Consider the following 101,032-nt stretch of genomic DNA (forward strand, 5'->3'; position numbering starts at 1 on the left):
CAACTCGGCCTCCACCTCGTCTACCAGCCGGAAACACAAACGGTCCGCGCTGAAGTGGATCTCAACGCGGACCGTGGGTGTATGGTTCGTGTCCGAGGGGGGACTTGAACCCCCACGAAGGGCCGCTGTGAGCTGGGAGAATCCTATGGCGGCTGCTCATCCCGTGTCCAGTCGTAGCCCCTTGTGGCCGGTGGTGGCCCACTGTTCCCCGCGATGTTCCCGGCGGGAACAGGCTGGGACGGCTCGACCGGAGAGAGGGCCGGCGCGGCGCACCGACCCCCTCCTATCCGGTCACAGTCAGTCGAGTTGCCCGTACACGAAGTCGGCCAGATCGACAGGGATCTCCTCCCAGCACCACCGGCCGCCCATCACGACGTACCTGCCGCGCTCGTTCGGCTCGATGCGGACGATACCTTCGCCGGTCGCGCTGAGGTCGACGACGATGGCATCCCCGCTCCACGACATGGGCGGCACCGGGCCGTCGACGAGCTGGGTCAGCCTCGGCTCCTCGTGGCCGGCGACGGTCATCAGCTGCCGGTAGTGGCGGCGGTGCATCTCCTGGTCGACCACCACGGCGGTGGCCACGTCCCGGGTGCACTCCCACACGGCCCAGCCGTGCCACCGGTCAATGAGCATGCCGGCGTACGCGCCCTCGTAGCGCTGGCCGCCGTCGTAGTCGTAGGCCAGCCACTCGCCGGCGAAGTACCCGGCCTCCCCGGGCAGCAGCTCGGGGTCGAGGTCGAGGGGTGGGGCCGCCGTCTCGGGCGGGGCCGCAAGAGTCAGTTCCACGTGAACTCCTTCGGTCAGTAGTCGAACAGGGTCGGTGCTGGAGGTGCCGGCCGCTCGGCCAGTTCTGGGACGTCCTCGTCCGTCTTCTCCTGCCACCAGTCCGCGAACATCCGGCGGTGGCACCACGCGTTCGGCGGCGGCACCGACAGGTCGCAGAAGCAGAGGAGGACCAGCCGCTCGTCCTCGGCCTGGTCCGCGATGTCGGCCAGCTCGGCCTGGATCGCGTCCAGCCCGGCGGACTCCAGTCGCTCGACGTAGATGTGCCGGTACGGCTGCTCGTCGAGCTTCAACATGTTGTAGCTCGGGGCGAGCAACCGGGCGTACCCGGCCAGGTCGTACGGCAGCTGGTAGCGCGGGGCGCCGACGGTCGTCCGGACCGGGGCTCCCTGCGCCGGCTGGAACCGCTGGTAGCGGCTCGTGAACAACTTCAACTCATCCTCCGTGAGGTGGCTCGTGGTCGTAGTAGAGGCGTGCGATCTTCGGGATGAGTTCCTCCAGGTGGACCCCCAGCGCGCTCACGGCCGCTCCGACCACCGGTGCAGGGCCGGTGACGGTCAACAGCTCCACCTCGACGGGAACGCCGGCCTCGCCGGCCGCCGCCCGATGCTCGGGCAGCGGCGGCAGCGGCAGGACCGCTCTCGCCGTCACCAGCGGCACCACAACGGCTCCGTCAACCGCGAGCACGACGCTGGTCGTCACCTGGTCAGCCATCGGCTACCTCCTTCCTCGAAGCCGGGCGGCTATCGCCCGGCACCATCCGTGGTCGACGCCCAGCCGCTCGGCCACCTCGTCCGGCTCGTAGCCGTCGGCGAGGTACCGGGTGACCAGCCGCGCCACGCTGTCGTCGACCCGGGGGCAGAGCCGGCGGCGGCGCTGCGGAGGCGGGGCGGTGCCGCCGGGGTGGCGGCTCCGCTCCGGACTCGCGGCGAGCGGCTCGGGCCCGGGCCAGCGCCCGGCCCTCCCGCGTCGTCGGCTCCGCCCCGGTCACTGGCGGGCCCGCCGCCGGTGGCCCGATCGCCGCCGGTAGGCCAGGTGCGCCACCCGCAGCCACGCCCGCCGCTGGTCCGCCACGCGGACTAGCGCCGAGGCCGCAGGGCGTCCCGTCCGGCCAGCCCGGCTGGGAAGGGCGGCGGGCGCGATCATGCCGCCTTCGCTCCCCTGCCGGCGTCGGCTGGCGGCGTCAGCGACACCACCGGCTCAGCCGGTCGGCTGGCCAGCCACTCCCGGCCGATCCGGGCCAGCCGGTCTATCAGCTCGTCGCGGACCTTCCTCGCGCCGTCGGCGTACTGCTCCAGGTAGGGAACGGTCTTGCGGTGCTCGGGGCTGGTCGACGCCTTCTTCCGGGCGGGAGCCAGCAGCCACCGTTCGTTGGCGGCCACCTCCTGATCGGCGATCTCGCACGCGAACGAGATGCCGCGCAGCTCTGCCGCCTTCTGGATCGCGTCGACCACCGCCTCGGCCAGGTCGCGGGCGTCCCGCTCGCGGAGGTCCAGGTCGAGGTCTTCCGCCATCGCGGTCAGGGCTGTGGTGGCCAGCTCGCGGACCGCCCGGTAGTCCGGTAGGGCCGCCTTGACCTGGCGGGCCTCCTCTTCGGTCTTCGGGTCCAACTTCACGCGGAATCCCCCGACTGACCGAGGCCGCCGCAGTTGCTTATTGCGGCCGTACAGCTTGCGGACACAGTAGTCCCCTCTCCGTTCGGTGACGGCAGCAGAGCTGCCCTTACTTCCGCGACGAGCGCCGGACCTGCGTGGTCATCGAACACCGCATGGAGGGCAACCCGAAAGGTCGCCGGCCCGAGCGGGACCGCGTCCAACAACCGCGCCTGCCAGTACAGATCGGACTGGGCTCGCCGCATCGCCTCCTGAAGGTCTGCCGGGGCACTCGGCAGCGGCCAAGCCCAGAGGACCCTGACCACACCGCGCGCACCGATAACCTCCAGAAGGCGAGAGTTATACATAAACATTGTAGGGCAAGGAGCCACAGCGGTCAAATTGTGACCGTATAGGATGGCTGCCACGGTCGGAGCATACGCAGCCGCCGAGGGCCCGGATAGAGCTCGCCAGCACACCGGTGGGCGCCCCTGCGCGGGACGCCCACCAGCCACGGACTACCGGGACGCCGGCTCCGGCATCATGTCCGCCAGCTCCCCCGGCACCACCACAACGTCCGGGTTCAGGTCTACCGTCACGGCCGCCGCGAGCGCCTGGGCCTTGCGCAGCTTCGCCGACACCTTCCCGGCCAGGGACTTGAGGTCATCGACCCGCTGCCGGTACCCGGCCACGCCGCCCTCGGCGCCGGCGAGCAGCTTCGCCAGCTCCACCGGCTCCATCTGCGCCAACTCGTGCAGGATCGTCCCGGCGGTCGACAGCCGGTCGATCTTGCTCACGACCTTCTTGCGCTCCTTGACCAGCTCTTCCTGCGCCTCCTCGTCGTGCTCCTCGGAGTCGAGGCGCAGGATCTCGATTTGCGCCTCGGCATCCCGGCACGCCTTGGCGAACGCCTCAGCGTCACGCGCCGACGAGAACTCGCCCCGCGCCCACTTCACCAGGAACCGCCGCTGCTGGTCGGGCGACAGCTTGCACACGTACCAGGCCACGCCCACCTGGAGGTGCCCCTTGGCGACGAGCTGCTTGGCGTCGTCGATCAACCCGAGCAGGTCGATGCGCCACCCGATGTACGGCTGGGTCTTGCCGAACAGCTCCGCGATCGCCTCCACCTCCCAGCCCTTCTCGGCCAGTCGCGCGTACGCGGCAGCCTCCTCCATCGGGGTCATGTCCTGCCGGTTGACGTTCTCGGCGATCTGCGCGATGAACGCCTCGTCGCCGTCCATCTCGAACACCAGGGCCTGGAGCGAGTCGATCTCACCCCGAAGCGCGGCCCGCCAACGCCGCTCGCCGACGACGAGTCGGTAGTGGCCCGCCTTGTCCGCCTTCCGCACCGCGATCGGCTGGAGCTGGCCGACCTTCTTCAACGAGGCCGCCAGCTCGTCCAGCTCGGCGTCGGTGAACTCCTTCCGCGGCTGGTCGGGATCCGCCTCGATCTTGCCGATCGGGATGCTACGCAGGGCGCTCTTCGCTGCCATCGATCGTCCTTCCACATGAACGGTACGTGCCTTACGTACATATTCATTGTAGACTGCGGACGATCTTGCCGTCAATATTGTATGTACGGACCTGCTGGGGTCACGCGCCCACCATCACGAGGGCGGACCGGAGTGCGCCGGCCGCAACGCCGACCGTTCCGGCGAGGCACGCAGAGGCGCTCAGCAGAGTCGCCTTCAACACGCCGTTCGCCGGCAAGACCGACGGGGGGCGGAGCATGGCCGCCACCTGCCGCAGGGTCTCGTCCTCCATCTCCACGTCGTCCACTCGACCGGACTCCACCTCGGCGGCAATCCGCTGGGCCAACGTCAGTACCTCGATCGTGCGCTTCCGTGGCAACAAGAGTTCCCCCACCTCATGCTTCACCGCTGCCTCGATGCTGGGGCTATCCGATTGTGACCCTATAGGAGGGCCGCCTCCTTAAGGCGCTCTTAAACCTGAGACGGAGAGAGCTTAGTCCTGGTCAGCCGGATAGCAACAGGCCCGAAAACGGTTCTACCTGCTCAAACGATGAGGCCACAAAGACTGATCGAACGATCGCAACCTGTCAACTAACGCACAGTGGGCGGCCCGGCTGACACCGGACCGCCCACACCGGACGCTCACTTCCAGACGAACTCCAGGCGGTCGACATCCAGCCGAGCCATGCCTGGGCGGGTAGCCGGCTTCACCACGATGCGCTCCAGGACGAGAGCGAGCAGCTCTCGACGTCGCTCCAGCGGAGCGTCTATCCACCACTCCGCCAGCGCCTCCGGCGTCGTCGCCGGCAACCCTCGGAGCCGCTCCGCTTGGGCGACCCGTTCACGCACCGCCTTCTTCTCCTGGCCGACCTCTGCCTCGATCGCCTTAAGCGTCACCATGCTGATCTGGCGTTTCGCGTACTCCTGGCCCGCCTCGGTCAGCCGCTCCTCCAGCGCCTTCATCGCTGCCTCGACGTGCTCAGCCGTGTTGCCCACAGCCCCGATGGCAGCCTCCAGCCGACCCCGGACCTTCGGCGACCCGAGCCGCGCCAGGGCGCGCACGGTCACTTCCTCCTCAAGGGCTTCGGCGGCGATCCGAATTCGGCCGCACCCGTAGCTCGGGCTGCCGGAACGGCACACGTACCCGCGCTTGCCGCTGTTGCTCGGCTGCGTGTAGAGCGGCTTGCCGCAGTCGTGGACACCCGGTCCGCCGTCGTCAGGAAGCGGGTAGCCGCATGCCAGGAACCCTCCGGACAGGAGGTACTTCCGCACGTTCGTGGCGGCCGGCTGCTTGCGAGCCGGGTCGTCCAACAGCTTCAACAGCTGCTTGTGCGTCTCCCGGTCGATGATCGCTTCCCACTGCCCCTTCCCCACCACATCTCCGCGGTAGGTCTTCAAGCCGGCCAACCGCGGGTTACGCAGCAGACGCGACAGTGACTGCTGCGTCCAGGGTCTTCCAGCAGATGTTTCGACGCCGCGGGCTCTTAGATCGGCGACCGCCGACCTCATGCTCTCTCCGGCAAGGACCCGCTTGACGACCTCGCGAATCACCGCAGCCTCAGCCGGAATGACCGTCCGACCGGTCTCGTCATACCCGTAACAGCGCACCCACTACTCCCGGGCTAGCGGCGGCGCGGGTTGCGGGCCGCGCCGTCTCGACAACGCATTCACCTGTCCGAGCTGGCGATCGGCCCACCGCACCGCCCTCTTGGTCGGCTCGCACGGTTGCCTACCGCCAGGCGACACCGGAGGCGCCCGCCGGCACTGCGCTGTACCGTCGGTCGGGAACCTACCGGGTCGCTGCATCTACCTCCCTCAACTGGCAGACACACGACAATGGCCAGCCCTCGACTGGCCACCTATACGCTAGCAGTGCCCCATGGCACCGTTCTACCTACAGGCACCTATGAGGTACCGCCGCAATCCCCCCGTCGCCTGCGGCGTACACCGTCGTTACCCTCCCGCAATAGAGGAAGCCCGGAACCTTCCCACCTGGGAAGATTCCGGGCTCCTACTGCCATCTTGACGCATCGCGGGCCTGGTCAGGCTTCTGTCCCCCGACGGCCAACCCGACCAGGCCCGCGACCGGCCTTGCCGTCACGTGAGCAGGCCGGTCTCATTAGATCACTGCGGCCGGACTGGTCGCCACTACAGAGAAGTCCACCGGCCACGTGCGTCGCGATACTGGATGTCGACACACCCGTAGTGAGGTTCGCCGAAGTCGCGCAGCGGACCGAAGTCCTCCGGCCCGCCCGGGTCGCCGGCGGTCCAGATCAAGCCCTCGTAGACCACGCCTCGTTCAGCCTCGTCAACGTCCCGCCCGTCCGCGATCGCGCCCTCGTCGATATCGCCCAGGTCGAGCATGCGGAACGGCCGCCCCTCCGCACGTGCCCGCTCCAGCATCTCCTTCGTGGCCCGACCCGGCCCGGTCGTCCCAACCTCCGACTCCGACGTGCCGTGCAGCTCGTGGTCGCGATCCCGGGTCAGCACCCAGGCGTACGGGTGCTCGGGAAACTGCGCCTCACGCTCGGCCCGAACGACTGCCATTCCCACCATCGGTCTCCTCACTTTCCGGCGGCAGTCGCCGCCAGCTCTCTCGGTTTCACGGCGGCACGTTTCCGCGCTCGCACGCAGTCCTCGATCCGCTTCCGGCCCCACCGCTCGCTACGGCCGCACCCCTTACCCAGCAGCTCGCCGGTCAGAGGTTTGCCGACTTCGACCGACTCCAGGTAGAGCCGGTACGCCTCCTCGTACGACTTCCGAGTTCCGGCATCGAGGCGCCCCACCTCGGGGCCGAAGTCGTACGGCAGCGGCCGTTCGCCAGTACCGCCGGCGTCCCGGGGCCACGGTTCGGGCGAGACCACGGGCGTCAAGCTCGGTAGCGGCAACTGTCCTATGCCGGTCGCCGGCACGGCGTCCGGCACCGGCACCGGCACTGCCGCCGGCACGGGCTCAGGCTCCGGGTCCGGCACTGCCGCCGGCACCGGCACAGGCACCGGCACAGGCACCCGCTCAGGCACCGGCACGGGCTCCGGCACTACCGCCGGCACCGGCACCGGAGCAGACGCCTGGCCCGGCACGGGATTCGGCTCCCGGGTCGGCACCGGCATCAGGTCCGGGCCGACCAACGACGCCAGGGCTGCTACGCGCTGCGGCACCGGCACCGGCACCGGCATCGGGGCAGGTGGCGCGACGGCAGCAGGCGGAGGTGCCCCGCGCTCACCAGCGGCAGCCGAGGCAGCAGCACGACCGGCAGCAGCGGCCAAGACGGCAGCACGCTCGGCAGCCACCGCCGCGTGCCGCATCTGCGACAGCACAACCAAACCGATCGACGCCACGACCACCAGGCCGTCGACGGACAGCGGCAGGGTGCTCGCCGTCAAGTTGTCCTCGCCGTACTGGAGCGCCAGCCCTCGCATGTGGCGGTAGCTCGCCAGAGCGGCAACGCCGGCAACGATCACCGTGCCGAGGATCTGCGCCGCTTTCAGCAGCGGGTGCCGCGGTGCCGGCACTCGCGTCATCACCTCCGAGCACAGCAGCAGCGCCAGCGGCGCCCAGCCGGCAACCGCCTTCGCGCCGGCACCGGCACCGGCATGCGCGATGTTCGCCGCCAGGGACGCAGCGATGCCGGCACCGAAGGCCAGCCACGCAGACACCCAGGCACCCTTGCTCGGCCGCTCCGGTACTTCGTTCTCCACGTGAACCACTGCCGGCACCTACCCGGCAGCCCCGGCGGCGGTGCCGCCGTCGAGCGGCAGTGCCGGCAGCGCCGGCACCTTCTTGCCTTCCATCGGTTTCGCTCCAACGGGTCGAGGCCGCCCGGGGATACCCGGGCGGCCGTTCTTGATCTCTACAGGTGGGTCAGGGTCTCGCCGCCCCGCGCCTCGTACCGCTCGCTGGCGAAGATCGCGCGCTCGTACTCCTCCAGGTGCTGGGCGCAGAACAGCTGCTCCTCCGTCCAGGGCCCGGTCGGCTCCGCGCTCATGCCGTTGCCCACCAGGCAGAGGCCGCCGCACATGCAGCCGTTGCCGTGCTCGGTGACCAGCTTGGCCACGGCGCGAGCGGTGCACGGCCCGCCGTCCTGCGCGGGCACGAACTCGGCGTTGAAGGTCGGGATCTCGATGCGCTGCGTGCACACCAGTGCGGTCGCGGTCGGGGCAGCCAGCTTGGTCATATCTCGGTTCTCCTCAGGTTGGGTCGGGTTGGGTCGGGAGCGGCGGGCGCGCTGGAGGCGCGCCCGCCGAGACGGTCAGCGGCGGCGGTTGAGGGTGAGGGTGTACTCGGCCCCGTTGGTGCACCGGATGAGGAGCCCGTTGTTCGAGCACATGACGCCCGCGTCGGCCAGCGTCTGGACCTCGCTGACCTCGATCGGCTCGCCGTCCTCGCCGATCAGCGGGCGGTCGTCCGCCGTGACGGCGGCCGTCTCCAGGTCGAGGTCCTCGGCGACGAGCAGCAGGGCGCGCTCCAGGATCTCGTCGAAGCTCAGCATTGCTTCCTCCTCTGTAGGATGGGGGGCGGTGTGTACATATTCATTGTATGCTTTGGCCAGCTCTGCGTACAAATTTTATGTACAACCGGGACCGTGTAGCAGGTCACACGTACCGGTGGCTCCGCCTCCACGGAGACCGCCGAGCGCCCTGTCGGGTGGTGGAGTGGGCAGGTCGCCCCTCCCGGCTTAGGCAGGCTGTGAGCGGTCGGGCCGCTCCCCCAGCCGCCTCTCGTCCAGCTCGGCCGCCGCCTCCAGCAGCCACGCCGGGGGAGGCGGCCTTCGACCCGCAGGGCGGGGCAGGGCTCGGCCACCCGGCGCGGTTCGCTCCGCGCCGCACGCCCGACATCGGGTGGTCAGCCACACCAGGCCGCCGCCCTCCTGTGCGGAGCCGGAGAGCATCCCCGCGCAGGTGTCGCACACCCCTACCGCGCCGACCTCGGCGGCACCGGCGAACGCCTCTACGTCGACCAAGCCCTCACGCACCAGCCTCGCGTCGATGCCCACCGCTCACCTCCGACCTCCGACGTGGGGTGGGGCCGGGCGACGGTCGTCCTCCACCCGGCCCCGCCCTGCCCTACTCCTGCGGACTGGCCGGCAGCGCCAGCAGATCCGGCAGCGCCAGCCGGCCGTCCCGGTAGGCCCGCGCCACCTCCTCACGCCCGCCAGGCTTGAAGGTCAGCCGCGTCGACGGCGGGGGCGGCTCCGCGACTTCCACGAAGTCGAGAACCCGGCCCGTCTCGCCGTCGACCACCGTGCCGTCCTGCTCGACCTTCATCCGGGCGAGCAGCGCCTTCCGCCATGCCGGCCGCACCGATTCGACCGGTGCCGGCACCGTCACCTGCACCTCCGACGGGTGCTCCTGCTTGCACCAGGCGAGGAACCCCGCCTCGTCGACGATGAAGCCCGGCTTCGGATCGGAGAGCGTCACCTGCGCCACAGGGGCGTCGTGGCCCGGCAGCCGGACCTCGATCGCCTTGACGCCGAACGAACCGTTCAGGCCGACCATGCCGGAGTCGGCTTCGGCGCGGGCCAGGTCGTAGACCTTCTTCACCTCGTCGAGCAGTGCCTTGAGCACCGCCGCCCGCATTGCCCGCTCCTGTGGCCCGCTCACCGGCCCGCTCCCGCCGCCTCGGGCTGCCTGCCGTTGGCCATCCGTCCGGCGTCACGGGCCATCTGCGCTCCGGCCGCCTCCGAGGTGTCCGGGTCCGTGGCGCGCACGCCGGCCGCCGCGGTCGCCGCCCGGTCGAGCTGGGTGCTCGGGGCCTCGGCCACCCGCCGCGCGGCGGCGATCTCCGCGCCTCGCGCGTTGAAGGCTTCCCGCAGCCGCTGCGTCTTGCCGAGGCGCTGCGCACGCTGCCACAGAATCTCCAGGTCCTCCCGTGAGGCGCACGCGGACAGGGCCTTCGGCCAGTCGACCTCCTTGGGGGGCTCGCCGTTGTCCAGCCAGTCGAGCAGCTGGTGGCCCAGCTCCGCGCCCGGCTTGTGGATCACCTGGTCGGCCAACGCGTCGCACCGGCTCTTCGTCACCCGCAGGTAGTGCCCCTGGTCGAGGTCGCCCACCAGGTCGAACTCGTACTCCAGCCCGTCACGCTGGTCGGGCTGCATGCCCAGCTTGGACACCTGCTTCCGGCCGTCGCTGCCCTCGGTGATCTCGTACTTCTGCTTCGACCGCAGGCACACCACGACGTGTCCGGGGAAGCTCATCAGCGCCTCGATGTACGCCCGCTCGATCGGGCGCACGTCCTTCCAGCCGTCCATCGACCGGCCGCCGTGGTTGCGGGCGAACAGGTCGACCAGCTCCAGGATGCCGCCCGGCCCGAACCAGTAGTGCGACGCCGAGTCGAGCATGAAACCGGTGAAGCCGGCGTTCGCCGCCTCGTCGATCAGCTCGACGAGCTGCCGCGGGTCGTACTTGACCGGCGAGAACTTCTGGAAGCCGTAGCCGCCGGCCTCGTCGGGCGTCATGTCACCGACGCCGGGCAGCTCCGGGTTGACCGCGTACTTGTCGGCCGAGTCCCGCTCGGTGTCGACGAACGCGATCCGGTCCAGGCCGTCCGAGACGGTCTGCGCGCCGGTCAGCGTGTACAGCAGCTTCAACCCGGTCAGGGTCTTGCCGGCACCGCTCGGTCCGGCGAGGGCGATCCGCGCCTTCGCCTTCTTGCGAGTAGCTGGCATGAACCTCGAACTCATCCTTCGTCCCTTTCCACGTGAACGAACGTCCTACATAGACTTTATACGGTCGCTATCTATGACCGTAGCCCTACACCCTCAAGCCACGAAAAGAGCCGTGCAGCCCGAGCAGGCTTCACCTCCGACCGAGGCGGGCATGCCGCAGCCGTCGTGCCGGCAGATGACCGGCGCCCCCAGCTCCGTGCAGCCGGTGTTCTCCTGGTGCCGCCAGTCGTCGCCGGCCGGCACCAACACCCCGCCGCAGTCTCGGCACTGGGCGACCTCTACCGACGCGAGGGTCACCTTCATTCCCCGATCACGCTCCTCTCTCGTCTGGACACCACATTGATACGACGGCTGTGCAGCGGTGCCGACCGCTTGCACCCGGGCACGGCACAGTGCCCGTTCGGCCCTTCGATGTACGCGTGGTCGTCGCCGTCACCACGACCACCGACCGGTTCTTGATCCCTGTATGGATTGAGTTCGCCTGGCGGACCAACTTCGTCCGCCTGACGGACCAGAGTTAGTCCGCGCGGCGGACCAACGGCCCCCTTGACTGGTCCGCGACGCGGACCAGCAGACCGGGGCGATTCGGACGCAACTGGTCCGCCTCGCGGACCAACCACCCCCAGTTCCGTCAGCAGACGCAGGAGCTCCGGCGGAACCTGCATCCGGTACGTCGTCTTCGCCTTCTTGCGTCGAGCGTCGGCCACCGTTGGCCGATGCCGGTCGACCCACCCCTCCTCTTCCACCTTGTTGAGCCACTTGGCCACCGACGAGCGGGCCATCCCCGTCGCCTCCTCCAAGTCGGTCAGGCTCGGCGTGAACCGCTCGGGGATCACCGCCGTGTGCGGGTCGGTCCAGGTCAGCAGCGTCAAGACGAGGTGCCGGCCGGGCGGATCCAACGTGCATTCCTTGTGCCTGACCGCGCGCTCGACCGTCCACCGGTCCACCATGCAGGCGGCCTCCCTGTGCAGCGCCGCCAGCGCAGCGCCGCCCGAGCTGGCGTACGATGCGCGTGCGACCCGTTCTCCGTTCCGGGTACGTCCATGTCGGCCCCGCCAGATGACCGCCTGGCGGGGCCGAGACGTTGTCCGGCACCCTACACCCGATATGTACGGCCGCAATGGGTTCCGGCGTGCTCATATCTAGGCCGCCGCGTCGTCGGGTTCGAGGACGTCCCACGGGTCCCACACGATCTTCCGCTTGGTCTCCTCGGCGAAGGCGTAGATCGTGGTCAGCTTCCACACCGGGTTGTTGCTGACCTCGCCGTCCTCCTTCGGCAGCACGCCCTTCGACCGCCACTGGTACGGCGTGTTGTCCTTCACCCCGAACATCCGCACCAGTTCCTTGAGTCCCACCACCGGCGGCAACTCCAGCGGGCCCGACTGCACGAGCTGTGCCGACACCTGCCGGGCGACCGCCTTGAGCTTCGCCTGGTTCACCTTCACTGCCCTTCTCCTCCCACGGCCGGATGCCATACAAGGTCAATGTACGGCACCCGCCGGGGACGATCAGGCCGCCACCCGGGCGGCACACGACTCGCTGCACAGCAGCATTCGCACCAGCTTTATCAGGGCTTCTCTCATTCACTCCTCCGCACAGGGTCGGCAAGGTGTACAGAGACATTGTATACGACCAGGCCCCCGACGTCAATATTGTATGTACGGCTGGCGTCTGCTTTGCCCAGCGTCGCCACCGGCAGCTATGCTGGTGTCTCCACGTGAACGCAGCGCAGCCCCGAACCTCACGGTCCGGGGCTGCGCTGTTTCTACGTACGGGTCGGCTAGTAGGTCACCTCGACGATCACGATGCCGACTCGGCCGCTGCCGCCCTGGCGGGACGTCGCCGAGGCGATCGCGCCGGCCCCACCACCGCCGTAACCGTCGGCGCTCGGCCCCGCATTGCCAGTGGTCACAGGCGGCGGTGCGCCGGCACCCAGTAGCGAGTGGCCGCCGTACGCAGTGAACAGGTGCTGGCGGTCGAGAGTTCGGCCCGGCCCTCCAGACCCACCGGGCGAGTTCAGCACGTTCCCTCCCGTCGCGGTACCGCCGAGACCACGCCCGCCGCTGGTGCTCGTCGTGTTCGCGGTCACCGCCACGCCCGGCGAACCACCGCCGGCCGTCCACAACCCGCCGAAGCTCGACGACCCGCCCGCGATCCCGTTGCCGAACGCCCCGCCGGCACCAGCCGCACCGACCGCCACCTCCACCTCGGCCGGCAGGTCCGTGGCCCTGAACAGGCTCTCGCAGTAGCCGCCGCCACCACCACCGCCGGCCGCGCCGTCCGAGCTGGCGGCTCCGGTCACCCCGCCGCCGCCACCACCGCCGCCGACCCCGTACGCGCGGACCCACCGCGCTCCGGCCGGCACGATGAACGTGCCGGCCTCGGTGAAGGTCTGCGCCAGCGGGCCCGGCGGCCCGCCATGTGCCGGCGTGCCGGCCCACCCGACGATGTGGTTGCCCGCCGGCGGGGTCGCCAGCACCATCACCCGGGCCCGGACCGCGACCGGGCCGACCATCGACACGACCCGGATCGGCACGTTGTCGCCGTCGTGCAGTACCCGCACCGTCCCGTCGCCGGCAACGCTGACCACCGTCGCCGGCCGGAGTCTCCACGTCAGGCCCATGCTCAGCGCCCGCTGAAGCACCGCTTCGGCGATCGCCTTCACCGGCAGCCCGTCAATCCCGCTCACGCCACCTCACCGTCCGTCTCCGGGTACGCCCGCCGCAGGGTGTGCCGCATCAACCCGCCGGGCACCAGCGGCATCGTCCATCCGGTCTCCAGCCACCGGGCCCCGTCCCAGCGGACGACAGCCCAGCCGTCGTGCCGAGGGTCGGCCGGGGTGCTCAGCTCCACCGACTCGTAGACCGTCTGCTGGAGTCCCAACGTCCGCGCGTACACCGTCGCCTGCGCCTGCGACGGCACCTGCGCATCGAACGTCCTCGGCACCACGTATCCCCGCTGGGCGATCGAGTGCGGCGCCGACGCCGGCACGTCGTACGTGCCCACGACTGGCTCCGCTCCCGAGCCGGGGTCGTTGCTGACCACCACGAACCTGTTCGGCGCGGTCAGCAGTCCTGACACCCGTGAGATGGACCCCCGGACGACCCTGCGGGAGGCGTCCAGGTCGACCGTTGCCCGCTGCGCCCCCGGGTCGAAGGTGCGCCGCAGCCTCAGCCGGCCGCGGTGGTCGAACCACGGCGCGAGGTAACCGCCCGACGTGGCCAGGTCCCGCAGTGCTGACGCCCGCGACGTGCCTGGCGACCAGGCCCCCACCGAGGTGTACTCGGTCGCGTCCAGGTGCAGCTCGCCGATCGGCAGCCCGTCGACGAGCCGGGCCACCGCCTGGTCGACGAGCTGGCCGCCAGCGTCGAAGCCGGTGTCCATCTCCTGGTCGACGAGGAACATCTCGTCGAACAGCGTCAGCGGGGCCGTCGACCCCGCGCTCGTGACGAGCTCGGCGGCGTCGGCGACCATGTACCGCCCCAGCGGGAAGGTGCTCCTCGCCACGTCGCCGAGGACCATCGCCACGGCGATCCGGTCCGTCAGCGGCCGGATCCGAGAAGCGTCCGCCACGCCCAGCGTGACCCCGGACAGCCGCCGGGGGATCGTCGACGTGCTGTCGTGGCTCAGGCTCGGGGCGGAGTCCCGCAGCGGCCTCAGAGTGCCCCTGGCGACTCCGGTCCGGCCGTCCACGAGGTCGAACCGGTACGACGCCGACCGCTGGCCCATGTACGGGGGCAGGTCCAGCAGGTCATGCGAGCCCGCAGATGCCACGGCCGTCCACCTCCCACAGGTTGCCCGCGCTGTCGGTGAAGCTCGTCGTGCCGGCCGGCTGGCTCCCGAAATCGGGGGCCGCCATGAGGGGCCCGTCGATGCCCTGTCGCACCTCGGCCCGCACCACCGTCACCTCACCGGTCAGGACCAGAGCCAGTCGGCCCGGGTCCACGGTGGGCGGCTCCGCCGGTCCGGTCCCGGAGCCGACGCCCACCCACGTCGCACCGTCCTCCGAGACGTACCAGGCCACCGCTCCCTCACCGCCCGACCAGGCGTTGTCGTAGATCGCCCGGATCCAGCGCCGCTGGTTGCGCACCACTACGACCGACGTGTCCTCGCACGCCGTGATGCCCCCGCCCCCGAACAGGTCGAAGCAGGTCGACACGACACCCGACGTCAGCCGCCACCCCGACGAGGGCTGACCGCCCGGCCCGTCCGAGAGGTGCGCGAGGTCCACGGACCAGTCCGCTCCGGTCGGCCGCAGCTCCAGGCGCACGTCCAGGTTGTTTCCGGGCGGCTCGTCGACCAGCAGCTCGGACACTTCCACCGTCGGGTCGTCGTTCGTGTTGCCGGCCGCCAGTACGGCGCGTACACCGACCTGGCCGGCGCCCGTCACGGAGGTGTCCGACGCCGAGACCTCCCAGCGCCACATTTGCTGACCGACCGGCCAGACCGCAGCCCGGACCGCGCCGTCGCGGACCTGCACTCGCAGCCAGTACCACAATCCGGGTGCGTAGGTGACGTAGTCGCCGCTCGGGGTCCGCACGTCCGTCAGCGGCGTCAGGTCGGTCGCTACGCCACCGGCCACAGCCTGCAACGAGACCGCCAGCCGGCCGGTCGTGCCGGCGGCCAGGCGGGCCCGGTAGTAGTTGGAGCTGTTCACGTGCCGGGCGAGCACGTACGCGTTGAGGGGCTGTCCGACCGCGACGGCGCTGAACCGGAACCGGGCCCGTACGTCGACGTCCTCCCAGCCGGGACCCACCACGGCCCGGCGGCTGTCGAGCAGGCTCAGCACCGCGTCGTCGATCCACAGCTTGTGCCCGGCCGGCGGCGTGCCGGTCATCTGCACGAAGAGCGTCGCCCGGACGGCCGCCGCCGGGGCGGTTGCGGCGTGCTCCAGGCGGGTCCACGTGCTCACCCCCACCGACACCGCCGACGCGGTCGACGTCGACAGGAACGCGCCCGAGCCGTCGTACCAGTTGATGCCGATCTGCACGGTCCGGCTGACCGCGCAGTACACCCACGCCGCCGCCCGGTACTGGGGGCCGTTGGGTTCGATGTCGAGGGCCTGGAACGTCTCCGCCCGCACGGTGGCCGCCGACCCGCTCGGCGTCAGCAGCCCGGATGCCGGGCCCCTGCGGGCCTGGGTGACGTCCCGCGCGAAGGTGCCGCCGGCCGCGGTCCAGCTGCTGCTGCTCACGTCGAAGGTGGGGTTCGCGTTCAGCGGCCGGCCGAGCTGGATCGTCGCGCTCTCCGGCGCCACCGAGAAGTCGTCTGCGGCTCCGTTCAGGATCGTCCAGCCCGGCCCCATGCCGGCGGGCACCGTCCGGTCGTCGAAGTAGTCGGAGAACACCCGCGGTGCCAGGGCTGCGGCCGGCGTCGGCGTGCTCGCGGTCACCGACGCGGCGGCGCCCTCGGCGCGGAGCCCCTCGCAGGGAGCCGGCCCGCCGGCCAGCGGAGCCGGCGTGGCCGTCACCTCCACGACCGTCACCTGGGCGATGTGCAGCTGGCCCCGCTTGCGGCGTTTCACCGACGCCGACGGCACCAACAACGTCGACAGCCACCGGTTGTTCAGCTCATCCCGCACGCACACGTACGGCGTCGTGTCCCACGCCAGGTCCCGCAGGTCGCGGAACCCGTTGTCAAGGGTGGCCGGCGGAACGGCGGCGGCGTTCACCAGCACCGACCGGGTGAACTCGACCCCACCGCGCTCCAGCGGTCGGAACGCCGTGCGGTAGTCCTGCCCGAACATCTCCTGCAGCTCGACCTGCTCCGCCTCGGGAAACGTGAAGTCCTCGACGGCCTGGCGATCCCAGTTCAGCAGGTAGGCCAGGTTCCCGGCCGGGTGGTGGTTGCTGGTCAGGATCAGCAGACCGGTGGCACCGTTGACGCCCGTCACGCCGGGAGCAGCGATCGTCGCCGCCACCGGCTCCGACCACTGGCCCGCGATGCCGATCCGGTGCATCATCCTGATGCGGTACCGCGACTCGACGCCCACCCGGGCCTCGTAGTCGTCCACCGCGGTGACAGCCGGCGTGACGACCTTGGCGATCGTCTCCCACTCGTCGACGGCCATCGTGTCGTCCTGGCGCTGCACCTCGTAGTAGCCCCAGCCGCCGACCACGGGCGAGTTGATGGCGCTCCACGACAGCCGGTGGTAGCGAATGCCGTCGGGGATGCGGCCGGCCGACCGACCGCAGTGCTCGTCGACCGGCGCCAGCTCCTGCACCGCCGGCGTGACGGCGAGACCCGTTACCGCGTCCATCTCCTGAACCAAGGCCAGAGTGAGATCCGCGTGCTCGTCGGCTTGGCCGTCGTACGTGGCGAACAGCGCGCTGCCGCCGTACCCGGCGACGTCCGACAGGCTTGCCGGGCTCTGCGAGGCCGGGTTGGCGTCCGCGCCGAGCACCTGCCAGGGAGCATCGCTGCCCGATGAGCTGGAGAAGGCCCACCACAGGGTGCCGGCGAGTCCGTCCGACAGTAGGGGCGGCTCCAGCCGTACGGTGACCTCCCGCCACCCGCTGGCGAGATCGGGCAGGGCATCGAACTCTTCGACCGTGATCTGGCCGCCCGGCCCGAGCCGCTCGTTCGTGTTCAGCGGGTTGACCTGGAAGACCTCCAGCGGGTCGGTGGCGCCGGGTAGGTGCCGGGCGTAGAAGCGGGCCCACACAAACTCGGCCTGTACGTCGTCGCGGATCTGCTGGGTGGTGTCGCCGGGCGCCAGACGGTCGTCGACGGTGGCGACCGCCTGGGCCACGTACGGATGGCAGGCCAGCTCCGGCACGCCGCCGGCCGTGAGGGCGACGATCGACGGCATCTCCGCGACCGTCTCCACGGTGGGCGTCGACCCCTCGTGGAGCGTCTTGCGGAGCAGCACGCCCCGGTGGGTCGGGAACGGCTCGATCGAGGCGAGACGGTCAGCTCGCACCGGCACCGGCGACGCCACCGACAGTTGCCCGCCGTACGCCTGCCCGACCGTCAGCGCGTACTCCCGTCCGCGCGGCAGCTCGACGCCACCGTTGAAGGTCACCGCGTTCGCCATCGGGATCTCGTAGTAGTAGCCGGTGGCGTAGGTCGCTCCGCCGGAGATGTCGATGCCGCCGGCACCGACCCGGTTCTCCACCCCGTATGTCACCTCCAGGGCGAGGTAGTGCACCTGGAACACCATGCCGGCCTCCGCCGACGAGCTGTTCTGGAGTCGGACGTTGATGTTCGTCCCGCCGGAGGCGGACAAGGCGGTGAGGCCGGCGACGGTGCCGGCGACGGTCCGCGCCCGCCACGGCACACGGCCCTTCTGCGTCGTCGGCGACGCGGTGGTGTCCCACCACGGATTCAGCTCTCCCAGCCGCGAGCGGCCCATCACGGTCGTCCCGTTGTGGACGGCCGGCCCGGTCAGCGTCTGGTCCATCTGCCAGTTCACGCCAGCCGAGGGGCGCTCCAGGCCAAGCGTCACGGCCGGGGCCAGGTCGGTGAACGGGCCGGACATCACGTACAGCACGGTGACGTCGAGGATCCGCCGGTCGTCCAACGCGGCGTGCGTCCGGGCCGAGTTGGTGTCGAACCAGAAGCGGGCGGCCGCGTTCGCCCCGGTGAGGGCGACGTGCCGCAGGTCGGACGGGTTCTGCACCGCCTCGCTGGGCTGGGCCGCGCCGCCGGCGAGCGCCGCGCCGCTCAGTAGCTCTCCCGAGGTGCACGCAATGGTCAGCTTCCGGATCGGGCCGGTGCCGGCCACTGCAGCGGCCGGGTACAGGTTGACCAGCAGCTCCTTGCGGCTCGGCGCGCCGGGTGGCGGCTCGGCCACCGCCAACCGGACCCGCGTCAGCCCTCCGCCGGGCGGGTAGATGTCCCGGGCCCGGAAGGTGTACCCCACCTCGCTGCCGGTGTCGAACTGCACCGCATCGGCCACCAGCGGCGGCCACTGCATCCCCATCACGTATGGCCGGTCCGGGTTGTACTCGCCCACTCAGATCGTCCTCACGGTCGTGGCCACGGCTCGCCGGGCCAGGGTGTCCAGTACGCCTTCACCGACCGCCCGGCCGGTGTCCAGCGCTTCCTGCCTGGTCGGCAGGACGCCCTCGAAGGTCACGCGGATCGCGTCTCGGCCGAAGACGATCGATCCGCCGCCTTCTCCCCCGCCGAGCAGTCGCATCAGCCCGGACTGCTCGGCCAGCTCCCGGGCGCGTCGGGGTCGGGTCAACGGCACCACCACTTCGTCGCCGGCCTCGCCGCCGACGAACAGCGTCGGCCGGCGCAGGATCGCGCCGTTGGCGAGCAGCGGGATACGGGGCAGGCCGCCCGGCAGCTTCGAGTCGATCGACGCGATGCCGCTGTTGATCTTCCGGATGACCTGGTTGATGAAGCCGGTCAGGGCGGAGGTGATCGACCCGGCGACGTCGCCGATGAAGCTGCCGACGTTCTTGAAGCCGCGCATGAACCCATCGATCAGGCTCTTACCGGCGGAGACGAACCGGCTGGCCAGGTTGGCGATCTTCCCGGGCACGCTGGACACGAACGAGACCACGGAGTTCGCGCCGCTGACCGCCGCGTCCCTGGCCGCCTTCCACGCGCTGCTCAGCGCGCCCCCGAGGAGGCCCGGCAGGGCTTGCAGCGCCGACATGATCCGGCCGGGCAGCGCGGTCACGAAGGACAGCACGGCGCTGACTCCCTGGCTGGTCAGGCTGCTGACGGTCGCCCACGCGCTGGAGAACAGCCCGGCCAGCAGGCCGGGCAGGGCAGCGATGCCCGCCAGGATCAGCCCCGGCAGCTGGGTCACCGCGAAGATGACGAGGCCGATACCGACACCGATCGCCTGGAGCGCCAGGCCGAAGGCCGACGTGAACAGATTCCACAGCATCGACGGCAGGCTGGCCAGGAACTCGCCGACCTTCCCCGGCAGCTCGGCGAACCAGGTGCCCACCGAGGAGAAGAAGCTCACCACGGCGTTCCAGGCCGAGGAGAACGCCCCACCGATCGCGGCGCCCACGCCCGCCCAGTCAATCGCGGAGAGCCAACCGGCGACCTTGCCCAGCCACTCGGCTACGCCGGTCAGCGGGGACAGCAGCCAGGTCAGGGCGCTGGCGATCGCCGAGACGAGGGGTGCGACAGCCGCCGTGACGAGGAACTGCGCCAGCAACGCGACCACCTTGATCAGCGGCGCGGCCAACTGGACCACCACGGCGGCGAGCTGGGCGGCAAGCTGGATCAGTGGTGTCAGGGCGACGACGATCTCGACCAGGGGTGGCAGCAGCGACACGATCGTCGGCACCAGCGGCAGGAGGGCCTGGACGAGGCCGACGACGAGCGGGCCGATGGCGCTGAGGATGGGGCTCAGCGCGCCGCCCAGCGCGGTCACCACCTGGCCCAGCGGCGGGCCAAGCTGCGTGAACAGCTCGGCCAGCAGGCCGGCGACCGGAGCGAGGACCGCGGAGAGGGTCTGCCCGATCTGGAGCAGCACCGGCCCGAGCGCGGACACGAGCGGGGCGATCAGCGGCCCCAGGGCGCTCAGGGCGGTGGCCAGTGGACCGATCAGCGTGGTGACGAGTTGGCCGACCACCGGCAGCAGCGGCGCGAGGGCAAGCGCGATGGAGGCGATGACCTGGGCGATCGGGCCCAGCGACGGGGCCAGGGCCTGGATCCCGGCGGACAGCGTGCCGATGACGGGGCCGAGGGCGGCTCCCAGTACGGAGATCGCCGGTCCGAGGGCCGTCGCAACGGACTGCAACGCCGGAATGATGGCCTGCGCGATCGGCATGAGGGCTGGGACCAGCGAGTTCCCGATCACGCCGAGCAGAGTCATCAGGACCGGCGAGAGGCCACTGGCGAGGGTGCCGAGGGTGGCGAAGAGCCCTTCCAGCGCGGCACCGCCCTCGGCGGAGGACAGAAATTCCCTCAGCGCGGCGGTGGCCGTGACCAGGGTGCCGAGCAACCCGCCCGTACCAGCCTCAGCGTTCGCCGCAGCGAAGACAGTGCCCAGGATCGCGCCCACGTTGCCGGCAATCTGGCCGAGCTGGCTCAGCACACCGAGGGCCGTGTCGAGCGCGGCTGCGGCCTGCCCGCTGGCGGCCATCGCCGACAACCAGCCACCGAACTTCGCGCCCAGCGTGCCGGCGACGCCCGACAGCTCGCCGAGCATCGGGAGGGAGACGGCAGCCAGGTCACGGAACCCGGCCAGCAGCGGACCGACCGCAACGGACAGACCGCCGACGGACACCTTCGCGGTGTCGAGCACCTGCCCGAGAACCTGCACGGTCCGGGCCTCGCGGGCGAACTCCAAGGCACGCCGGGCCGCGTTGCCGTACTCGGCGGCGATGCCGGCCAGGCCGGCGCGCAATGGACCCGCGAGAACCCCTGCGGTCTGCTTGATCTGACCGACGAGCGGGGCCGCGAAGGCGTCCTGGGTGGCGGTCCGCACCCGGTCGATGGCCGGCTGGACCGCGAGGAACTCCCGGGCCACCCGCTGTGCTTCGGGCGACAGCTCCTTCAGCGCCTCCTCGAACTTCTGGACGTCTCCTTCGGCCGCAGCCTTGAAGGCGTCGCCGAGGCCGGAGGTGGCGACACGCAGCGCGCCGAGGGCGGCCTGGCTGACGGCGACGGCCCCCGGGATGGCGAAACCAGCGCCCGCGACCTGCGACAGCGAAGCGGCCAGCCCGACGAGCGGGCCGGTCGCGCTGGTGGCGACCGCGCCGATCGAGGCGATCTTGAACGCCTTGGTCAGCCCGGCCCGGAGATCCGGCGCGAACTTCCGCACGTCGCCGACGATCTCGATGTAGGCACGACCCAGCGACACGCTCACAGCGTAGGCCAGGCTGGGGGGTTACAGTCAGCGATTGCGACCGCATATGACTACGGCAAGACGAAGGGCCCCGGTGACGCAACCGGAGCCCTTCGCGTTCGCTCATCCAGAGCCCGACCCGTCCCGCGCCGGATCTCCACACAGCCTAGCGACGCCTCCACGACCACCGGTAGCCCTCGCGCATACCGCCCGTCGCCGCGCCCGCGTACCCTCAGCTCAGGTAGGTGCCAGCCTGGCACAGTGCCAACGCTCGGAGGTGCAGGCAGTCTTGATCAGTCCCCTCGCCCGCCGTCTCCGGCTCGGCAACTCGATCCGCGAGCTGCGCGACGCCGCCGGCCTGACCGGCGCGCAGCTCGGCCGAGAGGCCGGGCTGGACCGCACCGCCGTCTCCAAGGTCGAGAACGGCGAACGCCGACCGCTCGACACCGTTCTCCGCCTCCTCGACGTCCTCCTGCCAGAAGGCGACGAGCGATACCGCAACCTCCAGCGCGTCGCCCGCGATGGCCTGGCCAAAGGCTGGTGGACCGGCTCCGAGTTCGCCGGCATGGGAGAACGGCAGGCCCGCACCGCCGACATCGAGTGCGGCGCCCGGCTGATCCGCGAGTACCAGACCAGCATGCTGCCGGGCCTGGTGCAGACCGAGGCGTACGCCCGCCACCGAGGCCAGGTCGCACTCGACGACGGCGCGGACTTCAACCTCAACGGCACCGTCGCCGGCCGACTCCGCCGGCAGCAGCAGATTTCCGGCCCGGACGGGTCGGAGTACGACGTCGTGCTGGAACCGCAGGCGATCGAGCGGCCACCCGTGCCGCCCGCCGTCATGCGGGAGCAGCTGCTCCACCTGCTCGATCTGGCCACGACCAGGTCGAACGTGCGAGTCCGCGTCCTGCCGGTTGACGCCCGGCTCGGGCGCGGATACGTGCCACGCTCGCCGTTCGCCCTGTACGCCTACCCCGACCCCGAGGACCTCACGCTCGTCGCCGTCGACACCGTGACTGCCGACCTGCTGGTCACCGAGGCCGAGGAGGCGCAGCGGTACGCGCGACTGTTCGACCAGCTGCGCGACGCCGCGCTGTCCCCCGAGGACAGCGCGGACCTCATCCAGAAGGCGGCCGACAAGGTGGCCGCCGACGCCTGACCCAGGAGTCCACCATGAGCGATCCCACATTCCGCCGCTGGCGGAAGTCCACCCGGTCCGACGGCGGCCAGAACTGCGTCGAGGTGTCCGATGCCGTTGACGGCAGCGTGATGCGCGTCCGGGACAGTAAGGACCAGGCGGGGCCGGCTCTCACGTTCACCCGCGCAGGGTGGACCGCCTTCATCGCAGGCGCGAAGGCCCGCACGTTCGACCTGTCCTGATCCACCCAGCTCCACCGAGGGGTCGGCACCGCACGGTGCCGGCCCCTCGCGCCGTCTACAGCGAACACAGCCAGTCAAATCGCCCATGCCCCTTGTGACATCGACCGGCTCCGTGCCAAGCTAGCACCGTGCCAGTCAGCACGGTGCCAGCACGGCACAGTGCGGAGATTGGCACCCCGTCAAACGGAACCTCTGGGAGCAGTCATGGTCCACTTCGGCAATGCTCGGCCCGTAGCGGCGAGCCCGACCGTGGGCACCACCTCGACCCCGGACATGCACCGCAAGAGACGGCCGGCGGTAGTGCCCGCCCAGCGGACCGGCGAGGACCAGGCAGCCAGCAGCCCCACGCTGCTGCGCGCGCCGTTCATCAGCTTCGCCGCCCACTCCTGCTGCTGGCATGGAGCGACGGGGACGGGAACGCCTGGCGCGCACCGCTGTGCGACGGAACAGGCGGAGAAAGCGGGGCTAGGGCGCGCGGTAGCGCGGTACCTCCGCCCTTGGGCGCGCATCCGTCGCCAGCCCATCTGCGGCAACGGATGGACTGGCTGCGCGCCCTGCACGTCCCGGTGCTCGGTGCCGGGAACCCTCCCGGCACCGAGCACCACCAAGGAGGCACCCGACGCCCCGTTGCCCGACCAGTCCACTGGTGGAGGGTCGGCGACCGGCGCTCAGCCGCCGTGGAACCGGCCGACGGTCATCGACTGGAACCTCGCCGCGCTGACGACCACCACCGCCCAGCAGGCACGATCGGCAGGAGCAGCGCGATGACCAGGCCCACCGAGGCGACATCCGACCTCCCCGCCAGCCGCATCTTCACGAGCGCCGCCCAGCTCTACCGTGGGCACCAGCCCGGCCCGATGGAGACCTGCTCAGGCGGGCATCCGGGCTGCCGCGCCCGCTACAACGCTTCACGAGTGATCGAGGCGGCGGGCGTCAACCCTGCCACGATCACGGCCGCGTACCTCGGGCCTCAGTCCCCGCGCGAGCGGCCACTCGCACCAGCCGCCCCGGACGCGGGTTCCCGGGCGGCCCAGGAGCCGGCATACCCGACGGACGACGCGTCAGTGGCCGACGCCGTCCGGCCGGCCCTGCCTGGGGGGCGGGCAGGGGGTGCGTCTGCCCGCCCCCCAGCCAACCGGGGCAGCACCATCCAGCCCGGCCGCCCGCCGCTGCCCATCCGGTCGAGGATGCGCGCCAGCAGCGACCCCTACCTGCTACGCGCGCTTATCTGGTGCGCGAGCTGCGACCTGCGGATGCTCTGCACGGTCATCACGACGCAGCAGGTCATCGGCGGCATCGACGCCGCCGTGCCGGTCCGCACCTACCGGTGCGTCCGGGACTGCCGCCAGGGACACGTCCGGGCCGAGGCTGCCGAATCCGTGATCTGGACCGCCGCCGAGCGGCGGGCGACCATCAGCGACATCCTGCCCCCTTACCGGCAGTCGGTCCTTGAGACCCTGATCGCCAGGGTGGTCGTGGGTGCCACCACCGACGACATCTCCTGCGTCTGGGCAACCTGAGACCCCCGCCGGTCGCGCTTCCCGCGGAGCGCGGCCGGCGGGCCCAACCCGCGCACCCGAGATTCCTCCCGTGGTCTCGGTGGCGCGAAGAGCAGGTCCGCTGGCACCCCTGGTGGTGGGGGTGGTTGCGGCAGCGGGCCTGCTGCCCGGAGTGGGCGCGTCGACGTCGACGGCGCGCCCACTCCCCCGGGCGGGCGCGTTGTCCCCCACGACAGACGGCGCGCCCGCCCAAACTGACCGAGCAGGCATGTCTGACCGTCCGTCGAGGGCATGTCGGCTTCCGGGTGGGCGCGTCGTCCCCGACAGTCACGGCGACGCGCCCGCCACCCGGACCACGACCCGCCGCCGGTACCGCTACCGTAGACTCGTCCGCCCCCGACAGCCGCGTCACGCTGCCGGGAGGTCACCAGTGGACATCATCAGCCGCGCCGAGTGGGGGGCCCGCCCGCCGCGCTCCCGCTCCACAGTTCCCTGGTCCAGCCGGACCGGAGTCATGGGGCACTACTCGGGGGCCAGCGCCACCCAGACGCCACGCCAGATCCAGGACTTCCACATGGACGTCCGCGACTGGAGCGACGTGGGCTACAACTTCCTCATCAACTCCATCAACGGCGCCATCTACGAAGGCCGCGGTTGGACCGTCATCGGCGCGCACTGCGCCAACCACAACACGCCCAACGTCGGCATCTGCATCATCGGCCTCGACAAGGTGGGTCGCCAGGACGTCTCCGACGCCGCCCGCCGTTCCTTCCGCTGGCTCTACGAGGAGGCCAACCGCCGCGCCGGCCGGCGGCTCGCCATCCTCGGGCACCGGGACCGCGGTGCCACCGCCTGCCCCGGAGACGAGATCTACTCCTGGCTGAAGGCGGGCCTGCCCATCGTCGGCTCCACCCCCGCCGCCCCGAAGCCGCCCACGGGCCGGCCGGCCCCCGGCACTCCCATCACGTTCCCGCTGCCGGCCGGCTGGTACTTCGGCCCGGCGTCCGGCCCGGACTACTCCGTCTCTGGGCTGCACGAGCGTTACTTCAAGGGCCGCACCGACCGGGCGTGGATCCAGGAGTGGGCCACCCAGCTCGGCCGACGCGGCTGGTCGATCGGCAAGGGCCGCACCTGGCTCCGCCAGCACGGCAACGACGGCATCTACGGCCCCGAGTACCGCAGCCTCATCGAGGCGTTCCAGAAAGACCAGGGCCTCGCCCACGACGGCCTACTGGGCGTCAACACGTGGAACGCCGCCTACCGCAACCCCGTCCGGTAGGGGCGGCACGATGGGGCCCGAGATCCTCGCGCTCATCGGCGGCGGGTCGGTCGCGGGCATCGTCATCGACCGTCTGCTCACCTGGCTGATCAACCGCCGCAAGGAACGCGCCACCCTCGCCGACTACGGCACCCAGATCGCCGAACGGCTGCTCGTCCGCATGGACGCACAGCTTGCCGGTGCCGAGTCCAAGCTCCAGATGGCCGAGACGCAGCTCGCCGCCGCGAACGTCAGCATCGGCCAGCTCCGAGAGGAGCTGGCCTCGACCAAGGGCGAGGTGGCGCACCTACGCGCCGAGCTGCACAGCCGCAAGGACGTCGCCGTGGAGCGAGACGCGCTCCTCGTCGAGAACGCCAAGCTCAAGGACCAAGTCCGCAAACTCGGAGGTACGCCGTGACCCCAACGACCCAGACCCGGCACCCGTGGCGGGCAACCGTACGCACGATCTTCGCGGGCACCGTCGCCGCGCTGTCCCTGCTGCCGACCGTCGCCGTCACCGCTGGCGTCGACGGCGTGCCGCTCGTCGCCCAGGCCGTCGTCGTGGCCGGCGCGGTCACCAGGGTGATGGCCCTGCCCGGCGTCGACGACTTCCTCCGGCAGTTCGTGCCGTGGCTCGCCTCCGCGCCGGCCGACGAACAGCAGACTCCCGGGACGCTGCGGGGCACGACCTTCCACTGATCCCCCACGACGAGGAGGGCGGCCCCTGGCGGGGTCGCCCTCCTCTGCTATCTGCCGCCGATCGCCCGGGAGAACGACTCCTCCGTCTCCGCGTCCGACCATTCCTCGCGGCCTTCCAGCTCCGCCTCCGTCGGCGGGGCCTCCAGTGCCTGCCGAAACTTCGCCACGTCCTTCTCGCTGCCGCCCTCCACCCACCAGGCGTAGATCACGTCCAGCAGCGACGGCAGCGGCAGATCCAGTGGCTCGCGGCCGGTGCGCAGCAGCATCGCACCATGGAACTCGGGCCAGCGTTTGACCGCCAGGGTCAGAAGCCGCTGCCCGACCCAGTAGGGCGCGCCGACCACTCCTCGCACACGTGCTGGAAGATCGCCATCGCGTCACTGAACTCGAAGCTGTCGTTCGTGCTCAGCAGCCGGCGCTTGAAGACTGCCAGGCTGCCCGGCTCCAGCGTCTGCTCGAAGAAGTCGAGCACCGCCGCCACCTGGTCCGCCTCCGTACGGCCGGCCGACCCCGCCGCCATCAGGTACGCCAGCTGCGCGTCCTTCGGAGCCCGGCACACCATCTCCACGCCGTCCAGCTTGAACGGCACATCCGGCAGCTTCCGGGCCCCGTCGGGCTGCTGCGCCACCTTCGCGCTGGTCGTAAACTCCTTCATCTGCTTCCCTCCCTAGGAGCGGACGACCCGGAACCCCGCCGGGACTGCCGCCTCTTCCATCGCCTCCCGCAGCCACGGCTGCGCCCGGGTGCCCGGGTGGTTCACGTACGACGTGAAGACCACCTCCCCGCCCTTCTCGAACCGCAGCACCCCACCCGGCCGCCGGGGCCGAATCTGGTGCGGCCCGGTGCCGTCATGCACTGCCGCCGCGTACTCGACGTCGTTGATCACGAACCCGTACACCTGGCCGGCACGGACGCCGACCTCTTCCCGGTGCGCCGCCCTCAGCCGCCCGGTATCGACCGGGCACTTGAGCACCGCGCGGGTTCGCACCTGCCGGGCGGCGCTGCGCACGAACCGCAGCACCGGCCCCACCGGGCCAGTCAGCATCCTCCGCATCTCGCCCGCGAACAGGTCGACGCGCGGCCGGACGACGAGCGCCATCAACGCGACCTCGTCCGACGTGGCCGGGCCGTGGCGCCGGCCGGCTGCTCGTCGTCGCCGGCAGGCGCACCCACCTGCGTCACCGGATCGACGGTCGCCGCGGTGCCCGGCTGCTCTCCGTCGCCGGCCGCGCCGACGACGGCGTCCGCCCGGTCGCCGCCGCCGTCCTCCAGCACCTGGTACCGGCCGGCGTCAACGAGCGTCGCCAGCCTGAGGCCCCACTCGACGTGCAGCACCTCGCCGTCGGCTACGCCCGGCATCGCCGTCAGCGCCTTCACCGTGACCTTCTGACCGTCACGCACCGCCGGCCTCCCCGCACACGCACACGTTGGTCATCACCGTCACCAGCGCCTCCTGGCCGACGCAGCCACCGGAGGGGCCGACGCTGGACTGCTCACCGATGAACACCGCCTCGGCGGCCGGCTCCTTGACCAGCTCGCACAGGACCGACCGGCGGATTCGGCCCGCGTCGTCGGCCAGCTCCGCTGCCGCGCGCTCGAGTTCGGTCGCCGTCGGCGGGTTCCCCGCGTCGTCCGGGCTCGGCGCGCACCTTGCCGTGCCCACGCCCAGCTCCACCGCCCAGAAGGCTCCCGGGTCGCCTCCACCGTCGAGCGGCGTGCCTCGACCGTTCGGGAACTCTCCAGGTAGCACCGGGTACGTCCGCACGATCCGCACCCACGCCTGCCCGTCGCAGCACGAGTCGATCGCCACGTCCCGTCCCGGGACCACCGCGCACACCGCCGGCGTCCCACCGAGCGCCCCGTCGAGGGCCGCACCGGCAAGCTCCCGCAGACGCACTGCGACTGGCCACGCCACGTCGTCGACGGGCCCCGCTGGCTGGGTCACGATGTTCTCCTTCTCCCTCGATCCAGGTCCGGCGACCACACCACCGAGTCGCGGGGCAGCCGGTACGGGTTCACCACCCGCAGCCACTGGTCGACCTCGGGCAGCCCGGTCATGCCGTCCCTGGCGAGCTGCGCCGGATCGGCGAACGTCTGCTGCACGCCTTGGCGGACCAACGACTGCACCCGCCGGGGCAGTCGGCACGTGTTGTCGTTGGCCAGCGCCTTCGCCACCTCGCAGGCGTACTGGCCGGCGGCGAGCTGCCCGCCCTTCGGTACCGGCACGCCGCGCCGGTACGTCACCGCCCACGCGCCCGGCTGGTCGTCGGCGGCCGTCAGGTCCTGCCGCATCGGCCAGCAATCGCCGTCAACCCGGACCAGCCACCGGTGGTCCTGCACCACGTAGGCGCCGGCCGGCACCTCCTGGCCGTCGACGCGCACCCTGGAAACCTCGTGCACCGGCCCCGGCAGGGCGAGTTCGCACCGGGGCGGGATGCACCGACAGGCCCACCCCGCGCACCCGCAGAAAGTGGTCACCACACTGCCGAACGGCAGCGTCAGCCACGGCTCCCCCCACCGCCAGGCGTCCGGGTCGTCCCGCCGGCACGGCCGGACCGTGGACTCGCACAGCCCGAACCGGCGGCCCGACAGCGCCCACAGCACCTCGGTGACCGTCGTGGCGGCCACCGCACGGATCGCCTCGTCGAGACCGTCCCAGCCCTTGCAGCCGGCCGTGTCGAGCGTCCAGTCGCATGGGCCGGTCCTCACCGGCTGCGTCACGGCTACGCGGCCGGTGCCACGAACGACTTGAAGCGCTGCGCGCCCGTGACCGTGTCGGCGACAGTGATGAGGTACGTCCCGGCGGTCGCATACTGGTGGCTGACCGATTCCGTCTCGGCCGGGCCAGCCGACGATGCCCCGTCGCCCCAGTCCACGGTGTACGCGTGCGGCGGCGGCCCAGCCGGCACGTACGCCGCCGTGAACTCGGCGGTCATGTCCGTCGCGTCCGTTGCATCGGCGGCCAGAGCGCCGTCCGGCGGCCGCGGGGTCAGCCCGCACGTCGGCGGTGGGGGCGGCAGGTACGTCCAGTCCATGTGCAGCAGGTCGGCGTCGCCCATCGGGTCCATCAGTGGCGCGACGCCCGTCGACCGGAGGTACACGTCGTACGGGCCGGTCTCCCACGCCGGGTTCTCGATCGCCTTCCCGGTCAGGGTGAAGGTCGCGGCCCCGTTCTCGACCGTGAAGTCCCCGATCATGCCGTCGATGAGCTGGGGCAGCAGGAAGTACCCGTACCGGGGTCTGGCCACCGTGCCGCACTTCTTCTGCGCGGTGCCCGACCACAACTCCAGAGCCACCGCCGAGTCGAGGTTCACCTTGCTGGTGACCCGCAGGCCCGTCGCGCTGCCGTCCTCGTCCAGGACGACCGGCTGCCCGGTGAACAGCGTGTACAGCTCGGGGTCGACCCGCCCGCAGGTCACCGTGACGTTGTACAGCTTGATGCGCCGCCTGGCCGGCTCGTAGACGAGGCTGTCGCCGTTGGCGTCCTTCTGGTCGATCTCCTCGCCGTCGTCGACCTCGGCCGCGTACTCCACGGAGACGAAGCCCTTGGAAGTGACGTGGACCGGCCAGCCACCGGCGCCCAGGATCGGGTCACCGCACGCTCCGAGCTTCGTGGCCCGGAGCATCTTCCCCTTGACGGGGGTGTCGCACACTGCGGACATCGGCACATCCTCAACAGGAGAGCTCCATGCCCGGCCCGCAGCCAGCGGCGAATACCCCGCCAGCGTAGCCGAGAGGGCGCTGGCCCCGGGTGGGACACAGCGCCCTCGACGGCCCCCTCGCGGCAGGCTACCGCTGCGCGCTCGGGTGGGTTCCGAGCATGAGGTCTCGGATCAGCGCCTCGATGCTCTCCGCGCTGCCGTGGGGCACCCGGAAGTCGATCGTCGACGCCCCGGCCACCACCGACACCGCGGTGTAGAGCCCGTCGCGCCGGCTGGCCACCGACTGCACGGCCCGCATGGCGAGGACCTGCCGGCCCTGCTCCTTGAACCGGGGACGACACGCCGGGGCCAGCAGCGTCAGGCCGATCCCGTAGACCGTGAGGACCACGAGGAGCACGTTCGTCACCTTCGTGCGTCCCGGCTGGCTCCACTCGATCCGGTCCGGCCGGATCGTGACCGCGCGTTCCCGCCGGCCACGTTGCTCTCGAAGGTCGTCGGCGGCTGCATCTTCCATCCATAGTGAACGGGGCTGCACCCGGTGGGTGCAGCCCCGCACGGCCAGCCCTGGCCGGGATGTCGGGTTACAACGTCCGGCCGTCGATCACCTCGACCATCCAGCCCAGCTCGGCGAACTTGGCGAGCGCCGCGTCCTTCACGCTGTCCCAGTCAGCCCCGTCGAGCACCTCCATGCTCCGGCGCTCACCCTTGGATGCCTCGACCAGCACCGCCGTACGGACGTCGAGCACCTTGCCGCTGTACCGGCAGAAGATGGCCCGCGCGACCGCGTGCCGCAGCGTCTCCCGGTTGACGAACGCGTCCCGGTCCTGGTCGGTCCCGAGGAACGCCTTGGCCATCTCCTCGTTCACGGCCTCCACCCCCGTCGCATCGGTGCCGGCGAGACCTGCTCGCCGTCGACGTTCGCCTCCGCGTGGCAGGACCCGCAGATGCCCCTTTCCGGCGTGCCGTCCGCGAGGTCGACCGTCAGCAGCGTCGGCCACTCGCACCGGGCGCACCGGAGCACCCACGTGCGGCGGATCGACAGCCCGAGCAGCAGCATGTCCTTCGGCACAAGCGTCGACGTCGGCCGACCGTCCGGCGCCCGCTGGATCAGCAGGACCACCGTGTTCGGGAAGTCGTACGCCTCCTGACGTCCCAGCACGTTCACCACGGCACCGAACAGCAGGATCCGGTCGCCCCGCTCCAACCGCTCCGCCTGAATGGGGAAGCCCTGCCGGCTTGCAGTTCCCGCCCTGCTCATGCCACCGTTCCCTTCTCCAGCCAGCCGTACCGCGACTCGATGTCGAGGACCAGCTGCTCGTCGAGGCCGATCCACACGTCCGTTCCCAACGTCGCCAGGTGGTTCCACCGGCCCCCGTGCGAGGCGTAGACATGCAGCGCCTCCAGGCCGTACTCCCACAGGTACGCCCAGGCCGCCTCGGTCGGTCGCTCGGCGGGCAGGTCCCCGAAGTGGGTCATCCCGGCCTGGCCGATCGGCCAGGCTCGACCCATACCGCTGAGGAAGGCCCAATCGGCCATGCTCCCGGCGGCGACCTCGCTGGGCCACTGGGAGTTGGCCAGGAACGACCAGTCCCGGTGCAGCAGCTCCTCCACCATCCGGAAGGTGTCCCGCAGGAACTTCCGCTGCCACATCAGCCGCAGCTGTCCGAGGGTCCAGCTCGGCTGGCCCTCCAGGTCGACCGGGCGGGCCATGTACGACCTTCCGTCCGGGGCGAACTTCCCCACCAGCGCCTTCACCGCATCTCCTCTCGGAGCGCGTCCCGAACCGCACTCATGTACGTGCGGAACTGGCTGGCCTGCCACTGGGTGGCGTACCCGTTCCTCTGCACCGCCAGGACCTCGTCGACCGGCAGGACCGGCAGCTCCCGCAGCGACCAGCAGGCCCACGGCCACCAGCGCTTCGACCCCTCCTCCGGGAACATCCCGATGTAGACGTGCAGCCGATGGCCGCCGATCAGGTAGGCCCACTCCCGGTCGCCGGCCGGGTCGTCGAGCCTGCCGATCTCGGGGCCGCCGCTCGTGTCCATCGGCTCGCCGACGAGTTCACCGCCCGGCAGCACGTGCATGTACCTCCAGTCGGACGACAGGAGATGGGCGACCGCCGCCAGCGGGTCGCGGTCGGCGCGGTCGTGCACCAGCGTGCTCAGCGCCGGGACCATCACGGTCGGGCAGCCGTCGTACTGGACGTGCCGCGCTTCGTACGTACCGCCGGCTCTTTCGATGCCGACGAGTGCGCGTAGACCCACGTTTACCTCCACGTGAACTGGGTCTTGCTCGAACAGATACCTTGCAGCTGTACGGGCACTGTCGTCAATAGTGACCGTACAACTAGAGCCGACTAGGGACTCCGCACCGGGGCCGGTCGGCCGACCAGCCCCGTCCACGCAGCCACTAGGCGCGCTCGACCACCTCGGCGTCGACCGGGCCGACCGCGCCAACGAACGTCGCCGGACCGTGGGCCTCCTTGCGCCACACGCCCGCCACCGGCCGGACCAGTTCGAACCCGTGCCGCTGGAGCGTCGTCAGCACCGCCCGGCCGGCGGCTCGGCCGTCGACCGACCGCACCTCCACCTGCACGTCGTACGCCTCCCGCAGCGCGTCCTCGCTGTCGAGCCGGACGTCGCACTCGTCGGCGAAGAACTCGTGCGCCAGGTGCGGGCACCCCATCGCGTGCGGGTCGTCGTGCTGCTCCCCGCAGTGCACGCACTCGCCGTCCTCCGTCCGGCAGCTCACGAAGCCGGAGCAGGGACCCTGCACCAGGGCGACGTCGATCACCGCTCGCGCGCTTTGGTCGAGGGCCTCGACGTACAGCCGGTCGGTCGGCGACCAGGCCGACTGCGGCCACAGCTCGACGACCCGCACACTCTCGCGGCCACCTTCGATGTCGGCTAGGACGACCTGGCCGGGCCTGAACTCTCCGAGCACCTTCCACACCTCCACGTGAGACAGGGCAACTTGCTGTACATATTCATTGTAGGCTTTGAGCCTACCCGCGTACAGTTTTTATGTACGCCTCAGGCTATGTAGCAGGTCACACGGCTAGAACAGCCGCGCCTGCCGGTAGACCGCCTCGGCGTCGAACGTGGACGAGGCGGGCGGCGCGGGCGGCGGCGGAGGGGGCGGCTTCGGCGCAGCCTTGCGCATGTGCCGCTCCAGCGGGTCCTCCTGGCGCGGCAGTCCCAGAACGTGACGCGCAGCCGCGATCTGCCGCGCGACCTGCCACAACCGCGCCACCTCGTCGATCGCCGCCTGGCGCTGCTCCAGGGCCTCGCCCATCCACCTGTTCAGCAGCCCGTCACCGCAGCCGACGACCACCCGCCAGCCCAGCCCCCACAGGTGCATGTTCACCGCGCAGCAGGCCGCCGCCAGCGGGTCGATGTCGTTGGCCCACCACTCACACTCGGTCGGGTCGTGACCGTTCGCGCGCATCGCCTGCGCCGCGCCGAGGAGCTGGGTCCCCGTGCCCGCGCACGGCTCCAGGATCCTCGCGCCCGGCTCCGGGGCCAGGATGCGTCCCATCAGCATCGTCACGCTCTCCGGCGTCAGGTACTGCCCGACGCCGCGCACCGCGCCGCGCGACTTCATGGTCTGGAGCAGCATCCCCAGCAGGTCGGCCTCACCCCAGGCGTCCGGGCCGTACCGCCCGAACAGCCCGCGCCGCAGCACCGCCTGTCCCACGGCCAGCACCGCCCGCCGGAGCGTCTGGTCCGGCTCCTCGTCGATCCACGACCAGAGGTGCTTCGTCCGAGGCAGCAGGTCCGGCCGGACGAGCGACCATTCCTGCCACAGCCGCGACACCAGCGCCGCGAAGCCCTCGTCGTCGAGCCGTAGCACCGTCTCCTCCAGGACCGCCAGGCGCTCGCCGTCGGGTGCCTCCCGGGCCACCAGGGCGAGGGCGGCCACCACCGAGATCGGCACCTCGATCCGCGATCCGCCGTACCGGCCGTGCCACGCCTCGTCGGCCGCCTCCGCGATCGACCGCGCGTGCTCCTTCGGGTCGCTCGGCACGGCCCTCGCGCGACGCCACACCGTCGTCGTCATCTTCGTCCTCCACGTGAACTGCCGCCGGCTCTCCGCCGACGGGAATGGCGACGCCCCCGCAGCCACTGGGCTACGGGGGCGCTTGGTCCCGGGGTGCGCCGGCCGCAGCTTGGGCCGGCGCACCCCGGACTGCTCAGCTCGTCCGGCTGCTCTTCGCGTTCTCGGCGACGAACGCCAGGGCCCCCCGGCGCTCGGCCACCTTCATCAGCGCCGCGTCAACCGCCGCCGCCTTGCCGCTCACGGCGGCCAGCAGGTCACCGCGCACCGAGGTCCGCAGGTCACCCGCCTTCGCGGCAGCCAGCGCGCCCCGGGTCGCCTCGGTGAGCTCGGCGGTGTGCCGCTCCAGCTCCCGCTCGGCCTCGGCCACCCATGCGGCCAGCCGGGCGACCATCCCGCCCCGGTCGGCACCCTCGGTCGCCACGTTGAACTCGGCGAGCAGCTCGTTGACCCGGCTCTCCATGTCCTACCCCTTCCCGTATTGAGATCGCCTGCTGTACATATTCATTGTATGCGAATGACAGACCCCCGTACATGTTTTATGTACACCCCTAGCTGTGGAGCGAGTCACACAGAAACGCCGCCCCTGCTGGCTCGGGGAAGGAGCCAGCAGGGGCGGCGCGAGTCCGAAGCGCGGGGCGACGGTCAGCGACTCCGCGAAGAACGCGACCGCGACGCCTTCGACGGCAGCTGGGAGGCTCCCTCCGTCTCGGCGTCCGCCTCGGACACGTCGGCCCCGGCGTCAGCCGACGTGCTCACCAGGCCGGCACCGTCCGGCCCGCTCGTCTCGACCACGGTCCGCTCGCCGTTCAGCACCTGCTGGGCCAGGTCGTCCGGCACCTCGAACGCCACCCCCAGCGGGCCGTCCGTGGTCGTTCGGATCTCGTCGCTCCGCGCGCCGGCCGCCGCCAGCAGCTGCCGCGCGACCTCCTTCGCGTCCGCCCGGTCGTTCGGGTAGATCAGCGGGGCCATCTCTCCTCCTATGCCGGGGCGCCCGGCAGCTTGACCTTGACGGCCGCCGCCGCGCAGCTCCACCCCACCGAGTAGAACCGCTCCGCGACGGCGAACACCTCGTTGTCCGTACGGTCCAGGGCCTCCGGCAACCTCGGCAGAAACACCGCCGACCGCCGCACCATCACCGGCCCGGTCGCATACAGCCAGGCCTCGTCCGCCCCGGGCACTGCCTGATCCGGGCCGACGCCGGACGTCTGCGCGAACACGATTGGGTTCCCCAGCGGGGCCACCAACCGCGGGTTCTCCAGCCGGGTCAGCGACTTGCCCACGAACCACCCGGCCGTCCATCGTGGCGCCCACACCACACCGAGCACACCGGTGCGGTCAGCGATGTGCGCCTCCAGGAGACCGAGGCCCGTCTCCAGGGCAACCGGCGTCGTGTCCGACCCGCCCAGCACCGGCGTGTCGGGTGCCGCAAGGTACGGCGTGTTCTCGGCCCCACCGGTCCAGACGTAGTGCTCCAGCGACTGCTGCTCGACCAGGCCGAGGGCGCGCCGGCCGCGGTCGAGCAGGTCCGGCCGGGCCACCGACCGCCCGGTCAGCCCGGCGTACAACCGGATCACGCCAGCCTGCACGCTGCCGACCCCATCGGGTAGGGCCATCGGCGTACGCGCCGGATCCGACGCCGCCGCCGCGTTCGTCGGCGCGGGCGCGTCGGCACACAGCGGCTCCCACTCCACACCCGCCTGGAACTCGCGCTGGTCGGCCGGATCCACCACGGCCGCCGCCGAGAACAGACCGTACCGGTAGGGCGTCACGCCGGGCGCGTCGACGTAGACCAAGGGCTGAGTCACCCGTCACCTCCTTCGGGCAGGGGCCGCGCCGCGCGGGCGCGGCCCCGGCGACCGGGCGGGATCAGGCCGCCGCGCATCCGAGCGCGACCGTCGACCCGGTGACACCGGTCGGGCACAGCGGCACCGTGACCTTGTAGGACACGTAGCAGCGCTTCAGCAGCAGCGTCGCCTGCTCGGTGAACAGCGCGATGTACTCGTTGTCCTTCAGCTTCATGCTGTCGTAGACCGCCGAAAGGTCGATGATCGGCTTCGTGCCCTTCACCCACGTGCCGGGCGCGTAGATCAGGAAGTCGGCGGACTCCGGCCACTGCCCCGGGGCGGTCGTCCCGCCGAACCCGGCGCCGCCCGCGTCGACGTATCCGTCCTGCCAGTCGTAGACCCACTGCACCCGCAGGTGCCGTCGGGAGAACCAGGCCGCGATCTGCTCGTCGGACACGTCGAAGTAGTTCACCCCCGCCCGGCGGGCCATGTCCGCCCGAACCCAGTCGAGCAGCCACAGCGGGGCCACGCACTCGAGGAGCGCCCGGCGGGCCATCCGGTACCGGTACCGGTAGTCGGTCGCCGCGAGGGACAGCGCGCCGAGCAGGGCGGTCGTGGTCTCGTCGCCGTCGACGTCGCCGCCCAACGTGAGGGTGAAGGCCGTGGACTGCGCCGGGGCGGTGGCCATGCGCTGGATCAACCGCGCGTTGATCTTGTGCTCGTGGGCGGTCATGGCCCGGCGGACCACGTCCCGGGTGAGCTCCGGCCAGATCGCGTTCTGCACGATGTCCTGCTCGATCTGCACCCCGTCCACCTCAAGGCGCGTCTCGACCCAGTTCACCGTCGGCACCCGATACGAGGGCTTGTCAGTCCCCGCGATGCTGTCGGCTTCGCTGTGCGCGAAACCGACACCCGAGTACAGGTCACGGAAGTCGAGATTGGCCGGAACCTTGATACCGCCGCCACGCGGGATCGTGATGCCCGGAAGGTCGAGCAGGCCCTCGGTCGTCTCCAGGCCCTCGCACAGCTCCCACAGCGTCTCCGACGGAGCACCCCAGCCGCCCGCAGCGACGAGGTTGCCGCCCGACAGTCGCGACTCCGACGCGGCACGCTCCACCAGCTCCATGTCGGTGAGACCCCTGTCCCCCGCGACAAGCGCCTGGTCGACTGGCAGTTCCACCCGCGCGACGTTCTGCTTGATGCGCGTCGCGACCCCCACCCCCCGCGGGAAGCCGGCGAACTTGTCGTCGAACGCCGCCGCCACCTCGGTCACCGAGCCGAACACGTGTCCGTGCGGCACGTTCGGCACGTCGGCGGCTGCCTTGATAACCGCCGACGTGCCGCCGATGCTCACCTTTGGCTTCGGCTGCCGACGAGCGGCTCTCCGCGCGAGCGACGCGACCACCGCTGTCGGCTGCCCTGCGGCCACGTCCTCGGCCGAATCTCTCTCTGACGCGCCCCCGTCGCTCTCGTCACCCTCGTCGTCCGCGCCGGCGGCGCTGTCACCGTCGCAATCCTCCGGCGTGCCGTGCACGGTCGCGTCGAGGTCGTTCAACTCCGAGGCCACCTGCAGCGCGGCCTGCTCGATCTGGGCCTGCTGCGTGCGCACCGACTGGACGAACGTCGCCAGCTCCCGCAGTCGGGCCAGCCCGGCCGCGTCCAACGCAGGGTCATCCCGCAGGGCGTCGAACGCCGCAACAGCAGCAGTCTCCAGGTCGGAGAGGGCGTCGAGGTCGAGCCCGTCCAGGCTCGCCGGGATCTCAAATTCCACCGTCGGCTCCTCAGCACGGTAGGGGTCTCATCCCCGACCGGCCCGCAGCCAGCATCGGTGTTCGCCTGACAGCGTAGCCCGGCAGAGCCGCTACGAGCGCACCCGCCAGGCCGTCGCTACTTCTGGACCCGGCGAATCGTGCCGCCGCCGCCCTTACGCACGTCCGCGATCTCCGCGTCCGCCTTCGACGCGTACTCGCCGCCCTTGCGGCCGTCGTCGTAGGACACCACCCACACGGTGGCCGTCCGGGCCTTGCCTCCGCAGTTGCAGGGCACCACTACCTCCTTCGCTACCTCGTGTGTACCGAGGCGGTCAGCGCCGCCAGGAGGCTCCGTCGGTCCCTGCCGATCGTCGCGGCGATCCGCTCGGCGGCCACCGCGTTGGCCGTACGCTGCCGCTCGGCGGCAAACCCGGCGGCCACGGCGCGGCGCACCGCCGCGTCGATCGCGGCCGGCGTCGCCGGGGCGCCCTCCCGCCGCCGCTGGCGGCCGGCCGGGTCGGATGGCAGCCACCCCGCCCAACCGGAGGCGACCATGGCGTACGCGCGGCCGCCGGACGACCGCCCCCGGACCACGGGGAACCCGCCGACATTGACGCACAAGGCCGCGACGAGCTGCCGCGCCCCGCCGATCCACCGCCAGTCCCCCGACAGCGGAGAACGGCGCAGCAACTGCACCTGCTCCTCGGTGGCCTCCGGCACCAGCGACCCGGCGATCCACGTGCCGTGAGCGTCCCGGCCGGCCCGGACCACCGCCACCTGCATGCCGGTGTCGTCGTAGTGGGCCACCGCCCTGGCCGCGCTCGCCGCCAGGTCGGCGTGCCCGGTCCCCGCCGTGATGTGCCCGACCGCGACCAGCTCCCCCTCGGCTGTCTGAATTTCCGGCCGGTGGAACCAGTCGAACCCGCCCTCCTCCGGCGGCAGCACACACTGCCCGCCGTTGAGGAAGGACAGGTGGCAGTCGCGGTCGGCAAGGTGCCCGAACACCCGCCCGTCGGCGGTCACCGTGACCGGCGTCAGCTCGGCCAAGCCCGGGTCGTCGAACCACGCCCTCGGCGGGTACAGGGGCGCGACCTGCTTCTTCGTCGCCACCGCGCCCGCCGCCGCGACCGCTGCGGTTTCCTTCTCCTCGGTGGGTTCCTTCTCCTCCTCGTCGGAGGGCCCGTCGCCCTGGGCCGGCTCGTCGTCGACCAACTCCAGCCGGGCCTCCATGAACGCCTGCGTCCCGACGAGGGTCACCGCCATCACGCGCCCCTTCGTCACGGTGACGTACGGCTCCTCGCCAGCCTCGAAGAACGCCTCCCACTCCTCGTCGCTCATCTCCTCGATCGGCTTGCCTTCACCGTCGGTGTAGGTGAACTCGAAGTCGTCGAGGTCCACCGACGGGAACAGCACGCCGCTGCGCAGCAGCTCCAGGGCTTCGCCCAGCTCCGGCACCGCATCAATGAAGTCCCCGACGCCGGTCAGCTTCGACTTCTGCACCTCGCCGGCGGTGATCCGGCCGATCGTCACCGCGCCCTCGTGCCCGGGTGCGTCCTCACGCGCCCACCGCAGCGGCAGCGGCAGGTCGCGGAACGACCATTCCCCGTCGACCGCGAAGATCCGCCGGTCCCCCGACCTGGCACCCAGCGGCGCCAGCGTCCCCTTCCACGTCGCCATCTGATTGCCACCCTTCGCGGCTACCGCCGCCGTCACCGTGTCCAACGCCGTGGCCCGATCCCGTCGGGGCCACGGGTGCTCAGGGATCGCAGGCAGGGGCGCGTCGGCCTCCACCTCGATCATCGTGCAGCGGCACTGCACCGTCTGTCCGGGCGGAGCCGCCGGGTCGCCCGGGTACCGCAGCGGCACCCCACCGACCATGAACGTCGCGTCCAGGGCGACCCGCTGCCCGTCGGCGGCCCGGTGGTCCGGCCGGGTGCGCTCGTCGTGCGTGGCCACCCACACCTTGTCCAGCTTCTCGTCGAGCGCGCTCGCGGCGGTCAGCCACCCGGTCAGCGTGCCCGCGTTGTACGCCCCGATCGTCTCGGTTCGGGCGATCGTCACCGCCCGTCCTTCCCAGGACCGCTCGCCCAGGATCGCCTCGATGGCATCGCGGATCCGCGGGATGCTCGCGCCTTCGGCGGTCAGCTCCGCGATGGCTGCCGTGACCTCCGTCCACGCGCTGTCCGGCACACCCGACAGCCTGTTCGGCAGCGCCGCCAGGTACTCGTCCTTCATCATGGCCACCCGCACCAGCTGCATGTCGCCGCCTGCGTCGGCGACCCCGGCGAGGAACGTCGCCTCGACCTCGGGCAGCAGGTGCACCGTCATCGCCTCGAACCACGCCTGCCCGGTGCCGGCGAGCGCTGACGGGTCCGGTGGCAACGCCGCCGCGGTGACGGCCGGCAGGGTGGCCGCACGGGCCGACCGCAGCCACGCCGCCAGCGCGGCCCGGGCGGCGCGCTCGACGCGCTTCTCGGCAGCGACGACCCGCGCCTCGTGGTCGAGGCGCAGCGGCAGCCACGGGTCGGCGTCGTCGGCCATGGCTACCGGTCCGCCAGCGGCTCGTCGATGGACGGCGGGTCCGAGGGCCCGTCGTCCGGGTCCCCGGTGACCACGGGGATCGTCGTGGTGGTGACCTGCGCAGACCCGTCCGGCATCCGGGCCGGCATACCCACAGGAGTTCGCGCCAGCCGGTGCAGAGTCAGCACGTCCTCGGACAGCTCCAGCCGCACGAAGTCCTTGTCGAGGACGATGCCCGCAGCAGCCAGCCCCTCGGCGAGCTTGCTCATCAGCACCTTCTCGGGATCATCCATCCTGTCTCCTCAACGTGGGTTCCGCCGCTCCACGGCGGCCGGTTCGCAGACGTGCCCGGCGTCGAGCAGCGGCGGCTGGTCGCCGTCCCACAGCTCGCCGTGCCAGCCGCAGGCCCGGCACTGGCTCCACCGCAGCGGCTCACATCCCTTGCCGGGCCCGGACCGCTGACACAGCCAGCCCCCGGTGGCCTCCAGCTCAGCGGTCGAGGGCTGGGCTGTCGGGGTGCTCACGCCCCCACCAACTCACCGCGTACCGTCCGGGCCAGGTGCTCCCGCAGCTCCGCCGGGTCGTGTCGGCTGCCCGACACGAGCAACCCGCCGACGTACCCGGTCAGGGCGGCGGTCAGCTTCTCCGCGTCGACGCCGAGCCTGGTGGCGACCGCCGGCACCGCTGTCCACGCATCGTGGAGCAACCTGGCCACCGAGGGCGGGGTGGACGGTCGGACCGTGTGGTACTCCCACGCCTTCAGGTGCACGTGCTGGTAGCGCCCCCTGCCGAGGATGCGCTTGCCGGCGATCTCCAGGGCCCGCAGAGCCAGGACCTCGCACGCGGCCACGAACGGCTCGGCCAGCGCGTCGGCCGCCGACGCGGCGACGGCGTTCTGCTCCGGCGGGCCGCGGTTCTCGGTGTCGCCGTCCGGCGGCTTCTCGGTCGTCGGCTCCTCGTCCTCGGTCGGCGCTTCGCCGGGCGGCAGCTCGGCCGGCTGCGGCGCCGGCTTCAACGCCTCCGGGTCGATGTCGACGCTCACCCCCGCGACCTTCAGCAGCCGCTGCACGAGCAGCGGACCGGACGCCGGCACCGTCCGGATGATCTCCAGCAGCCGACGCAGCTCCCGCTCTTCGTCGGTCGGCTTGTCCTCCTCGCCGAATCCGGTCTCTCGACGTAGGGCGGCTCCGGACAACTCTCCGAGTCCGTACAGGTCCTTGGCGTCCGCGCCCTTGTCCGGGCTCTGCGTCAACTCGCTGGTGTCGTACCAGACGATCCACCCGCGCGGGTCGGCAACGCCGGGCGCGCCGTCCAGCGCCGGCCACAGCATCTGCTGCGTCAGTGCCGCGCAGAACAGCTCCAGCTTCGACTCGACGTGGTACTTGATCGTCGCCTCGTCGGTCAGCCAGGCACCCCAGTGGTTCGCCTGGGTCATGCCGAGCAGCATCTCCGGCGGGGCGTCCAAGCCAAGGGCCAGCCGGCGAATCGCGCCGTCCAGCATCGATGGCACGGTGGAGCTCAGCTCCGTGGCGAACGACAGCAGCCGGGCCTTCTCCAAGTACTCGGCCGGTCCCTGCACGACGATCGGGACGAGAGCGGCCACCGAGTCGCGGTCCTTGACCGCAGTGGTCATCGCCTCAGTCAGAGTGGCAAGGAACGACGACACCCCGTCCTCGGGGTTCTCCTCCTGCTCAGCGGACGCGAAGCTCAGCTCGTTCGGCAGCAGCAGGATGCCCGCCCCGGCCAGCCGGGAGTCGATCTGCGACTGCACATACTGGGTCAGTCGCTCGATCAGCCGCAGCACCCGCCGGTTGGCCTGCACCTGCGACTTCGGTAGGGCGTGCCTGCGGGGCGACGGCGCCCAGATCCGCACGATGACGGTTTCGTCGGCTTCCAGCTCACGCGGACCATCGCCCTGGTCGAGCACGTACTTCCCAGCACGCTCCTGCAGCTCATCGTTGGAGGCGATGAACCACCTCTCCCGGTCGGTGGCGCTACCGTCCTCGTCCTTCTCCTGCTCCCCGATCAGGTAGCACTCGCCGGGTACGCCGAGCTGGATCCCGGCGTCGTGCAACAGCTCGCTTTGCTGGCCGGGGCCGCCGAGGAACGTCTCGTTGACGCCGGCCGGCGCCTGATCGGGTGTCTCGACCGGCCGGCCCTGATCGTCGACCTGGGTGATGTACAGCCGGGCACGACCCATCGCCTTCGCGATGAGGTCGACCAGGTACGCCAGTTCGCCGCACTGCTCGTAGTGCCGCCAAGCCTCTTCCTGCCACTCCTGCTTGGTGACCTTCCGCAGGCTGCCGCTGGACTCGTAGCGCATCTTTGCCGCCGAGGCGACGACGGCGGTCGCCTTTCCGACCTCACTGTCGACGTTCGGTTTCGTGCCCCACCACGCCATGCACTACTCCTCGGGCTCGGCTCGCACCAGCAGGCCGGTCGCGTACGACAGAGCCAGCGCAACCGTGGACACATCGACCCACCAGTGCCCGGACCAGCGAGGGATGTCGGAGACGTGCCACCAGCCGCCGGCTGCCGGCGCGGCGATCCACACGGACATGCACCAGCGGCAGAACAGCAGGTACGCGAAGGCGCTGCCCTCGGGCAGCCGCCTCACGACCGCCTCTCGGGGTCTCCGGGTGATCTCGTCAGCTGTAACCAGCCTGGTCACGCGGGCGACAGCGAGAAGCACCACCACGATCTCGACCAACCCCACCACGGTTGTGAGCATACGCTTAGGCACTGCGGCCGGACACCCTTGTCACCCATGGTGGCCTGAGTCCACGCCGGGATACCCCCACCCCTGCCCCACCTCGCGGCTGATCTACTCAGCTTCTTCGCTTGTCGTGGTCGTGTTCATCGCGGCACAGGTGCCAGCGCCGCCATCACCGAGTGGCCCCCGAGGCGACCTGGTGCGAGCAACAGACCTACGCCCCCCTTCACTGTGAGTAGCGACTGGCAGGGGTTCAGAGCCCCGGCAAAGTCGTCAGGTCATGCCGAGAGTGCCAGCGGCCAAGGTGCTGTTTGGACCATTAGCGTCGTCGCATGTGGATTGTCCTTGTTGGCCATTCATCCATACAGGAATAGAATGCCCCTCGCTTTCAACTCGCCAGAGCACGCCTGAGGCGTTCGTGCCGGGCATGCCCGGGTCACCAGCAGAAGCGCTCCGGCCCTAGGGCCGCCAACCCCTGAGCAGCAAGGACACCCCGACTGATGGCAGTGACTCAGCAGGAGATCGAGAACCGGTTGTGGGACGCCGCCGACGAGCTACGCGTGGCGATGCCCGAAGCGCAATACTCCTCGGTCGTCTTCCCGCTGATGTTCTGGAAGTACCTGTCGGACACCTGGGAGCACCATCACCAGGAGTTCCTCGCCGACAACGAGGACCTGGACGGCCTCTCTGTCGAGGAAGCCCACGAGATCGAGTACCGCGACTACCAGTCGTTCGAGATCCCGTTCATCCACCCCGGCACCGTCCAGCAACGTCGCGCCTCCTGGTCGTCCATCCTCGCCACCATCACCCAGCCCGGCCTCGGCAAGCGGGTCCGCGCCTCCCTGCAAGCCATCGAGACGGCCAACCCTGACAAGTTCTCCCGCCTGTTCGGATCCATGACGTGGACTTCCGAGGAAGTGCTGCCGGGAGAGGTGCTGGCGGCGGTCATGCAGGCGATGGACCGTGTCCCGCAGATGCACGAGGGCAACATGTCCCACGACGTGCTCGGTGGGGCGTACGAGTACCTGCTGAAACGTTTCTCCGACGGGTCCGGCACCCGCGCCGGCCAGTTCTTCACCCCGCGCGAGGTCGTCGAGCTGATCGTCGAGATCGTGGCCCCCAGGAGCTTCGAGTCGGTGTACGACCCGACCTGCGGGTCGGGCGGCATGCTTATCGCCTCCGCGAACCTCCTGAAGGCCCGCGGCGGGCGTGGCTACACGCTCAAGCTGTACGGGCAGGAGGCCGTCGCGGACACTGCGGGTGTGGCTCGCATGAACCTTTTCATGCACAACCTCACCCAGTTCCAGATCGAGGTCGGCGACACCCTCAAGAACCCGCGCTTCAAGAAGCCGGACGGGTCCATTGCACAGTTCGATGTGATCGTCGCCAACCCGCCGTACAGTCTGAAGTGGAAACCCTGGACAAAGGACCCACGCGCAGTCGGCGGTGTCGCCCCGCAGTCGTCGGCGGACTGGGCGTTCGTGCAACACATGATCGCCAGTATGGACCCGAAGAAGGGCCGCGCTGGCGTCGTCTTGCCTCACGGCGTCCTCTTCCGCGGCGGCCAGGAAGCAGCCATCCGCCAGCGCGTCTTGGACGACGACCTCCTCGAGGCGGTCATCGGCCTGCCCCCCAACCTTTTCTACAACACTCCTATCCCCACGGCGATCCTGGTGTTCCGTACATCGGGAACCAAGCCGGTGGAACGGCAGGACGGTGTGTTGTTCATCGACGCATCCAAGCGGTTCACCAAGGTCAAGAATCGCAACATCCTCACCGAGGCCGACATCGCCTACATGGTGACCACCTACCGCTCGGACTTCGATGCCGCCGGCAGTCCAGTGGACCCCGACGGCGATGATGGCCTGGCAGCCCGCTTCGTGCCCACCACCGAGATTGCGGCGAACGGGTACGACCTCAACATCGGGCGGTACATCAAGCAGTCCGCCACTGAGAGCGAAGACCTAGGCACCCTGATCAAGGCGTACAACCTCGCCCGGGCCGAACGGCGGAAGACCGAGCAGCGGATGCTCGACGTACTCACCGGTGCCGGCATCGAGGGCTTCGATGAGTGACCCGATGAGTGATGACCATGCCGCCGGCTTCCAGGAGGGTTGGGTCCGGGCTCCTCTGGCACGGTTCCTCAGCCTGAATCTGGAATCCGTAGACGTGGACCCCGGACAGATGTACCCAACCGTGGGGGTGCTCAACAGAGGGCGAGGGCTGCTCTACCGAGATCCCGTAGCAGGGAGTTCGACCTCCTACAAGCAGCTTAATCGAATCGGCCCAGGGGTGCTCGTCTACAGTCGACTCAAGGCGTTCGAGGGCGCTGTGACCGTCACGCCTGACGACCTGCCGGAATCGTTCGCTTCACAGGAGTTCCCCACTTTTACGTTCGCATCCGACGCGGACCCTTCCTTCTTTCGCATCCTCACCACGACGCAGGGCATGTGGGACGCCCTTCAGGGAGCGTCTAAGGGAATGGGGGGCAGGCGTGAGCGGGTGAAGCCCGCCGACTTTCTCAGTATCGTCGTGGACATTCCGCCCCTGCCTACACAGAAACGGATAGTCGAGATTGTCGAAGCGGTGGACGACCAGATCACCACACTCGACGTCGAGGCCAACGCACTCACCCGGGTTCATCATGCAACGCGTGAGTCGCTGCTGCAGGATGCCCCGCTGATCCCGCTCTCCGATGTCTGCGAGCTGACCGCACGGCTCGTGGACCCAAGACTAAAGGAGTACGCGGACTTGATCCATATCGGTGTTGAGGCGATTGCCAAAGATACCGGTGAAATCATCGGCGCACGAACAGCTCGGGAAGACGGACTCATTAGCGGGAAGTATCTGTTCGGCGAAGGCGACGTCATCTACTCGAAGATTCGTCCGTCGCTGCGGAAGGTTGCCGTCCCGGGATTTTCAGGGCTGTGCAGTGCAGACGCCTACCCACTTACGCCCAAGGATGGCGTCCCTGCGACGCTGCTGCGTGAGGTACTACTCCAGGAACGTGTCGTCGAATCCTCGGTTTCGATGGCTGGGCGAACCAAGATGCCCAAGGTTAACCGCAAGCAGCTGTTCTCGATCCTGGTGGCACTTCCTCGCCCGGAGAGTCTTGCTGTGGTTGATGCCGCACTATCCGCGCTTCGGAAGCAGCGTGAGGCTGTCCTTGCTGAAGCCGCCTGCCTTCGCAAAGTCCGGGCAGGGCTTCTGTCGGGGCTTCTAGACCGCACCATCGATATCAAATCCGCCGAACTGAAGGTCTGATCCGTGGCGAAGGGCATTCGGGAGCGCGAGTTCCAGAATCTGGTGATCCAGTGGTCTCTCCCAGCGGGCTGGGGCTACACAGCGGGCAGATCGCTGCCGCGTGAGACGACGCAGACTGTGATCGCCAGCCAGTTGCGGGACTCCCTCGTCCGGCTCAACCCTGCGGTAATCGGCGGGTTCGACGTGGATGCGGTGGTCGAGGAGATCACCGCCACGGTCAACGCTGTCGAGGGCGGGCTGGTGCGGGCCAACGAGCAGGTGCTACGCCTGCTGCGCGGGCAGAAGGAGTTCCGGGACGCCGACGGCATGTGGCACGCCCTGAAGATCATCGACGTCAAACACCCGACCGCCAACACGCTTGTCGTGTCAGACGAGGTGACCATCACCGTCCCCGGCAAGACCTCCCGCCGGTTCGACCTCGTGTACTGGGTCAACGGGCTGCCCCTGGTCGTGGTCGAGGTGAAGTCGCCGACCGCGAAGTCCGGGTGGGCTAACGCCGCCCGCGAGATCAATGACGTGTACGCCACCGAGTACCCCTGGTTCTTCACCCCCAACGTCTTCGCCGTCGCCTCCGACGGGCTGAAGCTGCGGTTCGGTGCCGTTGGCGCGCCCCTGAACCTCTGGCAGCCGTTCCGGTCCACCGCCGACGACGAGAACTTGTCCGGGCAGGCCGACGTGCAACGCTCCGTCGAGCTGCTGCTCAACCCGGCGACCGTCCTGGACATGCTCGCCAACTTCGCCCTGTTCGACACCTCCGGCGGCGGCGCGGACAAGAAGTACCTGCCCCGCTACCCGCAGAGGGAAGCCGCCCACCTGATCCACGAGCGAGTCCTCGCCGGCGGCCAGAAGGGCCTCATCTGGCACCACCAAGGCAGCGGGAAGACGCTGCTGATGGTGTTCGCCGCCTCACTGCTACTGGCCGACACCCGTACCGAGTCGCCCACCATCATCCTGCTGTCAGACCGGACCCAGCTCGTCCGGCAGACCTCCGGGGTGTTCACCTCCGCGATGGGGGACGCCTACTTCCATCAGCCCGCCACGAGCCAGGAGTTGCGGTCCTTGCTGGCCGGCGACGTGCGTGGCGTCATCTCCACGACCGTCCACAAGTTCGCCAACGCCGGCAAGAACCTGTCGACCCGGGACAACATCATCGTGCTGGTCGACGAGGCACACCGCACCCAATCCGACAGGGAGAAGTCCCTGGCCGGGCAGATGCGTGCGGCACTGCCGCACGCGAAGTTCTTCGGCATGACCGGCACGCCCATCCGCAATCTCGCCACCGACACCTTCGCCCTCTTCGGTGAGGAGGCCGACCCGGGCAGGGTGTTGCATCGGTACTCGGTGTCCCGGTCTCTGCGGGACGAGGCGACCGTCCCGGTCATGCTCGACCCGCACCCGGTTGCCTTCGAGATGAACGACCAGGAGTTGCAGGCCGAGTTCGACCAGTTCGCCGACGACTTCGACCTCGACGACCCCGACCGCGAGGCCCTGTCCCGCAAGTTCGGGCGCCTCACCTCGGTGTTCGCCAACCCCGAACGCATCCACACGGTCTGCCAGGACATCGTCGACCACTACCTCGCCGGCGCCTACCGTAACGGCCTCAAGGCCCAGGTCGTCGCCTACAACCGCGAACTGGCCGTCACGTACACGGACAAGATCAACGAGCTACTGGCCGGGTTTGAGGCGTCACAGGTACTCGCCGAGGTCGGGAAGCACAACCGGATCACCGCCGAGGTGAACATCTCCGTCTCCGACTCCAAGGACGAAGACCCCGCCATGCGGCCCTACCAGCTCTCGGAAGCCGAGGAGGAAGAACAGAAGCGGAGGTTCCTCACCCCCGACGACCCGCTGTGCTTCCTGGTGGTGACCGCGAAGCTGATGGTTGGGTTCGACGCCCCCAACGAGGGCGTCCTCTACCTGGACAAGCCGCTAAAGGCCCACACCCTGTTCCAGACCATCACCCGCCCCAACCGTACCTGGGTGTCCCCGACCGGGTTCGTGAAGACCTCCGGCGTGGTCGTGGACTACATCGGCCTGGCCGAAGAGGTCCAGCGGGCCGTCGTCGACCCCACTGCGGCAGGGGCCGGCAAGGGCGGAGGGTTCGTCACCGACCCGACCGAGCTGGTCGCCGAGTTCCGCACCACCTTCGCTCGCATCGAAGACCTCCTCGCTGACGTAGACGACCTAGACCTCACGGTCCACGGATACGAGTCCGTGCGGGCGATCAACGTCTTCCTGGACGCCAACCCCGGTGCCGCCGAGGTGTTCAGCAAGGATTACCGGCTCCTGGCCCGCCTGTATCCGCTCATCAGCACCGACAAGCGGGTCACCAAGTACCGGGACGGCTTCGGGCTGTTCGGGTCCGTGTACACGACCCTGTTCAAGAAGTCCTCCGACGAGGAGAGGAAGGAACGGCTCAGCGAGTTGGGACCGATGGTCCTGGAGATCATCAACGCCCACGTCCACTCCTTCTCCGTGGTCGCCTCCCAGGAGGAACCCCTCGTCCTGGACGCCCAGGGCATCGCCATCCTCAAGGAGCTGATGGCCCTCGTCCGCCCCAAGCCCGACAAGGACAACGGCGAGGACAAGAAACCCCCGTCCGCGGCGGAAATCCTGGACCAGATCAAGGCCGCCCTCGACAAGGGGGTCGAACCAGGGTCCGCGAAGTACACCGCCCTCGCCGAGCGGATCAGGCTGCTGCGCGACCGGATCATCCAGAACGCCCAGGACGCCCTGGAGTTCCTGGCCGAAGCCCTTCGGATCGCCCGCGCCATCGTGAACGCCGAGAAGCACCCCGATGAAGCCGTCATCGTGCTGGACGATGACCACGTAGGCGTCCTGTCACGGATCATCCACGACCACGCACCGCCTGGCCTCACCGTCACCGAGAGGAACCTGGCCGAGGAAATCGACAAGGTGGTTACCCAAACCCTCGCAAAGTCATGGGACAACGCAGATGCTCGCAACCGAGGCGTCCGCCGCGCCACCGCCGCCGTCTTCCGCCGGTACATGTTGAAGCCAGTGGGAGAGCCGTATGACTCCACCGTCGCCTACATCGAAGCCCACTACCTCGTTGACTGACGAAGGGACGACACCCGGGCAACCGGACCGAACGCGAGTGACTTACGGCGGGAGGGCAGGATGCTCTGGTGCTCATCATCCCGCTCCCCGGCCACGACCGGGAGAATCTGCGCTCCATCCTGACCGGATTGCACCAGCAGCTCGTCAACCTACGCGGCGGCGGTGGCGGACAACGTGCCCTCGGGCGGGTCATCTCCTACATCGATTGGGCGCAGGAAGCCCGGAGGATGCTCCGCAACCAGGTCCGCCCGGCCGAGGCAGAGCACCTGGTCCCGACGAAGAGCTGGGAGTTGGCGCTCACTGCCACGACCACCTTCGCTTCCATCGACCCGGCTGGCGAACGGCTTCTCAACGGATTCGTGTCCGCCGAACTCGACGAGCGGATCCACGTGCTCACGCGAGTGCTGGCGGACCTGACGGACGAGATGGAGAGGTTCACCCGACCGGGTGAACTGATCGTCCTCGACACGACGTGTTTCATCGAACACCGCGACAAGCTGGAGGATCTCGACCTCGCCGCAGCAATGTGCGCGGGCACCGACGACATCCACATCATCGTGCCCATGGTCGTCATCGACGAACTCGACGGGCTGAAGCGTGTGCACGACAAGAAGTGGCGCGCCAGCTACACCCTCGCCTACCTGGACAAGCTCCTACCGTCGCCAGACCAAATCGGGGTCATCCGTCCATCCGGTCTGCACCAGCTCATGGCCGGCGGCGAGTTACGCGGCTCGGTGACCGTACAGATCCTGTTCGACCCACCCGGCCACGTCCGGGTGCCGATCGCCGATGACGAGATCGTAGATCGGGCAGTCGCCGTTCAGTCCCTGGCCGGCCGCCCCGTGTGGCTGGCAACCATCGACACCGGGATGGCGTTCCGCGGCCGAGCCGCCGGCCTGAACGTGCTCAAGATGGAGAAGCCCGACGACGAGGAAGAACAGCCAGGCTCATCAGGCAAACGCAGGGGCAAGGCGGGGATCGGCAGCGGCGCCGCCGCCGAGGTGCGGAAGATTCAGGACCCGGCCGAGCGGATCATCCGCGCAAGTGAAGCGATCGCGGCCGGCAAGCAGGACGACGCGGAGCTGAAACGGCTCCGTCGAGCGGCACTTGAACAGCTGGCGATCGACCTGACCCACGTCGAGATCGCGGCCAGAACAAACCTGACCGAGCAGCAGGTGGGACAACTGCTCGGCACGCCGAAGCCGACCCCGTGACCGCCCGGCCGAAGCCGCCGCCGTTGCCGCAGACGTCTCCCACCCGGCTACCTCCGGTGTCGCGAGCTACCAGGCTAGGGGCCGACGCTGGAAGAAGAGCCTCCCGGTGGGGCCATCCGATGGCAGGGTGGCAAGCCACACGAAGGTATCCGCAGCCTCATCCGGCGTACAGTTCGCCTTCCCGTAGGCCAGGCGGGTGTCGACCTTTCCCGGTGAGGCGGCATTCACCAGAATGCCGTCGTCCTTCAACTCGGCCGCAAGAATGCAGGTCAGAGCGTTCACTCCCACCTTGGACACCCGATAGGAAACGCTTCCCGGCCCCATCTCGCCAAAGGTGCCCATGTGGCTGGAGACGTTGACAATTCTGCCGTACTTGTTCTTCCTCATCTCCGGGATGGCCGAAGTGCAGCAGCGCCAGGTTCCCATGATGTTGGTGTCCAGGGTTGCTCGCACCTTCTCGATGTCGGCGCTGGCCGCCGCCTGGCCACGGTCGATGGCGATGCCGGCGTTGTTCACCAGGATGTCCAGCCGGCCGTACTGGTGGCCCACGTCGGCCATCGCGCGAGCGACGCTGGCTGGGTCGGCGATGTCGAGCTGATGGCCGGATGCGGAAAGTCCCTCCGCGGATAGCTCGTCAGCGGCCCGCACGGCGGCTTCCTCGGTACGAGCCGTGACGACCACGTGGGCACCGGTCCGGGCTATGCCCCGGGCGATGGCCTTCCCAAGCCCACGGTTGGAGCCGGTGATCACGGCTACGCGCCTGGCCTCACTCATGCGAGCAGAGTACGCACGCGCTCGTCCAGCGCGGTTACGGCGGGGTGTCGATGGACCGTCAGGCGACCGTGGATGTCCAGTAGGCGGCGGTGGTTGCGCACCGAGCGGCTGGCGGCGACGTCGGGGGCGGCCTCGGCCACCAGGGCGCACGCATGGTCGATGTCTCCAAGGTTGAAAACGGAGTCGGCGCGCCAGATCAGGTAGGTTGCGCGGTCTCGACTGCGCTCGGCGGGTTGGAGAGCGAGCGTCTGCTGAAGCCATTGGTCGCTTGCCTGATGCCGTTGCAGGAGGAGGTAGCACGCGGCAACCTGGGCCGAGTACTCCGCGTGATCGAAGTAGCTGGCCCACGCGGGACTGGTTTCATCGTCGGCACGGGACATTTCCGTGTCGGCTTCTGCCAGCCGTCGTTCGCACGCGACCGACTCACCGAGCACCGCATGGGCGCGAGCCAGGCGAGTAGTAAGCATCGCTCGTACCCGCGCGGGCGCGGTCTTCGCCCCAGCCCGCGCAGCGTCGGCAAGGCGAAGCGCCTCGGTGGGGCGCTCCGTGTCGACTCGTTGCAGGCTCATGCACTTCAGGATGTTGGCACCGGCCGCACGGTCGGATGCGGAGTGAGCAGCGTGGAGGGCGGCCAACCAGTAGCGCTCGGCCGCAGCGTGGAAGCCCGCGTCGAAACTTGCCCAGCCGGCGATCCGACCCAGTTCGGCGGCGACGGTCAACAGGCGGTTGGCGGACGCCTCCGAGTAGCTACTGTGGCGCAGGAGATCCGTGACCAAGCGAAGCTCCGCGTCGACCAGGGAACGCACGCTCCCGCCGCCAAGACTGGCGTCCATGCGGCGCAGCGCCGGTAGTCGCTGTTCAAAGCAATCGAGAAGATCCGCGTCGACGCGGCCTCCTTGGAGCGCCGCGTTGATTCTGGGAGGCTCGGCCGCAAGCCACCGCTCCGCTATCGCAACAGCCAACCCGGCCTGCATGATCAGAAACCCTCGGCGATCTAGCACCGCTGGCCCCGCAGTACCGTCAAGGAGAGCCACTGCTCCATCGAACGTCCACGGTGTTGTAGTGCTGATCGCCGGGCCGGTCGGGAGCCAATGAGGCCATCCGAGCGCTTTGACTGTCTGCCGATCAACGCCAAGCTCGTCGGCCAGTGCGAGCTGTGAATCTTCATCCGGCACCACGCCCCATCGCTCCCAGCGCCACGCCTTCTCCCGCCGTGCGGCGGTGTTCAGGCGGCGCGCGATGACGTTGACAAGGTCTTGCTGCGTCCAGCTTCGCTGTTCTCGAACATAGCTCAGCGGATGCACCAAGAGTTGGCTCCGTGGCGATGGCGCTCGCGTCATCCTGCCTCCCCGGTCATCGCCGTCACTCTAGCCCGAAGCAGCCAGAAAGATACGCGCTCAACTGCGGAAACTATTCGATTACGGCCAGGAGACAACAGCGAGACAACACAACCCCCGTCGATTTGATCTAGTCATTCGGCTTTTCTGAACAGGCGATCCGCTCCGGCGTCAGCCGGGTCAATTCCGACCTGACACGACTGCACCGATTGCTACTTCCAGGCGACCTCAGCGGCGTCATCTTCCAACCGAAGCAGCACGCCTCGCATGTGAACCCATGTTTGGACTCCGCAGCGCTACAGCTCGGACCTTCACACCAAGGAGTTGGCAAATGACGGTGATCGAAACACGTGCACCTGCGCCCGCTCAGGTGGTGGGCGCAGACGTCGCTGCTGCGGTTGCCGCCGCTGAGCAGATGCTGGTCGCGCTCGGCGTCGACACCCAAGTAGAGCACCTTCGGCGGACGGCGGAACGGATGGTGCTGTCGTACGGCGAGATGCTGACGCCGACGCCGTTCGAGGCGACAGACTTCCTCAACGAGGCGAAGCACCAGGGCTTCGTCATCGTGCAGGATGTGGCGTTCGCCGCGATATGCGCTCATCACCTGCTGCCGTTCGTCGGCTCGGCGACCGTCGGATATCTCCCGGGTGCTCGGCTCTTGGGGTTGTCGAAGCTGGCGCGGCTGGTCGAGCACGCCACACGCGGCGTTCAGGTCCAGGAGAACGTCACGCAGCAGATCGCCGACGGACTGCAGCGGGTCGTCCCGGACCACGGTGGCATCGGGGTATTCGTCGAGGCTGAGCACCTCTGCATGACGCTGCGCGGCGCGAAGGCGCGGGGTGCCTCGACGGTGACCTCGACGTGGCGCGGCGCGCTGGAACGCGACGCCACGCTGCGGTCGGAGTTTCTCAGTGTGGCCGGGCGGAGGTCGCGGCCGTGAACACCTTCGCACTGCCGCTGGTCACTCCGGTGCCCACGCACGTCGTCGTCATCGTCTCCGGTGGCATGGACAGCACGGTTCTGGCCTATGCCCTGCATCGGGCCGGGTCAGCGGTGACGCTGCTGTCATGCGACTACGGGCAGCGACATCGCCGCGAGCTGGACTACGCGGCACGGACCGCTGAGGCCCTGCGCGCGCCACACGACGTGGTCGACCTGACGGGCATCGTCGGTGTGCTGTCGGGATCGGCCCTCACTGACGTCCGCGTCGATGTGCCGGACGGGCACTACACCGACGCGTCGATGCGCGCCACGGTCGTGCCCAACCGAAACGCGATCATGCTCGATGTGGCCGTGGCGCGCGCTGTCTCGGCCGGTGCGGATGCGGTGGGGTTCGGTGCCCACGCCGGTGACCATCCGATCTACCCCGACTGCCGCCCGGCGTTCCTGGCCGCCTACGAGTCAGCTGCCCGAATAGCGAACGAAGGATTCCTGCCCGCAGGCTTTCGCGTCGTCGCGCCGTTCATCGGCTGGTCGAAAGCCGACATCGCCCGACTCGGTGACGTCATTGGCGTGCCGTTCGTCGATACCTGGTCCTGCTACAAGGGCGGGCAACGGCACTGCGGAACCTGTGGCACCTGCGTCGAGCGGCGCGAGGCGTTCGAGAAAGCCGGCGTGACAGACCCGACCGCGTACGTCACCACATCGGAGGTGAGCTGATGCACCGCATCGGCAAGCAGTTCCGGTTCGAGGCCGCGCACTCGCTGCCCGACCTGCACGAAGGCCACCAGTGCGCGCGCGTTCATGGGCACAGCTACATAGTCGAGGTGCACCTCGTCACCGATGGTGAGCTGACCCGGCCAGGTTTCATCGTGGACTTCGCCGAACTCGGCCCGTTCGGCGCGCATGTCCGCGACCACTTCGACCACCGCGACCTCAACGCCGTCCTGGACGCGCCGCCGACGAGCGAGCACCTCGCCGCCTACTTCTACCGTTGGTGCTGCGAGCACCTGCGGCTCCCGGCCCTCGTGCGGGTGGAGAAGGTCCGGGTGTCGGAGACGGCATCCACCTTCGCCGAGTACGGGCCGGGCCTGTCATGACCGCGATGGCCACGCCCGCCGTGCCGCCGACCGCGACCGGTTCGCCGGTGCTGCCGTTGCTCGTCGCGGAGACATTCGGCCCGACCTTGCAGGGCGAAGGCCCGAGCACCGGTCAGCAGGCGGTGTTCCTGCGCTTGTCGCGGTGCAACCTGTCCTGCCCACGCTGCGACACCCCGTACACCTGGGATGTCTCCCGCTTTGATCTGCGCGCGCACACAACCCAGCGCACCGCCGAAGATGTCGTCAGGTGGGTGTTGAGGCAGCCGACGCGACTGCTGGTCATCACCGGCGGCGAGCCGCTGTTGCAGCAGGATCGGCTGCTGCCTGTGGTGGAGGCGGTCACCGAGGCGGGGCGACGGGTAGAGATCGAGACCAACGGCACCGTCGTTCCCCTGACGGATCTGGTCGCGTCGACGGCCTCGTTCAACGTGTCTCCGAAGCTGCCCGGCTTCGCCGGGGCGAGGGACGGTCGGCGGCGCATCACCCCGGCCGCACTGTCAGCGCTGGCGGCCTCGGGGCGGGCCGTGTTCAAGTTCGTGGCCACCAGCACGGCGGAGTTGGACGAGATCGCCCGGTTGCAGGAGCGGTTCGGGCTGGACCCGGTGTGGGTGATGCCCGAAGGCACCAACAGCAAGGAAGTCCTGGGCGGGATGCGGGACCTCGCGGACGCGGTCATAGCAAGAGGCTGGCACCTGAGCAGCCGCCTGCACGTGTTGCTGTGGGAGGACACCCGTGGCCGCTGAAGCACCGGGCTTACACCCGCTGGATGGGCTTGGACGGGGCCGTCGTTCCCGCCGTGACCAGCCGCGCGTGTTGGGGAGCGGCCCTGCGATCGTCGGCGGCGGGATCGTTCCTGCCGTCCAAGCGAACCCAACGATAGCCCAACCCGCCTCACCTGTGCAGGCCCCAGCGCACTCACTCATGCCCTTCCTGGTAGACCTGCCACATCTGGTGGCGGCGGCGCGGCTGTGCATGCGTCGCGCTGCCGCACCGGGTGCTGACGGGCTTACCTGGGCCGGCTACCGCAATGGTCTGCGAGCGCGTCTCGGTGACCTGTCCGGCCGGCTGCGGACGGGGACGTGGGAGCCGGACCCGTTACGGCATGTGGAGATCATGTCCTACACGGGCAAAGTGTTCCCCGCGGTTATCCCGACGGTCGAGGACCGCATCGTGCACCGGGCAATGCGCCGCGCGGTGGAGCCGATCCTCGAGCGCTCCGTCCTGGCGGACTGGGTATCGGCGTACCGGCCGCGCCGCAACCGGATCACCGCCCTGCGCCAAGCCGAGCAGCACCTGGCGGCGGGACGGCAGTGGGTCGCCGATGTCGACGTGGCCGGCGCCTCGACGGGCGGCAGCACCGAACAGTTCGTGGACTGGCTCGCCGTCCACGTGGCCGACGGCTCGTTCCTGCGTCTGTTTCGCCGCGCCGTCGAGGCGTTGCCGGGGCCGCTCGTCCCGGGCAGCGGCCTGTGGCCGGTGCTGTTTCACCTGCGCCTATCCCAGGTTGACGCACTGCTCACCGACTGGCCGGCCGTGCGCTTCGCCGACAACTACCTGATCTTCGCGGCGGACGAGCCCGGCGCGACCGTCGCATTCGACGCCCTCAGCGCCGCCCTCGCCACGGTGCAGATGCAGCCGCACCCGCGCAAGAGCCGCGTCCGGCCGCCGCACCAGGCGAACACCGAAGACCTGTTCCTCATCGACGGATGAAGGGAACCACCGATGACCATCACACCGAGCAGACCGCCCGCAGTCGTCAGCGCCGTGCGCTGGGTACACGTTCCTTCCGGTACCTGCCTCTACGGCGACGCCCGTAAACCCCGCCCCGTGCCGGCGCTCCTCGTCGCGGAGACGCCGCTCACCGTCGCGCAGTGCGGCCTCGGCGACACCGACCTGCCGGTCACCGGCATCAGCTACGACGACGCCGTCCGGCTCGCCACCGAAGCTGGCGGGCGCCTGCCCACGTCGGTGGAGTGGGAGTGGATCGCCGCCGGATCGAGTCGCCGCCTGTACCCGTGGGGCGACGAACCGTGGACCCCTGACCACGCTCTGCTCACGGGTGCCGGACAGTCACCACGTGCTCCCCAGCCGGTCCGACGGCATCCGGCGGGCGCCACGCCCCAGGGCGTGCTGGGGCTGGCGGGCAACGTCTGGGAATGGACCAACAGCACCGCCATGGGCCAGGGAAAGATCATCCGGGGTGGTTCGTACGCCTCGCCGCCGCTGTACGCCCACACCACCTTCCTCAACGCAGCGCCCGTCGAACGCCGCAGCCCTGGCATCTCCGTGAGGCCGGTGCGCATCCCATGAATCTCCGACGCCCGCGACTGGCCCATCCCGTCGACTCCCTCACCCATACCGCCGACACGGCCCACACCCATCCGGCGGAGCTGGTCATCGTCGGCTGCTCCGCGGAGAAGACGCCAACGACCACGCCGCTGCCTGCCCTCGATCTCTACGACGGTGGCTGTGTCCCAGGCCTGCGCTCCCGGGTCGGTCACCTGCCGCACCAGCGCAGCCGGGTCCGATTCCTGTCCGCCGCGCACGGCCTCGTCACCGCCGACACCCGTCTGCACACCTACGACCGCCCTCTCGACCCGGCCCGCGCCTCCGAGCTGCGCCCGCGCGTCTGGGCACAGCTGCAACCCGACCTGTTCAGCGACCACACCCCCGACGACATCCTCGTGGTGGCCGAACCGCTCTACCTGGTGCTGCTCGCCGATCTCCTCTCCGACAGCCGACGGCCGTGTATCCACTGGATCGCCGACCATGCGGGCGGTTGGCCAGAGGCCGCCGCGATCCTGGACGCGTGGGGGTGGTGAGCGTGCCCGCCACCCTCAACGAGGCGCTCGCCGCCACCGGCAACGACCACCGCCACGTCACCACGGCCTTCACCGACCGCACCGGCCTGGACTGGCATGCCCCGACCCCGCCGCAACTCGGCGACGGAGCCCGGATCAGCGTGGTCATCCCCGCCTGCGACACCGCCTACAGTCTGCCGCCGGTTCTCGATGCGCTTGCCGAGCAGCGCACTGCGGCGTCCGTCGAGGTGATCGTGGTCGACGACGCGTCCACCGACGCCACCACCGAGTTGCTGGCCGCGCATCCGCGCATTGACCGGGCCGTCCGCCTGCGCGCCCGCGCTGGGGCGGGAGCGGCCCGGAACGTCGGCGTGCACCTCGCCACCGGCGACACGATCGTGTTCCTCGACGCCGACGTGGTCGTGCGGGATCACGCCTTGGCCGACATCGCTGCCCGCGCCCGGCAGGACACCGTCCTCGTCGGCTTCCGGCACAACATCCCCTACCTGCCCGACGCCAACGGCTACCCGGTCGTGCCGCCCGGTGAGCCCGACCTGGATGCGGATCATCGGGTGCGATGGACCCCACCGGCAGGTGTGCCGATGTTCTACACCGGCCAGGTCTACCCGAAGGTGTTCGTCGGCCGGCCGCTTGAGGACACCCGGGAGTTCCTTGACCTCGGTCACGGCCGCACGTACTACGACTGGGACCTGCCCCGCATGGTCGTCACCTCCCTCGTCGCCGCACCTCGGCGCGCGGTGCTGGACGTCGGCGGCTTCGCCGACGGGTTCGGGGCAGATGGCTGGGGTGCCGAAGACACCCACCTCGGCGCTGCGCTCATCAGCCACGGCTGCCTCGTCATCCCGCTGCGGCAAGCCCGAGGCTGGCACATCGACCCACCCGATCCCGCCGCCGCGTGGAAAGCCAAGCTCGCTGGTGTCGCACCCCGGATCGCCCTCTACCGGCAGCTCTGTGAGCAGCCCGCACCCACCGCCCGCGCCGCGGACTTGGCCGAGCGCGCCGAAACTCTCCTGCGGAAGGCAGAGACCCTGCGATGATGCGAACCTTCGCCGCTGACGGCGACCTCATCCACGACCCCGCATCCGGGATGACACACCGCGCACCCACCCCCATCGGCAACGGCCGGATCACCCTGGCCCAGGCCACGGTGACCGGCTGGCCACCCGTTGCCCTCGGCGACCTCAACCGGTCAACCCCAGACAGCATCTGCTGGTCGCCGATCGTTCGGTGCAACCTGCACTGCCCGCAGTGCCTCGACGACACCACGGTGGAAGAGGCGGACACCACTGAACGGCACCGGGTTGCCCACGTCCTTGCCAATACCGACATCCTCGGCGTCGACATCTCCGGCGGTGAGCCACTGCTACTGCGAGACCTGCCCAAGCTGCTGGACATCATTCGGAGCGGGGACCGCAGCGCCGCGTCCATCACCACCAACGGCTGGCACCTGGCCCGACGCGCCGCCGAACTGGCCGAGCACACCGACGCCATCCGGGTCAGCCTCGACGGCCCCGACGCGGACCGCCACGACGCCATCCGAGGACCGCTCAGCTTCGCCAAAGCCGTCGAAGGCATCCAGACCGCAGTCGCTCTGCGCATCCCCGTACAGCTCCAGACCGTGCTCATGCGCCGCACCGCCGGCTACCTGCAAGAGATGGTGGACCTCGCCGCCGGACTCGGGGCCTGCGGCTTCAGCGCACTACAGATGCTGCCCATCGGCGCTGGTTCCGCTCTGCCCGACGAACTGCTCAGCGATGACGACGCCCTGACGCTGTTCAGCGCACTGAACGTTCCCGAGCGGCTCGACATGCGGCTGCGTACCCGCGATCTCGCCGGCAACTTCACCGTCATCCGTGCCGACGGCCGAGTCTGGCGCAACGACAGCACCGCCATGAACATCGGCGGCCTACGCCCTCTGCGCAGCCCCGCCGACCTCGCCCTCACCACCCCGGACGGCACCGCATGAACCCCCAACCAGCGCACCGGCCACCTGTCCAGCCACGCCAGTTCCGCCACCGACGGCTCCTCCGCATCCCGGCCGACGCCTACGACCGGGCGATCGAGGTGCTCGCCGACGCCGCCCGGCAGCGGTACCGGCCGATCACCGCCACCATCGGCATCGCCAACGGCGGCCTCGCCCCGGCACGAGCCATCAGCGAATTCCTCCGCCTGCCGACCCACCAGGTCAATGCCAAGCACAACCCCACCGACGCCACCTACACCGAAGCGACCGGCATCGTCACCTACGACCTCGGCCCTCTCACCAGACGACTGGCCGCGCACAACCTGACCGGCACAGTCCTGGTCGTTGACGACATCTGCGGTACGGGTGCCACCTTCGCCGCCCTGCTGCCCGAGCTCACTGCCTACCTCGGCCCAGACGTCGCCCTGCGCACCGTGGCGTTGTGCCGCAACGCCGGGAGCGCCCTCAATCCGGACCTGTGGGTCTGGACCGTCGACGACTGGGTCTTGTTTCCCTGGGAACGGCCACCCGCCGCCGCGACGGTCGAGGACCTGCCGGCCCCGAGCCAGGTCGAGACCGCATGACCATCGCGTTCGTCCTCGTCTCCTGGCGGCCCGATGTGCCGGCCGGGATGGAACGCGCGGTCATCGCGCACGCCGCCGGCCTCCAGGACATCCAAGCCGGAGCCGTCATCGTCACCGCCGACCCGGCCGCGCCATCGATCTACCACAACGTGCCCATCGAGCGACTGCGCAGCCTCGACGTGCGGTTTCCCTGCGACGACGCCACCCTGCGCGCGGCGATCGACGCATCCGCCGAAACGATCGGCGAGGAGCTTGGGCGGCTGTTCCGGCAGCGCCAGGTGCACTCGGTCGTCTACGTCGACGCTCTGTGGGGACTCGGCCGGATCATGCCGACCCACCCGGGCATCCGCAACGTCCTCGCCGCACACGTAGTCGGCCACGATGCAGACCTGCAGGCGGCGCTGTCCCGCAACCCTGACGCCGTCATCGCGCCCTCGGCCACGGTGCTGAGCGAAGCGGCGGCCCGCGGCTACGACAGCAGCGGATGGAGCGTGGTGCCGAACACCCTGCTCACCCTGCCCGGACGACAATCCCCTGACGACCGCTACCGGCTCTGGGCCACCGGCCCCATCCGCGTCCTTGCCCGGCTCGGACCGGAGAAGGGCGTCGCCGAACTGCTCGACTCGATCACCGGATTCGACCGGCCCATCGAGGTCGCGCTCGCCGACGCACCGTTCGAGTTGGCCGCCGGCAGCCAGGCACAGGTACACCTCAGGTGCCTTGCCTTGGCCGCCGAGACACCCGGCGTGGCTCTCCGGCACGGCCTCGTCTGGCACGAGGTGTCGACCTGGCTCGGCGGCGCCAGCGTTGTGATCGTGCCGTCCCACGCCGAAACCTTCGGCCTCGTCGCACTGGAAGCCATGGCTGCGGGCACCCCGGTCGTCGCCTACGACGTCGGGAACCTGCCCAGCCTGATCGGCGACGGCGGCGTCGTCGTGCCGTACCAGCCCCGCCCAGAGAACCTGTGGCGCGCCACCCAGCACCTGCTGGCCGACCCGGTAGGCTACGCCGCAGCATCACGGGCCGCGTACTACCGCTCGCGGGACTATTGGCCCGCCCTTGTCGCTAACCAACTCTTGAAGGTGGTGAGCTGATGGGCGGCTCCGTCCTGCCATCTGCCCCCGAACCCTGTCCACTCCTGCTCATCGACGGACACAACCTGCTCTGGGGTGCCACCTTCGGCTTCCCCGCCGAAATCCGCTCCCGCGACAAGACCCGCCTGCTCACTGGCGTATTCGCGTTCTTCGCCCTGCTCCGCGTTGCCATCCGTGAAGACCTCACCGAGCAGCCCGAGGTCATCGTCGTGTTCGACGGCCAGTACGGCGGCAGCGACCGCAAGGAAATCGACCCCACCTACAAGGCCCAACGGCCCACCGATGAGGCGTCCCTGGCCCCGATCCAATTCCTGCCCGATGTCAAGCGCGGCCTCGACCAGCACGGCATCATCTGGACCGAACTCGACCACGCCGAAGCAGACGACGTCATCGCCACGCTCGTTTACACCACCTCGCCACCGCGCCAGATCGTGATCATGTCCCGCGACCGCGACTACTACCAACTCGTCACCGACCGCGTCCGCGTCCTCAACACCAAGATGCACCCCGGCAAGCGCTACATCGGCCCAGCCGAAGTCTTCGCCCGCCACCAGGTCACCCCCGCCCAGTGGGCCGACTTCCGCGCGCTCACCGGCGACCCCGCCGACAACATTCCGGGCGTCCAGGGGATCGGGGCCAAGACCGCCGCCACCCTCCTCGCCGGTGGCACGACCCTTGACGACCTGCCAGGCACTGGCCGACTAGACACCGGCCGTGGCCGCCTCGTACGCGAACAGCTCGATATTGCCCGCAAGTGGCGCGACATGATCCGCCTCAACCACGAACTGGACGTCCCCGTCACCCCCACCGGTAAGCCGAATCAACTCCTGCCCGCACCGGCCGTCGTCGTCGAGGAGCTCGGCCTGTGGTGACGCCCGCCTCCGTCCTGCTCACCGTCATGGCGCACCCCGACGACGCCGAACTCTGGGCAGGAGGCACCATCGCCCGCCATGTCCACGACGGAGGTACGGCCATCATCGCGGTCCCTCACCGCGATGCCGTCCGCGACGCCGAGGCCGCAACTGGCGCACGAATCCTCGGGGCCGGCCTCTACCTGATGGAGCAACTCTCCGTCTCGATCGTCGCCACCGTGCTCAGGGAAGTCCGCCCCGATGTGCTGATCACCCACCCGGCCATCGACATCCATCCCGACCACCGCCAATGCGCCGAAGCGGTCCTCAGCGCCCTACCCGACGTCGTCATCGCCACCGGCCATCCGAAACGGGCCTACCACAGTGACGGCTACAACAACCTCGACCAGGACGGACGCCCCCTCCGCCTTCCGACCATCATCGACGTTAGTGCCCACTGGCCCACCAAGATCAGTGCCCTTCGAGCGCACGCATCCCAACCGATCATCGATCACTTCGGCCCGATGGCCGAGGCCCTCGGAAGGCTGCACGGCCGCCGGATCAACTCCGCGCACGCGGAAGCGTTCCGCGCGGTGCCGATCCTCGGCCGTCTACCAGAAGCGACCGGTCTTTGACTACCAGGCGCAAACTCGTCCGTGGCGCCTGAGCGTCGCTCCACCGCGCGTGATGGAATCGGCCGGGTTCGTGGGGTTCTTCTGCGACTCGGGCAGCCGGATCAGCGCGACTACCGTCGACGCCGATCAGCCGAGGCTGGAGCGGGAGGTTATCCCTGGGCGGCTGGTCGTGGGGCATGCTGCACCTGCACGAGTTGCCCGTCAACCCAGCAACCGACGTGGTCGGTCGTACCGATGACGGCCTCGCGGTGTTCCGGCGGCACTTCGCCCGGTCCCGGCCGCTGATCACCACGACGGCGTTGGGCACCGCCGCCGGGGTGCACACCCTGGTCGCCGAAGCCCTGGCCGCCAAGACCCGCGTCAGTCTGCTGCCCCGGGTGTGGGACAGCGCCCTGGTGGTCCTCGGCCGCACCCACGCCGAGACAACCGCCGCGCTGCTGGCCGCGCTCACCACCAGCCGCCTGGCCGCCGACGCGCACCCGCACGCCGACTTCGCCGCAGGGTCGGCAAGGCCGCCGGCGTCGACACCGCCATACGGGCCGTCGCGAACCTCGCCGTGTCGGCATACAGACAGCAGTGCAGAGCCAGGTACGCCTGGACGTACATAGCGATGATCAGCGTCCGAGAGCGAGGGTGAGCCCGACGACGTCGGGATGCGAACGACTCAATGGTCACGTTGGGTGACGGACGGGGTGTTCCTAGTGGCTTCCACTCATGCCGATGACAGTGCACCTGATCAGGGCGTGTTGGACGAGAGTGCCGGTCACCTGGTAGGCATTAGGCCACTGGAGGTTAGCTGTACTGGTGGGATCCGCAACGATCAGCGCCGTTGACCCCAATTGGTGCGTGAGAAGAAGGCGGGGAGGCGATTGGGAGACGCCAATTCCATCAACTGGGACCACCTAAGTCAGCCGGAGTTCGATCTGCGGGTCGAGGCTCTGCTCTGTCGGCTGTACAGCGGCCCAGACGACGAAGTGCGGGTTTACGACGGCCGGGGTGGCGACGGCGGCCGTGACGTCGTCGTCCAACAGGGGCAACGTCTCCGCATCTTTCAGTTGAAGTACTTCCGAGACGGCTTCGGAACCGAACGCCGAACGCAGCGCAGGCAGATCGTCAACTCGTTTCGCGAAGCCATGGCACATCAACCCCACGAGTGGATCTTGGTGATTCCAACGAATCCGACTCCCGGAGAGGAACGATTCGTCCACGAGCTCGGCGTGGACCATCCGGATCTCAAGGTTCGAATTCTGGGGAGGGCCGATCTCGACAACTGGTTCGCCAGGCATGCCGACCTTGTGGACTACTTCAACAGGGATCAGCTTCGAGAGGCTGCCAAAGTTTTCCAGCAGGAACAGGCGATCCTCGCGGGCGGACTAGCCGATCTGACCGCACGAACCCGAGCGCTTGCGCGCGTCGCCGACACACTGGACCCGCACTGGGCTGTCAGGACGGTGGTGGACGGCGACGAGGTTGTGCACCGGATCCAGGCGAAGCACCCGCATGCACATACCGTCTCGCCGATGACCTTGACAGTCAGTGACGATGCACTTGGGCCCGAGCACGCCGACCTGCGACCGGTCTTGCGACGAGTTATCGGGTTCGGCAGCGCCGAGCGACTGACTCTTCCGCCTGAGGTTACGCGCAACCTCACCTACGCCGGGCCGCCTTGGCTGCCTGCGCCCAGTGGTCACCTGGAGATTAATGCGGTTCCGGCTGAGCTGCCGACGGACCACGAAGTGACAACACGACTGACTGCGCATGCTAGCGATGGCCAGCCAACCGCCTCGTTTCAGGGCACTGTGAGGCGGGTCGGGAGGGGCCATCTCGGCAACTCGCTGACGTTGAAGTTCGAAGACACCGCCACCATCCAAATGCTCATCGGCAACGACCACCAGAGCTATATGGATGGAAGCTTCAGGTTTACCGGTGCCATGCCCGCCACGATCCTGCAGACGATCGCGCTGTACCGCAGTCTGCAGGACTGCGCCTCGATCGAGTTTGAGCTCGACGGACAACGTCTCGGCACCTTCAACCGCGACGCCCCACTCGCGGTAGACGACGAGGAACGCCGCTTGCTTCGAATCACCGAGATGCTGGCAGATGACCTGGACATCGTCCAGCGCCACTGCCGAGCATACTTCCCTATCCCAGACAGGATCTCCGCCGCAGATCGCATTGACCTCAGAATTGCCCGGCTACTCATCGAGGGGCATTGCGTGGTAATGCGCAGGATGGACACTTACACGGCAACCCTGAACGGAACGGTAGACGATACCCTTCGATGCCTACTCAACCGGGAGACCTCGACCATACGGATCGACGCCGATGTCCGGATGGAGATTTTCGGCATGCGCCTACACCTAGGCGCTACCACATATTTCCATACACAGATCGAGATCGCCGACCGGTTGGGCCTGCTGGCGGAACTTGAAGCGGGTCGCGGATCAGGAAGGACCATCAAGATTCGGCCGGCAGATGGTGAGCCCTTCCGAGCCTTTATGCCTGGCCAACGGGCTGGCCGGAACGATGAGCCGCTCGAGACCACGGGCTGGGGGCTTCCGGGCCTCGACGGTCCCCGGAAACGGCTCGTCCAGTAGATGTGTGCAGCTGTCTGCCCCAGCCTGGGACTCGTTCCCGTCGACGCACCCGCCGACGATCTCCCAGTAGTCCTTGTAGACGGGCTCGACCAGCAACGCCCGACCGGCAGCGTCGGTGAACAGAACTGCCGCGCCCATGCGCTTGCGTGGAAGCGTCGCCGTGCAATCGCCGGATGGTGTGCCCATCGTCGCAGGCTACCCGCGCCAGCGACCCCGGTACGTCACCTTCAGCAGTCTTGGACGGCTGCCGAGTCGCAGAGAATCATCGCAGGAAACCGCCTGCCCCTCGCGACAACCATGTTCATCGAAAGGCATCCGCCGATCGGTGGGAACTGCGACACAGGGAGGGCGGGCCACGTCCCCGTGACCCGCCCCAGGGTTGGTCCGCCATGCGGACTAGCCTCGCCTCGCTAGTCCGCCTCACGGACTAGCGCGGCAGCCGAGGTCGGCCGTCACCGCCGCCGAGGTTCTGGACGATCGCGCCGCCACGCTTCTGCGACTCCACCACGGCGCACGTCATACACAGCGCCAGCGTCGCGTCCGGTGCTCGACTCGCCGCCTCCCGCTGCTTCGGGCCGATCCACATGTCCTGCCGGCAGTCCTCGCACTGCCTCAGCGTGTGGTCGACCGTCGGCACGTACCGCGGCAGTCCCTGGCCCGCCATCAACTCGTTGATGTTCGTTGGCGGACACGCCAGGATGAACCGCTCCTCCCGCGTCAGGCCCTTGCCGTCCCGCTCGACGATCCTCGCCGCCGCGCCGATCTCGACCTCATCCGCGCCCGCAGCCCGTAGCCGATCCGAGTCGAGGGTGCCGTAGCGGGCGAGCAGCACCTCCCGCGCCAGGTCGAACGCGTCACGTCTCCCGTTCTCCACGTGCGAGCCTCCCTTACTCTCCGGCGATCAGCGACGTGACGACGTCCGCCTCGACGCGCACGCGGGGGCCGACGACCTGGCCCCCGGCCGCGCGCACCGCCGCGATCCGCTCGAACACCTGCCTGGCCGCCAGCCCCAACTGTTCAACCGAGGGGACCGCCACCACGTCTGCCCGGCCGGTGGCGATGTCGTTGACGGCCTCCCGCCAGCCGCGGGCACCCAGGTGCTCGCCGACCAGCTCGTAGCCCTGTTCGGTGATCCATCGGTGCGCCATCTCGGTCAGCTCCTCGATAGAGGCCTGGCCGCCCCGAATGGCCCTGCTGAACACCACGGCGCGGCACCGACGCCAGCGGCGCGCGTCCGGGTCCCACCGTGCGTGCTCGTACAGCCGGCTCAGGTTCGGGCCCGAGCCCTCCACGTCCGGTGAGCACCACCCCCACCGCTGGGCGTCGGCGTCCCACCGGACGTGCCAGCCGAACTCGCGGGCTTCCGCGTGGCCTGGCCACCGGCCGGTCCAGTCGGCCCGGCCGCAGTCGTGCCCGGCCGAGTCGCGCTGCGCCCGGCACCACAGACGCTTGCGGCCGGTGGCCAGGCACTCGGCCACGTCGCAGTCGTCGGCGTGAGTCTCGCCGATCGCTACCTCGCAGGCCGGGCAGGTGCCGCGCAGCGGCTCCTCGTCCACCAGGCTCACATTCCTGCCTCTTCGATCAGCTGCGCCATGCGCAGGTCCTTACGGAAGCTGTGCCCGATCTCCGCCTCCACTGCGGCGTACTCGTAGGCCAGATCGGGCCGGGCGCGGCACGCGGTCAGCAGGTCCCGCTTCGACGCCAAGACGCAGAACGAGCACGACAACCGCGACATGCCCAGGTCGTACGCCGGGTGGTACGGCACGCCCGTCGCATGAATGCGCGCCCACACCTCGTCGACGGTCCAACTGTGGATGGGCAGCCACGTCCAGACGTGGCGGGTCGTCTGCGTTGACGCGCCCTGGTCGTACGAGAGCTCTGCCCTGCCGGCTCGGCCGGGCGACTCCTCGGCCCGGAACCCGAAGCACTGCAGAACCCGCGCCGGCCGGTCAAGCCTGAGCTCGTGCACCAGCGCCGTGATGAGCGTCCGGCCCGGCCCTCGCTTGTGGTCGCTGGTGCACCAGCGTCGCGCCGCGTCGGGGAACTTGCCCCGCTGGCGGATGTCTTCCAACAGGTCTGGCCCGCTCCTGCGGCGCACCTCGAACCGCAGTCCGTAGTGCTCTGCCTGCCGTCGGGCGAGGTCGCGCGTGCCGGGCCATTCGACGCGACGCAGGTCGTTGTGCTGCACCACCACCCGGTGAAGCACCCTGGCTGCGGAGGCGGCCACCGCCACGACATCCAGCATCGCTTGGGAATCCTTGCCCCCGCTGGAGTTGACCAGGATGACATCGAAGGTCGCCAGGTCGGGTACGTCCCGGGTCCGCCGGGCGGCGGCCACCTCAGTGGCCGCCGCCCGCTCGTCCCGGGGCCCGGTCGCGTAGGCGACCCGGGCGGGGACGAGGTTGGTCACGCCTGCGACTCCTCGTCCAGGTCGACCTCCGCACACGGGTCGGGCTCGGTGCCGCCCGGTTCGACGTCGCCCTTCGGCAGGTGCACGTCAACGACCGCCGGCTCGCCGTCGTCCTCCTCGTCTACGGCTTCCTCGGCTGCCAGCTCGGCCTCGTACGCCAGGGCCTCCGCCTCCTCCTCGGCCTCGGCGCGCTTCCGCTCCTCCTCCCTGGCGATGAGCTGGGCGCGCATCGTCGCCTCGGCCTGGGACAGCTCGTAGCCGTCCTCCTCCAGCCGGTTCAGCCACAGCACGACCAGGTCCTCGTGCGCCGACCACCGACCCTCGGCGACCCGCGAGGCGTTCTCCTCCTGGGCCCCGATCAGCCGAGCCACCAGCAGTCGGTTCAGCCGGTCCTGGCCGGCGGTCACGCCCTCGGTCAGGTCACCGCCGCACAGCTCCTTGATGAGCTCCCGGTCGAGGGCGTGGTGGAGGAAGTCCGGCCACACCACGGCGAACCGCATCGCCTCGATCAGCAGGCCCTTCGCGCCCTTCGCACTGCCGTACTTCTCGATGAGGAACTTCCGCCGCACGGCCCCGGCCTCCTGGAGCCGGGCCCGCAGCTCCTCCTGGGCCTTCTTGGCTGCCTCCTTCGCGGCGACCTCGGCCGGGCTCTTGTAATAGCTGTGCCCGGTTCGCCGGTAGCCGTGGGCCTCCGGGTCGAGGCAGACGACGATCGCCTCGGCCCCTTCGTACCGCTCCTCGATCAGTGCGCCGTACCCGTCGAGCGCCTTGACCGCCTCCGGGTCGATCTCCTTGCCGTCGGCCGTCTCCAGCTGGTCGACGCGCGCCATCGCGCAGTTGTACGGCCACTCCTTCGGCTTCTTCACGATCTTCACGCCGGCCGCCTCCAGCTCGGCGGTCAGGCTCGTGAGGGCCTCCTTGACCTTGCGCTTGCGGCGCTCCTCGCCGGCCTTGTGCTTGATGCCCCACCCGCTGCCGACGTCCTTGAGGATCCGCTCCATCGCCTTCGGGTCGTCCTCGAACTCGGCCAGCTCGGCGATGTCGTCGAGGGTCAGCTTTCCCTCGTCGGCCGCCGTGGTGGCCGCGTCACCCAGCTTGGTCAGCTTGAGCGCGGACTGGACGTGCTCCTTCTTCCGGCCGGTGCGCCGGGCAATCTCGGTGACGTCCAGGCCGAACAGCTCCAGCTGCGCGTACCCGGCGGCCCGCTCCGACTCGGTGAGGTTGGCACGCTGGTCGTTCTCGACCAGCATGGCCACGATCTGCTCAGGGCTCAGGCCCACCATGTCCGGGCGGACGAGGCACGGGACGGTATGCGCCATGCCGTCCGGCCACTCGCCGGCCTCCAATGCCTCGGCCGCAGCGGCGGCCCGCCGGTGGCCGGCGACGATGCGGTGGCCGCCGTCCTCGGGGACGACGGTCAGGGCCTGCCACACGCCGTACGCGGCGATCGAGGCGCGCATCTCGGTCAGGTCGCCGAGGGCACGCCGCAGGTTGCTAGGGTGCGCGACCAGCTCTCGCGGGTCGAGCTGGGCCAGGTACGGCGCCTTCGTCTTGGGGCGCCTGCTCTTGGTTGGTGCGGTCACCTCTTGGTCCTTCCTGTTCCACGTGAACATGTGTACGGATCAGAGCCGTACATAATCATTGTATCAATCAAGATCATCCCTGTCTAATCAGGAAGCGCCGTGACCTGCGACTTTGCGCCGCAACGGCGACGCCACCACTGCCCGCCGGGACTCCTTCGACCGCAGGTACGTCACCCCGTGCACCAGGGCGTCCAGCCGGTCCGGCGAGTCTCCCGACTCCGGCGTCCAGGTCGTCAGCTGGTCCTCCAACGCCGGGAACGCGCCGACGTGGTGCACCCGGGGCGGGTCGACCTCGTACCGGGCGGCCACCGGCTCGGCACGCACCCGCTTGCTCACCCGGGCCTGCACGACGTCCAGCGGCGGATCGCCGCCGGGCAGCAGGCCCTCCTTCTGCATGGCCACCCACGCGTCGACGAGGATGTCCCGCATCCACGCCGACGACCCTTCGTAGATGACCATGTCCGCGTCGACGTCCAGGTAGCACTGCCAGATCCGGCGGGCCGCCGCCATGCCGGCGATCTTCATGCTCCGGTCGGCCAGCACGTAGTGCTCGCCGTTCTCACCCCGGCCGACAGCGACGATGCCCGTCTCGTCGCTCGTCTCCGACACCGTGTCGGCGGGGTCGACCGACACGACCGTCCGGACCATCGGCGGCACGTCGTCCCGGTCGACCCGACCCGCCTCGATCCACGCCGACTTCCACAGGGCACCCTCGACGTCGGTCAGCAGCTCGGCGTCCAACTCCTGCCGACCGAGCCGGGTGCCGCCGTACTGCTCCAGCAGTTCCTCCAGCGCCTCGGGGCTGAGGTTCGCCGCGTTGTCCAACGTCTTGCCGCGGGTGACGACCACCCGGGGCCGGCGCTTCCGCTTCTGCTTCGCCGCCCGCGCCAGCAGCTTCTTGACGTGCGGCAACGGCTTCGGCGTCGTGCTGATGACCATGTGCGGTGACTCGGCCTCCCGCATGCAGAACCAGGCCATGTCGAAGACACCCTGCGCCGTCTGGACCGGCCAGGCGGCGTACTCGTCACACCAGACGCCGTCGAAGTCGTACCCCCGCAGGGTGTCCGGGTCCTGCGCGCCGAACCCTCGGATGATGGCCCCGTTACGCAGCTCCAGGTACGGCTCGCTCTTGTTGAACGCCCGCACGTCCTTCGGCGGCACCACGGCGAGCAGTCCGGCCCGCCGGGCGGTGAAGCAGACGTTGTACACCTCGCGGTGCGTCTTGGCGATCACCGCGTAGTGCCCACCCGGCTTCGCCGCCGCCCACTTCCGTACCGTCTCCGCGCCGGTCCGGGTCTTGCCGAAGCCCCGGCCGGCGAGCAGCATCCAGATCCGGTACGCCCGGTCGGGCTCCAGCTGCTCCGGCCGGGCGTGCCGAGGCCAGTCGTACCGGACGAGCCCCTGCACCTCGGACACCTCGCGCAGGTACGCGGCCAGCTCGGCGTCCGTCATGAGCGCTGGGTCCGGGTACGCCAGCAGCATCGCTCAGTTCCCCGCCCTCATCGTGCGCTCCCGCTCGGTCAGGTCGACGAGCGCGCACCAGACCAGGGCCACCAGCACGGACAGCATCAGCACCGGACACGCCAACCCGGGCAGGCCCAGCCACCGCACGCCGAGCCACACCGCCAGCGCGACCAGGGCGAACCAGGCGCCCAGCAGCAGCCGCCACGCCCAGGCGCGGCGGGCGAGAGTCCTTCGCTGCACCCGGGTCAGCCGGCGGGGCCGAACCTGCGGCTTCCGGTTCAGGTCGGCCCACGGTGTACCCGGCACCCGGGCCACCCCGACCGCCACCGCTTCGACGGGCGGAGGAACCCGGTGGCCGAGGAGCAGACGCACGGACCTCATCTCTCGGCTCACCGCACAACCAGCACTGTCACCATGGCGGTCGCAGCCAGGCCGACGAGCACCGATCCGACCGCCACGAGCCACACCGCCCACCGGGGCGCACGCGTCTCCACCGCAACCCACACCTCTCCGTCACTCCTGCGGCGACGCCGGCTCACCGGCTTCCTCCTCGCCGTCGTCTTCTTCGTCGTCCTCGTCGTGGCCGCCGTCGCGGTCGGCGTTGCCGCCGACGGCCTGGCCGGCGCGAGCGGTGGCCTCCGCCACCAGCGCCCGGAAGAAGTCCGCCCGCTGCTGCTCGCTCATCTGGTCGACCTCGGCGCGGATCGGTCCGCCGTCCGGGCCGGTGTGCGCCGTCGTCGAGTCCGGCAGGCCCAGGGCCAGGCGCTCGACCCGGGTCGCCACCTCCAGCCAGCGGGCGATGTCGCCGGGACTCAGCTTGGCCGTGTCGAGGCTCTGCAACCGGGCGACGAGCTTCGCTTGCAGCGCGGAGGCGATCCGGGCGTGCCGGTCGGCCATGTCCCGGCGGCGTTCGGCCAGACCTTCGGCGTACAGCCGATCCTGTTCCCGGTCGAACGTCTGTGCCCGCTGGACCCACCTCCACCGCGTGGCGAGCTTGTGGAGGTAATCCCGGCTCTTGTTGACCTCGGTGGCGACCTTGGCGACGGTCCGGGTACGGCCGAGGTCGCGGTACAGGGCGAAGTAGCTGTACGCGCGTTCGGGCTCGCGGTATTGCCGGTCCCAGGGCAGGACATCCAGCTCGCTCAAGGTCACCTCCTCGTACTGGTACGGGTGGCCCGGCCCAGGCGAGGCCGGGTCACGCCCCGGCTCAGCGCACGCTCTTGCGTCCGCCGTTCATGGGTGGTCGGGCGATCGCCGCGTTGCCATACATCAGGGCGTCGTCGAGCGCGGTGAGGACGAGGGACGTCTCCCGGCCGGGCGGGAGGCTGCGCATCGCCTCGGCCATGGCCGCCTTGATCGTCGACCGCCACTGCTGGTGCTGCTCGACCTGCGCCAGGGTCTGGGGCGGGTGGTGGTCGCAGCGGCGGTCGAGTTCGGCGACCTGACGCTCATCGAGGCCGGCGTACGGGTCGTTATCGGTCATGCTCTCCTCCTGTTGGTTGGCGCGATCGTCGACCGGGCCGGTGGGTGCCGGTCCGGCTCGGCCGGGTGGGGTGGTCAGCCCGCGAGGTAGTCGGCGGCCAGGAGTTCCAGGGCCCGCCAGCGCTGGTCGGCGGGCACCTCGCCCTTGCGGACGAGCTGGTCGACGGCGCGGGCGAGCACGGCCGCCGCGTCCGCGGGCATCGAGCGGGTCTCGATGACCGTCTCGATGGGGACGAGGCGGTGTGCGTTGCCGATGGGCTCGCCGGCTTCCGGGTCGTACCAGACGCCGTCGCGCAGCTCCCCAAGGTGCCGCTCGAACACAGCGAGGATGAGCCCGAGCGCCGTGGCGACGTTGCCGACGTTGTGGGCACCGTGGGCGGTGGCGAGGGCGTCGAGGGTGGCTTCGTAGTCGCCGTAGCCCGCGAGCCAGCGGGCGTCGGCGGAGACGACCTTGCGGGCCTCCTCGAAGGACGCGCGGGCGGCGTCCAGCTCGTGCGGCAGGAACACCAGCTGGACCGTGGCGAAGTCGAGGTTGGCCTCGGACAGGCCCTCCAGCTCGACCTGCGCGAGCAGGTCGAGCTGCTTGTCGTCGAGGCCGGAGTATGACCGCCAGTCGACGTCGTCGAGTTCCTCGTAGAGCTGCTTCAACGTGGCGGGGTCGTCCTCGCCCTCGATGGCGTTGTGGGACAGCTGGAGGGCGACCTGTCGGGAACGCGACAGGTCCTGGTCGACCACGATGATGTCGACGGCCTCCAGGCCGACCTCACGGGCGGCCATGATCCGGTGGTTGCCGGAGAGGACCACCAGCCGGCCGCCGGCCGTGTCGTTCCACACCAGCGGCGTGCTGGTCAACGCGCCGTCGCGGCGCACGTTCGCCACCAGGCGGTCGTAGGTCTCCTTCCGCATGTACCGCGCGTTGACCTCCAGCAACGTCAGGCTGTTGGGGTCGACCGCCTGGCGGCGCAGGTTCAGCGGGCCGTCGTCGTGCTCGTCGCTCATCGGCTGTCCTTCCCGTGGCGGCGCTTCCACTCGGCCAGCGCCTCGGCCAGCGTCCAGTCGCCCAGCGGACCGCCGTACTGAAGCTGGTAGCGGTGGATGCGGTCGGCGGCCGGCTCGCTCCGCTTCTGGAGCTTCACGCCGGGGATGCCCCGGCCGTACTTGGCCGAGTTCGGCCGGTCGGTGAACGCCGTCGTCGACCAGGAGGTGAGCCGCCGCGACAGGGACCGCTGTAGGAGCAGTTGCGCCTCGCGGCTCGCGGCCGCCATGACGATCAGCTTGGCCAGCCGGCGGTATCGGGTCCACGACACCGGGAAGTCGCTCATGAGGTACGCGCAGGCCGGGTCGAACTTCGGCGGCAGGTAGGCGAACGCGCCGATGAGACGCCCGTCGACGCTGACACCGCAGGCGAGCAGCGGCGACCCGGGCAGGATCGTCTTGGACATGAACTGCGACCGGACGGCGGCGAACTGCCCGCCGGTGAGCACGTGGATGACCATGCGGTCGCCCAGCTCTTCGTCGCGGCCGATCTTCGGCATGAGGATCGGCGCTACCTGCTGGGCGGGCGCGACCACCCGCCGGTTACCCGACGAGGCGTACACGAAGATCGGCATGCCGCGGTTCGACGTCTGCACGACACCACGTAGCCACGGGCGCAGCTCGTCGCGGGCGATGTGGAGGCCGAGGATCCAGTGAGGGCGGTCGAGGACCGCCCCGATGATCTCCTCCTTCCCGTCCTCGTCGAGGGTGTCGTACGTCGGCGCGGGCCAGTCGAAGAACTCGTCGATGCCGGCGAACTGCTGCTCGTAGTCGCCCGCGTAGAACGGCGGGAACATCGCCACCGGCGCTTCGGCCGGCACCAGTTCTTGGAGGTAGTCGCGGACGTCCCCGCAGTAGTAGGAGGCCAGCCGGAGGGTGAGCGCGTTCAGCTTGGCGACCGTCTTGGCGTGCATCGTCGGGAACTGGCCAACGGTCGCCCGGACCATTCGCTCGTAGTAGACGCCGCTACGGCCGACGTACTGGAGGAACCGGGTGCCGAGCATCAGCGTGGCGAGGATGTCCGTCGAGGTGGCCAGGTAGGGCTCCAGCCAGGCCAGTTCGTCGCGGTGCTCGTCCTTGAGCCGGTAGTCGAGGCCGCGGCCGGCGAGCCACCAGCCGAGCGCGCTTGAGTACGCCTGTACGTCGTTGCTGTGGATGGCCCGGCGCTCGCCGGGCCGAGAGTGCAACGTCCGCTCGATCGTGAAGTTCCCGCTGCAACCGACGTACAGGTCGGTGTCGGGCCACGACTCGGCGTGCTCGTAGATGATCGAGCGCAGGTCGGCCGGGATGCTGCCGTGGAACACGCCGCTCACCACCTTCTCCTGTGGCCGGGCGTCGAGCGCCGGCCAGGACTCGAACCTGGTCCCCCGCCGTGGACCGGCGGTGTGCCACCAACAGCACTTCCAGCGCAGCATGACGTACACGCAGTGCTAGATAGTAGCCCTACACCTTGCAGGGCTGCGAGGGCAAACACGGCCGATCTAACCACTCGTGGCCCGGCGCGGCCCACCGTAGACCTATGCGGCCACAATGGTCTAGTGTGGCCCCACATCCAGACGAAGGAGGCCGACGTGAGGAACGAGTACACCTACTCGGAGGCCGCAGAGAAGCTCCGCATCGCGGAGACCACTCTGCGCCGCTGGGTGTCCAAGGGCCGCGTGCCTTGCCACCGGCTCGGCCGGCTCGTCCGGTTCACGGACGATGATCTGGCCGCCGCCTACCAGGCGTGCCCGGCGTTGGCGCGGCGCTGATCGCGGGGGCCTCCGGAGCAGCGATCGCTATATCGGTTCTAGCGCCGGCCCGATGCCGGCACCCGGAGGCCCCTCGCACACCTTCTAGAGCATCCTAGGAGGATTGGTCCCAGCGCGGGCGGTCAGCACTGCACCTGGCACGCCGCCCGCGCTGCTAGGTGGTGCTGCTGCGGTCCGTGCGGCACCTTGACCTGATCGCTCCCGCAGTGGCCCTCAGCTCGATCGCTCCACGTCCGTTGCCTCACCCGCAGAACCGGCCTCTGCCTGCGCCTCCATGAGCATGCGGTAGTAGGGCAGGACCACCAGTCGCAGGCACAACCACCACGCGTAGACCGCTGCAGCACTCCACGACTGGGGGTCGTTGAGCAACCCGTGCGCCAGGTCGTTACGCAGGTTTGGGCCGAGCTGTTCGCACAGCAGGGCACGCAGTTCTAGGGTGAGATCAGGTCCCAACAGCTCCAGGGACTCCGGCATCTCAAGCAGGGCGTTGAGCCCTTTCTCCGTCTCGACGCCGTTCTCGTCCACGAGGAGTGTGAAGATCCCGTGGGCCTTCAGGTGAACGCGCACCATCTGCTCGACCTGGGGTACGAGCATCGAAATGGCCGACGGGAAGTCGCGGGAAAGCCCGTGCCACAGCCCACGCGCCCACAGGCCGGCGTGCCCCGGGGGGACGGTCGGCGATTCGTAGCAGATGTCTGTGAGGAATCCGGTGTCGAAGCGGTGTTCGAGCATCAGCACCTCGAGGGCAGGGTAGATGAGTGCCTTGACGTGGAGGTCGATCCTCCACCTGAATGCCCGGACCACCTCGGCGAAGACTGCCTCGTCGGACGGCTCGCCCACACCGAGTCCCGCCCGAGCAGCAACCTTGCGTGCATCCGTGCTGAACGTCGAGCTTCCGAACAGACCCGACACGCTCCCCTGCATGCGCTCTCGCTCGTCGGCCATCTCCTTCGTGGCGTCGATCAGCGGCACGATTCCTGCGAGACTCACGAGTGCTTCGAGCCGCTCCTTCCCAGACACCACCTTGCGCGCATCCTCAACATAGGCAGTGATGTCGATTGGGTCCGACTGGATGAGCATCATCTCCTCTAGCGAGAGCTCTCGCATGTCAGCGAGCCGGTCCCGCAGCTCCTGGAGTTGCCCGTCGAGACCGCGCGCGGAGCGGTACTTCCGCGGAAGACCACGTATGGTCGCGATGGCCTTCTCGATAAACATGCCGGCAACGAGCGCGCCCCTGTCCTGCGCTAGTCGCTCGTCCGCCTCGTCGATGTACGCCTGGGCGACGCGCTCGATGCACTCATTGGCGAGGTCAGTCTCGCCCGCCCGCGAGAACCAGGTACAGGCGTGGCGCTCGTACGCGCGCCTGAGCCGATGGTTCCCGGCGACGGTAGCGGCAAGCGATACGAAGTGGTCGGCCAGCTCCCGAGGTGACTGATCAACGGACCTGACTATGCGCAGCAGGTCCGAAATCTGGGTCAGCATGAAACCCGCAGAGCCATCCTTGGCAAGCAGAAACTCGGCCAGCTCCGTCGTCATCTCCATGACGGTCTGGCGGCCGGCCTTGCCTCGGCGCAGCGACAACTCAAGCGCCCGTCGCCAGCCGTCACGACCCGCCTCAAGCCAGGCGTCGCGCTCTAGCGGCACCGAGCGGTACGCATCCACCGCAGCCGACAGTAGGTCCATGTTGCGCCGGTTGCCGTAGGACCATGCGATGTCGGCGGCCCTGGCCCTCAGCGTCGGCTCCTCGATGAGGGGCACGAGGCGCGCCAGCAACTCGAGCTCCGGCTCGCTGAAGTCTTCCGGGACGAATGATCGGCGATTCCCGATCTGTATGGCGGGCGTGTAAGGCTCCGTCCAGTTGTCGGGAACCAGCATGGGGGACGCCGCCTTCGCCAGCACGTCCAGCACGCGCGTCCTGAGGCTGTCCTCTCCTGCATCTACCCGAGCTTCAGCGCTCAGGCGGGCGAGGTCGTGCGAAAACATCTCGGGGCATTCGTTCCCGCGTGAGAGGCCGTTCCCATCTACCACCGCGGGGGCCCACCACGATGGGTCGATCGACTCCTCCGCCGCCCCTCCGTCCGAGGCGATACTCGTCACCTGCGTCTCCTCCATGCTCTCGCCTGCACGGGCCCGGCGCGGCGCGCCCGAACACGATCCTTCAGCAGCAGCGGCCTCGCGTAACGAACCCACGGCCGGCCCGCAGCGGCGCGAAGATTAGTCGGCCTTGCTCTCGGGGTCCGCGATGAAGGCCAGGAACTCAACACCGAGCGGAGTCGTCGCCGGCGCCCACAGTCCGTTCTCCGTCATCATCCCGGTGAGCGACTGGTTGATCAGGCCAGTGGTGGTGAGTGCACCGGCGTATCGGTCGATCAGATCGCGACGCCCGGCAAGCTCCGGCATGCCGGCCTCGATGATGCCGATCTTCGGGCCCATGTAGATGTTCGGCCGAGGAATGCCGTAGCGGTCGAACCAGCCAGGCGGATCGGAGAGCAGCTGCAGCATTCGCATGTGAGTCGGGGTAAACCGGTCGATCATGTCGAAGAGAAGCTGCTGCGTGTCGACGTCCGGCGCGTCGGGCATCGCGGAGTTGACGACCGCATTGCGCAGCACCTCGAGCTTCTCGGCTCGTGAGGTGCGGTCGGCGATCTGCGCGGCGGTGGTCAGCGCGTCCATGAACGCGTCCTCGCTGGTGAGCTTCGCGAAGTCACCGACCTGATCTTCGAGCTGGTGCACCTTCGCAGCAAGGTCGTTCAGCCAGCGGGCGCGCCGGTCGGCAAGGCGCCGGCCAGCGAGTTCGTTGAAGGCGACCTGGAGGGCGCTGCCCGCGACGGGCACGAACGAGATGGCCATCTCGGCGGACTTCGCGAGCCCTTGCCTTCGGTCGCTGTCCTCGGGGTACGGATCCACGCTGGGCATGATGCCCCACTGCCGCAACCTTGGCCCGGAAGGTGGGCGCACGGTTGCCTGCCCGATGCCACTGCAGCACGCTGGCCGATGGCGCCCGAGCGGACGGCGGGTGATCCGCCGCCCGCTCGCTGTCGGGTGGGCCTCGCTACCCGACCGGTGAGCCCACGGTCAACGCATCGACGCCGAGAAAGTCCCCGACGATCTGGCGCACCGGCTCATGGTGCCGGCGGGTCGCGTGCACGTAGACGTTCATCGTCGTCGTCACGCTGGCGTGCCCGGCCATCGTCCGCAGCGCCGCCAGATCGACGCCCTCCGTGGCCAGCAGCGTCAGCAGCGAGTGCCGCAGCCCGTGCATCGTCATCCGGCGCGGCAGGCCATTCTCGCGGGCCAGGTCGCGGATCTTCACCCACCGGTCCGTGTAGAAGTCCTCGTACCGCCAGTGGTTGCCGCGCGGCGCCACGAACACGAACTGCCGGCCCGGCTCGCGGCTGGCGGCCACGCACCGCTCGGCGACCATCCGCGCCACCGCGGCGGTCAGCGGCACCTCCCGGTAGCCCTGCTTCGTCTTCGGCTTGGGCTCAACCACCCACCGCCGGTTCACCTTCCGCAGGACCTGCACGATGGACACCGTGCTGCGGGCGACGTTGACCGCCCGGGGTGGCAGGGCCGACACCTCACCCCAGCGCAGCCCCGTCGACAGCTTGCACAGCAGCAGGTCCGCCGCCTCCGGGTCCACCTGGTACGCCGCCTCCAGGAACAGCCGGGCCTCGTCCGGGCTCTCCAGGATGTCCCGCTCGGTGCGCGGGCCCTCGGGTAGCGGCAGGCCGTCCATCGGGTTCGACGTCCGCACGGCGGGCTCGCCGTCCTCGCCTGGTCGGCACGCCGCCTTGAAGATCGGCACCACCGTCTCGCCCCGGATGTTGGCAATCGTCTTCGCCGACAGCCCGCCGTCACGGAGGCCCTGCTGCCACTCGCGCATCTCCCGCCGGGTGATCTCGGCGATCGGCCGGTCGCCCAGCCGCGGGTAGACGTGCTTCTCCAGGCGCTCCCGGTACTTGCGCACCGTCTCTGGGTGCGGCTTCACCAACGTGCCCAGCCACTCCTCGGCGTAGGCCCAGAAGGTCAGCTTCTCATCGGCCGGCTGCAGCGTCGGCGTGACGTCGCCGGGCACCAGGTAGCCGAAGCCGTGCTCGGCCAGCGCCTTCAGCGGTGGCATGACGTGGCCGTGGGCCTCGACGAGGGCCTTGAAGCGCTTCGCGTCGCCGTTCCGCTCGAACTGCCGCCCGTCCCACCTGCCGCTGCCGCCGGTCCGCCACTTCACCCGCCAGCGGATCACCTTGCCGTCTTGGGACGGCCTCTTCTCGATGGTCGCCACTCGCTGTTCCTCCACGTGAACAGGCGGCCGTGGCCGTTGCCGGGCCCGCCGCCGGTCGCGCTTATATGCGCAACGGTGGGACCGTAACCGTCTAGGTCGGCCGGGGTCAACGAGCGACCCGGACCCGCCGTCGACGATCTCCCCGGGACCGATGTTCCCGAGACGTTCCCGGCGCGAACTGCGCCCCGGAAACGACGAAGGCCGCCTTGCTGGTTTTGCCCAGCTCAGCGGCCGTTCTTCCTCATACTCTGGTTGGTGTCCGAGGGGGGACTTGAACCCCCACGCCCTATACGGGCACTAGCACCTCAAGCTAGCGCGTCTGCCATTCCGCCACCCGGACTTGCTCATGCAGCTCAACCTGACCGGATGAGGCGATCGATCGCCTGCCAGCCGGTCCAGCGGGCCGCACGGAGGATTACTGTACACGCCCCGGATGGATCATGCACATCGCCACCAGCCGTCTCTGTCTGAGCACGTCAGGTCCTTGATCATCGCCGTCGGGCTGACGCAACCCGACCGTACCGACGCGCCGGTGGACTGGCGCACGGACACTGACGGCGGGCAGCATGGCGGTCGTGTCCCAGCCCTCTCCCCTCGCCCCGGTGCAGCACCGGGCGCTCGCGTTACGTACCGCTGGTGATCTGACCGGTGCCTGCCGACTCCTGGAGGATGTCCTCGAGAATGCCCGGCCGGCCCTCGGTGCTGATCATCCTGAGGTGCTGGGTACCGCCCAGATGCTGGCCCGGTTCCACCGGGAGGCCGACGATCCGGCCGGCGCCCGGCGGGTACTGGAGGTCGCGCTGGAGGCCGCCCTGCGTCGCACCGGTGACGACAACCCGTTGATCCTGACCCTCTCCGCCGATCTCGGCGGGGTGGCGCAGGAGTTGGGCAATCGGCACGAGGCGCGCCGGAACTACCTGCGGGTGGCGACCGCCGGTCCCGCCGTACTCGGCCCGGACCACTGGGCGGTGGCCGCTGCCCGGGAGTACCTGGGCGACGCCGCTCCCGCCCTACCGGCCCCGTCAACGCCACCGCTGCCAGCAACAGCACCGACCCCACCAACACCGCCAGCCCAGCCCACACCACCGCCGACGCCCGCACCGGCACCCGCGCCGAGCCCTCGACAAGCCCCGGTAGCACCGCAGCCGGCCCCGATGCCCGTACCGCCGAAGCCGGCGCCGGCGCCGGTCCCGGATGCTGCGCAGCCAACCACACCGTCGTCCACTGCCCCTGGCACCGAGCCGACGGCCGGCGCCTCCGGGGCGTTCAGCGAGGCGACGGTGCAACTGCCGCCGCTCAGCCGGCCGGTGACCACCGGCACGCGGCCGGCGGCACCCACACCGCCGGCCACCGCACCCGCCCCACAACCGGCGACGCCCAGGCAGGCCCCGACGCACCACATCCCGGCGCCGCCGCATTCGGCCCGCCCCGCCTCGGCACCGCCGCACACCGGGCACCCCACCTCGGCGCCACCCCACGCAGGGCACCCCACCTCGGCGCCACCGCACCCGGGACATCCGACCTCGGCACCGCCGCACGTGGCCCGGCCGACCTCCACCCCGCCGCACCCGGGACACCAGACCTCGACACCGCCGTACCCGGGACACCAGACCTCGGCGCCACCGCACCCGCTGCACCAACCAGCGCACCACCCGGCTGGGTACGCGCCGTCCGGGGCGTACCCGCAGAAGGCCGGTGGCTCGCGCGGCCGGACGGCGACGGTCATCGCGGGCGTGGCCGCCCTGGTGGCGGTCCTCGCGGTGGTCGGCGCGGTGCTGGTGGTGGTCAACATGCTCGGGGACCGGTCGGAGCCGGCACCGCCGGCGGGGCCCCCGACCACGCCCCCGGCCGCGCCGCCGAGCGCGGCCCCGACGGTCGGTGGTGCACCCCCCACCGATCTGCGGCTGCGCGACGACGATTCGACCATCACGATCACCTGGCGGGATCCCTCCGGCGGTGCGGTGCCGTTCGTGGTGGCCGGCGGGCGCAGCGGCCAGAAGCTCGGGGCGATGGCGACCATCGACCCGGGGCAGACCAGTTACACGATCAACGGGCTCAATCCCCGGGTCGACTACTGTTTCACGATCCTGGCGGTCTACTCCACCAACACGTACGCCACGTCCGGCCAGGTCTGCACCAACCGGGGCACGTCGGCCGCACCGCGCTGACCAGCACCGTCGGCAGCCTCCATGATGCCCACTCTGGGTGTCCGAAGCCGGACCGTGCGGGTTCCCTGCCGACTCGACCAGGTCATAGGATGGCAGCCGACCTGGGGGGCGGGGCGGCGTCGACGGCGCCGGACCAGCGGTAACAGCATGGGGAGGCGGCCGGCTGTGGTCACCACAGACAACGGCACCACGAAGGACGATGACGGCGGAGTGCCGGACGGGCCCCGGCGCCGGTCGCGGTTGCTGCGCGGCGGGGTCGTCACCATCGGTACGGTCTCGGCGCTGCTCGCCGCGATGGGTCTGACCGTCCTCGGGCTGGGTGCGGCGGACAATGCGGTCGCCGGGTACGACGCGAGTTCCTGGTTGTGGAGCACCGCCCGCAGTGAACTGGCCCGGGTCAACGGGATCACCGCGCGGGTGGACACCCGGGTCGAGGTGCCGCAGGCCCGCAGCCACCCGATGCAGGTGGTGCAGACCGACCGGATGCTGGTACTGCGGGACCTGAACACCGGTCAGGTCAGCTCGCTGGACCTGGCTACCCTCCAGGTCACCGCGACCACCCGGACCACGCCCGGCCTCGGCGTCAACGTCGCGTTGCACGATGACGCGGCGTTCGTCATCGACGCGGTGCAGGGCATCGTCCGGCAACTCGATCCACGTTCGCTGGTGCCGGTGGGTGAGCCGGTGCGTTTCCCGCCGGGGATCACCGGCGGCTCGTTCGACGGTAAGGGTCGGTTGTGGATCGCGGTGCCGAGCGAGGGCACGGTCACCGCGATCACCGCCGGGAAGCTGCCCTCGGCGGCGGCGACGGCAGCCGGCGCGGGTGGTGGGGTCAGCCCGGCGCGGGTACGCACGGTCACCGTCGCCGATCCCAGCCATGAGCTGGTCATCTCCACCCTGGACGACGGGGTGGCGGTGCTGGACCGGACCACCAGCGCGTTGACCACGGTGCGCGGCGAGGAGCAGCGCACCGTGAAGTTGACCATGGCCGGGCCGGGGACGCTGCCGGCCCGTACCGACGGCGCGCAGGTGCCGGTGACCGTGCCGGACGCCCGCGCGGTACACGTGATCGGTCCGGACGGCGCGGTACGACAGTTCGTGGTGCCGGGCACCGGTAACCAGCTCGGTGCGGCGGTGGCCTGGCAGGGGCGGTTCTACTGCGCCGACGACGCCACCGGCGCGGTGTACGCCTTCGACGCCGACGGGAAGCTGGTCGACACGATCGCCCCGGACGGGGTACGCGGCCCGCTGGAGCTGGAGGTGCGGGAGAACCGGCTGTTCATCAACGCGCCGAACTCCGCCACCGCCCGGGTGGTCGACGAGAAGCACACGGTGCGGGTGGTCGACAAGTACGCCAACGATGTGCTGGGCGGGGATCCGCCGCCGGCTCCCCCGCCGCCGCCTCCGCCGCGCAAGCCGCAGGTGGGCAAGCCGGGTGCGCCCCGGCAGGTGATCGCGGCGGCCGGTGACGCGCAGGCGCGGGTGAGCTGGCGGCCGGCCCCGGCAAACGGTGCGGCCGTCACGAGGTACGTGGTGGAGGGCGCCGGCCGGACCGTGGAGGTGGGCGCCAACCAGCGCTCGGTGGAGATCACCGGGCTGACCAACGGTGCGACGTACCGGTTCTCGGTGCACGCGGTGAACGCCAAGGGTGCCGGTCCGGCCCGGCTGAGCAACCCGGTGGTGCCGACCGCCGAGGTGCCGGACGCGCCGGTCAGCGTGACCGCGCAGGAGCGGCCGGACGGCACGGTGGTGGTGAGGTGGCCGGCCGCGAACGGGCAGGGCGTGAAGATCGCCCGGTACGTGGTGACCGCGGTGTCGGCCGGCGCGAACGCCCCGGCGGGCGAGTCGACCGGGACGGAGCTGGTGGTGCCGGCCGGTGAGTTGGAGTACGGCACGCAGTACGCGTTCACGGTGGTGGCGGTGAACGCCCGGGGTGCCGGGTCGAAGGCGTCGCCGGTGAGTAACACGGTGGTGCCGTACGCGGCGCCGGGCGCACCGGTCGAGCTGCGGGCGCGCACGGTCGCCGACCGGCCGGGCACCGTCGCGTTGGACTGGTCACCGGCGGTGGCCAACGGCCGGCCGGTGACGAAGTACCTGGTCAACGCGGGTGGCCGGACGAGCGAGGTGACCGACACCCGGGCCACGGTCGGTGGGCTGGGTGACGGGCAGAGCGTCCGGGTGACGGTGAAGGCGGTCAACGAGGCCGGTCCGGGGCCGGAGGCGGCGGCCACCGCCCGTACGGTCGCCCCGCCCCGGGTGACGGTGACCGGGGCGACGGCCGACGCCACCTCGGTGACGCTGCGGTTCACCGTGGATGCCGGTGGCGGGCAGGTCACCTGCACGGCGGCCACCCCCGGTGAGCCGGTGGCGAAGGGTACCTGCACCAGCATCCGGGTGCCGGGTCTGACCCCGGGCACGGCGTACACCTTCACGGTGACCGCGACGAACGCGGCCGGCAACGGCACGGCGACCCGTGCCCAGTCGACCGCCGCGCTGTACGGGATCGCCACCTGCAACAACGGCCCGGACGGCGATCAGCGCACGTACTGCAACGCCGATGTGGACGGCCGGAACGGCAACGAGGTCTTCTCGGTGCCCCGGCAGGACAACAACCGGCAGGTCGGTTGGGCGGAGCCGGGCACCCGGCTGAAGGCGTACTGCAAGCGGCAGGGCGAGAGCGTCGACTCGTGGATCTACAACAACCAGAAGCAGAGCACCTGGTGGGTCCGGGTCGACTACAAGGGGCAGAACTACATCCCGTGGGCCTGGCTCAACCTGGAGGGCGGGGACGACATCGGCATCCTGCCCAACTGTTGACCGGGCCGTTCCTGGGGCGACCGGTACGGTCGCCCGGGAACGCCGGACCGTCGTGACACCGTAGGCAAGGAGCACCACCCGTTGTGAACAGCCACGAGCCGCTCAGCCAGGCCGAGGTGCAGGGTTTCGCCGCGCTGGCCGCCCGGCTCGCCGAGAACGTCAACTCGGTGGTGCTGGGCAAGCCGCAGGTGGTCCGGTTGGCGTTGACCGCGCTCTTCGCCCAGGGGCACGTGCTGCTGGAGGACGTACCGGGGGTCGGCAAGACGACCCTGGCGCGGGCGATCGCGGCGACCGTCAAGGGGCAGTGGCGGCGCATCCAGTTCACCCCGGACCTGCTTCCCGCCGACGTCTCCGGGGTGACCATCTTCAACCAGGCGAACCGGGCGTTCGAGTTCCATCCCGGGCCGGTGTTCGCCAACATCGTCATCGCCGACGAGATCAACCGGGCGTCGCCGAAGACCCAGTCGGCGCTGCTGGAGGTGATGGAGGAACGCACGGTCACCGTGGACGGGGTACGCCACCCGGTGCCCCGGCCGTTCCTGGTGGTGGCGACCCAGAACCCGGTGGAGATGGACGGCACGTACCGGCTGCCGGAGGCGCAACTCGACCGGTTTCTGGTGAAGCTGTCCGTGGGGTACCCGGACGAGGCGGTGGAGATCGAGGTGCTGCGCGGGGCGACGGTCCGCTCCCCGGAGGCCTTGCCGCCGGTCACCGACACGGTCACGGTCGGCGAGATGGTACGGATGGCGCAGCGGGTGCACATCGCCGAGCCGCTGTACGCGTACGCCGTCCGGCTGGCCGCCGCGACCCGCAGCCATCCGCAGGTGCGGGTCGGGGTGAGCCCGCGCGGGGTCATCGCGCTCACCCGCGCCGCGTGCGCGTACGCGCTGATCGACGGGCGGGGCTGGATCATGCCGGAGGACCTGAAGGCCCTCGCGGAGCCGGTCTTCGCACACCGGATCCTGCTCTCCCCCGACGCCCAGGTCCGTGGGGTCTCCGCCCTGGACGTGCTGGCCCAGGCGGTCGCCTCGGTGCCGGTGCCGCTGCCCTCGGGTCAGTCCACCCCACCCCGCCCCTGACCACCGCCGCCATGACGACCACCGGCCCCCACCTGCCCTCACCTGCCGCCCGATGACCGTCACCGCCCGTGGGTACGGGCTGCTCGCCGCCGCGGTGGCGCTGCTCGGTACCGGTTTCCGCTTCGCCTATCCCGAACTGGCCCTGCTCGGCGTCGCCGCCGCCGGCGCGTTCGGCTACGCCCTGGTGACGGCCGGCTGGCGGCCCCGGCTGGCGGTGGACCGGCACGCCGACCCGGACCGGGTGGGCCGGGGTGAGCCGGCGACCATGCACCTGACCATCCGGAACCGGGGCCGGCTCCGCCCGGCCAACCTGCTCGCCGAGGACCGCTGCGGGTCCCGCCGAGTGCCGGTACCGGTGCTGCGGCTGCGCCCCGGCCGGGACACCGGGGTCAGCTACCCGGTGCCCACCATCCGCCGGGGTGTGGTGCCGGTCGGGCCGTTGCGGGTGACCCGCCGTGATCCGCTCGGCCTGGTCACGCTGACCCGCCGGTACGGCGACAGCATCGACGTCTGGGTGCATCCCCGGGTACACCCGCTGCACGCGGTGCCGACCGGCGCGGGGCGCAGCCTCGACGGCCGGGTGGACAAGGTGCCACACGGGTCGATCACCTTCGACTCGCTGCGCGAGTACGTGGTCGGTGACGAGTTATGCCGGGTGCACTGGCGGACCAGCGCCCGGGTCGGTGAGCTGATGGTCCGGGAGCACGTCGACACCAGCCTGCCCCGGATCGTGGTGCTGCTGGACAACCGGGTGCACGCCCACCCCTCGGTGGTCGACGGGGTCGCCGGCACCTTCGAGTCGGCCTGTGAGGCCGCCGCGTCGGTACTGGTCGCCGCGCTGCGCGACGATCTGCCGGTCACCCTGCTGCTGGTCGCCGGCCAGGACCCGGGTGGCAGCCCGCTGGACCGGCTCGCCGCCGTCGACCTGCACGGCGGGGCCCTCGACGATCCGCTGCGTACCGCCACGACCCGGCTGCGCCAGGACCGGCTCGGGGACACCCTGGTCTTCCTCACCGGGCCGGGTGCCCAGGGTGACCTGGGACGACTCGGGGCGTTGCGCGGGGCGTACCCGTCGGTGCTGGTCGCGGTCTTCGGGGCGGACGCACCGACCCCGGCGGGTACCACCGGAATGGTGGTCCTCGACGCCGCCGACGGTGCCGCGTTCGCCGCCGAGTGGGACGGGGTACGCCCGTGGTGAACGCCCTGCGGGCGGTGGTCCGCGCGGTCGCGCTGCCGGTCGTGCTGGTCGCGATGCTCTCCCTGGCCGGCGTGGTGCTCGGCCGGGTCTACGCCGGGCCGCTGCTGACCCGGCTGGTGGTCGGTGCCGCCGTCGGCTCGGTCCTGGTCAGCGTGGCCGCCCGCCGGCTGCCGTCCTGGCTGGTCGCGCCGCTGTCCGTGGCGGCCCTGACCGGTTACGGCGCGCTGGCGATGCGGCTGGCCGCCCGGGAGGCGGGACTGGCCGGCGACCTGGCCGGGGTGACGCTGGAGGCGGCCCGCAACGGCATCCCCCGGTTGCTGACCGCGATGATCCCGGTCGAGGCGGCCCCGGACACCGTGCTGGTACCGCTGGTCGCCGCCTGGCTGGCCGGGCTGGCCGGTGCGGAGGTGGCGGTACGCGCCGGCCGGGTGCTCGCCGGTTACCTGCCCCCGGCCCTGTTCTACGCCGGGGTGCTCTACGTCGTCGGGCCGAACGCCGACCCGGCGGTCGGGCCGACCCTGGTGTTCGCCGCTGTCGCGGCGGTCGGTCTGGCCCTGCCCGCCGGGCCCGCCGTCGGGGCTCCGGTCGCCGCCGACCCTGCCCCCGGGGTCGGCACCGCGATGCGGGTCCGGATGGCCGCCACCACCGCCGCCGGGGTGGTCGCGGTCATCGTCCTCGCCGCGCTGCTCGGCCCGGTGGTGGCGGCCCGGATCACCGAGCGCCCGGTCGACCCGCGCCGCTACGTGCAGCCGCCGCAGGTGGAGACCCTCGACGAGAACCCGCTGATCCGGATCTCGGGGTGGGCGTTGAACCCACAGCAGAAGCTGCTGGAAGTCCGGACCAGGGTGGCCGGCCCGGCGCTGGCAGCCGGTCCGGCGACACCGGACAGCCCGGCAACACCGGACGGCCCCGCGACACCGGACGGCACGGCGACACCGGACGGCGCGCAGCCCGGCTTGGCGGACGGGGTCCGGATCCGGCTGGCGGTGCTCAGTGACTACGACGGGGTGACCTGGCGGGTCGGCGCCACCTACCGCAACGCCGGTCGGGTACTCCCGCCGGTGGAACCGATCGCGCCCAGCCGGGTCGACACCGTCCGGCAGGAAATCACCGTCGACGGGCTCAGTGGCCGGCTGCTTCCGGCCGTGGCCACCCCGCAGGAGGTCGACGGTGCCCGGGTGGCGTACGACCCGGGCACCGGCACGCTGATCCACCCGGAGGGACTGCGCCCCGGGCTGCGGTACACGGTCACCTCGGCCCGTGAGCACCAGGACGGGAACCTGCTACCCACCGCGAACGTACCGGCCGGACCGCAGGTGGCCCGGGTACTTCAGGTCGCCGACGGGGTACCCGACGCGTTGCGCCGCCTCGCCGAGCAGTTGGCCGCCGACAACGGCGCACCGTACGCCCGGGCCGCCGCGATCGAGCAGTTCCTCGCCGAGCACTACCGGCTGGTCGCGGACGCGCCGAGCGGGCACGCGTACCCGAACCTGAACTTCTTCCTCTTCGGTCCCCGTAACGGCGGTGGTCAGCGGGGCACCTCGGAACAGTTCGCCGCCGCGTTCGCGGTGCTGGGCCGGTTGACCGGGCTACCCACCCGGGTGGTGGTCGGCTTCTCCGCACCGGCGGGCGACGGGCCGGTGCGGGCGGCCGACGCGTACGCCTGGCCGGAGGTGCTCTTCGAGGACCTGGGCTGGGTGGCGTTCGACCCGCTGCCGCAGCCACGGACCGAGCCCCGGCCGGTCGAGGAGGACTTCCGGCCGAAACCGGAGGAGACACCGCCGTCGGAGGCCCCGGCACCGACCGTCGAACCGACCCCGTCGGCCGCCCCGGTGGCGGCGCCACCCGCCCGGCCGGCCGGTACCCCGCTGCCGGTGCTGGTGGCCGGCGCCGCCGGTCTACTGCTGCTGGTCGCCACGCTGCTGCTGGCCACGGTGGTGGTACTGCGGCGGCGGCAGCGGCGACGCCGGCTGACCGTCGGCGGGCCGGCCGAGCGGGCCGCCGGGGCATGGCGGGAGGTCACCGACGCCCTGCGGCTGGCCGGCCGACCAACCCCGCAGTACCTGTCGGCCACCGAGGTCGCGGCGTGGGCCCAGGAGGCGGCACCGGGCGAGGCGGCGATCCGACAGCCGACGCCGGCCGGGACGGTGACCCGCCAGCCGGCACCGGACGGAACGGAGGGACCGGAAGGACCGGTCGGGGAACTGGCCGCACTGGTCAACGCCGCCGCGTTCGCCCCCGGGCAGACCACCGACGAGCAGGCCCGGCAGGCAGCCGCCCTGGCCGTGGCGTACGTGTCGGCGCTGCGCGCCACCCGCCCCTGGTGGCGGCGGATGTGGTGGTCGGCGCACCCCGGTCCGCTGCGCTGGCCCCGCTGACCGGGCGGGCGGCTCGGGCCTGAGCGGGCGGACCGGAGGGTAGGGCCGCAGCGTCCAGCAGGTGGTCAGGAGGTGAGTCGGCGGATCATGCCGCGCATGGCGGCCAGCCAGCCGTCCGGGTCGGCGGTTTTACGCCGGACGTACGTCGCCACCTCGGGGTGCGGCAGGATCAGGAAGCGTTCGGCGGCCAACCCGTCCACCACCACCGCCGCGACCTGCTCCGGGGTGAGCACCGGCCCGGACGCGGCGGTCACCCGGGCGCCGACGTGCCCGGCGGCGAGCGCGTCGGTGAGCATCGGAGTGTCCACTCCCTGCGGGCAGAGGGCACTGACCCGGATGCCCTGCCCGCCGTAGGTCATCGCCAGCCACTCGGCGAGCCCGACAGCCGCGTGCTTGGTCGCCGTGTAGGGCGCGTCGCCGACTGCGGTCAGCAGTCCAGCCGCCGAGCAGGTGTGCAGCAGATACCCCTCGCCCCGGGCCAGCATGCCGGGCAGCACCGCCCGCGCGGTGTGCAACTGGCCCAGGACGTTGACCTGCCAGGCCCGGTCCCAGTCGGCGGTCGGGGCGTCCAGACCACCACCGGTGGTCACCCCGGCGTTGGCACAGCACAGGTCGATCCGGCCGTACCGTGCCTCGACATCGGCGACGACGGCACGCACCCGGTCGGCGTCGGTCACGTCCAGTGCCACCGCCTCGCCGACCGGCCCGATCTCCCCGGCCACCCGCCGGGCGGCGTCGAGGTCCAGGTCCGCGACCACGACGGCGGCGGCGCCCTCGGCGGCGAACCGGCGGGCCAGGGCAGCACCGATCCCACCCGCACCACCGGTGACCAGCGCCACCCGCCCGACCAGTTCCATGTCAGTGCACCTGGGCCGGGATGCCGAGCCGGGCGATGGTGGTGGCCAGCGCGGCGGCGCCACCGGTGGCCAGTTCCGGGGTGGGCAGCACCGCCAGCACCGGTACGTCGACGCCGGCCTTCGCGTAGCGGGCCACCCCGGCCCGGCACTGCTCGGGGGATCCGTGCAGCACCAACGCGTCCACCAGCGCGTCGGGGACCGCGCGGGCGGCGGCCTGCCGGTCCCCGGTGCCCCAGGCACGCCACATCGGGCCCAGCTCCGGCTCCCGGCCCAGCCAACGGTGGAACTCGGCGTACGCCGGTACCGTCAGGTAGCTGGTGATCAGCCGCCGGCCCAGGTTGCGGGCGTACGTGGCGTCCTCGGTGGGACAGACGAAGATCCGGGCGGCCACCTCGAAGCCGGGTCGCCGCTCACCCAGCTCGGCCAACACGCGGGGTACATCGTCGGCGGCGAGCCAGTTGAGGATCACCCCGTCGGCCTCGGCGGCGGCCAGTTGCAGCATCCGGGGCCGCAGCGCGGCCAGCAGGATCGGCGGCGGTACGGCCGGTGGCCGTTCCAACCGGAACCGGCGCACGGTGAAGGTGTCGTAGACCTCGTCCACGTTCTCCCCACGCAGCGCGGCCCGCAGGAACCGCAGCGTGTCCCGGGTACGGCGGAACGGCTCGGCGTAGCGGGTGGCGTTCCAGTCCTGCACCAGTACGGGTGAGGACGCCCCGATGCCGAGCGCGAACCGGCCCGGCGCGGCCTCGGCGAGCGCGGCGGCGGTCATCGCCAGCAGGCCCGGCCCCCGGGTGAACACCGGTGTGACGGCGGTGCCCAGCCGCAGTCGGGGCTGCCAGGCGGCGGCCAGGGCCAGCGGTGTGAAGGCGTCCGCACCGGCCACCTCGGCGGACCAGACGTCGGTGAATCCGGCCTGGTCGAGCGCACTGTAGATGCCGGCGTGTTCGGCGAGCGGGACACCGCTGAACGGTACCGTCATCCCCCAACGATTCGTCACCGCTCGATCGTGCCCGGTGGCGCGGTCGCTCGGCAAGATCGGTTGCCGACAATTGATGCCGGTCGTCGTCGGCGGGATCGGTCGCCGACGGTTGCCACCCGTCGTCGGGCCGACGCGCCAGCCGGCGCGGCCGGATAGCGCGCGTCGGCAGGCGCCGGTACGGCTTTCCCGGACCCCCGTCCGGCGGCCGGTCGGGTGCGACGACTGCCGGGAGACGGGTGACCCTCGTTCACGTCCACCGCAAGGCTGAGGGCACCGTCAAGACGATCAGTGTCAAGCGGGAAGGCCGTCGCTGGTACATGATGCTGTCCTGCGACAACGTGCCCGCGTTGACTTTGCGGTGCGGTGCGGTGCGGTGCGGTGCGCAGATCGTCACCGGCTCAGGACACGAGCCGCCGCGCGGTGCGCGGGTCGTCACCGGATCAGGACTGGCCGTCTGGCAGGGGGAGGCCGAGCAGCAGCGGCCCGGTCGGTGTGGCGATCAGATCCTCCAGGGTCACCTCGTCGAGGGTGGCGAGGAAGGCCGTCTGCGCCCGCCGCAGGGTGGTCCGCAGCCGGCAGGCGCTGCGCAGCGGGCAGGGCGGCTGCGCGCAGTCGACGATCTCGTCGGAGCCTTCGAAGGCCCGCACCAGGTGACCGACGGTGAGCCGCAACGCGCCGGGGGCCAGCTCGACTCCCCCGGTCCGCCCCCGGACGGTGACCAGTACCTCCATCCGCTGCAACCGTTGGACCAGCTTGGCGACGTGGTTACGGGGTAGCGACAGGTCCGTGGCGAGTTCCTCCACGGTCAGCCGGCCGCCCCGGGCACCGGCCAGCATGACCATCCGTAACGCCATGTCGGTGGAACGGTTGAGCTTCACGACACCGACGATAGCCAGCGGGTGAGGCGTACCGCACATCGCCGGAACCCGCTGCGGGCAACCGCGCGGGGGTCGCCGCACACTAGACTCACAAAAGAGGTAATTGATCTACCTCTTTGCCGCGGCCCGCCGCGCACGAGCAGAAGGAGAGAGGTCATGCTCTCGGCAGCATCAGCCCCGATCGTCGCCGCCACCCTGCCGCTGGTCCGCAGCCACGGCGAGCAGATCACCGGCAACTTCTACCCCCGGATGTTCCGTGCCCACCCGGAACTGCTCAACGTGTTCAACCGAGGCAACCAGGCCACCGGCGAGCAGAAGCAGGCCCTCGCCGGAGCCGTCGTGGCGTACGCCGGACACCTGCTCGGCGAGAGCACCATGCCCTGGCATCCGATACTGGAACGGATCGCCCACAAGCACGTCTCCCTCGGCATCACCCCCGCGCAGTACACCATCGTCGGCCGGCACCTGCTCGACGCCGTCGCCGAGGTGCTCGGCCCGGCGGTCACCCCCGAGATCGCCGCCGCCTGGGACGAGGTCTACTGGCTCTTCGCCTGCGAACTCATCGCCCGCGAAGCACGGCTCTACCACGACGCGGGCATCGGTGACCCGGTCGACCTCTGGCGTACCTGGCGGGTCATCGACCGGGTCACCGAGACCGCCGACGTGTTCTCACTGGTCCTCGCCCCCACCGACGACGGCCCCGTACCGGCCTTCGTACCCGGCCAGTACGTCTCGGTCGCCGTGGACCTCGGCGCCGACCGGGGACAGCAGATCCGGCAGTACAGCCTCTCCGGCGCACCGCAGGCCGGCACCTGGCGGATCACCGTCAAGCGGCTGGGGCCTGAGGGCGACCGGCCCGCCGGCACCGTCTCCGGCCACCTCCACGACCGGGTGGGGGTCGGCGACACCCTCCGGCTCAGCCCGCCGGTCGGCGACATCGACGCGGTCGCGGGTACCGGCCCGCTGCTGCTGGTCAGCGCGGGCATCGGGGTCACCCCGGCGATGGCAGCCCTGGAACACCTCGTCGTGCACGACCCGAAGCGGCCGGTCACGCTGGTGCACGCGGACCGGTCACCGGACGCCCATCCGCTGCGCCGGCACCTCCCCCGCCTCCTCGGTGAACTGCCCAACCTCATGGTGCAACTCTGGTACGAGGACCCGATGACCGCCCTGGCACCGGTACCCGTCAACGTCGGCCGGGTCGACGCCGAGCAGATCCCGCTCGACGAGCCCGCGCAGGTGCACATCTGCGGCCCGCTGCCGTTCATGCGGTACGTCCGCAGCGGCCTGCTGCGTCGGGGGGTACCCACCGAGCGGATCGCCGTGGAGGTCTTCGGGCCCGACCTGCTGCGGGCCGGCACCGCCTGACCCGACCCACCCGGCTACTGTTCGGCCCCCCTCCGGTGATCATGAAGTTATCGTCGGCGCACCCGCGTGTCGCCGACGATAACTTCATGATCACCCGGATCCGGGGCGGGCGGAGGTGGAGCGGGCGCGGTGAGGGGCGCGGTGAAGGGCCTGGTTGGAGGTCAGCCGAACGACAACCAGCGGAAGCCGGACCGCTCCAGTGTCGACCGCTCCACGTCGGTCAACGGTGCCCGCCCGGTCGCCTTCGCGATGAGCGTGCGGCGGTCCCAGTCCAACCCGGCCGGGACCACCGCGTCACCGACCAGCAGCCGGGCCACCACCTCGGCCGCCGCCCCGGTCAACCACACCGGACGGTGCAGGGCGGCGGCCAGGTCCAGCCCGTGCACCGCCACCTCCACCACCCGGGTCACCAGAAACTCGCCGACCGCCATCGCGTCGCCGTGCCGGGTACGCACGACCCGCCCCGGCGGCACCGCACCGACCGCGTCGTACACGGCCCGCCAGGTCTGGTCGAACTCGGCGGCGAGCGCCGGGCCGGCGGGCAGCGTCGCGGCCTCCCGCCGGGCCGCCGCCACCCGCTCGTGGTCCACCCCGGGGGTGAACTTCGCGGCCCCGAAGTAGGCTGCGGCGTCCACCTCGGCCCGTGGCGGCGGCTCGGCGGCGAGCATCCCGGTGAGCCGGCCGGCACCGGTGAGCACGTGGGCGACCAGGTCGCGCACGGCCCACGGCGGGCATCCGGTCGGGCGGTCGAGCAGGTTCCCGTCCAGCCCGGCCAGTATCTCGGTCAAGCGTCCGCACTCCGCCCGGAACGCCTCGCGGGCCGCCGACGACGCCCCGTCTTCCCACTCATTCACGCCGCACACGGTAATCGCCCCCTTCCGTCGGGTTGACAACCCGGGTTTGCTGAAGTGATGACGCTCTATTACCGGGACGGCACGGTGCAGGTCACCTCGGAGCGGATCCAGGTGGACGGGCACAGCATCGACCTCAGTGACGTCAGCTACGTCTGGCACGCCCAGGGACGCGCCGGCCTCGCCGAACGCTCCCGGCTGCTCGGCCGGGGCGTCCTGGTCCTGTTGCTGTCGCTCCCGCCGCTGGTCGCGCTGGTCTGCCTGATCTCGCTCGGCTACGCGGCACAGGACCGGGGCGAGTGGCGGACGGTACTGGTCATCGTCGCGGTCTGCGCGATCGGCGCCCTGGCTCTCGCCCCCTTCCTGGAGGTCCCGCTCGGCTGGCTGGACCGTTCCTACGACCGGGGGTCCCGGGTGCACGAACTCTGGGTCCGGCACCACGGCCGGGAGACCATGCTGCTGCGCAGCTCCGACGGGCTGCGCTTCGGCCAGATCTACCGGGCCGTGCAACGCGCCGTGGAGCAGCGCGCCGAGGACTGACCGGCGGGCGCCGCGGGCTGGGCCCGGGCGTTCCTGGTTGCCGGTGGCCACCGCCGGGAGGCTCCGGGGCTAGCCGGGAAGCTCCAGGGATGGCCGGGAGGCTCCGGGAGGAGGCCGGGAAGCTCCAGGGGCCGGCCGGGAAGCTGCGGGGGCGGAGCGGCGGTTTCGGGCCGCCGGGGCCGGGTACCCGGCCGGCACACACCGACCGGCGACACGAGGAGGCGATGAGTCGATGGCGGGGATCCTCCTGCGCAGCGTCGCGTTCAACGACCACGACCGGATACCGGCCCGGTTCGCCCGGGACGGTGGGAACGTCTCGCCACCACTGGAATGGGGGGATGTGCCCGACTCGACCAGCGAGCTGGTCCTGCTGGTCGAGGATCCGGACGCCGGGCGCACACCGTTCCTGCACTGGCTGGTGACCGGGATCGAGCCCGTCCCGGGCGGGGTGGCCGAGGGGCAGGTACCGGTGGGCGGCCGGGAATGGACCAACGGTTTCGGCGCCACCGGCTGGGGTGGGCCGCACCCGCCGGCCGGGGACGATCCGCACCGCTACTTCTTCCGCCTGTACGCCCTGCGGAAGCCGATCGACCTGGCCGATCCACCGGATGCTGCCGCGGTACACGACGCGTTGAAGGGCCAGGAGATGGCCAGCGGGACCATGGTGGGGACGTTCGCCCGCTGACCCGGGCCGGCCGGGAGGCGGGCAGCGCCAGGCGCGCGGGCGCGCGGGCAACGTGGTACCAGCGCCGGGCCGGGCGAGCGGGCAGCGCCGCAGCGACCGGGCCGGTCAGCCCTTGAGCCGGGGCACCAGCCGGTGCACCGAGGTCAGCACCAGGGCCATCACCACACCCATGCTCCCGGCGATGCCGGCCGCGCTGCCCGCGTAGGCGGTGAACAGGGTGTCCCGGGCCAGGCCCGCCGGGTCCGGCAGCCCGACATCGGTGATCCGGGCCAGCGCCACCGCACAACCGGTCACCAGGAGCAATCCGCCGATGCCGAGTACCGAGGCGACCACCCGGTGCGCGTCGGCCGGGTCGACCTGGGCCTGCTCGCGCTGGGTGAAGAGCAGGACGAGACCGGCCAGGGCCGCCCAGGCCCCCACCACCAGGAAGGCCGCGACCGCGTCGCTGGGCCGGTGCCAGCCCGCCGACAGGGTGGCCACCCCGGCGATGCCGGCGTACGCCGTACCGACCAGTGCGCCCACCGCCCGGACCTGCCGGGGCAGCACCAGCACCAGAGCGACCGCCACGGAGGCGGCGACTGCGGTGTGCCCGCTGGGCAGGCTGTTGCCGACCGCGGCCCGTTCCGGGTCGATGCCGAAGTCCGGCCGGGTGAGTCCGTACTTGAGGAGCTGGGTGGTGACGTTGGCCCCACCGATCAGCAGGGTCGCCATGATCGCCAACGCGACCCGGCCCCGGATCAACGCGATGAAACCGATGACGGCGGTGACCGCCAGCAGTGACACCACCGACATCGCGTTCAGCACCCGGTCGACCGGCCCGTCGATCCGGTCCTGGCCGATCCGGTTACCGGTCAGTGCCACGGTGTCCAGCCACTGCCCCGGCCGGGTACCCACCGCATAGCGCGTGAGCACGAGGAATGCCAGGACCTGGAGGACGAACAGCAGCACCAGCCAGGCCGCCGTCCAGGCCTTCGCCCTCGTTCGCATGCGCACACCGTAACGGTCCCGGTCGGAGCCGCCCGGCGCCGGGCCGGCCCGGTCCGGGGTCAGGAATCGGCCGGATCCGGCGTGACCGCGATGAGCAGGTACGCCCCGGCCGCGCCGGCTCCCCAGAGCGCGAAGACCGCCCACGGCACCCAGGACGGCAGGGTGCCGGAGAGGTCGAGCAGCCATCCACCGGAGCGAGCAGCCAGCCACCGGAGGTACCGATCAGACCGCCGAGCGCCGGCCGGCGGCGGGACCGTGGGAGCCGCGTCACCGGTGCGGGGCCGGCACCGGACGACTCGGGAGCGGTAAGTTGGGGCCGGACGTCGACAGGAGGTGGCGGTGGCCGGGACACCACAGCACGACCGGCCACGCGTGGACGGCCAGCCGCCGGAACGCGACTCACCCCCGGCCGGGCCGCCGGAGGGCACCGACCCGTCCACCGAGTCCCTGTCGGACCTGCTCGGCGGCCGGCGGGGCGCGGTGGACGCCACCCTCCCCCCGGTGGCCTTCACCGCCGGCTGGCTGCTCGGCGGGCACTCGATCTGGGCGGGCGTCATCGCCTCGGTGGTCGCCGGGACGGCACTCGCCGGCTGGCGGCTACGCCGCGGCGACCGGCCCCGGTCGGTCCTGATCGGGCTCCTCGCCGTCTGCGTCGCGGCGTTGATCGCCCTCCGTACCGGCCGGGCCGTGGACTTCTTCCTGATCCAGGTCGTCTCGAACGCGGCGAGCGCACTGGCCTGGATGGCCAGCATCGTGATCCGCTGGCCGCTGCTCGGCGTGGTCGCCGGGATCGCGTTGCGGCAAGGTGCCCGCTGGCGCCGCGACCCGGCGCTACTGCGGGCGTACTCCCGGGGAAGCTGGTTCTGGGCCGCGACGTACGCGTTGCGGGTCGCGGTGTTCGTGCCGCTCTACTACGGCGGGCAGGTGGTGGCGCTGACCGCCGCCCGGCTCGCGCTGACCTGGCCGCTGGTGGCTACCGCACTCGCGGTGAGCTGGTGGATCATCCGCCGGTCACTGCCGGCGGGGCACCCGGGACTGCGCCACCCGGTGGTGCCGCAACGGGCGACCGCCGGAACTGCCGGCTCGGCGGACGAAGGGCGGTTGACCGGGACGGTCTGACACCCGGGCCCGGCGCCGGACATGGGAAGAGGCCGCCACGGGGGGAGCGGCCTCTTCGATGAGTACGGTACCGCCTGTCGGCGCCCTGTGGGAATCCGTTGGCCCCTGGTTTCACGGATGTTCACGTTCACGCATCCCAGACACCGCCTCCGCCAGCCGTTCCGGCGTGTCGTGGTGGAAATTCCAGGTTCGCGAGGGCCGGGTCGGCTGCGAATCGGAAGTGGCGGGTCGACCGGCCGCTGCGTCGGCCAGCCGGCCGACCCGCCACGGTTCGACCTGACCGTGGGCGTCAGGTCGTGCCGGGACCGGGACCATGCCCGGTCGGGGCGCCGCGCCGCTGCCCGGTCCGGTGTGGACCCTCGGTAGCGTGCGGGCGGCGGGCGGGGTCCGGCAGAACCGGATCCCGCCCGCCGCGTTCGCGGCCCGTGTCGCCGTGGCACGGGCCGGCGATCCGCCGCCGTCAGCTCCTACGGCGCGGATCGGCACTCCGGGTGGGCGGCCCCACCACCCACCCGGAGCCGTCCCGGTCAGCCGTTGGGGAAGAAGTTCCCGTAGTCGGCGTAGGCCATGGCGACGTCCGCCTGCGCCCAGAACCGGTGGTAGTTGAACGTCGGAGCCGGTCCACCGTCGAGGTGCGCCTTGACCTTGGGCCAGTCCGGGTCGTTCTTGTAGAAGGACCGGATGTCGAGGAAGCTCTTGCCCGGGGCGATCACGTCGCCGTTGGGCATCTCACCGGTCCAGCCGGACGGGACGTAGAGACCCTGGCCGGTGCTGGCGTTGTAGACGTCGTCGAACCGGGCGTAGTCGCCCCGGGTCTCCGGCGCCGAGACGCCCTTGGCGTCGCTGTTGGCGTACAGCGCGTCGAGCAGGCCCTTGGCGGTGTTCTTCGCCGCGACGTTGCCCGACTTGGCGGCGTAGGCGATCAGCGTACGGGCGTACGCGCCGGCCACTCCGACGTCCTGGCTCTTCGACTTCACCGTGACGTGCAGGTTGGTGTTCGCCGCCGGGCTGGTCGGGTTCCAGGTCTCCGGCTTGCCGCTCCAGGTCAGCTGGGACGGGACCGCGAAGTCCTTACCGGTGCCGATGGTGGTGTTGGCGATCGCCCACGGGACCCACTTGTCCAGCAGGGCCTTGGCCTTCGCGTTGCCGGTCTGCTGGTACAGCTCGGCGATGCGGTGCATCGACCAGACCTGCATACCGAACCACTGGTTCGACGGCGGGTCGTGGTAGACCGGCTTCTCGTCGTAGAACATGCCGTAGAAGGTCGGCGTACCGGCCGGCGGCTGGGCGTAGGCGCCCTGCCAGCTGTTGGTGGCGCCACCGGCGATGCCGCCCTCGGCCGACTGGAGCCAGGTGTAGAACTCCAGCTGCCGCTCCATGCTCTTGGTCCAGTCCGCGACCGCGGTCGGCGACTTGGGCTTGAGCTCGTTGACGTTGGTCAGCGCCCAGGCCGCGAACGGGTTCTGGTAGCCGAAGTGGTTGTGGCTGGAACCGATCCGCCAGGACCAGTTCTGGTTGGGCTCGTACGCGCCACCCCAGGCGTAGTACCACGACATCAGGTAGTGCGCGGAGTCCTTGCCGGTGCCGGCCGGGCAGGTGGTGGCCCCGACGCAGTTACCGATCTTCTTGAAGTACTTGTCGAACATGGCGTAGCGCAGGTAGTCGCCCATCTTGGCGGCCTTCGCCACGGTGGCCGCCACGTCGGCCGCCTTGCCCTGCTCCTTGGCCCAGGTCAGCGCCCAGTAGGCGGCCTGCACGGCGCGCGCGTCCGCGTCCGGGGCGTTGGTGTACTTCCACTGCTTCGCCGGGGCGTTCGCCTCCTTGATGAACAGGTCGAGGTAGCCGTACTGGCCGCCGTGGGCGAAGGTGTCGCAGGACGGCTGCGGCACGGTCTCCCAGACCGACTCCTGCGGACCACGCTGGAAGGTGTTGATGTACGCCGGCCGGGTGGTGCCGTCGCCGCAGCGGCCGTAGCCGTAGACGTTGTCCACGTCGAGCAGCCAGTGCATGCCGTAGATGTCACCGGTGCCGTAGGTGCTCTGCAGCTCGCTGCGCAGCGGGTCCTGACCCACCGAGACGTTGGGCTGAAGCTGCGACGGGTACTGGCTGGGCAGGTCGAACTCGGACGCGTACTGCGGGGTGCCCGCAGCGCCGGCGGTCGGCTGGTCGGCGTGCGACGGGATGATGTACTGCTCCATCACCGTCCAGGCGTTGTTGAACGGGGCCCAGTTCTGGGTGACCCGGCCGTACTGCGCCTCCAGCCAGAGCCAGAAGCTGAACGCCTCCGAGGTGGTCTCGTGCCCGTGGTCGGGGGCCTCGACGATCAGCGTCTCGATGGAGTGGTACGGCACGCCCTCGGGGCTGAAGTAGCCCGAGTTCTTGATCTTGCCGTACTGCTCCAGGAACCGCGCGGTGTAGACGTTGTCGCCACCCGGGGTGTCGTTGTCGATCTCCGTGGCGGTGATGGCCAGCGGCGCGAAGCCGGTCGCCGTCGCGGTGACGGTGGCGCTGCCACCGGCGGTGTCGCTGTCCTCGGCGGCGGCGGCCAGGGTCAGGGTGACGCCGGTGTTCCAGTTGGCCGTGGTCAGCGTGGCCGTGGCGGGCGACACCGTGACGTCGGTGTCCCCGGTCCGGGTCAGGGTGACCGGGACGTTCGCCGTCGGCGCGGCGCTGAGCGTGAGGTTGACCGTGGCGCTGCCGCCCTCCGGCACGCCGATGGCCGACGGGGTGGCGACGAACTGCGGACCGGTGGCCTGGCTGACGGTGAAGGACTTCTCGTCGATCGCGGTCAGGTTGGCGTTGTCGTACGCCTTGGCCTGGACGGTGTAGCTGCCGGCCGGCAGGTCCTCCAGGGTGTAGCCGTACGGCGCGGTGGTGTCGGTGTTGACCAGCAGGCCGTTGCGGTAGAACTCGACCTTGCTGATCGTGCCGTCCGGGTCGCTGGCGGTGGCGCTCAGCGGTACGTCGGCCGGGGCCTCGAACGGCCCGGCCGGCACGCTCAGCGAGACCGTCGGCGGCTTGGGGTCGACCACGCCCCCGCAGGTGACCCCGTTGACCGAGAACGAGGTCGGCTTGGGGTTGGTGCCGCTGTGCGTGCCCTGGAAGCCGATGGTGGTCGAGGCGCCGGTGGCCAGGCTGCCGTTCCACGCCTCGTTGACGGCGGTCACCTGGTTGCCGGTCTGGCTCCACCGCGCCGACCAGCCGTTGGTGACCCGCTGGTCGCTGGGGAAGGCGAACCGCAGTGTCCAGCCGTTGATGGCGTCGCCGAGGTTCTTGATCGTCACGTTGGCGGTGAAACCGTTGCTCCAGTCGCTGGTCGCATAGACCACGTCACAGGCGGGGGCGGCCTGCGCGGCGGCCGGCAGGGCCACCCCACCGACGACCAGTGTGCCGGCGGCGAGCATCGCCACCCGGCGACGTCTTGCCCAGAGTTTCATTGCGTGGAGTCTCCTCGCGGACCTGGCCGGGGCCGGCTGGCCCGCGGCGGGGCGTCTCCGGCGCGGAAAGGCGCGGGGGTACGGAGACGCCCGGGAAGGTGGTCAACCCGTCCCGGACCGGGTGCGGGCGGGTGGGTCGCCGAGCGTCGGAGAACGACGTCGGTGGCCCGACCCGCTCGGGCGCCGTACCGGGTGACCCGGCTGCCCTCGGCGGCCCGCGCTCGCGTGGTTGTGTGGCTCCCCTGCGCGATGCTCGACAGTTTGGCATGGGAGCGCTCCCGCATCAAGGGCGCGACCGCGGGGCTCAGCCGTCGTTGCCGGATGCCGCAATCCGGAAACCGGGCGCAGCGGCGTTTGCGCAGGTCGAAACGTCCGCTGCCGGCAACTTCACGACCACCGGATGTTTCGATCTCATTTTGGGTCTTTCACAAACCCGTGACGACAGTTACAGTCGCAGCAACGTTGATGGGAGCGCTTCCATCGACAGCGATGCAACGAGTAAAGCAGTCGAGGTCGCTCTGCCCGATCGACCCCGACCACTGATCACAAGGGCCGACGGCGGGCCAGCCCGGACTCTGCCGTCAGCCGAAACCCGCCACCGAAAGGAGGTGGAACCAGAGCCACTCGCGTGGCCCGGCTCCCGCGCGACACGCATGACCAGGACGCCAATTCCACTCATGCGTGTATGTAACTGATCGTGGGGACGGGGGTTGCCCTCCCCGTCCCCACACTAAGAGATCGCGCAAGTAGGTGGTTTCATGGGCGGCGGGTGGGGCGGGTGTTCCAGCGGTAGAGGGTCCAGGCCTGGCGGATGAGGCTACGGAT

General features: G+C 70.4%; 102 protein-coding genes and 2 tRNA genes. 35 read left to right on the forward strand and 69 right to left on the reverse strand.

The features are described 5' to 3' along the window. Window positions 1–297: 297 nt before the first annotated feature. The 22 genes from V6U90_RS15880 to V6U90_RS15985 form a co-directional block, all read right to left on the reverse strand. On the reverse strand, window positions 298–789 hold the full coding sequence (locus V6U90_RS15880) for a hypothetical protein (protein ID WP_334436437.1): 492 nt from the start codon (window positions 787–789) through the stop codon (window positions 298–300). Window positions 790–803: 14 nt separating this feature from the next. Beyond that, window positions 804–1,220, reverse strand: coding sequence for a hypothetical protein (locus V6U90_RS15885; RefSeq protein WP_334436439.1), 417 nt, complete (start codon window positions 1,218–1,220; stop codon window positions 804–806). 1 nt (window position 1,221) lies between these two features. Next, window positions 1,222–1,500: a hypothetical protein gene (locus V6U90_RS15890; protein ID WP_334436441.1), complete on the reverse strand. Its 279-nt coding sequence runs from the start codon at window positions 1,498–1,500 to the stop codon at window positions 1,222–1,224. Between the two features lie 3 nt (window positions 1,501–1,503). Further along, on the reverse strand, window positions 1,504–1,626 hold the full coding sequence (locus tag V6U90_RS15895; protein ID WP_334436443.1) for a hypothetical protein: 123 nt from the start codon (window positions 1,624–1,626) through the stop codon (window positions 1,504–1,506). A 302-nt stretch (window positions 1,627–1,928) separates the two neighbouring features. After that, window positions 1,929–2,402 (reverse strand): hypothetical protein, encoded by a 474-nt coding sequence (locus V6U90_RS15900; RefSeq protein ID WP_334436446.1) that lies wholly within the window; start codon window positions 2,400–2,402, stop codon window positions 1,929–1,931. Window positions 2,403–2,896: 494 nt separating this feature from the next. Further along, on the reverse strand, window positions 2,897–3,871 hold the full coding sequence (locus tag V6U90_RS15905) for a ParB/RepB/Spo0J family partition protein (RefSeq protein ID WP_334436449.1): 975 nt from the start codon (window positions 3,869–3,871) through the stop codon (window positions 2,897–2,899). A gap of 100 nt (window positions 3,872–3,971) precedes the next feature. Continuing rightward, window positions 3,972–4,256: a hypothetical protein gene (locus V6U90_RS15910; RefSeq protein WP_334436452.1), complete on the reverse strand. Its 285-nt coding sequence runs from the start codon at window positions 4,254–4,256 to the stop codon at window positions 3,972–3,974. Between the two features lie 236 nt (window positions 4,257–4,492). Further along, entirely contained in the window at window positions 4,493–5,458 is a 966-nt protein-coding gene (locus V6U90_RS15915) for a recombinase family protein (protein ID WP_334436455.1), read from the reverse strand. A gap of 540 nt (window positions 5,459–5,998) precedes the next feature. Next, on the reverse strand, window positions 5,999–6,397 hold the full coding sequence (locus V6U90_RS15920; RefSeq protein WP_334436458.1) for a hypothetical protein: 399 nt from the start codon (window positions 6,395–6,397) through the stop codon (window positions 5,999–6,001). 17 nt (window positions 6,398–6,414) lie between these two features. Further along, complete coding sequence (locus V6U90_RS15925) at window positions 6,415–7,557, reverse strand: DUF2637 domain-containing protein (RefSeq protein ID WP_334436461.1); 1,143 nt, start codon at window positions 7,555–7,557, stop codon at window positions 6,415–6,417. 143 nt (window positions 7,558–7,700) lie between these two features. Further along, window positions 7,701–8,024 (reverse strand): hypothetical protein, encoded by a 324-nt coding sequence (locus V6U90_RS15930; RefSeq protein ID WP_334436464.1) that lies wholly within the window; start codon window positions 8,022–8,024, stop codon window positions 7,701–7,703. 75 nt (window positions 8,025–8,099) lie between these two features. Continuing rightward, window positions 8,100–8,339, reverse strand: coding sequence for a hypothetical protein (locus V6U90_RS15935; RefSeq protein ID WP_334436467.1), 240 nt, complete (start codon window positions 8,337–8,339; stop codon window positions 8,100–8,102). 186 nt (window positions 8,340–8,525) lie between these two features. Beyond that, window positions 8,526–8,843, reverse strand: coding sequence for a hypothetical protein (locus V6U90_RS15940; RefSeq protein ID WP_334436470.1), 318 nt, complete (start codon window positions 8,841–8,843; stop codon window positions 8,526–8,528). A gap of 70 nt (window positions 8,844–8,913) precedes the next feature. Further along, complete coding sequence (locus V6U90_RS15945) at window positions 8,914–9,450, reverse strand: hypothetical protein (protein ID WP_334436473.1); 537 nt, start codon at window positions 9,448–9,450, stop codon at window positions 8,914–8,916. Beyond that, window positions 9,447–10,514 carry an AAA family ATPase gene (locus V6U90_RS15950; protein ID WP_334436475.1) on the reverse strand — a complete coding sequence of 356 codons (1,068 nt, stop codon included), beginning with the start codon at window positions 10,512–10,514 and terminating at the stop codon, window positions 9,447–9,449. Before V6U90_RS15950 ends, V6U90_RS15945 begins: the two co-directional genes overlap by 4 nt. 93 nt (window positions 10,515–10,607) lie before the next feature. Continuing rightward, window positions 10,608–10,817 (reverse strand): hypothetical protein, encoded by a 210-nt coding sequence (locus tag V6U90_RS15955; protein ID WP_334436477.1) that lies wholly within the window; start codon window positions 10,815–10,817, stop codon window positions 10,608–10,610. Continuing rightward, the gene (locus V6U90_RS15960; RefSeq protein WP_334436479.1) at window positions 10,814–11,464 is read right to left on the reverse strand and encodes a MarR family winged helix-turn-helix transcriptional regulator; all 651 of its coding nucleotides are present in this window, start codon (window positions 11,462–11,464) and stop codon (window positions 10,814–10,816) included. Before V6U90_RS15960 ends, V6U90_RS15955 begins: the two co-directional genes overlap by 4 nt. A 192-nt stretch (window positions 11,465–11,656) precedes the next feature. Then, window positions 11,657–11,959, reverse strand: coding sequence for a hypothetical protein (locus V6U90_RS15965; RefSeq protein WP_334436482.1), 303 nt, complete (start codon window positions 11,957–11,959; stop codon window positions 11,657–11,659). 335 nt (window positions 11,960–12,294) lie between these two features. Continuing rightward, window positions 12,295–13,203, reverse strand: a complete 909-nt coding sequence (locus V6U90_RS15970; protein WP_334436484.1) for a glycine-rich domain-containing protein — start codon at window positions 13,201–13,203, stop codon at window positions 12,295–12,297. Beyond that, window positions 13,200–14,288, reverse strand: a complete 1,089-nt coding sequence (locus tag V6U90_RS15975; RefSeq protein WP_334436486.1) for a hypothetical protein — start codon at window positions 14,286–14,288, stop codon at window positions 13,200–13,202. The genes V6U90_RS15970 and V6U90_RS15975 overlap by 4 nt, the downstream gene beginning before the upstream one ends. Further along, a complete protein-coding gene (locus V6U90_RS15980) occupies window positions 14,266–18,471 on the reverse strand; it encodes a hypothetical protein (protein ID WP_334436489.1) in 4,206 nt (1,401 codons plus the stop codon). The genes V6U90_RS15975 and V6U90_RS15980 overlap by 23 nt, the downstream gene beginning before the upstream one ends. Continuing rightward, a complete protein-coding gene (locus V6U90_RS15985; RefSeq protein WP_334436492.1) occupies window positions 18,472–21,294 on the reverse strand; it encodes a hypothetical protein in 2,823 nt (940 codons plus the stop codon). Between the two features lie 274 nt (window positions 21,295–21,568). Here V6U90_RS15985 and V6U90_RS15990 point away from each other — a divergent pair, with 274 nt between their 5' ends. The 6 genes from V6U90_RS15990 to V6U90_RS16015 all read left to right on the forward strand — a co-directional run bounded on the left by V6U90_RS15990 (window position 21,569) and on the right by V6U90_RS16015 (window position 26,115). After that, window positions 21,569–22,438, forward strand: coding sequence for a helix-turn-helix domain-containing protein (locus V6U90_RS15990; protein WP_334436495.1), 870 nt, complete (start codon window positions 21,569–21,571; stop codon window positions 22,436–22,438). Between the two features lie 14 nt (window positions 22,439–22,452). Next, window positions 22,453–22,659, forward strand: coding sequence for a DUF397 domain-containing protein (locus tag V6U90_RS15995; RefSeq protein WP_334436497.1), 207 nt, complete (start codon window positions 22,453–22,455; stop codon window positions 22,657–22,659). A gap of 764 nt (window positions 22,660–23,423) precedes the next feature. Further along, window positions 23,424–24,179, forward strand: coding sequence for a hypothetical protein (locus V6U90_RS16000; protein ID WP_334436499.1), 756 nt, complete (start codon window positions 23,424–23,426; stop codon window positions 24,177–24,179). Between the two features lie 409 nt (window positions 24,180–24,588). Beyond that, complete coding sequence (locus V6U90_RS16005) at window positions 24,589–25,437, forward strand: peptidoglycan recognition protein family protein (protein WP_334436501.1); 849 nt, start codon at window positions 24,589–24,591, stop codon at window positions 25,435–25,437. Window positions 25,438–25,447: 10 nt separating this feature from the next. After that, a complete protein-coding gene (locus V6U90_RS16010; protein WP_334436504.1) occupies window positions 25,448–25,834 on the forward strand; it encodes a hypothetical protein in 387 nt (128 codons plus the stop codon). After that, the gene (locus tag V6U90_RS16015; RefSeq protein ID WP_334436506.1) at window positions 25,831–26,115 is read left to right on the forward strand and encodes a hypothetical protein; all 285 of its coding nucleotides are present in this window, start codon (window positions 25,831–25,833) and stop codon (window positions 26,113–26,115) included. The genes V6U90_RS16010 and V6U90_RS16015 overlap by 4 nt, the downstream gene beginning before the upstream one ends. A gap of 47 nt (window positions 26,116–26,162) precedes the next feature. Here V6U90_RS16015 and V6U90_RS16020 read toward each other — a convergent pair whose 3' ends face one another. The 24 genes from V6U90_RS16020 to V6U90_RS16135 form a co-directional block, all read right to left on the reverse strand. After that, the gene (locus tag V6U90_RS16020) at window positions 26,163–26,381 is read right to left on the reverse strand and encodes a hypothetical protein (RefSeq protein WP_334436508.1); all 219 of its coding nucleotides are present in this window, start codon (window positions 26,379–26,381) and stop codon (window positions 26,163–26,165) included. A gap of 38 nt (window positions 26,382–26,419) precedes the next feature. Then, window positions 26,420–26,770, reverse strand: a complete 351-nt coding sequence (locus tag V6U90_RS16025; RefSeq protein WP_334436510.1) for a hypothetical protein — start codon at window positions 26,768–26,770, stop codon at window positions 26,420–26,422. 12 nt (window positions 26,771–26,782) lie between these two features. Further along, window positions 26,783–27,214 carry a hypothetical protein gene (locus V6U90_RS16030; protein ID WP_334436512.1) on the reverse strand — a complete coding sequence of 144 codons (432 nt, stop codon included), beginning with the start codon at window positions 27,212–27,214 and terminating at the stop codon, window positions 26,783–26,785. Then, a complete protein-coding gene (locus tag V6U90_RS16035) occupies window positions 27,214–27,516 on the reverse strand; it encodes a hypothetical protein (protein ID WP_334436516.1) in 303 nt (100 codons plus the stop codon). The genes V6U90_RS16030 and V6U90_RS16035 overlap by 1 nt, the downstream gene beginning before the upstream one ends. Continuing rightward, on the reverse strand, window positions 27,509–28,060 hold the full coding sequence (locus V6U90_RS16040) for a hypothetical protein (RefSeq protein ID WP_334436518.1): 552 nt from the start codon (window positions 28,058–28,060) through the stop codon (window positions 27,509–27,511). Before V6U90_RS16040 ends, V6U90_RS16035 begins: the two co-directional genes overlap by 8 nt. After that, window positions 28,057–28,824: a hypothetical protein gene (locus tag V6U90_RS16045; protein WP_334436520.1), complete on the reverse strand. Its 768-nt coding sequence runs from the start codon at window positions 28,822–28,824 to the stop codon at window positions 28,057–28,059. Before V6U90_RS16045 ends, V6U90_RS16040 begins: the two co-directional genes overlap by 4 nt. Window positions 28,825–28,838: 14 nt before the next feature. Next, complete coding sequence (locus tag V6U90_RS16050; RefSeq protein ID WP_334436522.1) at window positions 28,839–29,777, reverse strand: PKD domain-containing protein; 939 nt, start codon at window positions 29,775–29,777, stop codon at window positions 28,839–28,841. A 127-nt stretch (window positions 29,778–29,904) separates the two neighbouring features. Beyond that, entirely contained in the window at window positions 29,905–30,291 is a 387-nt protein-coding gene (locus V6U90_RS16055) for a hypothetical protein (RefSeq protein ID WP_334436524.1), read from the reverse strand. 67 nt (window positions 30,292–30,358) lie between these two features. Beyond that, window positions 30,359–30,643 (reverse strand): hypothetical protein, encoded by a 285-nt coding sequence (locus V6U90_RS16060; protein WP_334436526.1) that lies wholly within the window; start codon window positions 30,641–30,643, stop codon window positions 30,359–30,361. Further along, a complete protein-coding gene (locus V6U90_RS16065) occupies window positions 30,640–31,035 on the reverse strand; it encodes a hypothetical protein (RefSeq protein ID WP_334436528.1) in 396 nt (131 codons plus the stop codon). The genes V6U90_RS16060 and V6U90_RS16065 overlap by 4 nt, the downstream gene beginning before the upstream one ends. Beyond that, window positions 31,032–31,532, reverse strand: coding sequence for a hypothetical protein (locus tag V6U90_RS16070; protein WP_334436530.1), 501 nt, complete (start codon window positions 31,530–31,532; stop codon window positions 31,032–31,034). The genes V6U90_RS16065 and V6U90_RS16070 overlap by 4 nt, the downstream gene beginning before the upstream one ends. Then, entirely contained in the window at window positions 31,529–32,041 is a 513-nt protein-coding gene (locus V6U90_RS16075; protein WP_334436532.1) for a hypothetical protein, read from the reverse strand. The genes V6U90_RS16070 and V6U90_RS16075 overlap by 4 nt, the downstream gene beginning before the upstream one ends. 145 nt (window positions 32,042–32,186) lie before the next feature. After that, window positions 32,187–32,720, reverse strand: a complete 534-nt coding sequence (locus V6U90_RS16080) for a hypothetical protein (RefSeq protein WP_334436535.1) — start codon at window positions 32,718–32,720, stop codon at window positions 32,187–32,189. A gap of 114 nt (window positions 32,721–32,834) precedes the next feature. After that, a complete protein-coding gene (locus V6U90_RS16085) occupies window positions 32,835–33,836 on the reverse strand; it encodes an N-6 DNA methylase (protein ID WP_334436538.1) in 1,002 nt (333 codons plus the stop codon). Window positions 33,837–33,969: 133 nt separating this feature from the next. Then, window positions 33,970–34,296 carry a hypothetical protein gene (locus V6U90_RS16090; protein WP_334436541.1) on the reverse strand — a complete coding sequence of 109 codons (327 nt, stop codon included), beginning with the start codon at window positions 34,294–34,296 and terminating at the stop codon, window positions 33,970–33,972. A 182-nt stretch (window positions 34,297–34,478) separates the two neighbouring features. Continuing rightward, window positions 34,479–34,805 (reverse strand): hypothetical protein, encoded by a 327-nt coding sequence (locus tag V6U90_RS16095; protein ID WP_334436544.1) that lies wholly within the window; start codon window positions 34,803–34,805, stop codon window positions 34,479–34,481. Between the two features lie 8 nt (window positions 34,806–34,813). After that, complete coding sequence (locus V6U90_RS16100; protein ID WP_334436547.1) at window positions 34,814–35,641, reverse strand: hypothetical protein; 828 nt, start codon at window positions 35,639–35,641, stop codon at window positions 34,814–34,816. A gap of 61 nt (window positions 35,642–35,702) precedes the next feature. Then, a complete protein-coding gene (locus tag V6U90_RS16105; protein WP_334436550.1) occupies window positions 35,703–37,391 on the reverse strand; it encodes a major capsid protein in 1,689 nt (562 codons plus the stop codon). Between the two features lie 116 nt (window positions 37,392–37,507). Continuing rightward, complete coding sequence (locus V6U90_RS16110) at window positions 37,508–37,666, reverse strand: hypothetical protein (protein ID WP_334436553.1); 159 nt, start codon at window positions 37,664–37,666, stop codon at window positions 37,508–37,510. Between the two features lie 14 nt (window positions 37,667–37,680). Then, window positions 37,681–39,912: a phage head morphogenesis protein gene (locus tag V6U90_RS16115; RefSeq protein WP_334436555.1), complete on the reverse strand. Its 2,232-nt coding sequence runs from the start codon at window positions 39,910–39,912 to the stop codon at window positions 37,681–37,683. A 2-nt stretch (window positions 39,913–39,914) separates the two neighbouring features. Continuing rightward, on the reverse strand, window positions 39,915–40,184 hold the full coding sequence (locus V6U90_RS16120; protein WP_334436558.1) for a hypothetical protein: 270 nt from the start codon (window positions 40,182–40,184) through the stop codon (window positions 39,915–39,917). A 9-nt stretch (window positions 40,185–40,193) separates the two neighbouring features. Further along, on the reverse strand, window positions 40,194–40,415 hold the full coding sequence (locus V6U90_RS16125) for a hypothetical protein (RefSeq protein ID WP_334436561.1): 222 nt from the start codon (window positions 40,413–40,415) through the stop codon (window positions 40,194–40,196). After that, window positions 40,412–42,292 carry a hypothetical protein gene (locus V6U90_RS16130; RefSeq protein WP_334436564.1) on the reverse strand — a complete coding sequence of 627 codons (1,881 nt, stop codon included), beginning with the start codon at window positions 42,290–42,292 and terminating at the stop codon, window positions 40,412–40,414. The genes V6U90_RS16125 and V6U90_RS16130 overlap by 4 nt, the downstream gene beginning before the upstream one ends. Before the next feature lie 3 nt (window positions 42,293–42,295). Beyond that, window positions 42,296–42,508: a hypothetical protein gene (locus tag V6U90_RS16135; RefSeq protein WP_334436567.1), complete on the reverse strand. Its 213-nt coding sequence runs from the start codon at window positions 42,506–42,508 to the stop codon at window positions 42,296–42,298. A gap of 596 nt (window positions 42,509–43,104) precedes the next feature. Here V6U90_RS16135 and V6U90_RS16140 point away from each other — a divergent pair. From V6U90_RS16140 to V6U90_RS16155, 4 genes are all read left to right on the forward strand, one after another. Further along, window positions 43,105–44,679, forward strand: a complete 1,575-nt coding sequence (locus V6U90_RS16140) for a type I restriction-modification system subunit M (RefSeq protein ID WP_334436570.1) — start codon at window positions 43,105–43,107, stop codon at window positions 44,677–44,679. Then, window positions 44,672–45,868, forward strand: coding sequence for a restriction endonuclease subunit S (locus V6U90_RS16145; protein WP_334436572.1), 1,197 nt, complete (start codon window positions 44,672–44,674; stop codon window positions 45,866–45,868). Before V6U90_RS16140 ends, V6U90_RS16145 begins: the two co-directional genes overlap by 8 nt. A gap of 3 nt (window positions 45,869–45,871) precedes the next feature. Continuing rightward, the gene (locus V6U90_RS16150) at window positions 45,872–48,949 is read left to right on the forward strand and encodes a type I restriction endonuclease subunit R (protein ID WP_334436575.1); all 3,078 of its coding nucleotides are present in this window, start codon (window positions 45,872–45,874) and stop codon (window positions 48,947–48,949) included. A gap of 68 nt (window positions 48,950–49,017) precedes the next feature. After that, complete coding sequence (locus tag V6U90_RS16155; RefSeq protein WP_334436577.1) at window positions 49,018–50,163, forward strand: PIN domain-containing protein; 1,146 nt, start codon at window positions 49,018–49,020, stop codon at window positions 50,161–50,163. A gap of 66 nt (window positions 50,164–50,229) precedes the next feature. Here the strand turns inward: V6U90_RS16155 and V6U90_RS16160 are convergent, their stop codons facing one another. Further along, on the reverse strand, window positions 50,230–50,937 hold the full coding sequence (locus V6U90_RS16160; protein WP_334436579.1) for an SDR family oxidoreductase: 708 nt from the start codon (window positions 50,935–50,937) through the stop codon (window positions 50,230–50,232). Continuing rightward, the gene (locus tag V6U90_RS16165) at window positions 50,934–52,241 is read right to left on the reverse strand and encodes a transcriptional regulator (protein ID WP_334436680.1); all 1,308 of its coding nucleotides are present in this window, start codon (window positions 52,239–52,241) and stop codon (window positions 50,934–50,936) included. Before V6U90_RS16165 ends, V6U90_RS16160 begins: the two co-directional genes overlap by 4 nt. Window positions 52,242–52,605: 364 nt before the next feature. Here V6U90_RS16165 and folE point away from each other — a divergent pair, with 364 nt between their 5' ends. From folE to V6U90_RS16240, 15 genes are all read left to right on the forward strand, one after another. Next, window positions 52,606–53,214, forward strand: coding sequence for a GTP cyclohydrolase I (folE, locus tag V6U90_RS16170; protein WP_334436582.1), 609 nt, complete (start codon window positions 52,606–52,608; stop codon window positions 53,212–53,214). Continuing rightward, complete coding sequence (gene queC, locus V6U90_RS16175) at window positions 53,211–53,933, forward strand: 7-cyano-7-deazaguanine synthase QueC (RefSeq protein WP_334436585.1); 723 nt, start codon at window positions 53,211–53,213, stop codon at window positions 53,931–53,933. Before folE ends, queC begins: the two co-directional genes overlap by 4 nt. After that, a complete protein-coding gene (locus V6U90_RS16180) occupies window positions 53,933–54,313 on the forward strand; it encodes a 6-pyruvoyl trahydropterin synthase family protein (protein ID WP_334436588.1) in 381 nt (126 codons plus the stop codon). Before queC ends, V6U90_RS16180 begins: the two co-directional genes overlap by 1 nt. Before the next feature lie 5 nt (window positions 54,314–54,318). Further along, window positions 54,319–55,056 carry a 7-carboxy-7-deazaguanine synthase QueE gene (locus V6U90_RS16185; protein ID WP_334436591.1) on the forward strand — a complete coding sequence of 246 codons (738 nt, stop codon included), beginning with the start codon at window positions 54,319–54,321 and terminating at the stop codon, window positions 55,054–55,056. 178 nt (window positions 55,057–55,234) lie between these two features. After that, window positions 55,235–56,023 carry an RNA-directed DNA polymerase (Reverse transcriptase) gene (locus V6U90_RS16190; protein WP_334436593.1) on the forward strand — a complete coding sequence of 263 codons (789 nt, stop codon included), beginning with the start codon at window positions 55,235–55,237 and terminating at the stop codon, window positions 56,021–56,023. Between the two features lie 12 nt (window positions 56,024–56,035). Beyond that, window positions 56,036–56,623, forward strand: a complete 588-nt coding sequence (locus V6U90_RS16195; RefSeq protein WP_334436596.1) for a formylglycine-generating enzyme family protein — start codon at window positions 56,036–56,038, stop codon at window positions 56,621–56,623. Beyond that, window positions 56,620–57,135: a DUF6884 domain-containing protein gene (locus V6U90_RS16200; RefSeq protein WP_334436598.1), complete on the forward strand. Its 516-nt coding sequence runs from the start codon at window positions 56,620–56,622 to the stop codon at window positions 57,133–57,135. The genes V6U90_RS16195 and V6U90_RS16200 overlap by 4 nt, the downstream gene beginning before the upstream one ends. Then, entirely contained in the window at window positions 57,123–58,172 is a 1,050-nt protein-coding gene (locus V6U90_RS16205) for a glycosyltransferase family 2 protein (RefSeq protein WP_334436600.1), read from the forward strand. The genes V6U90_RS16200 and V6U90_RS16205 overlap by 13 nt, the downstream gene beginning before the upstream one ends. Next, window positions 58,172–59,101, forward strand: a complete 930-nt coding sequence (locus tag V6U90_RS16210) for a radical SAM protein (RefSeq protein ID WP_334436602.1) — start codon at window positions 58,172–58,174, stop codon at window positions 59,099–59,101. The genes V6U90_RS16205 and V6U90_RS16210 overlap by 1 nt, the downstream gene beginning before the upstream one ends. Next, window positions 59,098–59,682, forward strand: a complete 585-nt coding sequence (locus tag V6U90_RS16215; protein WP_334436605.1) for a phosphoribosyltransferase — start codon at window positions 59,098–59,100, stop codon at window positions 59,680–59,682. The genes V6U90_RS16210 and V6U90_RS16215 overlap by 4 nt, the downstream gene beginning before the upstream one ends. 47 nt (window positions 59,683–59,729) lie before the next feature. Beyond that, a complete protein-coding gene (locus V6U90_RS16220; protein ID WP_334436607.1) occupies window positions 59,730–60,776 on the forward strand; it encodes a glycosyltransferase in 1,047 nt (348 codons plus the stop codon). After that, entirely contained in the window at window positions 60,776–61,648 is an 873-nt protein-coding gene (locus V6U90_RS16225) for a 5'-3' exonuclease (RefSeq protein ID WP_334436610.1), read from the forward strand. The genes V6U90_RS16220 and V6U90_RS16225 overlap by 1 nt, the downstream gene beginning before the upstream one ends. Further along, a complete protein-coding gene (locus V6U90_RS16230) occupies window positions 61,642–62,262 on the forward strand; it encodes a PIG-L deacetylase family protein (protein ID WP_334436612.1) in 621 nt (206 codons plus the stop codon). The genes V6U90_RS16225 and V6U90_RS16230 overlap by 7 nt, the downstream gene beginning before the upstream one ends. A gap of 176 nt (window positions 62,263–62,438) precedes the next feature. Next, window positions 62,439–62,870: a hypothetical protein gene (locus V6U90_RS16235; RefSeq protein ID WP_334436615.1), complete on the forward strand. Its 432-nt coding sequence runs from the start codon at window positions 62,439–62,441 to the stop codon at window positions 62,868–62,870. 234 nt (window positions 62,871–63,104) lie between these two features. Continuing rightward, window positions 63,105–64,859, forward strand: coding sequence for a hypothetical protein (locus V6U90_RS16240; RefSeq protein WP_334436616.1), 1,755 nt, complete (start codon window positions 63,105–63,107; stop codon window positions 64,857–64,859). Between the two features lie 427 nt (window positions 64,860–65,286). Here the strand turns inward: V6U90_RS16240 and V6U90_RS16245 are convergent, their stop codons facing one another. The 11 genes from V6U90_RS16245 to V6U90_RS16295 form a co-directional block, all read right to left on the reverse strand. Continuing rightward, window positions 65,287–65,733 (reverse strand): hypothetical protein, encoded by a 447-nt coding sequence (locus V6U90_RS16245; RefSeq protein WP_334436618.1) that lies wholly within the window; start codon window positions 65,731–65,733, stop codon window positions 65,287–65,289. Window positions 65,734–65,746: 13 nt separating this feature from the next. Next, window positions 65,747–66,415, reverse strand: coding sequence for a hypothetical protein (locus V6U90_RS16250; protein ID WP_334436620.1), 669 nt, complete (start codon window positions 66,413–66,415; stop codon window positions 65,747–65,749). Window positions 66,416–66,420: 5 nt separating this feature from the next. Next, window positions 66,421–67,269 (reverse strand): phosphoadenosine phosphosulfate reductase domain-containing protein, encoded by an 849-nt coding sequence (locus tag V6U90_RS16255; protein ID WP_334436623.1) that lies wholly within the window; start codon window positions 67,267–67,269, stop codon window positions 66,421–66,423. Further along, entirely contained in the window at window positions 67,266–68,852 is a 1,587-nt protein-coding gene (locus V6U90_RS16260; protein ID WP_334436626.1) for a ParB/RepB/Spo0J family partition protein, read from the reverse strand. The genes V6U90_RS16255 and V6U90_RS16260 overlap by 4 nt, the downstream gene beginning before the upstream one ends. Window positions 68,853–68,939: 87 nt before the next feature. Then, the gene (locus tag V6U90_RS16265; RefSeq protein WP_334436628.1) at window positions 68,940–70,334 is read right to left on the reverse strand and encodes a terminase large subunit domain-containing protein; all 1,395 of its coding nucleotides are present in this window, start codon (window positions 70,332–70,334) and stop codon (window positions 68,940–68,942) included. Between the two features lie 3 nt (window positions 70,335–70,337). After that, entirely contained in the window at window positions 70,338–70,697 is a 360-nt protein-coding gene (locus V6U90_RS16270; protein WP_334436630.1) for a hypothetical protein, read from the reverse strand. A 132-nt stretch (window positions 70,698–70,829) separates the two neighbouring features. Next, window positions 70,830–71,462, reverse strand: coding sequence for a hypothetical protein (locus V6U90_RS16275; protein WP_334436633.1), 633 nt, complete (start codon window positions 71,460–71,462; stop codon window positions 70,830–70,832). Between the two features lie 61 nt (window positions 71,463–71,523). Further along, window positions 71,524–71,799 (reverse strand): Acb2/Tad1 domain-containing protein, encoded by a 276-nt coding sequence (locus V6U90_RS16280; protein WP_334436636.1) that lies wholly within the window; start codon window positions 71,797–71,799, stop codon window positions 71,524–71,526. 74 nt (window positions 71,800–71,873) lie between these two features. Further along, a complete protein-coding gene (locus tag V6U90_RS16285) occupies window positions 71,874–72,797 on the reverse strand; it encodes a ParB/Srx family N-terminal domain-containing protein (protein ID WP_334436638.1) in 924 nt (307 codons plus the stop codon). Next, window positions 72,794–74,146 carry a putative antirestriction adenine methyltransferase gene (locus tag V6U90_RS16290; RefSeq protein WP_334436640.1) on the reverse strand — a complete coding sequence of 451 codons (1,353 nt, stop codon included), beginning with the start codon at window positions 74,144–74,146 and terminating at the stop codon, window positions 72,794–72,796. The genes V6U90_RS16285 and V6U90_RS16290 overlap by 4 nt, the downstream gene beginning before the upstream one ends. A gap of 25 nt (window positions 74,147–74,171) precedes the next feature. Continuing rightward, window positions 74,172–74,243, reverse strand: a tRNA-Gly gene (locus tag V6U90_RS16295). A 161-nt stretch (window positions 74,244–74,404) separates the two neighbouring features. Between V6U90_RS16295 and V6U90_RS16300 the strand changes: the two genes are divergently transcribed. Then, window positions 74,405–74,584 carry a helix-turn-helix domain-containing protein gene (locus V6U90_RS16300; protein ID WP_334436642.1) on the forward strand — a complete coding sequence of 60 codons (180 nt, stop codon included), beginning with the start codon at window positions 74,405–74,407 and terminating at the stop codon, window positions 74,582–74,584. A 213-nt stretch (window positions 74,585–74,797) separates the two neighbouring features. Here the strand turns inward: V6U90_RS16300 and V6U90_RS16305 are convergent, their stop codons facing one another. The 4 genes from V6U90_RS16305 to V6U90_RS16320 form a co-directional block, all read right to left on the reverse strand. Then, window positions 74,798–76,696, reverse strand: a complete 1,899-nt coding sequence (locus V6U90_RS16305) for a DUF4209 domain-containing protein (protein ID WP_334436644.1) — start codon at window positions 76,694–76,696, stop codon at window positions 74,798–74,800. A 102-nt stretch (window positions 76,697–76,798) separates the two neighbouring features. Further along, on the reverse strand, window positions 76,799–77,491 hold the full coding sequence (locus tag V6U90_RS16310; protein WP_334436646.1) for a hypothetical protein: 693 nt from the start codon (window positions 77,489–77,491) through the stop codon (window positions 76,799–76,801). Window positions 77,492–77,636: 145 nt separating this feature from the next. Continuing rightward, the gene (locus tag V6U90_RS16315) at window positions 77,637–78,866 is read right to left on the reverse strand and encodes a tyrosine-type recombinase/integrase (protein WP_334436649.1); all 1,230 of its coding nucleotides are present in this window, start codon (window positions 78,864–78,866) and stop codon (window positions 77,637–77,639) included. 253 nt (window positions 78,867–79,119) lie between these two features. Further along, a tRNA-Leu gene (locus V6U90_RS16320) sits at window positions 79,120–79,206 on the reverse strand. Between the two features lie 235 nt (window positions 79,207–79,441). Here V6U90_RS16320 and V6U90_RS16325 point away from each other — a divergent pair. The 5 genes from V6U90_RS16325 to V6U90_RS16345 all read left to right on the forward strand — a co-directional run bounded on the left by V6U90_RS16325 (window position 79,442) and on the right by V6U90_RS16345 (window position 88,506). Next, window positions 79,442–81,034, forward strand: coding sequence for a fibronectin type III domain-containing protein (locus V6U90_RS16325; RefSeq protein ID WP_334436651.1), 1,593 nt, complete (start codon window positions 79,442–79,444; stop codon window positions 81,032–81,034). A 165-nt stretch (window positions 81,035–81,199) separates the two neighbouring features. Further along, window positions 81,200–83,851, forward strand: a complete 2,652-nt coding sequence (locus V6U90_RS16330) for a fibronectin type III domain-containing protein (protein ID WP_442933597.1) — start codon at window positions 81,200–81,202, stop codon at window positions 83,849–83,851. A gap of 83 nt (window positions 83,852–83,934) precedes the next feature. Continuing rightward, a complete protein-coding gene (locus V6U90_RS16335; RefSeq protein WP_334436653.1) occupies window positions 83,935–84,930 on the forward strand; it encodes an AAA family ATPase in 996 nt (331 codons plus the stop codon). Between the two features lie 52 nt (window positions 84,931–84,982). Next, window positions 84,983–86,128 carry a DUF58 domain-containing protein gene (locus tag V6U90_RS16340; RefSeq protein ID WP_334436656.1) on the forward strand — a complete coding sequence of 382 codons (1,146 nt, stop codon included), beginning with the start codon at window positions 84,983–84,985 and terminating at the stop codon, window positions 86,126–86,128. 53 nt (window positions 86,129–86,181) lie between these two features. Beyond that, entirely contained in the window at window positions 86,182–88,506 is a 2,325-nt protein-coding gene (locus V6U90_RS16345) for a transglutaminaseTgpA domain-containing protein (RefSeq protein ID WP_334436684.1), read from the forward strand. A gap of 65 nt (window positions 88,507–88,571) precedes the next feature. Here V6U90_RS16345 and V6U90_RS16350 read toward each other — a convergent pair whose 3' ends face one another. From V6U90_RS16350 to V6U90_RS16360, 3 genes are all read right to left on the reverse strand, one after another. Then, window positions 88,572–89,363 (reverse strand): SDR family oxidoreductase, encoded by a 792-nt coding sequence (locus tag V6U90_RS16350; protein WP_334436659.1) that lies wholly within the window; start codon window positions 89,361–89,363, stop codon window positions 88,572–88,574. Between the two features lies 1 nt (window position 89,364). Beyond that, entirely contained in the window at window positions 89,365–90,342 is a 978-nt protein-coding gene (locus tag V6U90_RS16355; protein ID WP_334436661.1) for an LLM class F420-dependent oxidoreductase, read from the reverse strand. Window positions 90,343–90,782: 440 nt separating this feature from the next. Then, window positions 90,783–91,220 carry an RrF2 family transcriptional regulator gene (locus tag V6U90_RS16360; RefSeq protein WP_334436663.1) on the reverse strand — a complete coding sequence of 146 codons (438 nt, stop codon included), beginning with the start codon at window positions 91,218–91,220 and terminating at the stop codon, window positions 90,783–90,785. Between the two features lie 156 nt (window positions 91,221–91,376). Between V6U90_RS16360 and V6U90_RS16365 the strand changes: the two genes are divergently transcribed. Further along, a complete protein-coding gene (locus tag V6U90_RS16365; protein ID WP_334436665.1) occupies window positions 91,377–92,588 on the forward strand; it encodes a globin domain-containing protein in 1,212 nt (403 codons plus the stop codon). 161 nt (window positions 92,589–92,749) lie between these two features. Here the strand turns inward: V6U90_RS16365 and V6U90_RS16370 are convergent, their stop codons facing one another. Beyond that, the gene (locus V6U90_RS16370) at window positions 92,750–93,442 is read right to left on the reverse strand and encodes a maleylpyruvate isomerase N-terminal domain-containing protein (protein ID WP_334436668.1); all 693 of its coding nucleotides are present in this window, start codon (window positions 93,440–93,442) and stop codon (window positions 92,750–92,752) included. Between the two features lie 57 nt (window positions 93,443–93,499). On the opposite strand from V6U90_RS16370, the gene V6U90_RS16375 reads away from it, so the two are divergent. Continuing rightward, entirely contained in the window at window positions 93,500–93,979 is a 480-nt protein-coding gene (locus tag V6U90_RS16375) for a DUF6232 family protein (RefSeq protein ID WP_334436671.1), read from the forward strand. Window positions 93,980–94,211: 232 nt separating this feature from the next. Further along, window positions 94,212–94,664, forward strand: a complete 453-nt coding sequence (locus V6U90_RS16380; protein WP_334436673.1) for a YbhB/YbcL family Raf kinase inhibitor-like protein — start codon at window positions 94,212–94,214, stop codon at window positions 94,662–94,664. A gap of 105 nt (window positions 94,665–94,769) precedes the next feature. On the opposite strand, the gene V6U90_RS16385 is transcribed toward V6U90_RS16380, so the two are convergent. Then, window positions 94,770–95,657 (reverse strand): phosphatase PAP2 family protein, encoded by an 888-nt coding sequence (locus tag V6U90_RS16385; RefSeq protein ID WP_334436675.1) that lies wholly within the window; start codon window positions 95,655–95,657, stop codon window positions 94,770–94,772. Between the two features lie 366 nt (window positions 95,658–96,023). On the opposite strand from V6U90_RS16385, the gene V6U90_RS16390 reads away from it, so the two are divergent. Next, window positions 96,024–96,770, forward strand: a complete 747-nt coding sequence (locus V6U90_RS16390) for a DUF3159 domain-containing protein (RefSeq protein ID WP_442933598.1) — start codon at window positions 96,024–96,026, stop codon at window positions 96,768–96,770. 527 nt (window positions 96,771–97,297) lie between these two features. On the opposite strand, the gene V6U90_RS16395 is transcribed toward V6U90_RS16390, so the two are convergent. Next, window positions 97,298–100,207, reverse strand: coding sequence for a glycoside hydrolase family 48 protein (locus V6U90_RS16395; protein WP_334436677.1), 2,910 nt, complete (start codon window positions 100,205–100,207; stop codon window positions 97,298–97,300). Window positions 100,208–101,032 lie beyond the last annotated feature (825 nt).

This window comes from Micromonospora sp. CPCC 206060 (assembly GCF_036906895.1).
Classification (GTDB): domain Bacteria; phylum Actinomycetota; class Actinomycetes; order Mycobacteriales; family Micromonosporaceae; genus Micromonospora.

Excerpts from the sequence above, each read along its gene's own strand:
- V6U90_RS15905 (WP_334436449.1), bottom strand. The coding sequence starts at position 3,871 with ATGGCAGCGAAGAGCGCCCTGCGTAGCATCCCGATCGGCAAGATCGAG.
- V6U90_RS16220 (WP_334436607.1), top strand. The coding sequence starts at position 59,730 with ATGGAACGCGCGGTCATCGCGCACGCCGCCGGCCTCCAGGACATCCAA.
- V6U90_RS15935 (WP_334436467.1), bottom strand. The coding sequence starts at position 8,339 with ATGCTGAGCTTCGACGAGATCCTGGAGCGCGCCCTGCTGCTCGTCGCC.
- V6U90_RS16395 (WP_334436677.1), bottom strand. The coding sequence starts at position 100,207 with ATGAAACTCTGGGCAAGACGTCGCCGGGTGGCGATGCTCGCCGCCGGC.
- V6U90_RS16265 (WP_334436628.1), bottom strand. The coding sequence starts at position 70,334 with ATGCTGCTGGCGTACCCGGACCCAGCGCTCATGACGGACGCCGAGCTG.
- V6U90_RS15920 (WP_334436458.1), bottom strand. The coding sequence starts at position 6,397 with ATGGCAGTCGTTCGGGCCGAGCGTGAGGCGCAGTTTCCCGAGCACCCG.
- V6U90_RS16270 (WP_334436630.1), bottom strand. The coding sequence starts at position 70,697 with ATGAGGTCCGTGCGTCTGCTCCTCGGCCACCGGGTTCCTCCGCCCGTC.
- V6U90_RS15960 (WP_334436479.1), bottom strand. The coding sequence starts at position 11,464 with ATGGTGGACCGGTGGACGGTCGAGCGCGCGGTCAGGCACAAGGAATGC.
- V6U90_RS16020 (WP_334436508.1), bottom strand. The coding sequence starts at position 26,381 with ATGCTGCTGCGCACCGGCCGCGAGCCACTGGATCTGCCGCTGCCGTCG.
- V6U90_RS15930 (WP_334436464.1), bottom strand. The coding sequence starts at position 8,024 with ATGACCAAGCTGGCTGCCCCGACCGCGACCGCACTGGTGTGCACGCAG.
- V6U90_RS16345 (WP_334436684.1), top strand. The coding sequence starts at position 86,182 with ATGCTCTCCCTGGCCGGCGTGGTGCTCGGCCGGGTCTACGCCGGGCCG.
- V6U90_RS15890 (WP_334436441.1), bottom strand. The coding sequence starts at position 1,500 with ATGGCTGACCAGGTGACGACCAGCGTCGTGCTCGCGGTTGACGGAGCC.
- V6U90_RS15955 (WP_334436477.1), bottom strand. The coding sequence starts at position 10,817 with ATGAAGGTGACCCTCGCGTCGGTAGAGGTCGCCCAGTGCCGAGACTGC.
- V6U90_RS16115 (WP_334436555.1), bottom strand. The coding sequence starts at position 39,912 with ATGGCCGACGACGCCGACCCGTGGCTGCCGCTGCGCCTCGACCACGAG.
- V6U90_RS16025 (WP_334436510.1), bottom strand. The coding sequence starts at position 26,770 with ATGAAGGAGTTTACGACCAGCGCGAAGGTGGCGCAGCAGCCCGACGGG.
- V6U90_RS16065 (WP_334436528.1), bottom strand. The coding sequence starts at position 31,035 with ATGAGCAGGGCGGGAACTGCAAGCCGGCAGGGCTTCCCCATTCAGGCG.
- V6U90_RS16380 (WP_334436673.1), top strand. The coding sequence starts at position 94,212 with ATGGCGGGGATCCTCCTGCGCAGCGTCGCGTTCAACGACCACGACCGG.
- V6U90_RS16140 (WP_334436570.1), top strand. The coding sequence starts at position 43,105 with ATGGCAGTGACTCAGCAGGAGATCGAGAACCGGTTGTGGGACGCCGCC.
- V6U90_RS15950 (WP_334436475.1), bottom strand. The coding sequence starts at position 10,514 with ATGCCAGCTACTCGCAAGAAGGCGAAGGCGCGGATCGCCCTCGCCGGA.
- V6U90_RS16375 (WP_334436671.1), top strand. The coding sequence starts at position 93,500 with ATGACGCTCTATTACCGGGACGGCACGGTGCAGGTCACCTCGGAGCGG.
- V6U90_RS16350 (WP_334436659.1), bottom strand. The coding sequence starts at position 89,363 with ATGGAACTGGTCGGGCGGGTGGCGCTGGTCACCGGTGGTGCGGGTGGG.
- V6U90_RS16095 (WP_334436544.1), bottom strand. The coding sequence starts at position 34,805 with ATGGCCCCGCTGATCTACCCGAACGACCGGGCGGACGCGAAGGAGGTC.
- V6U90_RS16235 (WP_334436615.1), top strand. The coding sequence starts at position 62,439 with ATGCTGCACCTGCACGAGTTGCCCGTCAACCCAGCAACCGACGTGGTC.
- V6U90_RS16000 (WP_334436499.1), top strand. The coding sequence starts at position 23,424 with ATGACCAGGCCCACCGAGGCGACATCCGACCTCCCCGCCAGCCGCATC.
- V6U90_RS16120 (WP_334436558.1), bottom strand. The coding sequence starts at position 40,184 with ATGGATGATCCCGAGAAGGTGCTGATGAGCAAGCTCGCCGAGGGGCTG.
- V6U90_RS16285 (WP_334436638.1), bottom strand. The coding sequence starts at position 72,797 with ATGAGCGACGAGCACGACGACGGCCCGCTGAACCTGCGCCGCCAGGCG.
- V6U90_RS16160 (WP_334436579.1), bottom strand. The coding sequence starts at position 50,937 with ATGAGTGAGGCCAGGCGCGTAGCCGTGATCACCGGCTCCAACCGTGGG.
- V6U90_RS16210 (WP_334436602.1), top strand. The coding sequence starts at position 58,172 with ATGCGAACCTTCGCCGCTGACGGCGACCTCATCCACGACCCCGCATCC.
- V6U90_RS16365 (WP_334436665.1), top strand. The coding sequence starts at position 91,377 with ATGCTCTCGGCAGCATCAGCCCCGATCGTCGCCGCCACCCTGCCGCTG.
- V6U90_RS16215 (WP_334436605.1), top strand. The coding sequence starts at position 59,098 with ATGAACCCCCAACCAGCGCACCGGCCACCTGTCCAGCCACGCCAGTTC.
- V6U90_RS15995 (WP_334436497.1), top strand. The coding sequence starts at position 22,453 with ATGAGCGATCCCACATTCCGCCGCTGGCGGAAGTCCACCCGGTCCGAC.
- V6U90_RS16355 (WP_334436661.1), bottom strand. The coding sequence starts at position 90,342 with ATGACGGTACCGTTCAGCGGTGTCCCGCTCGCCGAACACGCCGGCATC.
- V6U90_RS16030 (WP_334436512.1), bottom strand. The coding sequence starts at position 27,214 with ATGGCGCTCGTCGTCCGGCCGCGCGTCGACCTGTTCGCGGGCGAGATG.
- V6U90_RS16090 (WP_334436541.1), bottom strand. The coding sequence starts at position 34,296 with ATGGAGAGCCGGGTCAACGAGCTGCTCGCCGAGTTCAACGTGGCGACC.
- V6U90_RS16225 (WP_334436610.1), top strand. The coding sequence starts at position 60,776 with ATGGGCGGCTCCGTCCTGCCATCTGCCCCCGAACCCTGTCCACTCCTG.
- V6U90_RS16190 (WP_334436593.1), top strand. The coding sequence starts at position 55,235 with ATGCCCTTCCTGGTAGACCTGCCACATCTGGTGGCGGCGGCGCGGCTG.
- V6U90_RS16130 (WP_334436564.1), bottom strand. The coding sequence starts at position 42,292 with ATGGCGTGGTGGGGCACGAAACCGAACGTCGACAGTGAGGTCGGAAAG.
- V6U90_RS16305 (WP_334436644.1), bottom strand. The coding sequence starts at position 76,696 with ATGGAGGAGACGCAGGTGACGAGTATCGCCTCGGACGGAGGGGCGGCG.
- V6U90_RS16200 (WP_334436598.1), top strand. The coding sequence starts at position 56,620 with ATGAATCTCCGACGCCCGCGACTGGCCCATCCCGTCGACTCCCTCACC.
- V6U90_RS16085 (WP_334436538.1), bottom strand. The coding sequence starts at position 33,836 with ATGACGACGACGGTGTGGCGTCGCGCGAGGGCCGTGCCGAGCGACCCG.
- V6U90_RS16055 (WP_334436524.1), bottom strand. The coding sequence starts at position 30,291 with ATGGAAGATGCAGCCGCCGACGACCTTCGAGAGCAACGTGGCCGGCGG.
- V6U90_RS16280 (WP_334436636.1), bottom strand. The coding sequence starts at position 71,799 with ATGACCGATAACGACCCGTACGCCGGCCTCGATGAGCGTCAGGTCGCC.
- V6U90_RS16185 (WP_334436591.1), top strand. The coding sequence starts at position 54,319 with ATGGCCACGCCCGCCGTGCCGCCGACCGCGACCGGTTCGCCGGTGCTG.
- V6U90_RS16145 (WP_334436572.1), top strand. The coding sequence starts at position 44,672 with ATGAGTGACCCGATGAGTGATGACCATGCCGCCGGCTTCCAGGAGGGT.
- V6U90_RS16340 (WP_334436656.1), top strand. The coding sequence starts at position 84,983 with ATGACCGTCACCGCCCGTGGGTACGGGCTGCTCGCCGCCGCGGTGGCG.
- folE (WP_334436582.1), top strand. The coding sequence starts at position 52,606 with ATGACGGTGATCGAAACACGTGCACCTGCGCCCGCTCAGGTGGTGGGC.
- V6U90_RS16180 (WP_334436588.1), top strand. The coding sequence starts at position 53,933 with ATGCACCGCATCGGCAAGCAGTTCCGGTTCGAGGCCGCGCACTCGCTG.
- V6U90_RS16050 (WP_334436522.1), bottom strand. The coding sequence starts at position 29,777 with ATGTCCGCAGTGTGCGACACCCCCGTCAAGGGGAAGATGCTCCGGGCC.
- V6U90_RS16010 (WP_334436504.1), top strand. The coding sequence starts at position 25,448 with ATGGGGCCCGAGATCCTCGCGCTCATCGGCGGCGGGTCGGTCGCGGGC.
- V6U90_RS16195 (WP_334436596.1), top strand. The coding sequence starts at position 56,036 with ATGACCATCACACCGAGCAGACCGCCCGCAGTCGTCAGCGCCGTGCGC.